This is a genomic window from Kluyvera sp. (assembly GCF_965301105.1).
The window spans coordinates 1-96982 of record NZ_CBDKZX010000010.1 but is presented as its reverse complement, the minus strand read 5'-3'; the positions used below and the strand labels follow the sequence as shown (position 1 = coordinate 96982).

Genomic DNA, 96982 nt, shown 5'->3' with positions numbered 1-96982 from the left:
TGCCGCTGCTGCTGACCCAGGGGATCGTCCTGTTCCAGGATACCTCGCTGGTGTACGTTCTGAGCCTCGCAGACTTCTTCCGTACCGCCTCAACCATTGGTGAGCGTGATGGTACCCAGGTCGAAATGATTCTGTTCGCAGGTTTTGTCTATTTTGTGATTAGCCTTAGCGCTTCGCTGCTGGTCAGCTACTTGAAGAAAAGGACCGTATAATGATTACCCTGAAAAATGTCTCTAAATGGTATGGTCACTTTCAGGTGCTGACCGACTGCTCCACGGAAGTGAAAAAAGGCGAAGTGGTGGTGGTATGCGGGCCGTCCGGCTCGGGCAAATCCACCCTGATTAAAACCGTTAACGGCCTGGAACCGGTGCAACAGGGTGAAATCCTGGTCAACGGTACGAAGGTGAACGACAAGAAAACGGATTTGGCACAGCTGCGTTCGCACGTCGGCATGGTGTTCCAGCATTTCGAACTGTTCCCGCACCTGTCGATTATCGAGAACCTGACGCTGGCGCAGGTCAAAGTGCTCAAGCGCGACAAAGCCGCAGCCCGCGATAAAGGTCTCAAGCTGCTGGAGCGCGTTGGCCTGTCTGCGCATGCCAACAAGTTCCCGGCGCAGCTCTCCGGCGGCCAGCAGCAGCGCGTGGCGATCGCTCGTGCGCTGTGCATGGATCCGGTGGCGATGCTGTTTGACGAACCAACGTCGGCGCTCGATCCGGAAATGATTAACGAGGTACTGGACGTGATGGTCGAGCTGGCGAACGAAGGGATGACCATGATGGTGGTGACCCACGAAATGGGCTTTGCCCGTAAAGTGGCGAACCGGGTTATCTTTATGGACGAAGGCAAAATCGTCGAAGATGCTGAAAAAGAAGCGTTCTTCGCCAATCCTAAGTCGGAGCGTGCCAAAGACTTCCTCGCCAAAATCCTGCACTAATCTTCCCGGCGCGCACTCGGCAGAGTGCGCGCTCCATCACGCTTTAACGCATCCCCTCTCGTTCATTCCACTAGCAAGCCTTACCCTTGTCACAAAATAACGCGAACAAGGAACTGCTATGGCACTGCCGATTATTCTTGATTGCGATCCGGGTCATGATGACGCGATTGCAATCGTCCTCGCTCTGGCTTCCCCTGAGCTTGAAGTCAAAGCTATCACCTCTTCCGCGGGTAACCAGACGCCGGACAAGACTCTGCGCAACGTCCTGCGTATGCTGACGCTGCTGAAGCGCCCGGATATCCCGGTGGCTGGCGGCGCGGTGAAACCGCTCATGCGCGAACTGATTATCGCCGATAACGTTCACGGCGAAAGCGGTCTTGACGGCCCAGCGCTGCCCGAGCCGTCATTCGCCCCGCAAAGCGGCACTGCCGTTGAGCTGATGGCAAAAACCCTGCGCGAGAGCGCACAGCCGGTCACCATCGTCTCCACTGGCCCACAGACCAACGTGGCGCTGCTGCTGAATAGCCACCCGGAACTGCATACAAAAATCGCCCGCATCGTGATCATGGGCGGCGCCATGACGCTCGGCAACTGGACGCCCGCTGCCGAGTTCAACATTTTCGTCGACCCGGAAGCGGCGGAAATCGTCTTCCAGTCAGGCATTCCGGTGGTGATGGCCGGGCTGGACGTCACCCATAAGGCACAGATTCACGCCACCGATATCGAACGCTTTCGCGCCATTGGCAACCCCATTTCCACCATCGTCGCCGAGCTGCTGGACTTCTTTATGGAGTACCACAAAGACGAAAAATGGGGATTTGTCGGCGCGCCGCTGCACGATCCGTGCACCATCGCCTGGCTGCTGAAGCCCGAGATTTTCACCAGCGTTGAGCGTTGGGTTGGCGTAGAAACACAGGGGAAATACACCCAGGGGATGACGGTAGTGGATTATTATTTCCTGACGGGGAATAAGCCGAATGCGACGGTGATGGTGGATGTAGACCGTGGGGCGTTTGTTGATCTGCTGGCGGAGCGTTTGGCGTTCTACGCCTGACGCAACAAAAACGCCGGATGGCGCTCACGCTTATCCGGCTGACGATGACCTATTCTTGTCGGCCGGATAAGACGCATAGCGTCGCCATCCGGCATGCTTGATTACGGCTCGAACGGCCTGCGCTGGAACTGATCGTGGCCGCACTTCGGGCAGCGCGGCAGCACATCCGGCGTGTAAACGGCGAGGTGATAATGGCACTTCTCGCAAACCAGATTCCCAAGCCCTACCACTTCGCCGCTGTGATACACGCCGTGGTGATTCAAATCCTGGAATACCTCGCGCCATTCCAGCTGTGTCTTATCGGTAATATCCGCCAGTTCCTGCCAGATACTCTCTTTAATCACCCGCAGGAAGACGCTATCGGAGTCGTCTTCCTGGCTTTCGCCGTAGCTCATCGCAAACTCTTCGAGATCGCGACGCACGGCGCGCAGCAGCTCGTCAATTTCGCTGCGCGTTAACTCGCTGGTTTGCGCGACTTTCGCCCGTGCCTGAGCCACCAGCGCGTCGATATCGCGTTCGCCGTTACGCAAACGTTCGGTCAGCGTGGCGACCAGTTCACGGTAAATTTGAGCAACCTTGTTCATCATTTCCTCTCCCAGCCAGTTAACCTCTTATAATAATAGCCGTTATTTGTGGATCGCTTTGCCAGCTTCGCCACAGAGTTCAGAAATTACCCGCGCGGCTTTTCACCGCCTTAACGTGCGAAAGGCTGTTTTGACGTGCACGTTTGGGCTATGCTATGCGGATCTGAAATACCACATCTATTGGCTACATTTGTAGCTGTATTAAAAACAGGATCACTGGCTGCCATGCAAGAGCAATACCGCCCGGAAGAGATAGAATCGAAAGTCCAGCTTCACTGGGATGAGAAGCGCACATTTGAAGTTACCGAAGACGAGAGCAAAGAGAAGTATTACTGCCTGTCGATGCTTCCCTATCCTTCTGGTCGACTACACATGGGCCACGTCCGTAACTACACCATCGGCGACGTTATTGCTCGCTACCAGCGCATGCTGGGCAAAAACGTACTGCAGCCAATCGGCTGGGATGCGTTCGGCCTGCCTGCTGAAGGTGCGGCGGTAAAAAACAATACCGCGCCTGCTCCGTGGACTTACGACAACATCGCGTACATGAAGAACCAGCTCAAAATGCTGGGCTTCGGCTACGACTGGAGCCGCGAGCTGGCGACCTGTACGCCGGAATACTACCGCTGGGAACAGAAGTTCTTCACCGAGCTGTATAAAAAAGGCCTGGTGTACAAGAAAACTTCTGCGGTCAACTGGTGCCCGAACGACCAGACCGTACTGGCGAACGAACAGGTTATCGACGGCTGCTGCTGGCGCTGCGATACCAAAGTTGAGCGTAAAGAGATCCCGCAGTGGTTTATCAAAATCACCGCCTACGCTGACGAACTGCTGAACGATCTGGACAACCTGGATCACTGGCCTGACACCGTGAAAACGATGCAGCGTAACTGGATTGGCCGCTCTGAAGGCGTAGAAATTACCTTCGACGTGACCGGTTATGACAATACGCTGACCGTTTACACCACCCGTCCAGACACCTTTATGGGTGCGACTTACCTGGCGGTAGCTGCAGGTCACCCGCTGGCGCAGAAAGCGGCCGAGAATAACCCAGAGCTGGCTGCTTTCATCGACGAATGCCGTAATACCAAAGTGGCCGAAGCCGATATGGCGACCATGGAGAAAAAAGGCGTCGACACCGGCTTTAAAGCGGTTCACCCGCTGACTGGCGAAGAAATCCCGGTATGGGCGGCTAACTTCGTGCTGATGGAGTACGGCACCGGCGCGGTTATGGCCGTTCCGGGTCACGACCAGCGCGATTACGAATTCGCCACCAAATACGGCCTGACCATCAAGCCGGTTATCCTGGCCGCTGATGGCTCGGAACCGGATCTCTCCGAGCAGGCGCTGACCGAGAAAGGTGTGTTGTTTAACTCCGGCGAATTCGACGGTCTGGACTTTGAAGCGGGCTTCAACGCCATTGCCGATAAGTTGGCCGAGAAAGGCGTTGGCGAACGTAAAGTGAACTACCGTCTGCGTGATTGGGGCGTTTCCCGTCAGCGTTACTGGGGCGCACCGATCCCGATGGTGACGCTGGAAGACGGCACTGTGATGCCGACGCCGGAAGATCAACTGCCGGTAATCCTGCCGGAAGACGTGGTCATGGACGGTATCACCAGCCCAATCAAGGCCGACCCTGAGTGGGCGAAAACCACCGTCAACGGTATGCCTGCGCTGCGCGAAACCGACACCTTCGATACCTTTATGGAATCTTCCTGGTACTACGCGCGCTACACCTGCCCGCAGTACAACGAAGGCATGCTGGATCCAGAAGCCGCAAACTACTGGCTGCCGGTGGATATTTACATTGGCGGTATCGAACACGCCATCATGCACCTGCTCTACTTCCGCTTCTTCCACAAGCTGATGCGCGATGCGGGCATGGTCAACTCTGACGAACCGGCTAAACAGCTGCTGTGTCAGGGCATGGTGCTGGCCGATGCGTTCTACTACGTTGGTGCCAATGGCGAACGTAACTGGGTATCTCCGGTTGATGCTATCGTTGAGCGCGACGAAAAAGGTCGTATCGTGAAAGCGAAGGACGCGGCAGGCCATGAGCTGGTGTATACCGGCATGAGCAAAATGTCGAAGTCCAAAAATAACGGTATCGATCCGCAGGTGATGGTTGAGCGCTATGGTGCCGATACCGTACGTCTGTTCATGATGTTTGCTTCTCCAGCGGATATGACCCTGGAATGGCAGGAATCCGGCGTTGAAGGGGCAAACCGCTTCCTGAAACGTGTGTGGAAACTGGTTTACGAGCATACCGCTCGCGGCCCGGTAGCGGCACTGAACGTTGATGCGCTGAGCGAAGATCAGCAGGCGCTGCGTCGTGACGTCCACAAAACCATTGCTAAAGTGACCGATGATATCGGCCGCCGTCAGACCTTCAACACCGCGATTGCGGCGATCATGGAGCTGATGAACAAACTGGCGAAAGCGCCGCAGGAAGACGAACAGGACCGCGCACTGCTTCAGGAAGCGCTGCTGGCCGTCGTGCGTATGCTTAACCCGTTCACCCCACACGTGTGCTTCACCCTGTGGCAGGAACTGGGTGGCGAAGGCGATATCGACAATGCGCCGTGGCCGGTGGCCGACGAGAAAGCGATGGTGGAAAACACCACGCTGGTCGTTGTGCAGGTTAACGGTAAAGTGCGCGGGAAAATCACCGTTGCGGTCGATGCGACCGAAGAACAGGTGCGTGAACGCGCAGGCCAGGAACACCTGGTCGCGAAATACCTTGAGGGTGTAACCGTACGTAAAGTCATCTACGTACCGGGCAAACTGCTGAACCTGGTCGTAGGCTAAGCGCGGGAGGAAGCGTGCGATATCTGACAACGTTGTTGTTATCTTTGGCGGTGCTGGTCACCGCCGGATGCGGCTGGCACCTGCGTAGTACCACGCAGGTGCCGGACGAAATGAAAACATTGATCCTTCAGTCCGGCGATCCTAACGGTCCGCTGAGTCGTGCTGTGCGCGATCAACTAAGAAGCAATGGTATTACGCTGCTTGATCAGAGCACGCTTCGTCAGGACGTACCGTCGCTGCGTCTGGGCGCGGTTAGCCTCTCCCAGGACACGGCGTCTGTGTTCCAGAACGGTCAAACGGCAGAATACCAGATGGTCATGACGGTCAACGCTACGGTACTGCTTCCTGGTCAGGATATCTTCCCGATTTCCACCAAGGTCTATCGTTCGTTCTTTGACAACCCACAGCAGGCGCTGGCAAAAGACAACGAACAGAGCATGATCGTTCAGGAAATGTACCAGAAAGCCGCCGAACAGCTGATTCGTAAGCTGCCAAGCGTGCACATCGCTGATGTAAAAGAGAGCAAAGAGGCTGCGGCTTCCGCATCCGATAACGGCTCTCGCGTCTCTACCACTCTGGGTAACTGATGATTCGGTTGTACCCAGAACAACTCCGCGCGCAGCTCTCTGAAGGGCTGCGCGCGGCGTATCTCCTGCTCGGTAATGACCCTCTTTTCCTTCAGGAAAGCCAGGATGCGATCCGGCATGCCGCCGTGAGCGAGGGTTTTATTGAGCACCATACCGTGACGCTGGATGCCAGCACCGACTGGAACGAGATCTTCTCTCTATGCCAGGCGATGAGTCTGTTTGCCAGTCGTCAAACCCTGCTCCTGCTGCTACCGGAAAATGGCCCGAACGCCGCCATCAATGAACAGCTAGCCACGCTGGTGAGTTTGCTTCATGACGATCTATTGCTGATCGTTCGTGGCAACAAGCTGACCAAATCGCAGGAGAATGCCGCCTGGATCCAGGCGCTGGCAAACCGCGCGGTGCAGATTAGCTGCCAGACGCCGGAACCCGCCCAACTGCCCCGCTGGTTGGCCAACCGTGCCAAACAGAACAACCTCCAGTTGGATGAACCCGCCAGTCAACTGCTGTGCTACTGCTATGAAGGCAACCTGCTGGCGCTTTCGCAAGCGCTCGAGCGCCTGTCGCTGCTGTGGCCGGACGGGAAACTCACGCTGCCGCGCGTAGAGCAGGCGGTCAATGATGCCGCACAATTTACGCCGTTCCACTGGGTTGATGCGCTGCTGGCCGGCAAGAGTAAACGCGCGCTGCATATCCTGCAGCAACTGCGTCTTGAAGGCAGCGAGCCGGTGATCCTACTACGCACGGTACAGCGCGAACTGCTGCTGCTGGTGACGTTAAAGCGTCAGAGCGCACACACGTCGCTGCGTTCGTTATTTGATAAACACCGGGTCTGGCAAAACCGTCGGGCGATGGTCGGTGAGGCGGTTAACCGTCTGAGCGGTTCACAGCTGCGTCAGGCCGTCACCCTGCTCAGCCGCGCCGAGCTCACTTTAAAACAGGATTATGGTCAGTCCATCTGGGCTGAACTGGAAAGTTTGTCGCTATTGCTTTGTCATAAAGCGCTAGCCGACGTATTTATCGATGGATGATATGGCAAAACTACAGGCGCTTTTCGGCGGGACATTCGATCCCATCCATTACGGTCACCTGAAGCCGGTCGAGATCCTGGCCAACCAGATTGGTCTGTCCAGGGTCATCATTATGCCCAATAACGTCCCCCCGCATCGTCCGCAGCCTGAAGCCACCAGCGAACAGCGCAAACTGATGGTTGAGCTGGCTATCGCCGATAAGCCGCTTTTTGTGCTCGACGAACGCGAGCTGCGCCGCGATACGCCTTCCTTTACGGCGGATACGCTCCAGGAGTGGCGAGCGGAACAGGGACCGGATCAGCCCCTGGCCTTCATTATCGGCCAGGATTCGCTGCTCACTTTCCCAAGCTGGCATCGCTACGAAACAATCCTCGACAACGCCCATCTGCTGGTAACCCGTCGCCCAGGTTACCCGCTGACCATGCAGCACGAAGAGCATCAGTACTGGCTGGACAAGCACCTCACCAGTAATATTGAAGAGCTGCACAACCAGCCGGCGGGGAAAATCTACCTGGCGGAAACGCCCTGGTTCGACGTCTCCGCCACGCTGATTCGCGAACGGCTGGAAAATAATGAACCCTGCGATGAAATGATGCCCGAAGCGGTGCTCAACTACATCATGCAACAGGGGTTGTATCACCACGGCGCATAGAGGAAGCGGCATGAAGCTCTGGTTAGTTCGCCACGGCGAAACTGAAGCCAATGTGGCTGGCCTGTACAGCGGCCACGCGCCAACGCCACTCACGGCCAAAGGCCAACAGCAGGCGCAGCGCCTTGGTGAGATGCTGCGTCAGGTTCCCTTCGATCATGCGCTGTGTAGCGGGCTTGAACGCGCACAGCATACTGCGCGGCTGCTACTGGGCGAACGTAACATTCCGCTTACCGCAAACCCGCAGCTCAACGAAATGTTTTTCGGTGACTGGGAAATGCGTCACCACCGTGACCTGCAGGTTGAAGACAAAGAGAATTACGCAGCCTGGTGCGCTGATTGGCAGCACGCCGCACCGACCAACGGCGAAGGTTTTCCCGACTTTTCCCGGCGTGTGGCCGACTTCGCGAACGAACTGGCGCACTATCCGTATCAAAATTTACTGATCGTCAGCCATCAGGGCGTCCTGAGTCTGTTAACGGCGCGTCTATTGGGAATGCCGACCGCCAGTATGTGGCATTTCCGCATTGACCACGGCGCGTGGAGCGTCATTGATTTTACGCCAGAATTTACCACGCTCAGGGTGCTCAACAGCCGAGCGATTTGGCGACCCGATGAGTAATAAAACCGATTTCTGCCTCCGGGCAGGGCCAACCCATTGACACTAATTATTAGACTGTTATTCTCCGCAGCCTGAATCATCCCCCTCCAGCATTTGTGGACAGAGATTGTTTTACAAAAATGGCGATGCAATCGGCATAAAGGAATGGGATGATACCCCGCCTGAAAGGCCGTTTGGTGATTTATTGTCCCGACAATATTTTCAGTTCGGGTATACTGTCAGGCTGTTTTATATCGTTTATCTTCACACCCCAGGGGGAAAACTTGCAGGGTAAAGCACTCCAGGATTTTGTAATCGACAAAATTGATGATTTAAAAGGTCAGGATATCGTCACCATCGATGTTCAGGGTAAGTCCAGCATCACCGATTGCATGGTTATCTGCACCGGTACTTCCAGCCGTCACGTTATGTCTATCGCCGATCATGTGGTTCAGGAGTCCCGCGCTGCCGGCCTGCTGCCGCTGGGCGTTGAAGGCGAAAGCGTTGCCGACTGGATTGTCGTTGATTTAGGCGATGTCATTGTCCACGTCATGCAGGAAGAAAGCCGTCGCCTGTATGAACTGGAAAAGCTCTGGGGTTAAGTTGTGAAGCTGCAGTTGGTCGCCGTCGGCACCAAAATGCCGGATTGGGTACAAACCGGTTTTACCGAATACCTTCGTCGTTTTCCGAAAGATATGCCGTTCGAACTGGTGGAAATACCCGCCGGCAAGCGCGGTAAAAATGCGGACATCAAGCGTATTCTGGATAAAGAAGGCGAGATGATGCTCGCCGCCGCAGGAAAAAACCGCATCGTCACGCTGGATATCCCCGGCAAACCCTGGGATACGCCGCAGCTTGCGCGTGAACTGGAACGCTGGAAGGGTGACGGTCGTGATGTCAGCCTGTTAATCGGCGGCCCGGAAGGGCTTTCTCCGGCATGCAAGGCCGCAGCAGAACAAAGTTGGTCGCTCTCCACATTAACGCTCCCTCACCCGCTTGTGCGCGTGCTGGTGGCCGAAAGCCTCTATCGAGCGTGGAGCATTACCACCAACCACCCTTACCACCGCGAATAATGAGACCCAGGTAGATTAAGCAGCGAATGAAACTACAGAATTCTTTTCGCGACTATACGGCAGAGTCCGCGCTCTTTGTGCGCCGGGCGGTGGTCGCTTTTTTGGGAATTTTGCTGCTTACCGGCGTGCTGATTGCCAACCTCTATAATTTACAGATCGTTCGCTTCACCGACTATCAGACGCGTTCTAACGAAAACCGCATTAAGCTGGTGCCCATCGCGCCAAGCCGCGGCATTATTTACGATCGCAACGGCACCCCGCTGGCGCTGAACCGCACCATCTACCAGCTGGAAATCATGCCGGAAAAAGTCGATAGCGTTCAGCAGACTATCGATGGTCTGCGCGACGTCGTCGACCTGAGCGATGACGATATCGCCGCCTTTAAAAAAGAGCGCGCCCGTTCGCATCGCTTTACCTCCATCCCACTCAAAACCAACCTCACGGAAGTGCAGGTGGCGCGCTTTGCCGTCAACCAGTACCGTTTCCCGGGCGTTGAGGTAAAGGGCTATAAGCGCCGCTTTTATCCGTATGGTTCCGCCTTGACGCACGTCATCGGCTACGTCTCAAAAATTAACGATAAAGATGTCGACCGCCTGGATAAAGACGGCAAGCTGGCCAACTACGCCGCGACCCACGATATCGGTAAACTGGGTATTGAGCGTTATTACGAAGATATTCTCCACGGGCAAACCGGCTATGAAGAGGTGGAAGTCAACAACCGTGGCCGCGTTATTCGTCAGTTGAAAGAAGTGCCGCCGCAGGCCGGGCACGACATCTACCTGACGCTCGACCTCAAGCTGCAGCAGTATATCGAAACCCTGCTCGCTGGCAGCCGCGCCGCCGTGGTGGTGACTGACCCGCGCAACGGCAGCATTCTGGCGCTGGTCTCAATGCCAAGCTACGATCCTAACCTGTTCGTTGACGGAATCTCCAGCAAAGACTACAGCGGCCTGTTAAACGATCCGAACACGCCGCTGGTTAACCGCGCCACTCAGGGGGTTTACCCTCCGGCTTCCACGGTGAAACCGTATGTCGCGGTCTCCGCCATGAGTGCGGGCGTGATTAACCGCAACACCAGCCTGTTTGACCCAGGGTGGTGGCAGTTACCTGGCTCAGAAAAACGCTATCGTGACTGGAAGAAATGGGGCCACGGTCACCTGAACGTCACCAAGGCGCTGGAAGAGTCCGCGGATACCTTCTTCTACCAGGTCGCCTATGATATGGGTATTGACCGTCTGTCGGAGTGGATGAGCAAGTTTGGCTACGGGGATTATACCGGTATCGACCTTGCGGAAGAGCGCTCCGGCAACATGCCAACCCGCGAATGGAAGCTCAAACGTTTTAAAAAGCCCTGGTATCAGGGTGATACCATTCCGGTAGGGATCGGCCAGGGTTACTGGACAGCGACACCTATCCAGATGAGCAAAGCGCTGATGATTCTGATTAACGATGGCATCATCAAAACGCCTCATCTGCTGGCCAGCACCGTCGAAGAAGGCAAGAAAGTACCGTGGACACAGCCTCAGGAACCCCCGATTGGCGACATCCACTCCGGCTACTGGGAAATTGCCAAAGACGGGATGTTCGGCGTTGCCAACCGCGGCAACGGCACCGCGCATAAATATTTTGCCAGCGCGCCGTATAAGATTGCTGCCAAGTCAGGTACCGCGCAGGTCTTTGGCTTGAAGGCGAACGAAACGTACAACGCCCACCGTATTGCGGAGCGTCTGCGTGACCACAAATTAATGACCGCTTTTGCGCCGTATAACGATCCACAGGTCGCCGTGGCGATTATTCTGGAGAACGGCGGCGCAGGCCCGGCTGTCGGTACCATCATGCGTCAGATTCTTGACCACATCATGTTGGGCGACAACAACACCGAATTACCGACCGAAAACCCTGCTGCGGCCGCGTCGGAGGACCAATAATCATGACGGATAATCCGAACAAAAAATCGTTCTGGGATAAAATCCATATCGACCCCGCCATGCTGCTGATTTTGCTGGCGTTGCTGACCTACAGCGCGCTGGTTATCTGGAGCGCCAGCGGCCAGGATATGGGGATGACGGAGCGTAAAATCGGCCAGATCGCCATGGGCCTGGTCATCATGGTGGTGATGGCACAGATCCCGCCGCGCGTCTACGAAGGCTGGGCCCCCTGGCTGTATATTATCTGTATTATTCTGCTGGTGGCGGTTGACGCCTTCGGTGCCATCTCTAAAGGTGCGCAGCGCTGGCTGGATCTCGGTGTTGTGCGTTTCCAGCCGTCCGAAATTGCCAAAATCGCCGTGCCGTTGATGGTCGCGCGCTTTATTAACCGCGACGTCTGCCCGCCAACGCTGAAAAACACCGGTATCGCGCTGGTGCTGATTTTCATGCCGACGCTGCTGGTTGCCGCGCAGCCGGACCTTGGCACCTCAATTCTGGTCGCCCTCTCCGGCCTGTTCGTCCTGTTCCTCGCCGGCTTGAGCTGGCGTTTGATTCTGGTCGCCGTAGTGCTGGTCGCTTGCTTTATCCCGATACTCTGGTTCTTCCTGATGCATGACTATCAGCGACAGCGTGTGATGATGCTGATGGATCCGGAATCAGACCCACTGGGCGCGGGCTACCATATTATTCAGTCCAAAATCGCCATCGGCTCCGGCGGTCTGCGCGGTAAAGGCTGGCTCCACGGGACACAGTCGCAGTTGGAATTCCTACCAGAACGCCATACCGACTTTATCTTCGCGGTACTGGCCGAAGAACTTGGGCTTATCGGTATTCTGATTTTGCTGGCACTGTACGTGCTGCTGATAATGCGCGGCCTGTGGATTGCCGCCCAGGCGCAAACGACCTTTGGCCGGGTGATGGCCGGTGGTTTGATGCTGATTTTATTCGTTTATGTCTTCGTAAATATTGGTATGGTAAGTGGCATCTTGCCGGTGGTTGGCGTACCGCTACCGCTGGTCAGCTACGGGGGTTCGGCCCTGATCGTACTGATGGCCGGGTTTGGTATCGTAATGTCGATACACACCCACAGGAAAATGTTGTCAAAAAGCGTCTAAGGGGTGCTCAATGCGTAAGCAATGGCTTGGGATCTGCATAGCGGCAGGGCTGCTGGCGGCTTGTTCGAGTGATGATGTTCAGCAACAAACCGTCTCCGCGCCACAACCTGCGGTATGTAATGGTCCTACGGTGGAAATCAGCGGGGCCGATCCACGCTTTGAACCTCTGAACGCGACGGCGAATCAGGATTACGAACGCGACGGCAAGAAATACAAAATCGTCCAGGATCCGGCTAACTTTAGCCAGTCTGGTCTGGCCGCCATCTATGATGCTGAGCCGGGTAGCAATCTGACAGCCATCGGCGAAACCTTTGATCCGACCCAGCTTACCGCCGCGCACCCCACGCTGCCGGTGCCGAGCTACGCGCGTATTACTAACCTGGCTAACGGTCGGATGATCGTCGTGCGCATTAACGATCGCGGCCCGTATGGCAACGATCGCGTCATTTCGCTCTCCCGCGCGGCGGCCGATCGCCTGAACACCTCCAACAATACCAAAGTCCGCATCGATCCGATTATCGTCGCCCAGGATGGTTCACTTTCCGGCCCAGGTATGGCCTGTACCACCGTGGCAAAACAGACCTACGCGCTGCCGAGCCGCCCTGACCTGAGTGGCGGGATGGGCAGCGTCTCTTCTGCGCCACAAGCCGCGGCGCCGCAAGGCGACGTACGCGCCATTAGCAACGATACGCTGACCTCCGCCGACAGCGGCGAAGGCGCACCGGTAAAAAGCAGCGGCTTCCTCGGCGCGCCTACCCCGTTGAATAACGGCGTACTCGAAGAATCTGCGCCAGCGGCAACGGCCGCTCCGGTGACGGCACCGGTCACCGCGCCTGCCAGCACAGCGCCTGCCGCGACTGCGGCGGTTGCTGCACCCGCTGCGGCCGCGGCTGGTGATTATGTGGTTCAGGTTGGCGCCGTCAGCGACCAGGCTCGCGCGCAGCAGTATCAGCAGCGCCTCAGCCAGCAGTTCTCCGTTCCTGGCCGCGTAACGCAAAACGGCGCGGTCTGGCGTATTCAGCTCGGTCCATTCGCCAGCAAAAGCGAAGCCAGCACCTTACAAGGGCGTTTGCAGAATGAAGCACAGCTGCAATCGTTTATTACACACGCCAACTAGAGCACTCAGCGGTGTCCGAATCTTCGTATATGTAAAAGTCATTAACAAAGTCATATACGATGTCGGATGCCTGCCCGCAGGGCATTTGCTATAGTAAGGCACTTTTTTAACTCCATCACGGATGTCGTTGTTCTGACCATGAAGACCTCTTTTTTCGCTCGCTTACTCCTTCCGGCGCTTTCCGTCGCAGCACTGACCTCCGCTGCCCACGCCGATGACCTGAACATCAAAACTATGATTCCAGGCGTTCCGCAGATTGACGCCGAATCCTACATTCTTATTGATTACAACTCTGGCAAGGTTCTGGCAGAGCAGAACGCTGACTCCCGACGCGATCCGGCGAGCCTGACCAAAATGATGACCAGCTACGTCATCGGCCAGGCCATGAAAGCAGGCAAATTTAAAGAGTCCGATCTGGTCACTATCGGCAACGATGCCTGGGCTACCGGTAATCCGGTCTTCAAGGGCTCTTCCCTGATGTTCCTTAAGCCAGGCATGCAGGTCCCGGTTTCACAGCTGATCCGCGGGATTAACCTGCAGTCGGGTAACGATGCCTGCGTGGCGATGGCCGACTACGTCGCCGGCAGCCAGGATGCTTTCGTTGGCCTGATGAACAGCTACGTCAACGCGCTTGGCCTGAAAAACACCCACTTCCAGACCGTACATGGCCTGGATGCTGATGGTCAGTACAGTTCCGCACGCGATATGGCGATGATTGGCCAGGCGCTGATCCGCGACGTGCCGAACGAATACACCATCTATAAAGAAAAAGAGTTCACCTTTAACGGCATCCGTCAGTTGAACCGTAATGGTCTGCTGTGGGACAACAGCCTGAATGTTGACGGTATCAAAACCGGCCACACCGATAAAGCGGGCTACAACCTGGTGGCTTCCGCAACCGAAGGCCAGATGCGCCTTGTCTCCGCCGTCATGGGCGGCCGTACCTTCAAAGGTCGTGAAACCGAGAGCAAGAAGCTGCTGACCTGGGGCTTCCGCTTCTTCGAAACGGTGAACCCGATTAAAGCCGGTAAAGAGTTCGCCTCTGAACCTGCCTGGTTTGGTGATACTGACCGCGCCTCGTTAGGCGTAGACAAAGACGTCTACCTGACCATCCCGCGTGGCCGTATGAAAGACCTCAAGGCAAGCTATGTGCTGACCACCAGCGAGCTGCACGCGCCGCTGCAGAAAAACCAGGTTGTTGGAACCATCAATTTCCAGCTCGACGGCAAAATCATCGACCAGCGTCCGCTGGTAGTGCTGCAGGAAATTCCTGAAGGCAACTTCTTTGGCAAAATCATTGATTACATTAAATTAATGTTCCATCACTGGTTTGGTTAAAAATCACCCACTTGAAAGTGTGATTTCCATCCCCATATACTATGCATAGCTAAAATAACTCCCGCTAACCATGCGGGAGTTATTCTTTTTTAACACTGGAGCTGACATGAAAACCAAACTGAACGAACTGCTTGAATTCCCTACACCGTTTACTTACAAAGTAATGGGTCTGGCGAAACCAGAGCTGGTTGACCTGGTGGTTGAAGTGGTACAGCGCCATGCGCCAGGTGACTACTCTCCGCAGATAAAACCGAGCAGCAAAGGCAATTACCACTCGGTGTCCATTACCATCAATGCTACCCACATTGAGCAGGTTGAGACGCTGTACGAAGAGCTGGGCAATATTGAAATTGTCCGTATGGTGCTGTAATCGCATCTCCGTTACCCGGCACTGCCGGGTAACGCTTCTCCCCTCCTCCCTGTGATATACTCTGCGTCCATCATTTCCCCTCTGCGGAGACGCTGTTTTGGATTTTAATACTCTCCTCATCCGTCAACTGGGCCTACAGCCTTACGAACCCATTTCTCAGGCGATGCACGACTTCACCGACAACCGCGATGAATCCACGCTGGACGAGATTTGGCTGGTTGAGCATCAGCCGGTTTTCACGCAGGGTCAGGCGGGTAAAGCTGAACATGTGCTGGTGCCCGGCGACATTCCGGTCATCCAAAGCGATCGCGGCGGCCAGGTAACCTACCACGGGCCGGGCCAGCAGGTGATGTACGTTCTGCTGAACCTGAAGCGCCGCAAGCTGGGCGTACGCGAACTGGTAACGCTGCTGGAGCAAACCGTCGTCAACACGTTAGCTGAGCTGGGCATTGAGGCACATCCGCGCGCCGATGCGCCGGGCGTCTATGTGGGCGAGAAAAAGATCTGCTCGCTGGGGCTGCGAATCCGTAAAGGCTGCTCTTTCCATGGACTGGCGCTGAATATCGCTATGGACTTATCCCCTTTCCTGCGCATTAACCCTTGTGGCTATGCCGGTATGGAGATGACCCAGGTTTCACAATGGGTGAGTGAAGCGAAGCCGGAAAATATATCCCCAACGCTTGTCAGACATTTTTTAGCGTTGCTAAACAATCCTCCGCACGAATATATCTCTGCTTAATATATTATACATCGCGACCCAATATTGCATTGGGTCGTTAACTCTCTCCATCGCACGCCTTTTATAACGCCGTCAAGTTTCTCTCTTCTTTCAGCGATTCATGTTCTGAAAATGAAGACTGGTTCTCATTTTTTTGCAAAATCACGACAACGATATACACTTAATAAAGCATTAGAATCATTAATGCATTGACCCATAAAGAAAATTTCCATTTCCATCTTGCAGTAAGATGAACTCACCAATCATAATAATAATGAAATCATCAACTATCATTCATGGAGTGAATGAATATGGAGTGAGCAGTGTGGATTATAACAATAAGCCTGAAAATAAAATAAATATGAATGCCGATAATGATACGCCACAAATCTTTCGCACCCTGCGTAATATAGACCTTAACTTATTGACCATATTTGAAGCAGTCTATGTGCATAAAGGCATCGTCAATGCGGCGAAAATCCTGAATCTCACGCCATCGGCCATTAGCCAATCCATCCAGAAACTTCGTCTCCTGTTTCCCGACCCGTTGTTCATTCGCAAAGGACAGGGCGTCACGCCAACGGCCTACGCAACACACCTGCATGAATACATCAGCCAGGGTCTGGAGTCGATACTGGGCGCGCTGGATCTCGACGGCAGCTATGACAAGCAGCGAGTTATCACTATCGGTACGGCGGCATCCGTTGGCGCTATCGTGATGCCGGTTATCTATCAGGTGGTAAAACAAACCTACCCACAGGTGCTGCTGCGCAACGTCGCCGTGACCGATGCCAACACGCAGCTCAGCCAGTTCCAGACGGATTTGGTCATTGACAACCACGAGCATAACAACCCGCGCACGCTGGGCCGTCATGCGCTATTTAGCGATAAACTGGTGCTGGTCTGTCGCCATAACCACCCAGCGCTTAACGAAGAGACATCGGTTGATACCCTGATGCAGTATGAACATACGCTGCTGACGATGGATGGAGCAGGGCAAAACGATCAGTATAAGCGCATTCGCGACATGCTCCCCGACCGCCAGGTCAGCGTAAGCAGTTACAACCTGTTCACTATCGCGTCACTGATTGCCTCAAGCGACCTGATTGGCATTATGCCGCTACGCTTCTACCACATCTTTAAGCAGTGCTGGCCGCTGTGCACGTTGGACTTTGCCCCGCTACAGCAGGAACACGTCGACTTTTCATTGCATTACAACAAACTCAGTCTGCGGGACCCGGTCATGCAAAACATTATCAACGTTATCCAGCAAGCGTTCTGATTCACTTGCCCCTACTTCGCCTTGCCGGCAAAAAAGCATTATTCAACAACTATTTTACAATTTGCCGGCCAGGCAGGCTGCTTTAAACCCCGTTTCAATGGTATACTGCGTGTCATTAATTCAAAAATAGTTGATAAATACAACATTCCCTTGAATTGAAACGCTTTCCCTCGATACTCGGAACTGGAACACGTACGCTATGAGTAAACCCATTGTGATGGAACGCGGTGTTAAGTACCGCGACGCCGATAAAATGGCCCTTATCCCGGTTAAAAACGTGGCAACAGAGCGCGAAGCGCTGCTGCGAAAACCGGAATGGATGAAAATTAAACTTCCGGCAGACTCTTCCCGTATCCAGGGTATCAAAGCGGCCATGCGCAAGAATGGTCTGCACTCCGTGTGTGAAGAAGCCTCCTGCCCGAACCTGGCGGAATGCTTCAACCACGGTACCGCCACCTTTATGATCCTCGGAGCTATTTGTACCCGTCGCTGCCCATTCTGCGACGTCGCCCACGGTCGCCCGGTTGCGCCTGATGCCAATGAACCGCAGAAGCTGGCGCAGACCATTGCCGATATGGCGTTGCGATATGTCGTGATCACCTCCGTGGATCGTGACGATCTGCGCGACGGCGGTGCTCAGCACTTCGCCGACTGCATCTCCGCCATTCGTGAGAAAAGCCCAAGCATTAAGATTGAAACGCTGGTGCCCGACTTCCGTGGCCGTATGGACCGCGCCTTAGAGATCCTGACCGAGACGCCACCCGACGTGTTTAACCACAACCTGGAAAACGTGCCGCGTATTTACCGTCAGGTTCGTCCAGGCGCAGATTACAACTGGTCGCTGAAGTTACTGGAACGTTTTAAAGAAGCGCACCCGGATATCCCAACCAAATCCGGTCTGATGGTCGGCCTCGGTGAAACCAACGCTGAAATCATCGAAGTCATGCGCGATCTGCGCCGCCACGGCGTCACGATGCTGACACTGGGCCAGTACCTGCAGCCAAGCCGTCACCACCTGCCGGTGCAGCGCTACGTTAGCCCGGACGAGTTTGAAGAAATGAAAGCTGAAGCGCTGGCGATGGGCTTTACCCACGCGGCATGCGGCCCGTTCGTGCGTTCATCCTACCATGCGGATCTTCAGGCTAAGGGCCTTGAAGTGAAGTAAGGTCATCGCCTGACGCAAAAAAGCCGCTCTCTTTCGACAGCGGCTTTTTTATTACCCATTATTGAAATAAATTATTTCAATTGAATACATTCAGAAACCTGATTCCATAAAAAAGGGCCACAGCATCGTCATGCTGAAGCCCCTTCCACAGACCATCGGGTCCGGGCATGGCACGCGCTGATCGGCACGCCATGTTAAACGCTGCCCTGCTTACTCTTTATGAGAGAGTTTTTCTGCCGGAGTCTCGTCTGCGCTTTTCTGCGCGGTGGTTTCATCATCATTCATGGCTTTCTTAAAACCTTTGATTGCTGAACCCAGATCTCCACCCAGAGTCCGTAATTTCTTGGTACCAAACACCAGAATAATCAGTGCTGCCACTACCAGTAGTTTGGTAATACTAATCTCACCCATAGATACCTTCTTCTCAAAAACAGGCTGCAGAATGCGCCATATCACCGTAGTTTATTAACGGTCATCTGACGCGTGCACACAATAGCAATCTGTAACAAGGTGAATCAAGCGTTGTTTAAAAAAACGTCACGTTAATTGCGGTAGCGCAAAACGTCGGTTTTGCAGCACCGGAAGCTGCTGGCGAATACGAGACAGATCGTCGCGTCGCAGGTCAGATACAATCAGCAGTGGCTCAACCGATGCGCCGGCCAGCGTCACGCCCAGCGGATCAACTATCCGACTCTGACCGATATTACGCGTTCCGCACTCGCCGCTGGCCACGATGTAACAGGTGGTATCCAGCGCCCGCGCCGCCAGCAGCGTGGCCCAGTGGTGCTCTTTGAGCGGTCCTCGTACCCAGGCGGCAGGCAAGGCCAGAATCTCGGCCCCTTTGAGTGCAAGTGCCAATGCCATATCCGGGAAACGCAGGTCATAGCAGGTCATAAGTCCCACCTGAAACCCCGCCACCTCAAGCAACGGCGGTAGCGTGTTCCCGGCATCCACTCGCTTCGACTCCTGGATTGCGAAAGCGTCATAGAGGTGCAGCTTGTGATAATGGGTAATCACCTCACCGCCGCGCAGCGCCACCAGGGTATTGCAGGCTCTTCCCGCCGTCGAGGGCGTATGAATGGTCAATATCGTTGTCAGCGTGTCACGGCGGCTTTGTGTTTTCAGATGCTGCATAAAACCGCCGTCCAGCGATTGCGCCGACTTCACCGACATATCCGGGTCGCTATCGCTGCGCGCCAGCAGAGCCTCTGGCAACACCAGTAGGTCAGCACGCTGTTCCGCTGCCGCCTGCATCAGCGACACGCTGGTTTGCGCATTCTGCCGCCACTCCGACGTGACGATAAACTGCCCTGCGGCAACTCGCATAGCGTCTCCTTACGTTTTTCCAATATATCAAGATGATGAATACTGATGAGTATATAGCCAGATTCACCTGGCAGGGTTAAACTCTGCTGACGATTCGACAATGGCAGGAAATTCGCATGACGCAACTTTTGTTGGCCGTGTTTATCGGCGGCGGCACCGGCAGCGTTGCCCGCTGGCTACTCAGCTTTCGCTTTAATCCTTTGCACCATGCGCTGCCGCTGGGAACGCTGGCGGCGAATCTGCTGGGCGCATTTATTATCGGCGCGGGTCTTGCCTGGTTTAATCGGCTGCCGCATATCGATCCGGTATGGAAAGTGTTGATTACCACCGGCTTCTGCGGTGGATTGACAACCTTCTCTACCTTTTCAGCGGAAGTGGTATTTCTTTTACAGGCGGGAAAGGTCAGCTGGGCGCTGCTTAACGTGGCCGTCAACCTGTTTGGTTCTTTCGCCATGACGGCCCTGGCGTTCTGGCTGTTCAGTGCCAGCAGTCAGGGGTAAAAGAAAGATAAAAAAAAACCCGCACTTAAGCGGGTTTTGAATTCTGACTGCTAATTTTCGCTTACAGAGCGATGACGTTAGCAGCAGAAGGGCCTTTGGCACCGTTAGTGATTTCGAACTCTACACGCTGACCTTCAGCCAGAGTTTTAAAACCATTGGTCTGGATTGCAGAGAAGTGTACGAACACGTCTTTGCTGCCATCTTCCGGAGTAATGAAACCGAATCCTTTGGACTCATTAAACCACTTAACGTTACCTTTAATCTTAGACATCAAAATTACCTTTATATGAAAAAACGACACTAATCTGTGTCAGTTAACAGTACAACAATTGTCGTGCGTTTTGTCCAGCCCAAGTTCGTTAAAAAGTGATAAATGTCGCTAACTTTTATTTGCAGGTTGACATTATCCCACTCCTGGTTCCAGGACCCGTTATCAGAACTGGAAACGTAGCCAGGCAAAGTAGACATTGCCGTTGTTATACGTGCCCGGGATGTAGGTCATCTGGAACGTCGCCGGCCCATAGCCGATGGAGGCCAGGGGCAGCACAACCGGCAGCGGAATGTAGTTCCAGTTATCGCGGGCGGTCACCCCAATGGTGTAACCCAACCCAAGGTGGAAGTTATCATCCGCCAGCGGGCGCCAGGTCTTCTCCCAGCCGTAGCCGCCAATAGGCTCCCATTTATTAAAGGAATCCTTAAAAGCCATCAGGTAAATGCCGTGCCAGTTGCCCTTATCATCCCAGCGCGACACGCCGCCCCCCGCTCCCCAGGGGCGCTCATTGTACTTGTCTGTCTTTTCTTTATCGTAGGCAAAACGCGCATGCCAGGTGATGGCTGGCACGTACAGATCGTAGTGCTGCGGTTCATCCCACGTCTTTACAACATTATTGCTCAGCGTGTTATAGCCATCTTTAATGGTTTCCGTAAAAGAAGCCTCAGCAGGATACGCTGCACCAGACAGCCCCGCGAAAATCAGCGATAGCGAGAAAATTTTATTTAGTTTTAACACGATAGACTTGCCAATAAATTATCCATTAAGAATAGTCTAACAAGGATAAACTCAATAGCAGTGCAACGGTACCAATCGATAGCCGTTTTTTCACCGCTTAACAACAAATTAGAATATTCTTAGATAATCGTCAAACCAGAGTGAGACTTGAATGCGAATAATATTCTTTTATAAGAAAAAATTGTAACCGTATTTAGATCTCGTAAGGAAGAATGGCCTATGCCTTTAATATTAGCCGAATTAAAACTCGTATTATTCTCTTAATATTCCTGATATTTTCCTGGCAGATTATTTAAAATCCAGTTCGTCGCAGTTAAGCGTTTTAAATACTTCACGCCAGGAGATAAAAAACGCGCTCACCTCCTCACGAGCTCGACCCCGCCATGCCACCTTCACGCCGCTACCTTGTTGAAAAAACAACATTTCATTTACCTTTTTTGTTTAATATTCGACCAGGCAACTATACTTACTGACAGGTCAATGTTCCGCTTTGTGAGTACATCGTGTAAATTGCATCGTCATGGTCTTTAATTAGTCTCTTTTTTGATTTTCATCAGCTAAATTTGCCGCTTTTTTCGGCACATTTCACCACTTACTTTTTGATGCTGTTCTGTATCAATTTTTATAACTGGGCGATAGGTGTTAATAATGTTAACGTTCTTTGAACTCCTGATTGGTGTTGTGGTTATCGTGGGCGTAGCCCGCTACATCATCAAAGGATATTCCGCAACGGGTGTCCTTTTTGTTGGTGGTCTGCTGCTACTGATTGCCAGCGCGTTGATGGGGCATAAGATTTTACCAAACAGCGCAACCAGCACCGGCTACTCTGCAACCGACATCGTTGAATATATTAAAATTCTGCTGATGAGCCGTGGCGGCGATCTCGGCATGATGATTATGATGCTCTGCGGCTTTGCCGCCTATATGACCCATATCGGCGCTAACGATATGGTCGTCAAACTGGCATCAAAACCGCTGCAATATATTAACTCGCCATATTTACTGATGATTGCCGCTTATTTTGTGGCGTGCCTGATGTCGCTGGCGGTCTCTTCGGCAACCGGACTTGGCGTACTGCTGATGGCGACGCTGTTCCCGGTAATGGTTAACGTCGGTATTAGCCGTGGCGCCGCAGCCGCTATTTGTGCCTCTCCGGCCGCCATAATTCTCTCCCCTACCTCCGGCGACGTCGTATTGGCCGCGAAGGCCGCAGAGATGCCGTTAATCGATTTCGCTTTCAAAACCACGCTGCCTATCTCCATCGCCGCGATTATCGCAATGGCTATCGCCCATTTCTTCTGGCAGCGCTATCTGGACAAGAAAGAACATATCTCGCACGAGATGCTGGATGTCAGCGAAATTACCACCACAGCCCCGAGCTTCTACGCCATTCTGCCGTTCACGCCAATTATTGGCGTGCTGATTTTCGACGGCAAATGGGGCCCGGAACTGCATATTATCGCCATTCTGGTGATTTGCATGCTGCTGGCCGCCGTGCTGGAATTCTGTCGTGGCTTTAACACTCAGAACGTATTTGCCGGCCTCGAAGTCGCGTATCGCGGAATGGCCGACGCCTTTGCCGGCGTGGTCATGCTGTTGGTTGCAGCAGGCGTTTTCGCTCAAGGCTTGAGCACTATCGGTTTTATCAATAGCCTGATCTCCATCGCGACCTCGTTTGGGTCCGCCAGCATTATCCTGATGCTGGTACTGGTGGTGCTGACCATGTTGGCCGCGATGACCACCGGTTCCGGTAACGCGCCGTTCTACGCCTTCGTCGAGATGATTCCAAAACTGGCGCACTCATCCGGCATTAACCCGGCCTATCTCTCCATTCCGATGCTGCAGGCCTCCAACCTGGGTCGTACCATCTCCCCGGTCTCCGGCGTGGTGGTCGCGGTCGCCGGGATGGCAAAAATCTCGCCGTTCGAAGTGGTCAAACGTACCTCAGTACCGGTTCTTGTTGGCCTGTTGGTGGTCATTATCGCCACGGAAATTCTGGTTCCCGGCGCTGCCACGTAATCATTGATTGATGAAATAAATAAGGCGCCTGAGGGCGCCTTATTTTATTATGTAATAACGTCACTAAATGATTTAAAACGTGGAGTCAGGAAAATGCTAAGGAAGAATATTGTGTCAGGATGCGCGCTGTTGCTCTGCGCCGGTAGCCTACAGGCTGCCCCTCTCGCACCGACACAATATGGTGACTTCGATCGTTATGTGCTGGCGCTCTCCTGGCAAACCGGTTTTTGCCAGAGTCAGCATGACAGAAATCGCAAAGAACCACTGGAATGTCAGCAGCCAAAAGAAGCGGCCAACAAAGCCGACTACTTGACGGTTCACGGCCTATGGCCCGGCCTGCCCGCGTCGATCGCCGCACGCGGAGTCGATAATAATCGCTGGATGCGCTTTGGTTGCGCCACGCGCCCCATTCCCAATATGCCGGAAGCGAAAGCCAGCCGTAAATGCGCCGCCGAAGAGACCGGTCTGTCGCTGGAAGTGGCTAATAAGCTCAACCAGGTTATGCCCGGCAGCGGTGGAAAAAGCTGTCTTGAGCGCTATGAATACGCCAAACACGGCGTCTGTTTTGGTTTCGATCCCGACGCCTACTTCAGTACGATGGTACGTCTGAATAGCGAAGTGAAACAGAGCGCAATCGGCAAATTCCTCGCCGCCAATTACGGTAAAACCGTGACTCGCGCCAGCTTCGACAACGCAGTAGCCTCGGCCTTTGGCAAAGAGAACGTCAAAGCCGTTAAGCTCACCTGTAACGGTAATCCGGCCTATCTGACGGAAATGCAAATTGCCATTAAATCCGCCAGCATCAACGACCCGCTCACCGCCGCGTCTCTGCTGCCGCAGCCACATCCAGGCAACTGCAGCAAACAGTTCGTGGTGGATCAAAACGGTTATTGATCCCCAGCCCCCGGAGCCGGGGGCTGCATACCGTTATTTCTGAATGAATGCCAGCAGATCGTCGTTGATCTGATGTTTGTGAGTCGTACAGATCCCGTGCGATCCGCCTTTATAAACCTTCAGCTCCGCGTTCGGTAGAATTTCCGCCGCGACCTTGCCACAGGTTTCAAACGGCACAATCTGGTCGTCATCGCCGTGAATCACCAGCGTCGGTACCGTTATCTTACGCAGGTCTTCACGTAAATCAGTCTCCGAGAACGCTTTGATACAGTCGTAAAGCGCTTTTATAGAACCTTGCAACCCTTGCTCGACAAACCCTTCACGCACCGCCTTCGACTCCTTTGCGCCCGCGCGATTATAGCCATAGAATGCCGCCGACAGCTCATAGAAGAAAGCACCACGGTCCTCTATCACGCCGTTGCGAATACCGTCAAACACCTCAAGCGGTACGCCGTTAGGGTTGAAGTCCGTTTTCACCATAATTGGCGTCACCGCGCCAATCAGCACCGCTTTTGCCACCCGACTGGTCCCATGACGACCAATGTAGTGAGCCACTTCACCGCCGCCGGTAGAGTGTCCGACGTGCACCGCATCTTTCAGATTAAGATGCGAGGTCAACTCCGCCAGATCGTCGGCGTACTGATCCATATTATGTCCGTCCCAGGGTTGTGCCGAACGTCCGTGGCCTCGTCTATCGTGGGCGATGACACGATACCCTTTCGAACCCAGATACAGCATCTGATCCTCAAAGGCATCAGACGTTAACGGCCAGCCATGGCTAAAGACAATGGGCTGTCCGCTCCCCCAATCTTTAAACCAGAGGTAACTACCATCTTTCAGGGTCAGTTTATCGAAACCGCTCATACGATCTCCTGTGTTGGAAGGACGCTGCCAGGTGCAGCCTAAAAAGAATAATCCAGATTTATAAGTTGCGAGGTATTTCGCATAAAATTCACACAACAAAGAGTATTGCCATCTGCGAATGTGCGTTCCATCACTTCAAACCTGATGCCAGGATCAGTATGATGGAATCAGATGAACCCTTGCCGCTGGCGGTGAGGGTTTTCTTTTGGATAATCGATAGACATGGAGTAAATAATGACCAGACCTGCCATCATTATTAATGAGTTCGATGCCGAGCGTATCGACCGCCTGCTTGAGCAACCTGCTTACGCAAATTCCCCGGTGGCGAGCGCGCTAAACGACGAACTGGATCGTGCCCAGATGTGTGCCCCAGAAGACATGCCGCACGATGTAGTCAGTATGAATAGCCAGGTCAGATTCCGCGATCTCACCACCGGCGAAGAACGCGTCCGCACGCTGGTCTTCCCGGCCCAGATGACCGACAGCAGCAGCCAGCTCTCGGTGATGGCCCCGGTTGGCGCGGCCCTGCTCGGCCTGCGCGCAGGCAATACTATTCACTGGGAGCTACCGGGCGGTGCCTCAACGCACCTGGAAGTACTTGAACTGCTGTATCAGCCGGAAGCCGCCGGCGAATTTCATCGTTAATTCCGCGCAATAGTAGCCTAAGAGGGTGCCCGGCATCCTCTTTCTGCCCCGCCTGACCAAACTTTACAACTCCCTTCTCTTCGATAAACTATTTTGCGAACTGAATGACATATTCAAAACGCATTATGTGTTTTGATTGTTCTACAAAGACAAGGAGGAGCCTATGTACAAAACAATCATTATGCCAGTTGATGTTTTTGAGATGGAGTTGAGTGACAAAGCGATTCGTCACGCAGAGTTTTTGGCCCAGCAGGATGGCATTATCCATCTGCTGCATGTGTTGCCCGCATCGGCCAGCTACACCATGAGCCGTTTTGCCGCCGATCTACGCCGCTTTGAGGAGCATCTTCAGCAGGAAGCGGAAAGCCGCCTGACCACCATGGTCAGCCACTTCACGCTCGATCCTTCCCGTATCAAGCTACACGTTCGTCTGGGTAGCGTCCGCGACGCGGTCAACGAACTGGCGGAAGAACTGGGGGCAGATATGGTGGTGATTGGGTCACGTAACCCTTCAATCAGCACGCACCTTCTGGGTTCCAACGCCTCCAGCGTGATTCGCCACGCACACATTCCGGTACTTGTTGTTCGCTGAGCCCGGCATAATCCGCAAAACAAAAAAAGGCCACCTTTCGGTGGCCTTTGACATTGCAGGCATTGTCTTCTTTTTTATGCTGTTTTGGTGCGAATCAGATAATCGAACGCGCTCAGTGACGCTTTCGCACCTTCGCCGGCGGCGATAATAATCTGTTTGTAAGGCACGGTAGTACAGTCACCCGCGGCGAATACGCCTTTAACGTTCGTTTCGCATTTCGCATCGATGATGATTTCGCCCATGCGGTTACGCTCAACTGCGCCTTCCAGCCAGGTGGTATTCGGCAGCAGACCAATCTGTACGAAGATCCCCGCCAGCGCCACGTGGTGCTCATCGCCGCTCACACGGTCACGATACTGCAAACCGGTGACTTTGGTGCCGTCGCCTTTCACTTCGGTGGTTTGCGCATTCAGAATGATGTCAACGTTCTTCAGGCTGCGCACTTTATCCTGCAGCACCTGATCGGCTTTCATTTCCGGGGCAAACTCCAACAGCGTAACGTGTTCCACCACGCCCGCCAGGTCGATTGCGGCTTCCACACCGGAGTTGCCGCCACCGATCACCGCCACGCGTTTGCCTTTAAACAGCGGGCCGTCGCAGTGCGGGCAATAGGTTACGCCCTTAGTACGATACTGATCTTCACCCGGTACGTTCATGTTACGCCACTTAGCGCCGGTCGCGATAATGATGCTGCGCGCTTTCAGCACCGCGCCGGAGGCGGTTTCAATCTGATGCAGGCCGCCTTCAACAGCGGCAGGCACCAGCTTAGCCGCGCTCTGGGAATCAATCACGTCCACATCATATTCGCTCACGTGCGCCTTCAGCGCGCCCGCCAGCTTCTGACCTTCGGTTTTCGGCACGGAGATATAGTTTTCAATATCAACGGTATCCAGCACCTGGCCGCCAAAGCGTTCGCCCATCAGACCGGTACGAATGCCTTTACGTGCCGAGTAGACTGCCGCCGCCGCGCCAGACGGGCCGGAACCGACAATCAATACCTCATACGCATCACGCTTATTCAGCTCTTCCGCCGCGCGTTTTTCCGCACCGGTGTCCACTTTCGCGACGATTTCCGCCAGCGTCATACGGCCCTGACCGAACTCCTGACCGTTAACATAAACGGCTGGAACGCCCATCACGTTACGTTCGGTGATTTCGTTCTGGAAGGTGCCGCCGTCAATCGCCGTATGCTTGATACGTGGGTTCAGCACCGACATCAGGTTCAACGCCTGCACCACATCCGGACAGTTATGGCACGACAGCGAGTAATAGGTTTCAAACTCAAAATCGCCGTCGATATCGCGAATTTGCTCCAGCAGAGACTGCGTTTCTTTCGACGGGTGACCACCAGTCCACAGCAGCGCCAGCACCAGCGAGGTAAACTCGTGGCCCAGCGGGGAACCGGCAAAACGTGGCCCCTGATGAGAACCTGGGTTGGTGATCAGGAATGACGGCTTGCGTACAGCAAGGGTATTGTCTTCTTTAAAGGTGACTTTGTCTGACAGTTCAGCAATTTCAGCCAACAGTTCCTTGATCTCTGCCGATTTAGCGCTGTCATCCAGCGTGGCAATCAGCTCAACAGGTTTGGTCAGCTTCTCAAGATAGGCCTTGAGCTGGGTTTTCATGTTGGTGTCGAGCATTGTTATCTCCTGGGCTTAAAACATCATCATGCAAGCGGCCTCACGCGGCAGCCTGAATGCGCTTGCATCATGGACGCTAATAAGAAATTCGGGTGCTGGCGCACCCGTTTTTAAAGGGGGCTATTTCCTGAGTGTTTCGCGTCACAGCATGGCGCTGTGGCGCGAAAGACGACGGAAATTTAGATTTTACCGACCAGGTCCAGAGATGGAGCCAGAGTCGCTTCGCCTTCTTTCCATTTCGCCGGGCATACTTCGCCTGGGTGAGAAGCAACGTACTGAGCCGCTTTGATTTTACGCAGCAGGTCAGACGCATCACGGCCGATACCTTCAGCGGTAACTTCGATTGCCTGGATGATACCCTGCGGGTCAACAACGAAGGTTGCACGGTCAGCCAGACCTTCATCTTCACGCATGTTGTCGAAGTTACGGGTCAGGGCGCCAGTCGGGTCGCCGATCATCGCATATTTGATTTTTGCGATGGTGTCAGAGCTGCTGTGCCATGCTTTGTGGGTGAAGTGAGTGTCAGTAGACACAGAGTACACGTCCACGCCCAGTTTCTGCAGCTCTTCGTAATGGTCTGCAACGTCGCCCAGTTCGGTCGGGCATACGAAGGTGAAGTCAGCCGGATAGAAGAAGAAGACGCTCCAGCGGCCTTCGGTATCTTTCTCAGTGACTTCGATGAACTCACCGTTTTTGAACGCCTGGTTTTTGAAAGGTTTGATTTTAGTATTAATTAAAGACATCGAGTACTTCCTCCGTGTTTTCGTTGAGGTCTAAGTTAACGAATAATTCCTGATTCGACCAATGCGTTTACATTATCAAATCAATAAGCGTTATCTAACAACCGGAACAAGACAACTTTGTGAACCTGTGTCCGGGGATACGCACGAAACGCTCATCCCCAAACGTAAAAAGGCCGCAACAAGGCGGCCCGATTACCTGAATCCCCCGCAGGTGAGTTCAGCGCCAGCCAGGCTGGCGTAGTGTTGCGCTCTACATACCCTAACAAAGGTTGTAACAGCTTTTCGATTACATCACTCTGGCCTGTAAAGGGCAATTCACTCACAGTAGGTCCTGTCTATGATTGTGATAGGTTACACCGTCAATCATTCACAACAAGCTGATTTTACGCATATTTTCCATCAAAAAGGCTTCTTTACCCTTATTGTCTCCTCCACGCAGGCCTGAATATTCTGACGCCAACAAAAAGCGATAACGCTGTTACAGACATCATTTCATTCATTTGCTAAACAAATAAAAACCTACCACGATAATAATAACAGGCGGTGTTAACCTTAAGAAAAATATGTATCCTATCTATTATAAAAACAAACAAAATTGACATGCAAAATATGTCATACAATATCTTTTATGAGTGACAAACCATACAGTCATGATTTATATTTAGCGGAGTTTCATATATATTTCAGTTTTTCGAACACATGGATTGTGACAATTGGGGAAATGAATACCCCCAAATAATTTATAAAGGATACGTAATGGCAAATCTCTATGACCTGAAAAGATTCGATCTTAACCTGCTGGTTATTTTTGAGTGCATATATCAACATCTTAGCATCAGTAAAGCGGCTGAAATGCTATTTATCACCCCCTCTGCAGTGAGCCAATCGCTGCAGCGGCTACGTACGCAATTAAACGATCCGTTATTCGTCCGCGCCGGAAAAGGGATTACTCCTACCACCATTGCCGTTAATTTACATCAGCATCTGTCAAAAAATCTTAATCAGATAGAACAGACAATTAACATGATGGCAAATGCGGATCTGGATAAAAAGTTCATCATTTACGGTCCACAGCTCTTTTCAACGCCCGAAATTGCCAACTTTATTAATACGCTGCTGGCCGAGCCGGATCTCCAGCTTGAGTATCACGATTACGCCATTCCCAACGATTCGGTAGAAAATCTCCTGCACTACCGCAAGGCGGATATTGTTATTACAACCTCGCAAGTCCAAAACCGCGCGCTGGCATGTGAGAAATTTTACGACACGGAAACCGTGTTAGTCTGCCGGGAAGACCACCCGCGACTGGGAACTCACGCGACAATCGAGGAAATTCTCAAGGAAAGATTCACCTACTACGATGTTGATGATTCGTGGGTAAAACAGTATCAGTACGATAACGAGATATTTCTGGCCGAACGCAATTGCGCGTTTCGCTCATCATCTTTTGTATCCACCATCAATGCGATTTACCAGACCGATTTAATTGGTATCGTGCCCCGCTCTTATTACACTATGTTAAAAGCGTCGCTGCGGCTGAAAGAGATTATTCTTCCTGTTCCACTTCCCAGAATGTCTGTGTATATGTGCTATAACCGTGCATCACTCAACTCAGAATTATTCACCAGGGCAATTAAAAACATCAATATATAATCACAAGATATTAAAATAACACACACACTGTCGAATAAGGAACAAATCCAGAAAAGGAACGGTTTGTGTTCGTGATTATTACTTATATTATTGTATGATGTGAAATTCGCTTAGTAGAACACGTTATCAAGGATGGCGATGTATGCCCATGGTCAAACTCCCGCTGCCACAATCGGTTCTGGAAGCAACCCGGGATCGTATTCTCTGGACATTAGATAACTTTTCTCGCGTTTGCGTTTCGTTTTCCGGCGGTAAAGACTCCACGGTAATGTTGCATTTAACCGCGCAGCTTGCCCGCGAGCGAGGGCTCAAAATTAGCGTCCTGTTCATTGATTGGGAAGCACAATTTTCTTATACCATTAACCATTGTGAGAAATTGCGCGAACAATACCGGGATGTGATTGAGAGCTTTTATTGGGTCGCGCTACCGCTGACCACGCAAAACTCACTGACCCAATTTAATCCGGAATGGCAGTGCTGGGAGCCGGGCGCTAAATGGGTCAGACAACCGCCAGCCGACGCGATTACCGATCCTGCTTTTTTCGCCTTTTATGAACCAGGCATGACGTTTGAACTGTTCGTGCAAAAATTTGCCGAATGGTTCTCCCAGCAGCGTCCGGCGGCGGTGATGGTCGGGATCCGTGCCGACGAATCTTATAACCGCTTTTTGACGATTGCCTCCCAGCGGAAACGTCGCTTTGCCGATGATAAACCCTGGACAACCGTCGCGCCGGGTAACCATGCCTGGTACGTCTACCCTATCTACGACTGGAAAACCGCCGATATCTGGACGTGGTTCGCCAAAACCCAGCAGCCGTATAACCCCCTCTACAATCTGATGTATCAGGCCGGAGTCCCATTGCGCTACATGCGTATCTGTGAACCCTTTGGCCCAGAGCAGCGCCAGGGGCTCTGGCTCTATCACGTACTGGAACCGGATCGTTGGGCCGATATGTGTCAGCGGGTCAGCGGCGTACACAGCGGTGGCGTGTATGCCGGGCAGGACAACCAGTTTTACGGCCACCGTAAGCTCGAGAAGCCAGCCAACCACAGCTGGCGCAGCTACGCGCATTTTCTGCTTTACAGCATGCCGGAAACCACCGCCGACCATTATCGCAACAAAATTGCCGTCTACCTTCACTGGTATCAAAAGCAGGGTTGGGAAGACATTCCTGACGAACAGGAAAAAGATCTGGGCTCGAAGGACATCCCATCATGGCGAAGAATATGCAAAGTACTGTTAAACAATGACTATTGGTGCCGGATGCTCTCCTTCAGCCCCACCAAAGCGAATCACTACCAGCGCTATCGCGCGCGTATGGAACAAAAGCGTCAGCAATGGGGAATCTTATGCGACAAACACTAATTAATCAGCTGCATGACTACCTGCAAAGCCTCGCACCGGATGACAAAATCGATGCCATTAACCAGTTCCGTCAGGCCTTACACGCTGAAAGCCCGTTTAAAGATCAGCCTATCGACTGCGTGCTGTGGGTGAAAGAAGAGCAAATTACCCCAAACGACTACAACCCGAATAATATGGCGCCGCAGGAAAAACGTTTGCTGACCAAATCACTGGAGGCCGACGGTTTCACCCAACCTATCGTAGTCGTTGAGAAAAAAGATCGTCATTACGAAATCGTCGACGGCTTCCATCGCCACCAGCTGTCACAGTCCAAAGCCACGCTGAAAAAGCGTTTTCACGGCTACCTGCCCATCACCCAGCTGGAAAAGTGCGACGATTCGCTCCCCTCACGCATGGCCGCCACCGTGCGCCATAACCGCGCACGCGGGCGACACCAGATTAGCGCCATGTCCGATATCGTGCGTGAACTGAGCCAGCTTGGCTGGAGCGATGAAAAGATGGGCCAGGAACTGGGCATGGATGCCGACGAAATTCTGCGCCTGAAGCAGATTAACGGCCTGTGCGAAATGTTTGGCAATCGCCAGTTCTCACAGGCCTGGACGGTGAAATAGCTACAATCGGCAAAGACGCTCGGCGGCGGCCAGCAGCGTCGTCTCCTGCTTGGCAAAGCACAGACGTATCAGCTTATGCGGGAACGGCGCGGCGCAAAAGACCGACAGCGGAATCGCCGCCACGCCCACCTCCGTGGTTAACCACCGGCAGAAGCTCACATCATCCTGATCGGAGATCGCGCTGTAGTCCGCCAGCAGGAAGTAGGTGCCTTCACACGGCAGCAGCTTCAGGCGGCTCTGGCTAAGAGCATCAATAAACAGGTCACGTCGCGCCTGATAAAATTCCGGCAGTTGGCGGTAGTGCTCCGGTTCCGCGCGCAGCATATCCGCCAGCGCCAGCTGTGCTGGCGTGTTCACCGCGAAGGTCAGATATTGATGCACTTTCCGCAGTTCCGCACTGACAGGCGCTGGCGCTACGCAGTAACCCACCTTCCAACCGGTCATATGATAGGTTTTACCAAACGACGACACCGCAACCGCCCGTTCGCGAAGCGCCGGATGCGCCAGCACGCTGGCGTGTCCATCTTTTGCAAAGCAGATATGCTCATACACTTCATCGCTGAGCACATAAATTTCACGTTCGGCGATAGCCTGCCACAGAGCCTCAAAATCCGCCGCCTGCCAGACGGTGGCTGACGGATTATGCGGCGTATTGAGGATCACCAGACGCGTTTTCTCGCTCAGTTGCGCGGCAAAATCCTGCCAGTTCACGCGAAAATACGGCGGCTGTAGTGCGATACGTTTCACCACGCCGCCGGACAGTTCCACCGCCGGCGCATAGCTATCGTAGCTCGGGTCAAAACAAATCACCTCGTCACCGTCGCGCACCAGCGCGGTAATGGCGGCATACAGCGCTTCCGTGGCCCCTGCTGTCACCGTAATGTCGCTGTTAACATCCGGCGTGTAACCATACAGCGCGGTGGTTTTCTCGGCGATCGCTTCTCGCAACGCCAGCGCGCCGGTCATCGGTGCGTACTGATTCGCGCCGCTCGCCACGTGATGCGCGAGCCGCTGTTGCAGATACGCTGGGCCGTCAAAATCGGGAAAACCCTGAGACAAGTTGATAGCCTGATGCTGCTGCGCCAGGGCGCTCATCTGGGTGAAAATAGTGGTGCCGAGGTTGGGGAGTTTGCTCTGGGGGATGAGTTGCGTTGTTGTCATTCGTCGTCTGCCGCTCGTAAACCGATGTCAAATGACTATAACACGGCCAACGAGCTTGGCAATCAAGACGTTTAGATGTCTAAAGCTTTTTAACAGCACTTTGCTCCGCCCTTCCCGCCGTAGCGCGCATCCTGGCGGTCGCGGAAAAACGCTTCGTAGGTCATTGGCGTCTGGTCCGGGTGGTTAACGCGCATATGCTCAACGTAGTTGTCGTAATCCGGCACGCCAATCATCATTTTAGCCGCCTGACCGAGATATTTTCCGGCTTTTGAGAGCGTATCAAACATCGTTTTTGTCCTTATCAGATTAACCCGGCGTCGCCATGCTCGGCCGGGTTACAGATGACATTAATGCGCGCGTTTCGCCTGAGCAACCAGGTTTTCCGCATCCGCAGGCATCGGCTCATACGGCGTTTCTTTTGCCGTCGGTTTGTCCTCTTTCAGCGCCGCCAGCGCGGTTTTCAGCGAGAACAGCGCCAACACGACGACCACCACCATAAAGAAGATGGTCAGACCGGCATCAAGACGGTTGTTAAACACCAACTGCGCCAGCTGCGACTCGGTGTACTGCGGCGGAATGTTACCGCTGTCGATCATCGCCTGGAACTTATTGGCAATTGCCAGGAAGCCCACGCGCGTATCCTCGCTGAACGATTTCTGCCAGCCCGCCACCAGCGTACACACCAGCAGCCACGACGTCGGCACCAGCGCAACCCACGCGTAGCGTTGGCGTTTCATCTTGAACAGTACCACCGCGCACAGCATCAGCGCCATACCCGCCAGCATCTGGTTGGCGATACCAAACAGCGGCCACAGAGTGTTGATACCGCCCAGCGGATCCACCACGCCCTGATGAAGGAAGTAACCCCAGGCCAGCACGCACAGCGCCGTCGCCAGCAGGTTAGCCGGCAGCGAATCGGTGCGTTTCAGCCCCGGATTGATCACCCCCAGCAGGTCTTGCAGCATAAAGCGCGCCGCACGGGTACCGGCATCCACCGCCGTCAGGATAAACAGCGCTTCAAACAGAATCGCAAAGTGATACCAGAACGACACATCCATCAGCCCGCCCAGCGCACCGTGGAGAATATAGGCCATCCCCACCGCCAGAGTCGGCGCGCCGCCCGCGCGGGAGATAATGGATTGTTCCCCCACCTCGTTGGCAATCTGATGTAGCAGATCAGGCGTTACCGCGAAGCCCCAGGAGCTCACGACCTGCGCTGCCGAAGCCACCACGTCTGCGGTTCCTGCCGGTGCCAGCATCGCCATCGGGCTGTTCATCGCAAAATAGACGCCCGGGTCGATAATACAGGCGGAAACCAGCGCCATAATCGCCACGAAGGATTCCATCAACATCCCGCCGTAGCCAATAAAGCAGGCCTGGTTTTCGTTGGCCAGCATCTTCGGCGTGGTGCCGGAAGCGATCAGCGCGTGGAAGCCAGACACCGCGCCACAGGCGATGGTGATAAACAGGAACGGGAACAAATCGCCGGTCCAGACCGGGCCGGTGCCGTCGACAAACTTGGTCAGGGCAGGCATGGTAAGGGTAGGACGCATAATCAGAATACCGATCGCCAGGCCGACGATGGTACCGATTTTCAGGAAGGTCGAGAGGTAGTCACGCGGTGCCAGCAGCAACCATACCGGCAGCACCGAGGCCACAAAACCGTAACCCACCAGCATCCAGGTTAACTGCACGCCGGTATAGTCAAACCACGGAGCCCAGGTTTCGCTCTCGGCCACCCAGCCGCCGGAAATAATGGCAAAGACCAGCAGCACCAGGCCAATCACCGACACCTCGCCAATGCGCCCCGGGCGCAGATAGCGAATGTAAATCCCCATAAACAGCGCCAGTGGAATGGTAAAGGCCACGGTGTAAGTCCCCCACGGGCTGTGGGTCAGCGCTTTCACCACGATCATCGCCAGCACCGCCAGAATGATCACCATGATCATAAAGGTGGCAATCAGCGCAATGACCCCTGCCGTCGGCCCCATCTCCTCTTTTACCAGTTCCCCCAGCGAACGTCCGTCGCGACGGGTGGAGACGAACAGCACCATAAAGTCCTGAACCGCACCAGCCAACACCACCCCGGCCAGCAGCCAGATCATGCCCGGCAGATAGCCCATCTGCGCCGCCAGTACCGGGCCGACCAACGGACCGGCCCCGGCAATCGCCGCAAAGTGGTGACCAAACAGCACTTTCTTATCCGTTGGCACATAATCAAGACCGTCGTTATGCCGCACCGATGGCGTCATACGGGTTGGGTCAACCTGCAGCACATTTTTGGCGATATACAGGCCGTAGAAACGGTAGGCGATAAGATAAACACAGACCGCCGCGACGACTATCCACAGCGCGTTTATCTGTTCCCCCCTATTGAGGGCGATATAGCCAAGGGCAAAGGCTCCGACAATGGAGAGCAATGCCCATATAAGGTATTTCCCTGAATTGTTCATAGTTATTGTCCGTATCAGTAGCAGAGGATGTTACATTTTGTGTCCGTAGCAACACGTATGATTTAACAACCTTGAAACCAATCTGAACAGGAACAGAACCCGACATTTACATCACATTGTTAACGGGATCACTTAAGTCAGAAAAACGGATGAGTGCTAGAGGGGGAAATTGAGATGAATACGGCTACGACAAGACGGAATGTAGGCCGGATAAGCGAAGCGCCATCCGGCAATGTACGGCATCGTGCCGGATGGCGCTTCGCTTATCCGGCCCATTATCCGCAAAATATTAAGCTACCCCAGCACCGCCGTCCCCAGCCGGCAGGTACAGCAACGCCGCCCCTGCTCGTCAAAAACGACAATTTCCCAGCTCTGGCTCTGCCGTCCCAGGTGCAAAGGCTGACACACTGCTCGCACCTGTCCTTGCGATACCGGGCGATGGTGGGAAGCATTCAGCTCGGTGCCCACCACGCACTGACCCTCGCGAGTCATCAGAAAACCGGCCATCGAGCCTAGCGTCTCCGCCAGTGCCGCCGACGCGCCGCCGTGCAGCAGTCCAAAAGGCTGATGGGTACGGCTATCCACCGGCATCACCGCTTCCAGGCTATCGTCACCGATATGGGTATAGATAATCCCTAAATGCGCCACCAGGGTGTTATCACTGGTCGCGTTCAGCTCATCAAGCGTTAAATGGCGTTTCCAGATCATCCTATGCCCCCAGCGTCGAACCGCCGTCCACCACGATATCCTGCAACGTAATATGGCTGGCGCTGCGGGAGGCGAGGAACAGAATGGTACTGGCAATTTCCTGCGGACGGGCAATTTTGCCCAGCGGAATGCCCAGCTTAAACTGCTCGGCAAACCCGCGGATACGTTGCTGCTCCGCATCGTCACTGACCCACAGCGTACGTTGCATGTCGGTATCAGTCGAACCCGGTGAGACGATATTACAGCGCACCCCCGCGCTCGCCAGCTCTAACCCCACGGTCAGCGCCAGGCTTTTCAGCGCCGCCTTGGAGGCACCGTAGGCGCTCATGCCGATGCGCGGCGTGTGTGCGGCGTCCGACGCCACGGTGACAATCGCCCCGCCCTGCTGACGGCGAAACTGCGCCATCGTATTCTGGAATAAATTAAACGCACCGCCGACGTTGACCGCAAAGGTCTGCTGCCAGTCAGCCAGACTAAGCGCATCCGTCGCCCCCATGCGCAAAATCCCCGCCGCGTTCACCAGCACATCCAGACGCTCAGTGCCAGCCAACAGGCGTTCACACACCTGCTCCACCTGCTGCGCATCGGCCACATCCAGCACCTCGGTCGCAAACGGGTAATCTGCGCCGTCGAAGGCTAAATCGAAGCCCGTCACCTGCGCGCCGGCTTCCACGAAGGCCAGCGCGGTGCTATAGCCAATGCCTTTCCCTGCCCCGGTCACCCACACGGTCTGGCCGCGAAAATCGAAGCCAGCCATTATTTCACCTCACGGGAAAGCAGCGCCCACCAGGCGTCAATGCTCGGATTTTTCGCCAGCATCACGAAGTCGATGTCACCGTGTACTTTACGCCAGCGTGCCGCCAGCGCCATCATGCGTACGGAGTCGAGCCCGTAATCAATCAGGTTATCGTCGTCGAACGGCTCGTCAGACTCATCCAGCAGCGGCAGCACCAACGCGCGTAGCGCCTCTTTGCTGGCAGGAACCGAGGGCAGCAATTCGTCGGTCATCACCACGCGACCGCTGCGCCCGGCGACATATTTCAGCGACATCAGATGCTCATCGCGGCTGAAGTCCGCCAGCGCGTCGGCGACGAAGAAAGGCTTAATATCGCGCATAAAGGCGTCGGTGGCGGTGGTCATACAGCCGATGTGCGCGTACACGCCGGTGATGATCAACTGGTTACGGCCAGTCTCTTTGAGCATCTGCTCCAGCGGCGAGCGATGGAAAGCGCTGTAGCGCCACTTCACCAGCACGGTGTCCTGGTCGTCCGGCGCCAGCGCGGCAATCACTCGCTGCTGCTCCGGCGAGCGGGTCAGGCCCGGCCCCCACATGTCGTTAAGCAGTGCGCGGTCCTCGTCGCTCTGCTCTTTTGGCTGCGCGGTGTAATAGACCGGAATTCCATTTTTCTTGCAGAAATCGCGCAGTGCGGCAATGTTGGCCACCACCGTGTCCATCATTTCGCTGTCTTCACCCCAGAAGTTGAGGAAATACTCCTGCATATCGTGAATCAGCAGCGCCGCACGCGCGGGTTCAAACGCCCAGCTCACCTTGTTTTCAGGGATGTCCATCGCGGTTGGCAGCGCGTAGCCCTGCAGTTTTGGAATTGCCATGTTGTTCTCTCCTTCAGGCCTGTGAGCGGCTGGCCAGCCACTGACGCAATTGTTTTTTATCCACTTTGCCGACGTGGGTCAGCGGCAGTTCATCCACGCACTCCACGCGATCCGGCAGCTTAAATTCAGCCACGCCCTGTTCACGCAGGAAGCGACGGACCTGCACCGCGCGCAGCGGTTCTTTCACCACCAGATACGCGCAGCTTTTCTCGCCCAGCAGGGTGTCTTCCATGCTGACCAGCGCCGCATGGACCACCGCCTCATGACGCAGCAGCAGGTTTTCAATCTCTTCCGCGGCAATCTTCTCGCCGCCGCGGTTAATCTGATCTTTTTCACGCCCCTGCACGGTGATGTAACCCTCCTCATCAATCGAGATCAGGTCGCCGGAACAGTAGAAACCGTCAGCATCAAACGCGCTGGCGTTATGCTGAGGACTTTTGTAGTAGCCGCGGAAGGTGTAAGGGCCGCGCGTCATCAGGCGCCCCACTTCACCGCGAGGCAGCGGGTTACCCTCTTCGTCCGCCACCCACACTTCATCGTCAGGGCACATCGGGTACCCCTGAGTGTTGAGGATTTTTTCTGGCGTATCATCAAGACGGGTGTAGTTCACCAGCCCTTCCGCCATGCCGAAAACCTGCTGGAGCTGGCAGCCAATCTCTGCCGGAATCCGCGCAGCCAGCGTGGCGGACAGGCGTGCGCCGCCCACCTGCAGCAACGTCAGCGAACGTAGCTGAGCGTTACCGGCCCCCTCGGCAATCGCCTGTAGCCACAGGCTGACCGCCGGGGGTACCAGCGCCGCGACGTTCACCTGGTGTTTTTCTATCAGCGGGAAGCACAGCGTCGCGCTCGGGTCCGCCGCCAGCACCACCGTTCCTCCCGCCAGGAACACGCCCAGCGCGCCTGGTGAACTCATGGCGTAGTTGTGCGCCGACGGAATAGCACACAGATAGCGCGTCGCCGCATCAAAGCGACACACTTCATTACTGCGGCGAATACTGTAGTAATAGTCGTTATGGGTGCGAGGGATAAGCTTCGGCGTGCCGGTACTGCCGCCGGAAAGCTGAAAAAAGGCCACCTCATCCGCGGCGGTCGGCGTCGGCGTGAAGCCCATCGCCGGGCGAGCTATCGCCGCTTCCAGCGCGTGTTCCCCTTCACCATTGCGTAGCAGTACGACGCGTAAAGCACGGTGCTGCGCGCAGAAATGATTGAGGAAGGTCTCATCAGCAAACAGCGCGTGACCGCGATCGGCAATCAGGGCTGCGGGGGATATCTGCTCGGCGTAGGCATTCAGCTCACTACGCTGATGGCTGAACAGCGCGTTAACTGGCGCAACGCCAATCTTCAACAATGCAAATAAGGTGATATAAAACTCGACGATATTGCCCAGCTGCACCAGCGCCGTTTCACCGCGCTTCAGCCCCTGGCTTTGCAGCGTCGCGGCCAGATTGTCGATGGCCTGATTCAGCGCGCGATAGCTTATCTGACGTTCGCCGTCGATAACCGCAATCGCATCACTTTCGGCATGACGCGTCACCATGTCGGTGAGCAGCAGATCCTGCCAGTAGCCTTTTTCACGATAGCGCGCCGCAAGCGCATCCGGCCAGCGGGTAAATTCTACGGTCATTCTGATTCCTTAATGCAGGCCGAACACGTTCAGCATGGTCGAGAGTTTGACGCCGGTTTCGCGCCATTCGGACTCCGGCGATGAAGCGGGCACGATGCCCGCGCCGGCGAACAGGCGCACGCGATTGGCCTTCACGCGCGCGCAGCGAATCGTCACCACCCACTCGCCGTTCCCTTCGGCATCACACCAGCCCACAATGCCGCCAAACAGCTCGCGGTCAAACGGTTCCAGTTCAGCAATCACCTGTTTCGCCGCCTGATGCGGGAAACCGCTCAACGCTGGCGTCGGGTGCAGCAGGCAAGCCAGCGTCAGGGCGTTTTCCGCCGCTTTCGCCTGCCCTTCAATCGGCGTCGCCAGATGCCACAGCGTTGGCGTGGTAATCAGCTGCGGCGTCTGCGGCAACGTCAGTTGCAGGCTGCGCGGCGCCAGCGTACGTTGCATCGACTGGGTCACCAGCTCGTGTTCATGGCGGTCTTTTTCCGATGCCAGCAGACGGTTACCCGCTTCACGATCCAGCAGGTCATCCGGCTGACGACGCGCCGATCCAGCCAGCGGCAGCGAACTGAAACGATCGCCCTCTTTACGCAGTAGCAGTTCCGGGCTCGCCCCCAGCAGCACCCCACCGTCCGGCAGCGGGACATGGAAGTTAAAGCTTGCCGGGTTTTGCGCGACCAGTCGTTCCAGCAGCACGCCGCTGTCCAGCGACTGCCCGGCGGTAATATCAATCAGCCGGGAGAGCACCACCTTATCGACCTGCGGGGTCGCCGTCAGCGCCGCCGCGCGGGCAACCATATCGAGGAAAACGGGGTGTTGCGGAATTTCCTGACGCTCGGTCACCCGCATCGGTTCGCGAGACGCGTGGTAGCGCGAGGTGTGCTGTTTTACGGTGCGTGAGAAGGACTCACAGCGCTCAGGAATGAACAACGCAGACGGCTGGCGGGTATCAAACGGAATCGCCCCCACCATCACCGGATTGGCGATCCCGGCGGCTTTGGCTGCGGCGAACGCCGAGGCTAAACCTTGCTGAAAGGCGCTATCGGGCGCATCGCCCCCTTCTGCGGGGCAGGTAAAGCGCTGGAAGCAACCCGAGGTCGTAAAACTGCGGAACGGCGACATAAAGAAAAAGCGGTCGGCCGAAAGCGTGGCCCGATGCTGCTGTTCTTGTTCATCCGCAGTCAGTGACGTTTCCATATCATCCTCCAAAAAACGATAAAGATATTACGAATAATTATCATTTATATTTTGGTTTGGTAACCTAAAAGTAAACGCTTCATATGTCAACAGCGCAACGCAGCATCTTGTGCTTAATCGCGATGTCGCCGCCCCAATATGGCGCTTGCAACAGTTCAGCGCCGGGCTTGCATCCGGGGCGGACAATAGTTGAAAATGAGAAGCATTAACTAACTGCAACCGGGATGCATTTCTGTGAAACTCTCCGCTTTATGGCGCACCGCCGCGCTGATCGCTGGCTTCAGCGTTTTAGGACTCTCCTCAGCGCAGGCCGCCGACTGGCCGCGCCAGGTCACCGACAGCCATGGCGTACACACGCTGGAACAAAAACCCACGCGTATTGTATCCACCAGCGTCACCCTCACCGGCTCGCTGCTGGCCATTGACGCGCCGGTGATCGCCAGCGGCGCCACCACCCCCAATAACCGGGTAGCCGATGCTCAGGGTTTCCTGCGCCAATGGGGCGACGTCGCCAAAGCCCGTAAAGTGACCCGCCTGTATATCGGTGAACCCAGCGCTGAAGCGGTGGCTGCGCAGATGCCAGATTTGATTCTGATTAGCGCCACCGGCGGCGACTCGGCGCTGGCGCTGTACGATCAGCTCTCCACCATCGCTCCCACGCTTATCATCAACTACGACGATAAAAGCTGGCAGGCGCTGCTGACCCAACTGGGCGGGATTACCGGCAACGAGCAGCAGGCGGCGGCGCGTATTGCCGAATTTGATAAACAGCTGGCGACGGTGAAGCAGCAAATTAAACTGCCGCCGCAGCCGGTCAGCGCGCTGGTGTACACCGCAGCAGCCCATAGCGCTAACCTGTGGACCAGCGAATCCGCACAGGGGCAGTTCCTGCAGCAGCTTGGCTTTACCCTCGCGACATTGCCGCCTGGTCTGCATGCCAGCCAGAGTCAGGGTAAACGCCACGACATCATCCAGCTTGGCGGTGAGAGCCTGGCTTCCGGCCTGAACGGCGAAAGCCTGTTCCTGTTTGCCGGTGACGAGAAAGACGCCGACGCGATTTACGCCAACCCGCTGCTGGCGCATCTTCCGGCCGTCAAAAATAAACACGTTTATGCGCTGGGCAGCGAGACGTTCCGCCTTGATTACTACAGTGCAACGCGGGTGTTAGCACGCCTGGCGGCGCTGTTTGGCTAAACGCCACTCCGGCATCATCCGATGCCGGATTTTACCTCATCAACATCACGCCAAACCTCATCGCTCCTGATGTTGTGTTGTGATTAGCCATTGTCATTACGCTACCGGATTATTTGCTCACGCCACTTACGGCGACGCCTTTACACCGAGAGGAGATGAACATGGCGAAGAGTAAATTGATCCAAAACGATACACTGACCGAAACCAGTAATGCGGCCGATGGTTTTAACCCCGCAACCGAAGACAGCATGCTGAGCTACACCTCCGCGCGTGTGGCCAAACCGGTCTACAACGAATACAGCGCCAACGCGGCCAAACCGAAAGTCTTCGGCTACTTCACCGACTGGTCTCAGTATGATTCTCGTCTGCAGTCAATTGATACGCCCCTGGAGCGCGGCCGTGGCTATGATGTCACCAACGTCTCCCCGCTGGCCTATGACAAAATCATCGCGGGTTTTGTCGGTATCGTCGGTTTTCATAAAATGGACGGTCAGGAGCGTGATGTCGTGGCGGAAGCCGCGGAACTGTGCGGCAAAGTGAAATACGAACCGACCTTCCTCGACCCATGGGGCGATTTCCAGAGCTACATCAACGTGGGCTATGATGTGAGCGGTTGGGATGTTGACCCGAAAACCGTGACCCAGGCTAATACCAAAGGCTTCCTCGGCGCGCTGCGCGATCTGCAGGCCAAAGCAAAATCGCTGGGCCATAACCTTGAGCTCTCCATGAGCATCGGCGGCTGGACCATGAGCAACGGCTTCCATGAAACCGCCGCCAGCGATGCCTCGCGTAAAATCTTCGCCAAAGGTCTGGTGAAGCTGTTCAAGCAGTTCCCGATGTTCAGCGGCGTCGATCTCGACTGGGAATACCCGAACGTTGAAGCGGCTGGCAACCCGTACGGCGAAGAAGACGGCGCGAACTTTGCGCTGCTGATTGCCGAAGTTCGCAAGCAGCTGGATGCCGCTAACCGCAAAGACGTCAAAATTTCGATTGCGGCTTCCGCCGTCATTGAAAAACTGCAGTTTATCGACCTCAACACGATGATGAATGCCGGTATGGATTACATTAACGTCATGAGCTACGACTTCTTCGGCACCCCGTGGGCGGAAACGCTGGCGCACCACACTAACCTGAAGGCCACCACGCCGGGCGGCTGGTCAGTGGAAACCATCGTTGACTATCTGCTGGAGCAAGGCTTCCCGGCTGAACGTATCAACATTGGCTACGCAGGCTACACCCGAAACAGCCGGAATACCGAAATCACCAGTTTCTCACCGCTGGAAGGCTCCTACATGCCTGGCGGCGGCACCACGACCGGCACCTTTGAGTCCGGCACCAGCGAATGGTACGACGTGATGTACAACTACCTGGATCTGGAAAACCAGAAAGGTCGCAACGGCTTCAACGTCTATACCGACCAGGTTTCCAACGCGGATTATCTGTATAACCCGCAGTCCAAACTGTTTATGTCTTTGGATACCCCGCGCACCATTAAAGCCAAGGGCGAATATGCGGCAAATTTGGGACTAGGCGGCGTCTTTACCTGGACGGTGGACCATGATAACGGCGTGCTGGTTAACGCTGTACGCGAAGGTCTGGGTTATGAAATCAGCAAGCAAGTCATCGACATGGAACCGTTCTATTTCGAAGGCATCAACATCACTCAAGCGGATGAAGAAGCGCAGGACACACCGGTAAAACCGGAAATCAACCATGCGCCAAACGCGCTGATTGAACTGATGATCGTCGGCGGCTCGCGCATTCGTCTCTCCGGCGCAAAATCCTCTGATGAAGATAGCGACATGCTGAGCTACAGCTGGGGTGTACCGTCGGATATTGTTGTCGATGATAAAACTACGGCTGACATTGAGTTTGATGTCCCCAACGTGGAAACGGAGACAACATACACCTTCACGCTGTTTGTGCGTGATATCTGGGGCGAACCATCCAGCCAGCAGCGCTTTGTCCTCTCGGTCGTTCCCGCGCCGTCAAAAGCACAGCCTGACGAAGAAGAAGAGGACGATGCCGGGTACGATTCTGACGATGATAACGCGGAGACGGACGAGACGCCGGAAGAGAAGATCGATGCCGATGAAAATGCGCCGTACCCGTGGTGGGACGCCAGTACCATTTATGGCGCAACCTGGGGCGCTTTCGAAACCGTGAGCTGGAAAGGACATAACTATCAGGTCAAGTGGTGGTGCTGCGGTCAGCAGCCGGATCTTAACTGTTCGCAGGGCGACGTCTGGATCGACCTTGGCGCTTATTAACGCTAACCAGCATGATAGCGGGCTCCGGAGCAATCCGGAGCCTTTACGCTTATGTTTTTTCTGCCGGGAGTGGTCGCTGGAAACAACGCAGTTCCCTCAACAATCCCAGTAGCATCACCCCAACAATCGCCAGCCCCCAGCCGCTTACGCTTGCCGACGCCACCGGCGTCAACACTGCCCCCAACCCACCGAGCAGCGCCGCGCCAATCGCGTCGCCAGTGACGTTCTGCGCAGTCCACAGCCCGTTAATCCGCCCCAGCATCGCCTCCGGCGTCTGGGTCTGAATCAAGGTATATTGCAGCAGCGAGCTGATCGCGCTCAGCCAGCCGAACAACGCCAGGCACACGAAGCCCAGCGTCCAGTGCGGCATCATGGCGAACAGGCCAATGGCGACAAATGCGCCGACGGTAGCCAACAGCATGATCCAGCCGGGTCGCTCGTTCTGCGCCAGCCTGCCGCTGGTTAACGCGCCGAAGGCCGCCCCCAGCGGGATCGCCGCGTACAACAAGCCAATCTGCGCTGCCGACATCTGCCAGCCCAGCGCCAGCGCCGGATAAAGCACGCGTACCGCGCTCGCCATGGTGAGCAACCCGCCCAGCAGCGCGATGCCGCCAATCAGCGGGCTACCGAGCAAGAAGCGGAACCCGGCCGCCAGCGATGACAATGGATGTTCGCGCGGTTGCGGTGGCGGTGGCAACTGCGGTAAACGCAGCAGCGTCAGCGTGGTGATAAAGGTGCCGAGCGCCGCCAGCAGGTAGTTCCACGACACGCCGCCGGAAGCCAGCAGCAGGCCGCCGACCATCGGTGAAATCACCGAGCCCAAGCGCACCGTCAGCATGGTAATCGCCCCGGCCTGCATCAGGTTTTCGCGCCCCACCAGCGCCGGCGTCGCCGCCAGCAGCGCCGTAACGCCAAGCGAGGCAAAGAAACCATCCCACAGCCCCAGCAGGTAGATAGCCAATAGCGACGGCTCCGGCAGCAGCGCGTTTAGCCACAGGCCGATAAAACCGACGCCGCAGGTGCCGCGCGCCAGCAAAATCAGTTTGCGGCGCTCATAGCGGTCAGCCAGCACGCCCCCCACCATCAGCCCAACGAACATCGCCCCGCCGGTGAGCGTCACCGACAGCCCCACCTGCCAGGTGGAGTGGGTCATCATCTGGATTTGCACCGGAACGGCGACCCCAAGCAGGCCAAGCGACAAAATGGAGATAAAGCGGGCAATAAAGACGGCGCGGAAGGCCGGATGTGTTTTTAGCAGGCTCAGATTCAGCAGCCAGGATTGTCGGTTCATTACAAGACCTTGAGCTTTTTTTTCGTACCCTTTTCGAGGTCGCTCATGCTAACATAAACGAATAAGATAGATAACGATAATCACTATCATTATCAAATCAGGGATGTTGCTATGTCGTTTTCCACCGCCGCGTTGCGCGCCGTTGCGCTGCCCGGTCTGCTATTGCTGCTGGTTCTCGCTGCGACGCTAAGCTTGTTGATCGGCGCGACGCCACTGCCGGTTTCCGTTGTCGTCGATGCGCTGAGCGGCACCTGCCACAGCGCCGATTGCACTATCGTTCTCGATGCCCGTCTGCCGCGCACCCTCGCTGGCCTGCTGGCCGGTGGCGCGCTGGGCCTTGCCGGCGCGCTCATGCAAACCCTCACCCGCAACCCGCTGGCCGACCCCGGCATTCTTGGCGTTAACGCCGGCGCCAGCTTTGCCATCGTGCTGGGCGCGGCGCTGTTGGGTATTACCTCGCCACAGGAACAGCTGGCGATGGCCTTTTGCGGCGCGCTGGTGGCGTCACTGATCGTGGCGTTCACCGGTAGCCAGGGCGGCGGCCAGCTCAGCCCGGTACGCTTAACGCTGGCGGGCGTTGCGCTGGCTGCGGTGCTGGAAGGGTTCTCCAGCGGTATCGCCCTGCTCAACCAGGACGTCTACGATCAACTTCGCTTCTGGCAGGCCGGTTCACTGGATATCCGTACGCTGCAAACGCTCAAAACGGTGCTGATTCCGGTGCTGGTTGCCGGCGCGGTGGCGCTGATGATGAGCCGCTCGCTGAACAGTTTGAGCCTGGGCACCGATACCGCCACCGCGCTCGGCAGTAAAGTGGCGCGCACGCAAATTCTGGGGCTGCTGGTGATTACCATCCTCTGCGCCAGCGCGACCTCGGTGGTCGGCCCTATCGCCTTTATCGGTCTGATGATGCCGCATATCGCCCGCTGGCTGGTGGGCTCGGATCACCGCTGGTCGCTGCCGGTCACCCTGCTGGCAACCCCGTCGCTGCTGCTGTTCGCCGATATTGCGGGCCGCCTGCTGGTTCCCGGCGAACTGCGCGTGTCGGTGGTCAGCGCTTTTATCGGCGCGCCGGTGCTGATTTTCCTCGTCCGCCGTAAATCTTCCGGAGGTGGCCGATGAACGCCCCTTCCCGTCGTCTGCTCGCCAGCTGCCTGCTGCTGGTCATTGGCTGTTTACTGCTAACGCTCCTGAGTCTACGCAGCGGCGCAGTGACGCTGGAATTTTCCCAGGTCTTCAGCGCGTTATTCGGCGACGCGCCGCGCGCCGTCGCCATGGTGGTGACCGAATGGCGTCTGCCACGGGTGCTGATGGCGCTGTTGATCGGCGCCGCGCTGGGCGTCAGCGGCGCGATTTTTCAGTCGTTGATGCGTAACCCGCTGGGTAGCCCGGACGTGATGGGCTTTAACACCGGGGCATGGAGCGGCGTACTGGTAGCGCTGGTCTTCTTCGGCCAGAACCTGACCACCATTACTCTCGCCGCGATGGCAGGCGGCATTGCCACCTCGCTGCTGGTGTGGGCGCTGGCGTGGCGCAATGGTATCGAAACCTTCCGCCTGATTATTATCGGCATCGGCATCCGCGCGATGCTGATGGCCTTCAACACCTGGCTGCTGCTGCGCGCCTCGCTGGAAACCGCCGTCTCTGCGGGGCTGTGGTTTGCCGGGTCGCTCAACGGCCTGACCTGGGCCAAAATCTGGCCCGCCGCACCGCTGATGATTGTCGCGCTGGCCTGTGCGGCACTGCTGGTGCGCCGCCTGCGTCTGCTGGAGATGGGCGATGACAGCGCCTGCGCGTTGGGGGTGCGTGTCGAATATTCTCGCCTGCTGCTGATGCTGGTCGCCGTGGTGCTCACCGCCGCCGCCACCGCGCTGGCCGGGCCGATTTCCTTTATTGCGCTGGTCGCTCCGCATATCGCCCGCCGCCTGAGCGGCACCGTGCGCTGGGGATTGACCCAAGCCGCGCTCTGTGGGGCGCTGCTGCTCACCGCCGCCGATTTCTGCGCACAACAACTGTTCTTGCCTTACCAGCTTCAGGTGGGCGTGGTGACCGTCAGTCTTGGCGGTATCTATCTCATCGTGCTGCTTATTCAGGAGTCTCGTAAAAAATGACCGATACCGTCGCCCGTTTGCGCGGCGAGGCGTTAACCCTCGCCTACGGTAAAAAAACCATCGCCGAGTCGCTGAATGTCACCATTCCGGACGGTCATTTCACCGCCATTATCGGCCCTAACGGCTGCGGTAAATCGACGCTGCTGCGCACGCTCAGCCGCCTGATGACGCCGACTCACGGTCACGTCTATCTCGACGGCGAAGAGATTCAGCGCTATGCCAGTAAAGAGGTGGCGCGACGTATCGGTCTGCTGGCGCAAAACGCCACCACGCCCAGCGATATTTCAGTACAGGAACTGGTAGCGCGAGGGCGCTATCCGCACCAGCCGCTATTTACCCGCTGGCGGCAGGAAGATGAGGATGCCGTCCAGCGCGCGATGCAGGCGACCGGGATCGTTGAACTGGCGAATCAGAGCGTGGACACCCTCTCCGGCGGCCAGCGTCAGCGTGCATGGATTGCGATGGTGCTGGCGCAGGATACCGCGATTATGCTGCTCGACGAGCCGACCACCTGGCTGGATATCAGCCATCAGATTGATTTGCTGGAACTGTTAAGCGAGCTAAACCGCGAACGCGGTTTTACGCTCGCTGCCGTGCTGCATGATTTAAACCAGGCATGCCGCTACGCTACGCACCTGATTGCGCTGCGCGAAGGGAAAATCGTCGCCGAAGGCGCGCCGCAAGAAATTGTGACGGCGGAATTGATTGAAGCGGTGTACGGGCTACGCTGCATGATCATTGACGATCCTGTGGCCCATACGCCGCTGGTGGTGCCGCTGGGGCGGCGGTAGCGCTTACTCCCTCTCCCTTTCAGGGAGAGGGCCGGGGTGAGGGTACATCGCGCACATTTCCCCTCACCCTAACCCTCTCCCCAAAGGGGCGAGGGGATCAAACCGAACGCGCTTTCCGGACAGAGAAAAACCGAATCCCTACCCCAATATCTCCCGGATCACCGGCCCTATCGTCTCAAACGCCGCGGGCGTGATGATATCCACGTGCGCGCAGTCCTGGCTGTAAACCTCCAGTTCCCCCACCCATGGCCCCCATGCCGTCTGCGGGTCCGCCTGCCGGGTTTTCTCCGCCACAAACAGCGTCGCTTTCCCGTCGAACGTGGCGCTGTGCGCGGTGGTCAGCAGCCGTACCGCATCGGCATAGTTGCCTTCAATCGCGCTGAACAGCGCGCTGGACCCTTGCCCCTGCTGCGCGGCGAGAAATGCTTCGCGTTCGCGGTTTATCTCCGCCAATACAGCCGGGTCGAGGCCGTTAGCCTCTTTTTCCGCCCAGTTTTGTGTCTCCGGCGGCCAGGTATCCAGCAGGCCGAGGAACGCCACCGTTTCACCGCGCTGGCGTAACCGGGCGGCGATGCCCTGCGCCAGCGTCCCACCGAGGGAATAGCCCAGCAGATAGTACGGCCCGTGTGGCTGCTGCGCCAAAAGCGTCGCCAGATGCTGCTCGCAGACTTCGTCCAGCGTCTGCGCCGTTTGCATTGGCCCTTCCGGGCGCGGCGACTGAATGCCGGTGATTGACCAGCGCGGCGACAGATAGCGCGACAGCACGCTGAACTGCCAGGCGAAGCCCGATGCAGGATGGAAGCAGTACAACGTCGGACCGTCGCCAGTGCGCAGCGGCAGCAGCGGCTCATAGCCCAGACGCATTACCTGCTCCTCATCGTCGCTCTCCAGCAACGCACTCAGTTTAGCCACCGTCGAGGAGACCATCACCTGCCCCGGCGTCACCTGACGCCCGCTACGCTGGCTGAGTATTGCCGCCAGGCGCATCGCCAGCAGCGAGTGTCCGCCGAGGACGAAGAAATCGGCGTCGATATCCAGAATTTCGCAGCCTAACAGCTGGCTGAACGCCTCGGCCACCTGCGTCTCTGTCGCCGACTGCGGCGCACGCCCGGCGGTTTTCTGCGTCAGCGACGGCAACGGCAGCGCCTTGCGATCCAACTTACCGTTGGCGCTGAGCGGCAGCGCGCTAAGCTGCAGCAACACCACCGGCACCATATGCGGCGGCAGACGATCGCGCAATTGCGCCAGCAGCGCATCGGTATCCAGCGGCAGACCCGAAGTCGAGACCACATAGCCCACCAGTTGACGCGCATCGCCGCCGGTGGCAGCGGCCTGGTTAATAACGCAGGCGTGAGTGACCGCGTGCTCCACGTCTTCCAGCGTCTGCATCACCCGATCGATTTCACCCAGCTCAATGCGCTGGCCGCGAATTTTCAGCTGATCGTCGCTGCGGCCTAAATACTCCACCGCACCGCTATCCAGCCAACGCGCCACATCGCCGGTGCGATACATACGCTCGCCGGGAGCAAACGGGTCGGCGATAAAGCGGCTGGCGGTCAGGTCCGGACGCCCCAGATAGCCCTGCGCCAGTTGAATGCCGGTGAGATAGAGATCGCCTGCGACGCCAAACGGCACCGGGCGCATCATCGCATCGAGGATGCGCAGCCCGGTATTCCACACCGGGAAACCAATCGGCACGCTGTTGCCCGTTACCGCCGCCAGCGCTTCGCCATAGGCCGGGTACCAGCTCACATCAACGGCGGCTTCCGTCGGCCCATAAAGGTTGTGCAGCGGCACGTGAGTGAGCACTTCCCATTCCCGGCACAGCGCGGTCGGCAGCGCTTCACCGCTGCAAAAGACCCGTTGCAGCGAACAGCAGCTGGCCGCGGTTTCCTGCGTCAGTGAGGCGACAAACGCCGCCAGCATCGACGGCACGAAGTGGGTCGTGGTGACGCCATATTGCGCAAAGAAGCGCTGCATCGCCAGCGGGTCACGATGCGCCTCCGGCTCGGCCATCACCAGGCTCGCTCCGGCGATAAACGGCCACCAGAACTCCCACACCGAGACATCAAAACTGCACGGCGTTTTCTGCGCCACCACGTCGGCGGCGGTCAGCGGATAGTGGTTCTGCATCCACAGCAGGCGGTTAACAATCGCCTCATGACCCACCATGACCCCTTTCGGGCGACCGGTCGAGCCGGAGGTAAAGATGATATAAGCGGTCTGTTCCGGCGTCGCCAGCGCTAACGGCTGGTCATCGCTCGTCGCCAGCGGCGCGTTCAGGCACAGGCTGGAGATATTTGGGAAACGGTGTAACTGATCGTCGGCGGTGATCAGCAGCGATGGCCGCGCGTCTTCCAGCATCATCTGCAGGCGGTCGTCGGGATAACCGGTGTCCAGCGGCAGCCAGGCGGCACCGGCCTCGACGATGGCGTGCAGCGCCAGCGTCAGGAAGACGGAACGCGGCAACGCCACGGCCACACTGTCGCCGGGCTTCACGCCGCGCTGACGCAACACGTTTGCCAGTGCCACTACCTGTTGGCGCATTTCGCGGTAGGTAAAGCGGTAATGGGCGTCAACCAGCGCCACGGCATCCGGCGTTTTTGCCGCCTGAGCGGCAACCAGCGAACTCAGCGTTTCACGCGGTAGCGTTTTACCCGTAGCGTTAATCTGCGCCAGACGATGATATTCATTACCGGAAAGCAGCTCGGCGTCGGCACAGCTTAAGGCTGGATTATCAGCAAACTGCTGCAATAATGCGGTTAAACGCGCGATATGTTGCTGCAAAGTCGCTTTATCATAACGTTGCTGATTCGCCAGCACTTCCAGCGTCAGGCCGCCCTCTTCATCCGGGAACAACGCCAGCTCAAGATCGTTCACCGGACCGGTCGCCAGCGTATGGGTGATGGCCGTCACGTCGTCGAAAGCCAGACGATAATCGAACATTTTGACGTTAAATACCGGGCCGAACAGCGCTTCATCACCGGCGGCTTTACCCGCATCACGGACAATCTGCTCGGCGTCGTAGCGCTGATGGCGACGCATTTTTTTCAGCTGTGCTGAGAGACGTATCGCCAGCTCGGCCAGCGTCTCCTGCCCATTGAGGGTGACCGCCAGCGGCAGCACGTTCAGCACCGGGCCCGTGGCAGTTAACGCCGCGGAACCCAGGCGGCGCATAAAAATAAATCCTGCGGCGTATTCACTGCGCCCGCACAGACGTCCCAGCCACAGCGCCGTTAGCGCCAGCGCCAGATCGGCTGGCTGGCAGTTCGGCTCAGCCGCGCTCAGGCGGCTAAACGCTCGGCGATCGGCGGTCAGCTTTAATCGCCAGATGGCACTGCTTTGCGCCCGCCCCGGCAGCGGCGCGGGTGAGAGTGAAGCGGGAGACGGCAGCGCTTTTCGCTGCTCGGCCCAGAAGGTTTTATCACGTAAGTACGCGTCGCTCTCGCGATAGCGCTGATATTCCTCCACCACTTCCGCAAACGGCGTGAACGCCGGTTCGGGCATCGCGTCACCGCGCTGCCAGGCCTGGTAAATGAGGCTTATCTGGCGGGTAATGGCCGGGAAGCTGAAACCGTCGACCAGCAGGTGGTGATAACGCTGATACCAGAACCAGCGCTTGTCGCCCACCCGGTAAAGGCGGTGGCAAAACAGCGGATTGCCGCTGTCGACGCGGCTGTTTTGCGCCAGGTCGGCCTGCATCCGCGTCAGCGCTTCCTGCGGCGGGTCGTCAAACGTACGTAAATCGTCGATCGGCGGTTCGGCGATAACCAGGCTGTCGTCAACCCACTGCCACACTTCACCGTTATCTTCGCCAAAGCGCAAACGCAGCGTATCGGCCTGCATCATGCCAGCGGCAATTGCCCGCGCCAGCAGCTCGCCGTCTATTTCACCTTGTAATTCAACGTAATGCGCCACGCCCCAGGCGTTTGGCAGCGTCGAGAGCGCCTCCGCCATCCAGATACCCGGCTGGGCGGCAATCAGCGGTAAACGCGGGCTCATGGGCGGCCTCCGGTGGTGGCAAAATGGTCGGGGGTTAGCGTGGTCCAGTGCGCGCTTAACCAGGCGTTGCACGCCTCAAGCGGCTGCGGTTGGCAGACCACCGTCCAGCCCGCGGGTAGCGTGCACTGCTGAGGCCAAAGGCTAAACTGTCGCTGCGGGTTTTGCAGAAGGTAAAACAGCCCTTGCGCCACATCGAAGGGGTTACTGACTTGCATACCAAACTCCTGTCGTTAATCGCGCTCGCGGCCCCATAGGGTCATCAGCCCGGCGGTCAGCCCGCCGCGCCAGCAAAGCGCATCATGTCCGCCGTCAACCTGACGCCAGAAAATCGGCAGCTGCGTGTGCTGTAATTGGGCAAAAAGCGCCTGATTGGCGCGAAAAATGAGCGGCTCACGAACACCGGCTTCGAGCACGATGCGTAACCCCTGAGGCTGAACTTCGCCGCGCTGAAGCTGTTGCAGAATCAGGCCGCTCTGGTGTCCTCCGCGGTGCGGCCACCAGTAAGAACCGGACTGGCTTAGCACGCAGCCAAATCGCGCCGGCCAGTGTAAGGCGGCGTACAGCGCCGACAGGCCGCCAAAACTCTGGCCAGCCACCACGGTGCGATCGGCACGTTCGCTGAAGGGCGCAATCGCCTGCACCTGCGGTAGCAGCTCTTGCTGTACCGCCAGCCAGAAGTCAGGGTTACACGGCAGCTCGATGCTGCGATGGGCGTTGTCGATGACATCAATCAACAGGTACACCGCCGGAGGCAGTTTGCCTTCGTCGGTTAACGCGGTCAGCGCGGGCCATACCGGCATACTTTCAGCCCAGAACTGGCCGTCGAGCAGCACCGCCAGCGGACGCTCTTCGTTACCCGCATCGCCGGTGGAAAAAATCCATGCCCGGCGCCGGTTACCCAGCCGTTCGCTGTGCCAGGTGATGCACTGCGGCGGGTTCCAGCGCGCGGCGGGCGCTGACCAGCCAGGCTGCTCCGGCGCCTGCGGCATCTCCAGCGCCGACACCGCGTGGCCGCGCCCGCCCTTCCAGCTCTGCGGATTAAGCGGGTCGGCGATCGCCTGCGGCAGCACCTTGCGCCAGCCTTCACGCAGCAGCATGCGGTCCGGTTCGGGTGTCGTGAAAATATCCGGGGAAAAATCATCTTCGCGCGCTGACGGCGCGAAGCAGTAGCTGCCGCGCCAGGTCGACGGCAGCGAGGTAGTCCAGCACCACGCATCGGTGTGGTCAATGCGTCGCAGGGTTTGCGGCACCGAGTTGTGGTGGTGATCGGTGACGCCGGTAATGTAAATCCACACCCGCCGAATCGGCGAAGTGGCCTCGCTTCCCGCCGGATCGCGCCACCAGAACGTCACCTGACATTCACCGTCAACACATTGATACTGTGGCCCTTTTATCGTCGCCCACCAGGCTTCACTTCCTGTCGCTAACTTCCCCACCACGTTAACCCCATGTTTATTGTGGAATTTATTGTTACAGCCTAAAATTTATTGATAATATTATTGATAACTATTTGCATTTGCAATAGCGTATTGGCGCGCAACTTTCACATGCTTTACGCATATAACCATGCCGGGGCTTGCCCTTTGGGACGGAGCTGTACGAGCCCCCGGCGACGAAAAGCAGGATACAAAATGAATAATAAAATCAAATCCCTGACCTTCCTGGTCAATTTGGGTATCTATGGCATGGCCGCTCCGGCCTTCGCCGCAGAAACAGACAGCAGCAAAACCGACGTCAACGGCGAAACCATGGTGGTAACCGCCGCCGAGCAGAACCTGCAGGCGCCGGGCGTTTCCACCATCACCGCCGATGAAATCCGCAAACGCCCGCCGGCGCGCGATGTTTCTGAGATCATCCGCACCATGCCTGGCGTGAACCTGACCGGCAACTCCACCAGCGGCCAGCGCGGTAACAACCGTCAGATCGACATTCGCGGGATGGGCCCGGAAAACACCCTGATTCTGGTCGACGGTAAGCCGGTGACCAGCCGTAACTCCATCCGTCTGGGCTGGCGCGGCGAGCGTGATACCCGTGGTGATACCAGTTGGGTACCACCGGAAATGATTGAGCGCATTGATGTTATTCGCGGCCCTGCGGCGGCACGCTATGGCAACGGCGCGGCGGGCGGCGTGGTGAATATCATCACCAAAAAGACCGAAAATGAATGGCACGGCTCCTGGAACGCCTACATGAATGCGCCGGAGCATAAAGACGAAGGTTCAACCAAGCGTACCGACTTCAGTCTGACCGGCCCGCTGGGCGATGCCTTCAGCTTCCGTCTGTACGGCAATCTCGACAAAACGCAGGCCGACGCCTGGGATATCAACCAGGGCCACCAGTCCGAGCGTACCGGTATCTATCAGGATACCCTGCCTGCGGGTCGCGAAGGCGTTGAAAATAAAAATATTAACGGTCTGGTGCGCTGGGACTTTGCGCCCATGCAGTCGCTGGAATTTGAAGCAGGCTACAGCCGTCAGGGGAACCTCTACGCGGGCGATACCCAGAACACCAACACTAACGATCTGGTAAAAGAGAACTACGGTAAAGAGACTAACCGTCTCTACCGCAATACCTACTCCGTCACCTGGAACGGCGGCTGGGATAACGGCATTACGACCAGCAACTGGGCGCAGTACGAACACACCCGAAACTCCCGTAAAGGCGAAGGTCTGGCCGGGGGTACCGAAGGGATCTTCAGCAGCAACCAGTTCTCTGACATTGATTTGTCGGATGTGATGCTGCACAGCGAAATCAACCTGCCGTTCGATTACCTGGTCAACCAGAACCTGACCCTCGGGACCGAGTGGAACCAACAGCGTATGAAGGATAACGCTTCTAACACCCAAACCTTTATGGGTGGCGATATTCCGGGTTACAGCAGCACCGATCGCAGCCCGTATTCAGAGGCCAAAATCTTCTCGTTGTTTGCCGAAAACAACATGGAACTGACCGACACGACCATGCTGACCCCGGCGCTGCGCTTCGATCATCACAGCATCGTGGGCGACAACTGGAGCCCGTCGTTGAACCTGTCGCAGGGACTGTTGGACGACTTTACCCTGAAAATGGGTATTGCCCGTGCCTATAAAGCGCCGAGCCTGTATCAGACAAACCCGAACTACATTCTGTACAGCAAAGGCCAGGGCTGCTACGCCAGCAAGGCAGGCTGCTATCTGCAGGGTAATGACGACCTGAAAGCCGAGACCAGCATCAACAAAGAAATTGGTCTCGAATTCAAACGTGATGGTTGGCTGGCTGGTGCCACCTGGTTCCGCAACGACTATCGCAACAAGATTGAAGCCGGCTATTCTCCGGTTTACACCAACGGCACAGGCACCGATGTCTACAAATGGGAAAACGTCCCGAAAGCCGTAGTGGAAGGTCTGGAAGGTACGTTAAACGTGCCGGTTAGCGAGACGGTGAACTGGACCAACAACATCACCTATATGCTGCAAAGCAAAAATAAAACCACCGGCGATCGTCTGTCTATTATCCCGGAATACACGCTGAACTCGACGCTGAGCTGGCAGATTCAGCAGGACGTGTCCGTTCAGTCGACCTTTACCTGGTACGGCAAGCAGCAGCCGAAGAAGTATAACTACAAAGGTCAGCCGGTCACCGGCAGCGAAACCAACGAAGTCAGCCCATACAGCATCGTTGGCCTGAGCGCGACCTGGGATGTGAATAAATACGTCAGCCTGACCGGCGGCGTGGACAACATCTTCGACAAACGTCACTGGCGTGCGGGTAACGCCCAGACCACCGGCGGCGCGACGGGTTATATGTACGGCGCCGGCGCGGAGACCTACAACGAATCCGGCCGCACCTGGTACATGGGAATTAACACCCACTTCTGATTGTTTGCACTCCCCTCTCCCACGCGGGAGAGGGTTTTTCAGGAGCCGCATGAAGACACATCACAGTACCCTTCATACCTTACAGCGTATCGATTTTGACCCCGACAGCTTCACCCCTGGTGATTTACTGTGGCTGCCCCATCACGCGAAGCTTGCTCGCTCGGGAAAAAAACGCCAGACCGAGCACCTCGCCGGACGGATTGCCGCCGTGCACGCGCTGCGTGCATTCGGTGAAAAATCGGTGCCGGGAATCGGCAAGCACCGTCAGCCGATTTGGCCTGAGGGTCTGTACGGCAGCATCAGCCACTGCGGTAACACGGCCATCGCCATCGTCGCTCGTAGCCCGGTTGGTATTGATATTGAAGCGGTCTTTTCGCTTCAGCTTGCCGATGAGCTGGCGAGCCATATTGCCAGCGAAGAGGAACTTGCCGTCCTTCGCCACAGCACGCTGCCCTTCCCGCTGGCGTTGACGCTGGCGTTCTCGGCCAAGGAGAGTCTGTACAAAGCGTTCTCCTCACAGTGCCCCGAACTTCAGGGTTTTCATGATGCCGTTACCATCAGTCTTAACGCGGAAACACTCGCCGTTGAGCTTCCCGCCCTTTCCCTCACTGCGTCACTACGCTGGCACGCCGTTGATGCGCAACGAGTCATCACCCTCTTCTCTCAGCGATAAATATGACCGGAAATCGAAAATAACGAATCAATAACCAGATAAAAACTGATAAACAAAACAAAAAATCAATAAACAGGTCACATATCAGTTTTAATACCTGAAAACATATAGTTTCCTCGCGCAATTACCCCTATGATTCCCCCGAAACATTCACACAAACAATGAAACAATTGTGCGAAATTAAGGAATCCAATGAATACGCAAACACGGACACGGAAAGAAGTGAGCGAAAGCCGACTGATGAGTGGCTTTCTCAATGCCATTGAAAAAGCAGGCAACCGTCTGCCAGAACCGGCGCTGATCTTTTTCTACTTTTTACTGGCGGTCATGGGCCTCTCGGCGGTGCTGTCGATGATGACCTTTGACGTTATCAACCCGATGACCCAGGAAGCCGTCAAGGTCAACAACCTGCTCTCCGCCGAAGCGCTGACCAACACGCTGGCCAATATGGTCACCACCTTCACCGGCTTTGCGCCGCTGGGGATTGTGCTGGTCGCCATGCTCGGCGTAGGTGTGGCGGAAAGCTCCGGCTTTATCAACGTAGCGCTGAAAAAGATGCTGCGCGTGACGCCGAAAAAACTGCTGACGCCAATGCTGATTTTCGTCGCCATGTTCAGCCACGTGGCGGCGGATGCGGGCTATGTGCTGGTGATCCCGCTGGGGGCAATTATCTTTATGTCCGCCGGACGCCACCCGCTGGTGGGGATTGCCGCCGCATTCTCCGGCGTTTCCGGCGGTTTCGCCGCCAACATGGTGCCAACCGGTAACGACGCGCTGCTGCAAGGCTTTACTCAGGCCGCGGCCCAACTGCTCGACAGCACCTACACCGTCAATACCCTGTGTAACCTGATCTTTGGCATCGCCTCGTCTATCGTCATTACGCTGGTCGGCTGGTGGGTCACCGAGCGCATCGTCGAACCGCGCGTCAGCAAAATGACCATTGACGGCGACTTTAAGCACGATGAAGACATGTCCAACGTCACGCCACAGGAAAGCCGCGCCTTTAACCGCGCGTCGCTGGTGATGCTGCTGGGCCTTGCCGCCCTGGCTGCCGCCGCATGGCCGGAAGGATCAATGCTGCGCGGGAGCGACGGCTCGCTGACCTCGTATAGCGCGCCGATCATGAAATCTATCGTGCCGCTGATTTTCCTGATCTTTATCCTGCCGGGTATCGTGTACGGCTTTGCCTCCAGCACCTTTAAAACCGGCAAAGACGTCATTGGCGCGATGAACGACTCGATGAGCAAAATGGGCTCATACATGGTGATGGCCTTCTTCTGCGCCATGTTTATCAAAGCATTCAGCGACTCGAACATCGGCACGCTGGTGGCGTTGGTAGGCGCGGACGGCCTGAAAGCGCTGGCGCTGCCGGGGCAGGCAACCATCATCGGGATGATTGTTCTGACGGCGGTGGTTAACCTGCTGATTGGTTCAGCGTCGGCAAAATGGGCGCTGCTGTCGCCGATTATGGTGCCGATGCTGATGGCGGTAGGGATTTCGCCGGAGCTGACGCAGGCGGCGTTCCGTATCGGTGACTCCTGCACCAACATCATTACCCCGCTGATGGTCTTCTTCCCGCTGATTGTGATCTACTGCCAGCGCTACGTGAAAGGTGCGGGCGTAGGCACGCTGGTCTCGATGATGATGCCGTACTCCATCGCCTTCTTCGTGGCGTGGAGCGCGCTGCTACTGCTGTGGTGGGGACTGGGTCTGCCGTTAGGGATCGCGGCGCCATATACCTGGAGCCCGAGTTAAGCATCAGGTTCAACGCTGCCCCCTCACCCTAACCCTCTCCCCAATGGGGAGAGGGTACCGCTTGTAGCCCGAACGAGGCTACACGGCTAAATGGGCAAAACGGCCCAGCACATCCTGCAATATCCCCAGCCCTTTTTTCACCTGTTCAGCGCTGATGGTACACGGCGGCACCACGTGAATGCGGTTTTCCACCACGAAACTCAGCAGCCCCGCTTCGGTTAACGCACCTTTAATCTCCGCCATATTCCCCGCCGCCAGCGGCGTTTTCTTCACCCGATCGCTGACCAGTTCCAGCGCCTGGAAGACGCCACGACCGCGAACGTCGCCCACCAGCGGCGAGCGCTCCGCCAGCGCTTCCAGCCCCTGGCGCAGCACACCGTTGCCGATCAGCGCCGCGTTTTCCACAATCCCTTCGTCTTTCATCGCGTCCAGCGTCGCCACGATCGCCGCCATCGCCAGCGGGTGGCCGGAGTAGGTCAAGCCACCAGCAAAGAAGCGATCGTCAAAATAGTGGGCGATCCGATCGCTGATGATCACCCCGCCTGCTGGTACGTATCCGGCGTTCACCCCTTTGGCAAAGGTGATCAGATCCGGCACGATGCCGTCCTGCTCGAAGGCAAACCAGCTGCCGGTGCGGCCAAATCCCGCCATCACTTCGTCAAGAATCAGGATGATGTTGAACTCGTCCGCCAGCGCACGAACGCCTTTCATATAGCCTTCCGGCGGCACCAGAATGCCCGCCGTCCCCGGAATCGACTCCAGCAAAATGGCCGCGATAGAGGATGGGCCTTCGCACTCGATCATCCGCCGCAGATGGGCCAGCGCGCGGCGGCACTCTTCCTGCTCGCTGGTGGCGTTAAATTCGCTGCGGTACAGATACGGGTTAAAGAAGTGGACGTGGCCGCGCGAATATTCGTTCGGCACCCGACGCCAGTCGCCGGTGGCGGCAATCGCGCTGCCGGTGTTTCCGTGATAGGAGCGGTAGGCCGACAGCACTTTGTCACGCCCGGTATACATGCGCGCCATGCGGATGGCGTTCTCGTTAGCGTCGGCCCCGGCGTTGGTAAAGAACACTTTGCTAAACCCTTCCGGCGCGAGGCCAATAATACGCTTCGCCGCTTCGCCGCGCGCCAGGTTGGCGGTTGCGGGCGCAATCGTCACCAGCGTCTCCAGTTGCGCCTTCATCGCCGCCAGCACGCGGGGGTGCTGATAGCCCAAGTTAACGTTTACCAGTTGGCTGCTGAAATCCAGATAAGTTTTGCCGTCGTAATCCCACAACTCACAGCCTTTCGCCCCGGCAATCACCAGCGGGTTGAGGTTGCCCTGCATTGACCAGGAATGAAAAACATACTCTCTGTCCAGTTGGCGGACGGCCTGATTGTTTAACTCTGTCATCGTCGTTCCTCGCATAGCGTTGGCGTTGATTCATCATGTCGTCGACAGAAAAAAAAGTGATAGAGCCAGTGTAGACCGACGGCTGTGACAACGTGTCACATCGCCGTGCCGCGACTGTCTCTCGGCAGGTCGCGCCGGGGTTTTTATAGTGTTCGGAACAACCTGCACAGGAGAGCACAATGCAACAACGTAACGTGGTGTTTATTACCGGGGCGACCTCCGGCTTTGGGCAAGCGGCAGCGCACGTGTTTGCGCGGGCGGGCTGGGCGCTGGTATTAAGCGGCCGCCGACTGGCGCGGTTACAGGCGCTACAAAACGAACTGGCATCGCGGGTGCCAGTGCATGTTATCGAACTGGACGTGCGGGATAGCGCGGCGGTGGCATCAGCCGTCGCCGCCCTGCCGCTCGAATTTGCCGACGTCACCACGCTCATCAACAATGCCGGTCTGGCGCTGTCGCCGCAGCCCGCGCAGAAGGTGGATCTCGCGGACTGGCACACCATGATTGATACCAATGTCACCGGTCTGGTCAACGTCACGCACGCGCTGCTGCCCACGCTGGTTCGCCACGGCGCAGGGGCAAGCATTATCAACATTGGTTCGATTGCCGGGCAGTGGCCGTATCCGGGTAGCCATGTGTATGGCGCCAGCAAGGCGTTTGTGAAGCAGTTCAGCTATAACCTGCGCTGTGACCTGTTAGGCACCGGCGTGCGCGTCACCGATCTGGCGCCGGGTATTGCGGAGACGGAGTTTACGCTGGTGCGCACTAAGGGCGACCAGGCGGCATCCGACGCGCTGTATCGCGGCACCACGCCGCTGTCGGCGCTGGATATCGCCGAGCAGATGTTGTATATCGCGACGCTGCCGGATCATATGAATATTAACCGCGTGGAGGTGATGCCGGTGCGTCAGGCCTGGCAGCCGTTTGCCATTGACCGGGATTAGCGCGGTGCACGTTCCCCCTCACCCTAACCCTCTCCCCAATGGGGAGAGGGGACTGTTCGGTGCGGTTTATGGGTTAGTTGCGGGTTTGCAAGGGCCTGGTTTTCTCCCTCTCCCTTCCAGGGAGAGGGGACTGTGCGGTGCGGTTTATGGGCTAGTTGCAGGTTTGCAAGGGCCTGGTTTTCTCCCTCTCCCTTCCAGGGAGAGGGCCGGGGTGAGGGTTTAGCGGCTGCTTTGCAAAAATTGCCGCACACGCTCCGATTTTGGCTGGCTAAAGAAAACTTCCGGCGGCGCCTTCTCAATCAATATCCCCTTCTCCAGAAACACCACTTCATTCGATACCTGACGCGCAAACTCCATTTCATGCGTCACCACCACCATGGTGTAACCTTCCGCCGCCAGCGACTTCATGACGCTGAGCACTTCGTTAACGCGCTCCGGATCCAGCGCTGAAGTGGGTTCATCAAACAGCAGCACCTCCGGCGACATCGCCAGCGAGCGGGCGATGGCCACGCGCTGTTTCTGCCCACCGGAGAGCGTGATGGGGTAGGCATCCGCCTTATGATCCATACCCACCTTTTTAAGCTGCTGGTCGGCAATCGCGCGCGCTTCCTCGCGCCTCATCCCCTTCACGTGCAGCAGCGCCTCCATCACGTTTTGCTGCACGGTGAGATGCGGCCACAGGTTAAAGCTCTGGAAAACCATCCCCACCCGCTCGCGAATCTTCGACAGATCGCGGTGCGACATCGCTTTCCCGGTCTGTTCATTCACGCCGATGCGCTGGCCGCCGATACGAATTTCACCGCGGTCCGGCTGTTCCAGCCAGTTCATACAGCGCAGCAGCGTGGATTTCCCCGAACCGGACGAGCCGAGAATACTGACCACCGTCCCCTTCTCCACCGTCAGATTGATATCGCGCAGCACCTCGACGTTATCAAACTGTTTGGAGACATTTTTGACGCTGACCGCCGTGGTATCAGACATGGCTCATTCCTCTTTTTGCGCTATAAACAGTCAACCGTTTCACCAGCAGCTCCAGCACGATACTGATGGCCCAATACAGGGCAATGGCCACAATAAAGGCATTAAACGGAATAAAATAGGTCGCCTGCACGCTATTGGCGGCAGCGGTAATCTCCTGAACGGTAATAATGCTGAGAAACGCGGTATCTTTCAGGCAAATAATGAGCTGATTACCCAGCAGCGGCAGTGCGGAGGAGAAAATATTGGGCATCACGATGCGACGAAAAATGGTGTAGCGAGAGAACCCTTGCACCACGGCGGCTTCAATATAACCATGGGAAAATACCCGTCTCTGGCTACGCAGAATCTCAAAGAAATAAGCACCGTGATAGATAATTAATGCCACTAACCCTGCCGTCCAGGCGTCAAGACTCAACCCCAGTTCTGGTAATCCGTAGTACAGCAAATAGGCCAGAATCAGGAATGGAATCGCCCGCATCAGGTTTACAAACCCCATAATAACGTTGTTCAAAACCCGCTTCTGGTATTCCGTGACGTAGCACAGGACGGTACCAATCAATAATCCGCAGACGGCGGCGATAATAAACAGTTCCAGTGTCGCCAGTAGCCCGGTAATAAACTTGTCGTGCTCGGCCCAAATAATTGCCCATTGATTCATCAGTCCTCCCGGGCTTAGCGCGCCAGTCGTTTTGCTTTACGTTCTGCCAGGCTCTGGAGTTTCAGCAGCAGGCCAATAATCACCACATACAGCAGCCCGGCGGCCAGAATGGGAGAAAGCGGTTCATAGGTGACCGAGGCGATACGGTTAGTGACGCGGGTGAGATCGACCACGCCAATCACCGCAATCGCCGGGCTGCCTTTGATTAAAAAAGACATTTCGTTGACCAGCGCAGGCAGGCTCTCCAGCCACATCTGCGGCAGCATGATGTAGCGAAAATAGGCCCAGCGGCGCATGCCCACCGACTCCGCCGCTTCCCGCTGTTCACGCGGGAAGGTGCGAAAAGCGTTGCGCCAGATTTCCGCGTTAAACGCCGAGGTGTTCAGCGTCAGCGCGACAATGGCGGCGAGCGTTTTATCGAGGTTAATCCCTACCGTCGGTAACGATAAAAACAGAAACAACACCAGCGTCACCAGCGGCGTCGCCCGCGCCAGGCTGATATAGATGACCAGGATCTGGTCTATGACCGGAATTTTCATCATGCGCACAAAGGCGATAACCAGCCCAATCGCCACCCCAAAGGCGATGGCGATGGCGGAAATCCAGAGGGTCGTCCATGCGCCTTCGATCAGTAACTGCCATGCTATTACGTCCATGGTGCCCTCCTGAAGTGAATCGGGTGTCGCTCCCGGCGTCGCGCGGCTTAGCCGGGTAGCGATTTACTGTCCGGCAAGTTTGTGGAACTGAGCGGCGCTGGTAATCGGTTCGGTCGGCAAATCATCGTAGGTTTCGCCAAACCATTTTTTCTGCAGTTCGGCCAGCTTGCCGGTCTCACGCATATGATTGATAAATTTGGTCATATAAGCCAAAAGCTCCGGCGAGTTTTTCGGGATGGGCCACGCCATATAACCCGGGCCGGAGACCGCCAGTCCCTTAGCAAACACTTTCGGTTTGGCTTTCACCAGGTCATTGACGGAAATCACCACGTTAATCACGTAATCGAGACGCTTATTGGCTAAATCGGCGTACGCTTCCGGGTAAGACGGATATTCCACCACCGGCCCGAGCTTACCGCCGCTTTTCTCAATCATCGCCTTCAATTCCGGTAAACGCGCTAATAACGCGCTGCCTGCCTGGAGACCCACTTTTTTACCGCTCAGATCGGCAATGGTATTTAATGAATTATCACCCACACGCTTAACAAAATAGTGTTGCGCGGAGGCCCACGGCGGCGTGAAATTAAATACGTTGAGGCGTTCATCGGTGACCACCGCGCCGGTTAACGCCATATCGTATTGCCCGGTAGAAACCGCCGCTAATAACCCGGTCCACGGTAAAATACTTTGCGTAACGTTAAATTTGGCGTATTCGCGCAGTGCCGCCAGCATATCTTTATTAAACCCATCGGCATTGCCGTTATTCATAAAGTTAAACGGTGCGTAGTCATCCTCGGTCGCCACTTTTAACGTACCGGATTTTTCAATTTCCGGTAAGTCAGCGGCGGCCACCTGCAAAGAAAAGGTCATCGCCATCATGGCGGCCAGATAATACGAACCCATCGTTTTTTTCATCGTTTGACCCCTACTCAAATATGCCAGAGACGTTTATTCCGGCGTTGCAAGATGTGTGCCGACAGCGGCATTTTCAGACGCTGGCTGAAGACGTTTTTACTGTAAGGAGACTTTTTGCATTCTGAATAGAGCCAGTTTTCGCGTGCGCTTGTGGCAGACGATTTCAGGCTGGTACAGAAATTGCTGCGCTGGAGGAAAGCGAACAATCGGGAGGGGAGCGCATGATTCGGCACTTATTGCATGTGGATTTTGAGGCGCAACGCGGGTTGCAGGAACAGGTTCGCGAATCACTGATCAACGCGATTCTCGGCGGCATTTTTGCCGCCGACACGCCCCTGCCCTCGTGTCGGCAACTGGCCCAGCAGCTACAGGTTTCCCGTAACACCACCGCGCTGGTGTTCGAAAGCCTGGTCAACGAGGGCTATCTGATAAGCCGCCCGCGCAGCGGTTATTACCTGCACCCGGACTACCATGCGCCGCGCCTTTCCGCACCGACGCCTGCACCCAGCGCCGCCGACAATGCACCATCATGGGGCAAACGGCTGAATATCACCCCCAGTCAGCAGGAGTCAATCCTTAAACCCGCCGGCTGGATGCACTACCGCTATCCGTTTATCTACGGCCAGCCGGACACCCGCCAGTTTCCGCTCGCCAGCTGGCGTTCAGCGGCCAACTGGCTGCACGGTGGCATGCGCGACCCGGCGTGGGTGGTGGACCATATCGACCAGGACGTACCGATGCTGATTGAGCAAATTCGCACCCGCGTGCTGCCCAAGCGCGGCATCGTTGCCGCGCCGGATGAAATACTGATCACCCTCGGCTCACAGAACGCGCTTTACCTGCTCACCCGGTTGCTGATGTCTCGCCAGACCCGCGTCGGCGTCGAGAATCCCGGCTTTCGCGAAGCGATTAACACCTTTTTACTCGGCGAAAGCCAGATTGTCCCGCACGCTGTCGATGCCGAAGGTATCGTGCTGAACGATACGCCATGCGACTACTACTACGTCACGCCGGGACATCAGGTGCCCACCGGCGTCACCATGAGCAAGGCACGGCGCAGTCAACTACTGGCGCACGCAACGCAGCACGATGCGGTGATTATTGAAGATGATTATGATTCAGAGAGTAACTTCCAGGCCAACCCGCTGCCGGCGCTGAAGGCCAGCGATCGCAGCGGGCGAGTCATTTACGTCAGCAGCCTGTCGAAGGCGCTGTCGCCGGGGCTGCGGCTAGGCTTTATGGTCGCCGACCCGGATTTGATCGATGAGGCCCGCGCGCTGCGCCGCCTGGTGTATCGTCATCCGCCTACCAACATTCAGTATCAGATGGCGCATTTTCTTGCCCAGGGCCATTACGAAACGCATCTGCGCCGCTATCGCGATGACTCCGCGCGGCGTTGGGACATGCTCAACACGGCGTTATCAACCCTGCTACCGGAGTGCCAGCCGCTGCCCGGTAGTGAACATGCCAACGCTTTTTGGCTGCGCACGCCCGGCAATATCAGCACCCAGCAGTTGACCTGGCGTGCTGCGCATACTGGTGTATTGATTGAACCCGGCGCACGTCATTTTCTCGACGCCGCGCCGCCGGATAACTTCTTCCGCATGGGGTTTCACGCCATCAACCCCGACGCCATTGCGCCGGGGGTGGATGTGCTGCGCAGCCAACTGGCGCAGATGGGCTAGTCCGCCCGGCGATGCGCCCACTCGCGCAGGCGCTGGAACAGCACGTACAGCGACGGGATAAACAGAATGCCGATCACCGTTGCGACCAGCATACCGCTGAACACCGTGGTGCCGATGATCCGGCGGCTCTGCGCCCCTGCGCCAGTGGCGAACATCATCGGCATGATGCCGATAATAAACGACACCGCCGTCATCATCACCGCGCGGAAGCGGCGGGTTGCCCCCTCGCGGGCCGCCGCGACGATCGATAAACCGGACTGCCGCCGCTCGCGGGCAAATTCGACGATCAGTATCGCGTTCTTCGCCGCGAGGGCGATTAAGAGTACCAGCCCAATCTGCACGTACACATCGTTGGCGTAACCGGCGACCCAGAGCCACAGCAGCGCGCCGCCGATGGCAAACAGCACCGACAGCATCACACTCGCCGGCAGCGTCCAGCTTTCGTACTGCGCCACCAGGAACAGCCACGCCATCGCCACCGCCGCCAGCACAATCCAGATGGCCTGATTGCCAGTCTGCTGCTCCTGCCAGGACAGTCCGCTCCAGGCATAGTCATATCCCTCCGGCAGGTGCATCGCCAGCAGCCTTTCCATTTCATTCATCGCCGTGCGGCTGCTGACCCCTTCAGCCGCCGAGCCGCTCACCGACACCGACGGGAACTGGTTAAACTGCTGGATAAACGGCGCGCCCACGGTTGGTGTGATGGTCACGAGGTTACTCAGGCGCACCCGCTCGCCGTGGTTGCTGCGCACGAACAGTTCGCTAATCTGCCCGGCGCGCTCGCGCCACTGCATCTCGTTTTGCAGCACCACGTGATAAACGCGATTGTTGATGCTGAAATCACCGGCTCGCGTGCCGCCGAACGCGGTTTGCAGACTGCTAAAAATACGCGATACCGGCACGTCGAGACGCGCGGCCTGGTCACGATCAACGGTTAACGTCAATTGCGGGACGTTGCTGCTCCAGGTGGTGAATACGCGGTTCAGCTGCGGATGCTGGTTGGCTTTCATCAGGATCTGACGCGTGACCTGCTCCAGCTCGGCGGGCGTTTGCCCGGCCTGGGCCAGAATGCGTAGGTCGAAGCCCGCGGCGCTGCCAAGGCCCGGCAGCGTGGGCGGCGCAAACAGCATAATATTGGCTTCCGGTAGCGCATGCAGCTGGCGCTGAAGTTCGCCCATCACCGTGTCCAGCGGCGCGCGCTGCGACCAGTCTTTGAGCATCAGCGAGATAAACCCGCCGTTAGAGGCGCTGGTGCCGCTGAGAATGCTGAAGCCGGAGACCTGAATCACATCCTCCACCGCCGGATGCGCCCCCAACAACGCGCGAGCCTGCGCCATCACCGCTTCGGTCCGCTCCAGCGAGGCCGACTCCGGCAGCTGCACGTTGGCGAAGACATAACCCTGATCTTCCTGCGGCAGAAAGCCCTTCGGCATGGTGGAGAAGCTCAACGCCACCAGCAGCGCGGCGGTTAGTGTGGCCCCCACCGCTACCAGCGGGCGACGGTTCATCCATGCCACCAGGCGACCGTAGCCATCGCGGGTGGTGTTCAGACCCAGGTTAAACCACTGGAATAAGCGGACGGGCTGCTTCAGACGCGGACGCAGCAGCAGCGCGCACAGCGCGGGCGTCAAGGTAAGCGCAACAATGCTCGACAGCGTGACCGCCGTGGAGAGCGTAACCGCAAACTGACGATACAATTCGCCGACAATTCCCGGCAGCATCGCCACCGGCACAAATACCGCCAGCAGCACCAGCGTGGTGGCGATGACCGGCCCGGCAATCTGTCGCAGCGCCAGCGCGGTCGCCTCTTTACGCCCAAGCCCTTCGGCCATATGCCCTTCCACGCTTTCCACCACCACAATGGCATCGTCAACCACCATGGTCAGCGCCAGAATAATGGCAAACAGGCTGAGGGTGTTGGCGCTGTAGCCCAGCAGGTAAAGCACCGCAAAGGTGCCAATCAGCGACACGGGGATCGCCAGCGCGACAATGAGCGTCGCGCGCAGGCTTTGCAGGAACAGCGAAACCACCGCGACGACCGCCAGCAGCGTCAGCGCCAGCGACGTACCAATCTCTTTGATGGTCGCGGCGACAAACCGGGTGGTATCAAACTTCACTTCCCATTTCAGGTCCGCCGGGAAGCGGTTTTGCAGGCGCGCCAATTCGCTACGCACCACGTTTGCGACCTGTAAGGCATTGGCGGTTGGCGTCGGGTAAATCCCCATATAGGCCGAGTCCACGCCGTTAAGCTGTGCGCTGGAGCTGTAGCTACGTGCGCCAAGCTCAATGTTGGCCACGTCCGCAAGGCGCACCAGTTGCCCCTGCTCGCCGCTGCGCACCACGATGTTGCGGAACTCATCGGCGTCGCTCAGTCGACCCAGACCGTTAATGGTCAGCGTTTGCTGCTGGCCGTTAAACACCGGCGGCGTACCAATTTGCCCAGCGGCCCCCTGCACGTGCTGCTCGTTCAGCGCCTGGGCGATATCTTCGCTGGTGATGTTCAGCGCGTTCATGCGGTCTGGCCGCAGCCAGATGCGCATGCTGTAATCGCGCGCACCGAACATCTGCACCTGGCCGACGCCGGGCAGACGCGCCAGCGCTTCGCGTACCTGGGTACTGGCGTAGTTACTGATCTGAAGCGGCGACAGGCTGCCGTTCGGAGAATAGAGGCTCACCCCCATCAGCAGGTTGCTGGCGCGCTTGCGCACCTGTACACCGTTCTGCTGCGCTTCCGTCGGCAGCTGCGCCACCGCCTGCGCCACGCGGTTTTGCACATCGATGGCCGCCATATCCGGATCGGTGCCCGCGGCAAAAGTCAGGTTCAGGCTATAGCCGCCGTCATCAGCGCTGGTCGACTCCATATAGAGCATGTGATCAACGCCGTTGAGCTGTGTCTCCAGCGGCGCGGCGATGGCCTCCGCCACATCCTGCGCGCTGGCGCCCGGCCAGCTGGCGCTGACGTTCACCACGGGCGGCGTGATTTGCGGGTACTGCTCCACCGGAATGAGCTTCAGCGCGACCGCACCGCCAAAGACCATCAGCAGAGCAATCACCATCGCGAAACGCGGACGACGGATAAAAAACGTCAGCATCCTGTACTCCTTAATTCAACAGCTGCACGGCCGCGCCGTCCGTCAGACGCTGCGCGCCATCGGTGACCACGCGCTCGCCTGGGTTAAGCCCCTTCGCCACGGCGAAGGACTGCCCCTGCTGGCCGCCTAACTCCAGACGGCGCTGCCCGGCTGTATTCTCTGCCGTCAGTACCCAACTGAAATAACCGTTGGCATCCTGCTGTACCGCCGCAGCGGGAATCATCACACTCTCGTTGAGCGTCTGCGGTCGCAGGGTTACGGTGACGTTGCCGCCGGGCAGCAACCGATGTTGCGGGTTGGCGAATTCGGCGCGAACCGCCACGCTGGCGGTGCGGGCGTCGATACGGTTATCCACCGAAGTCAGTACGCCATTTTCGCGTTTGCCGTCGAGGGTAATCTGCGCTAACCACGCGGCCTTCAACGCGCGGATATCCGCATGCTGCCCGGCTTTGCTGTAAAACGCGGCTTCATCGAGCGCAAAACTCACGCGGACAGGATCGAGCTGCACAATATCCACCAGCACGCCGCTGGCGGCGTTCACCAACGTGCCTACATGAAAAGCGCTGTGGCCGACGCGGCCGCTGATTGGCGAGGTAATGCGGGTGTAATCGAGCGTAATTTGTTGCGCCGTCACTCGCGCCTTCGACTGTTCCACGGCGGCGGCGGCGACGTCACGCTGCATCTGCGCGGTGTCGACATCATTACGGCTGATCGAGTGGTTGGTTTTAAGACTCTGGTAGCGCGTCAGCAATTGCTGCGCCTGACGCAACGAGGCCTGCGCGCTTTTCAGCTCCGCCTGCGCCAGCGCTAACGCCGCGCGCGGCTGGGCGTCATCCAGCGTGAACAGCAGGTCGCCTTGCTTGACGTCCTGCCCGTCCTGGAAGTGGCGCTGCACGATGGTGCCCTCGGTACGTGCGCGAATTTCAACGGCGTGAATAGCCTCAACGCGCCCCGGCAGCTGGCGCTCAACCGCGTGCGGCGCGCGCTCGACGGTGGCGACGCGCACCGGTACCGAGGCGAACGCCAGCGTGCAGCTGGCCAGCCCGCAGGCCAAAAAGGCGAGGCGGAAAGTGTTTTTCATGTCGGGGATCCTTGCGTGGCAAGCGCCCCTCTCCGACCGGAGAGGGGCAAGTCATCACGACTACGTGGTCTTGTGGAAACGGCGAGTCAGACGCTTTTCAACTTCCACCACCAGGAACATCGCGGCGCCAATCGCCAAAGTGATGCCCCAGTAGCGCAGCGGCAGCGCTTCGGTGCCGAACAGCGTCTGCATCAGCGGCAGGTAGATAATCGCCAGCTGTAGCAGAAGCAGCACGCCGGTCACCAGCCAGATGCCTTTGTTCTTCAGCAGCCCACGGTTCAGGGAGAAGCCATTGCTGCGGCAGTTAATCATGTAGACCCACTGCGCGGTCACCAGCATCTGCAACAGCACGGTGCGGGTAAACTCGGCGCTGTGGCCACGCGGCGCCAGCCATGCCTCAAGAATGAAGGCGGCGATGGCAATCATCGAGCCGACGAAGGCGACGCGCCACACGGCAAACGCATCCATCACATGCTGACCGGTTTTACGCGGCGGGCGGTTCATCACGTTACGCTCGGCGGCTTCAAACGCGAGGCCGAAGGAGAGCGTGGCGGACGTCGCCATATTCATCCACAAAATCAGCACCGGCGTCAGCGGAATAATATTCCCCGCCAGCAGCGCGATAATAATCAGCAGCCCCTGCGCCAGGTTGGTGGGCATGATGAACAGAATGGTTTTCTTCAGGTTGTCGTAAACGCGACGCCCCTCTTTGACCGAACTGGCGATGGTGGCAAAGTTGTCATCGGTCAGCACCATGTCGGCGGCCTCTTTGGTCACCTCGGTGCCTTTGATACCCATGGCGATACCGACATCCGCCTGGCGCAGCGCCGGAGCGTCGTTGACGCCGTCGCCGGTCATGCCGACAATTTCACCGCTTTCCTGCAACGCTTTCACCAGGCGCAGCTTATGCTCCGGGCTGGTACGGGCGAAGATGTCATACTCCACCGCCGCTTTCGCCAGTTCTGCGTCATCCATGTGCTCCAGCTGGTAGCCGGTCATTGCTTCGCTGCTGTTGCGGATCCCCAGCATCTGGCCAATACTCATCGCCGTTTGCGGGTGATCGCCGGTGATCATCTTCACGCGGATCCCCGCGTTCTGGCAGGTGTGAATCGCATCGACCGCTTCCGGGCGCGGCGGGTCCATCATCCCGGCAATACCGAGGAACACCAGGCCGTCCTGCAGGTCGCTGTGGTCGAGGGTTTTCTGCCCGACATTGGCGGGCTTGGTCGCCGCCGCCACCATACGCAGACCCTGGCTGGCGAAACGCGCCATTTCTGCTTCCCAGTAGCTACGCACGAACGGCTCCACGCCGCGCGCGGTCTGCTGCTGCTGACACAGGGCGAAGAGGACGTCCGGCGCACCGGTTACCATCACAATCTCTTCGTCCGCCAGCTGGAAGTGGGTGGCCATGTACTTATACTGCGAGTCAAACGGGATCTTGGCGATCAGCTGCGTGTGTACCGGCTCCAGGCTGACTTTCGCCGCCAGCACCTTCAGCGCCCCCTCGGTTGGGCCACCGGTAATGCCCCAATGCCCCTGCGCGTCTTTTACCAGCTGGCTGTCGTTACACAGATCGATAGTCCGCAGGTATTTTTCCAGCACGGTGCGCGGCTGCACTTTCACCGGCTCGTTGCTGCCTTCAAGGTAGATATTACCGTGCGGCTCATAGCTGTCGCCGTCTACGCGGTAGCAGCTGTCGGCGGTAATCACCGCCTTCACGGTCATTTCATTCATGGTCAGGGTGCCGGTTTTATCCGAGCAGACCACAGTCATTGCCCCCAGCGTTTCCACGGTCGGCAGCTTGCGGATAATCGCCCGCTTGCGCGCCATCGCCTGAACGCCCAGTGACAGAATAATCGAGATAATCGCCGGCAAACCTTCCGGTACGGCGGCAACCGCGAGGCTAATCAGCGACAGCAGCAGCTCGCCCAGCGGAATATCGCGCAGCAGCATGCTGAACACGAACAGCGCGACCATCATCGCCAGGATGATGGCGAAAATGGCTTTACCCAGCTTGTCCATCTGCACCAGCAGCGGCGTGCGGTGTTTTTCAATCCCCGCCATCATCTGGTTGATGTGGCCGAGTTCGGTCTCCTGGCCGGTGCCCACCACCACGCCAGTGCCGCCACCTGCGCTCACGGTAGTGCCGGAGAACACCATATTGGTACGGTCGCCCAGCGGCAGTTCGCCGTGCAGCACGTCAGTGTGCTTATCCACCACGGTAGATTCGCCGGTGAGAATCGCCTCTTCAACCCGCAGGTTATGCGCTTCAATCAGACGCATATCCGCTGGAATACGGTCGCCCGCACGCAGCACCACGATATCGCCCGGCACCAGTTCGGTGGTCGCGACCGTTTTATGGCTGCCTTCACGAATGACCTGCGCGTCGCTGGAGAGCATATTGCGAATGCTTTTCAGCGACTTTTCTGCGTTGCTTTCCTGAATGTGACCAATCAGGGCATTGATCACCGTGACGCCGAGAATAACAAAAGTATCAACCCAGTGGCCCATCACGGCGGTCAGCGCCGCCGCGGCCAGCAGGACGTAGATCAGGACATCATTAAAATGGGCGAGGAAGCGCAGCCACGCAGGCTTGCCTTTTTTCTCCGGCAGCGCATTCGGCCCCCAGGTGTTCAGGCGCTCCGCGGCATCTGCCCCGCTCAGCCCTTCTGGCTGGCTGTTGAGCTGGGATAACACGCGCTCGGTAGACTGCTGGTAGGCGTGCTCTTGCGGGTCGTAACCCGCGTGCGGCACATTTTTAGTATTCATCATTTTCGACACGATAAATTTTCCTTTTAAATTCCTGCAAACGGAAAGCCTGAAATCATTTCTGGCCAAGGCGACATCGTTGGATATTTTCTTAAGGCGAAGGAATATTATTTAACTCACAATATTTTCGCTTTTTAAATTTCAAAACGACATTCAGTTGATTTACTGATATTAATATTACAGAATATTCCTAAACCCCATCTAAACGAGGTCATTATGTTCGGAATCTACAGAGGACGCCGTCTGGCGCTATACATTGCACTGGCTATCGTGATTGCGACGCTGGTGGGATACAGTACCTATACTTTTGTAAAAATATTATCGTGAGCATGACGTTAATTTACGATTACATTATTTAATTTAAACCAAATCGTTATTTAACGACCTTTTCTGCGAATATATTCGTAGGCTTCATTATTTGTTTTAAATATTCAAAAAGAGTTTGTTAACATAGAAACATTGCGTTCCTGTAAAAATTACCGGACAATAATATTTTTAACTAAAGATTAACACCGCATGAAGCATCCTCTTGAATCCCTGATGACCGCCGCAGGTATTTTGCTTATGGCGTTCCTTTCCTGTCTGTTACTTCCAGCGCCTTCGCTGGGGTTAACGCTGGCGCAAAAGCTGGTGGATACCTTCCACTTTATGGACCTGAACCAGTTTTACACCGTGCTGTTCTGCGTGTGGTTTTTGGTATTAGGGACGATTGAATTTCTGGTGATTCGCTTCGTGTGGCGGCGCTGGTTTTCGCTGGCGGATTAACTGATACGCGAACGCCCTCCCCCAAGGGAGGGCGCTGGTGTCAATGTGCCCGTGGACGGTGATGGACTTTACGGTAGGCACCCGGCGACTGGTTAAACGTGCGGGTGAAAATGCGTGTAAAGGTCTGCTGGGAATCAAACCCGTACTTCAGGCAGATGTCATAGACCTTTTGATCGGTCGTGCACAATTCATCCGCCGCCAGATTCAGCTTACGCTGGCGGATGTAGCGCCCAAGGCTCTCCCCTTTATGCTGTAAAAACAGACGCTGCAGGTGCCATTTTGAATACCCCGCCCGGCGGGCGATCTCATCAATACGCAATGGCTGATGCAGATTTTCGTCAATCCATTCGACCAGTGTGTCAATCACCTGAGTGGCTAATTCAGTCATACACCCCTCCCCTCGTTTTATGACAGCCGGTGTTTATTCCCACCAGGCACGAAATGTTTGTGTTGGATTCGCCAGCCAAACCGGCTCGCCCTGCATCGGCGTTAACAACCGATACGCTTTATCTTTGCTGGCCTGCGCCAGCCGCTTGTACGGATCATCCCAGGTATGCTTCGCCAGCACGAAACGTCCGGCGTGCCCCGGCAGCACCCGCTGTGCATTCAGGTCCACCGCCGCCTGAGCGGTCTGCTCCGGCATCATGTGGATATAGCGCCAGTCCTGGTCGTACTGGCCATCTTCCAGAATGGCGACGTCCACCTTGCCAAACTGTTCGCCAATCGCCTTGAAGTGCGGGCCGTAGCCGCTGTCGCCGCTGTAATAAATCTTTTGCTCCGGCGTCACGAACATAAAGCTGGCCCACAGCGTCTGGTTTCGCTTAAGGCCACGGCCAGAGAAGTGGCGCGCGGGCAGTACGTGGACGGTCAGCGCATCGCTGATAGCAACGTTCTGCTGCCAATCGGCTTCGGTAATCACTTCACTCGCCATGCCCCAGTAGCGCAAGTGAGACCCCACGCCTAACGGCACCACGGCACGCTTAACCTTTGGCATCAGCGCCTTAATCGTGGCGTAGTCCAGATGGTCATAGTGGTCGTGAGAGATAATCAGCAGATCGATCTCCGGCATCGTCTCGGCACGCCACGGATAGTGGCCGTCAAACGCTTTATTCAGAAACGAAAACGGCGCGGCGTAGCTGCTGAATACCGGATCAATCAGAATACGTTTGCCCGCCAGCTGCAGATACCAGGATGAATGCCCCAGCCAGATCATCGTCTCCTGCTCGCTCGGCAGGCTGGCGAGATCGGTCGGCACCAACGGCAGTGGCTGCTGCGGGCGCGCATTCTCCCGCTTCGCGGTTAAAAACTCCCACCACGCCATCAGCATGTTCTTGTCGCCGGTAAACCCCGGCGTCGGCAAGGTGTTGTGAAACGCCCCGTCGCGGTAGTTTGGCGAGCGCTCAATCAGACTCTTTTCCGCCCCTTGCGGCGGCTGGCCGAAACCGGCATTCAAAACAAAAGGCAAGCTTGCTGCACTGGCGATAAGCATGATGGCAACCACACTGATGATGAACGGTTTCATTTCCTGACCCGTGACCGGCCTCATCCAGGAAGCCACACAAAAAAAGTTGATTATGAGTGAGTAGGCACTCATTATAGAAAGGCGGGGAAAAAATCGTCAAGCAATTTTCAAATTTTGACAATCGGCGTTGAAGTCCCTGGGTTCGACATGTTTCAATCACCTTTTTAACCGTCAGAGAGGTAAAGTGTAGTGGCTCGTCCGAAGAGTGAAGATAAAAAACAAGCGTTACTGGAAGCGGCCACCTGCGCCATTGCCCAATCTGGCATCGGCGCGTCAACGGCGTTGATTGCGCGCAGCGCAGGTGTAGCGGAAGGTACCCTGTTTCGTTATTTCGCCACCAAAGACGATCTGCTTAATGCGCTTTATCTGCACCTGAAAACGGACTTATGCCAGACCATGCTGGCATGCCTGACCGACACAGAATCACCAAAAGCCTTCACCCACAGCATCTGGAACAGCTACATCGACTGGGGCATTCTCCACCCTGTTGGGCATCAAGCCATTCGGCGCATGGCCGTCAGTGGGAAAATCACCAACGAAACGATACTGCAGGCCAGAGCGCTATTTCCGGAGCTCAATAAACTCTGCCAGCGTTCAATGCGCCCGGTATTTATGTCTGACGACTTCCGTGCTTTTGGCGATGCGCTGTTCCTGTCGCTTGCAGAGACCACCATTGAGTTCGCCAGCCGCGAACCCGAACGTGCAGATAAACTTAAGGCGCTCGGCTTTGAAGCCATGTGGCGAGCGCTGTCAGAGGATGAATAATGGACGGTAAAACGCTGCATGAAAAAGCGCAGGAATTTGCGCTAACCCTCCCCTTTTCTGAACCGGCCTGGCCTTTTGGCCCCGAGTACGATGTGTTCACGGTTGAGGGAAAAATCTTTATGATCAAGATGTCGCTGCGCGGCGAGCACATCGTCAATCTGAAGGTTGACCCGGAGCAATCGTTGCTGCATCAGGCCATCTACCCGCACATTAAGCCGGGCTACCACATGAACAAAAAACACTGGATTTCAGTCTATCCTGGCGATGAAATCACGGTTGAACTGCTCAACAGCCTGATTGAAGACTCGTGGAATCTGGTGGTGAACAAGCTGCCAAAACGCGTTCAACAGCGCGTGCGTCCCGTTTGATTTTGCGTTAAATGCGATAAGTGTTATCGCATTTTCCACCCTTCTCATTTGTTAAATCGCACGGTACCCTGCTGTGATACAACGCACCGATTTGCGGTGCCTTTTATCATTCAGGAGTATTTATGGACATCGTTTCCGTTGCTAAAGCGCGCTATTCCACTAAAGCCTTTGATGCCAGCAAAAAGCTGACCGCCGAGCAGGCCGCCAATCTGAAAACCCTGCTGCGCTATAGCCCATCCAGCACCAACTCCCAGCCGTGGCACTTTATCGTCGCCAGCACCGACGAAGGAAAAGCGCGCGTCGCGAAATCCGCCGCTGGCGGCTACGTGTTCAACGAACGCAAAATGCTGGATGCTTCCCACGTCGTGGTGTTCTGCGCCAAAACGGCAATCGATGATGCCTGGCTGGAAAAAGTGGTCGATCAAGAAGACGCCGATGGCCGTTTCGCCACGCCGGAAGCCAAAGCCGCTAACCACAAAGGCCGCACCTTCTTCGCCGACCTGCACCGTAAAGAGCGTCACGATGACGCGCAGTGGGCTGCCAACCAAACCTACCTGAACGTCGGCAACTTCCTGCTGGCTATGGGCGCCATGGGTCTGGACGCGGTGCCGATTGAAGGCTTCGACGCCGAGATTCTGGACGCCGAATTCGGCCTGAAAGAAAAAGGCTACACCAGCCTGGTCGTGGTGCCGGTTGGCCACCACAGCGTAGAAGACTTCAACAAAGCGCTGCCAAAATCTCGTCTGCCGGAAGAGACGGTGATTACCGAGATCTAATTTAATCGGCCACTCCCCGGCCTGGCGCTGCCTGGCCGGGAAATTTCAATACAGTAAAATTTGCGGATGTTTTACGCCACAAGCCAGTGCGTAGCGCGTCAGCGTATCGAGGCTCGCCCGCGTCAGCCCTTCATAACCACGCCACTGCGCGAGCATGTCACGCAACTTCTCCTGCCGTTCCTGCGTATCAAACGCCGCCATCACATCTGACCGTTCCAGCATTTCCTCTCTGACATCGGCATGAACAAGAATTCTGAACACGATTATCGTCCCTGAGTATTAGCATATAAGGCAAATTGCATTAAAGGCTAATTCACCCTACTCCGGCGAATATCAAAATTCAGACTCCTGCTTCAAACATGGCTAACGGGATTTCACCACCGTCGTTTTTTGAAAGACAAAAAAATATTGATATGTTCTCATCTTTCTTTTGTCATATAGGATATATAAAAATGAACATTTTGAGACTTTTCTGTTCTGCACCAGTTGCAAAGCTTCCTTCTTATACCAGTTCGGAAATAAGTCATTCTGCGAAAAAGTTTATTAATGAACTGCAAAGCATTAGGAATACGGCGGAGACTAAAGGGAGTAAAGTTTCATCCATGTACCATAAAACAGAACATTATGCTGGAAAGTTAGCCAGTAGCGCCGAAAAAGGAAATATTAAAGATACTCTGAAATATGTAGGCAAATTACAAAAACATTCAGATGATTTATTTTCCGCAACGGGTAGTCCATTTACGCGAAGTGCCATTACGGCCGCAAAAGTGGAACGTTCAAATATTGCATCTGAATTGTTGCGGAACAAACTCAGTTTACGGTAACTGGAGCACTATTCTGCAAAGCTAACGAGGCTAATTTTAGTGAACCTCAATGTCTGATATTAACCTTGCCTCATGGAGGCAAGGTTATTCCGCCAAATTGCATTGTTTGAGACGAATGTAAACGTTTCATCTTTCAAAATCCTGTATACCATGGAATGTACAATGTAGAGCTGTCTGCCTTCATTGGTACGTTCCAGTATCCTGCGCCATTCGGCCTGTGCCGCCGCTGACAGAACGGTGACTACCACTTTACCCATTTCACCATCGGTGCCGATCCCGTCATCAATAAACCGGACAGCCCCTCAGGGGATAAAACGCTTTCGGCCTGGAGTCCCTGACAAGGTCAAATGTTCCTGCCCTGACCCGGCAACGGCTGAACGGGACAAAAACAAACTACCTGCGGGGTGAAACGATCACCAGTGCGAATGCCAGGCTGGTTGATTTTCAGGCCACGCAGCCACTGGCACAGTTCTGGGGTATGTCTGAGCGGCCCTCTACTACAGCTTCGCCAGCACCGCCTCCCCCACTTCATCCACGGGTAAATAAACCAGCAGACGAGAGCCGTTGCGCGGCGCGGAGTACCAGTACATCTGCTGCAGCTGGAAATGGCCAAACTCAGGATGCTGGAAGTTTTTAATCTGGTTTTCGACGCCGCGAACTTCGTAACGCTGGTGCCATAGCGCCTCAAATTCGCTGGAAGCGGCAAAAAAGCGAGCCAGCTTGTTTTCCCATGCCGGATTGCCACGGTGCTCCGCCATCGCGGCACGGAAATAGGAGACAAAAGTGGCGAGCGCGTCGCGATTGGCCAGACGGCTACGCCAGCCGGGATGAGTCAGATACAGGTAGATACAATTTCGATCATCTTCCGGAATGGTCGAAAAATCGACGCCCATCAGCCGACAAAACGCGTCATTCCACGCCACGATATCGAAATCAGGCTTCTGAATACTGGCCGGTTGCGGCAGCAAACTGTCCAGCATACGGCGCGTGCCGGGGCTTATCCCTTCGCACGGGGGAACGTTAGCCGACTCCAGCGGTGTCAGCCCCGCCAGCACAAACAGATGACGGGTCTCAAGCGCGCTGCACTGGAGCGCTTCGGCGACCGCTTGCATTACCGCCGCCGACGGATTAACCTCGCGCCCCTGCTCAAGCCAGGTATACCAGGTCACGCCAACGTCCGCCAGCATCGCCACTTCTTCGCGACGCAGGCCCGGCGTGCGCCGCCGCCCGCTGCGCGGTAATCCCAACCGCTGCGGATCGAGACTTTCCCGTCGCGCCCGAAGAAATGCACCCAGCTGCTTACGGCTATCGTCCTGCCGTGACGGCAATACGTCCATTTCACTGTGGCTGATGAGGCTCATGGTATCTCCAGCATGGTAGTGCCAGTACCAGTATAACCAGGAACTGGTACCCGTTTATTGAATCAGCGATGCTACGTCCAATCGCTGAATGACGCAATGGAGTCACCATGAAAACGTCTGCTGTTTCACCCGGTCGCGCGGGGCTTTTCCTGCTGTTGACCGGCCTGATGTTGCCCCAGATCGATACCTCGATCACCAATGTCGCCCTCGACTCAATCACCGCATCGCTGCACGCCAGCCCGACCCAGCTGGAGCTTATCGTCGCGCTGTACGGCGTGGCGTTCGCCGTCTGTCTGGCCATGGGCAGCAAGCTTGGCGACAACTACGGTCGCCGCCGCCTGTTTATGTGGGGCGTGGCGATTTTCAGCCTCGCTTCGCTGCTGTGTGGTCTGGCCAACTCGATCACCGCCCTGCTGGCCGCGCGCACCCTACAGGGCGCAGGCGCGGCGCTGATCGTCCCACAAATTCTCGCGACCCTACACGTTACGCTAAAAGGAACGGCCCACGCCCGGGCTATCAGCCTGTATGGCGGCATTGGCGGCATCTCGTTTATCGTTGGGCAGATGTTCGGCGGCTGGCTGGTATCAGCGGACATCGCCGGCCTGGGCTGGCGTAACGCCTTTTTCATCAACGTGCCCATTGGTCTGCTGGTTCTGGCCTTCAGTCACCGCTACGTGCCAGAAACCCGTCGCGATGAGCACGCACGCATTGACTGGCAGGGTACCTTTAGCCTGGGCCTGATTCTCTGCTGCCTGCTGTTCCCGATGGCGCTGGGGCCGGAACTGCACTGGCCGTGGTCGATGCGTCTGATGTTGCTGGCGATTATCCCATTGTTGCTGTGGATGCGGGCCAGCGCGCTGGGTAAAGAGCAGCGCGGTGAACACCCGCTGCTGCCGCCTCGACTGCTGAAATTTGCCAGTATTCGCTTCGGCATGGTCATTGCGCTGCTGTTTTTCAGCGCCTGGTCCGGCTTTATGTTCTGCATGGCGCTCACTCTCCAGTCCGGCCTCGGCATGGCGCCGTGGCAGTCGGGCAACAGCTTTGTGGCGCTGGGCGTCGCCTATTTTCTTTCAGCGATGTATGCGCCGAAGCTGATCGCCCGCCACAGCATGGGGCGAATTTTAGTGGCTGGCCTGATAGTACAAATTAGTGGCCTGCTGCTGTTAATGGAGACTTTCCACCACTTCGGCCAGGCGACGTCTACCCTCACGCTGGTGCCCTCGACCGCGCTGATTGGCTATGGCCAGGCGCTGATCGTCAACTGCTTTTATCGGGTTGGGATGCGCGATATTACCGCCAACGATGCGGGTGCGGGCAGCGCGCTGCTCAGCACGCTACAGCAGGCCACGCTGGGCCTTGGCCCGGCGGTGTTTGGTTCGCTGCTGCTGGTGCTGACGCGCGGGCATCATGGGAGCTATACCGATGCGATGACCGGCTTCCTCGGCGTAGAAGCGGTGATGATGCTGCTGCTGGCAATCATTGCCGTTAGCCTCCGCCATCACTTAAACCGTAGTCCGGCGATCGCAACGTCATAACCTTAAGTTCCTGTATAGCTGTTTGCATAATATAGCCAGCGCAGCCATTATAATTAGCTGGCTATACAGGAGACGTTATGCAGGAACTGATTTCACAGATCGAAGAGATGGGCATTGAAATAAACCATACCAATTCGCTGATCATCATATTTGGTATTATTTTTCTCACTGCCATCATTGTTCATCTGATTCTACATCGGGTGGTGCTGCGCGCGTTCGAAAAACGGGCACAGGCCAGCAGTCATTTATGGCTGCAAATTATCACGCAAAATAAACTTTTCCACCGGTTGGCGTTTACCCTACAGGGGATTATTGTCAACGTGCAGGCCGTGCTGTGGTTGCAAAAAGGCAGTGATGCCGCGCAGATATTAACCACGGGCGCACAGCTATGGGTCATGCTCTACGCTCTGCTGTCATTCTTCTCGCTGCTGGACGTTATTTTCAACCTGTCACAAAAGCTATCTTTCTCTTCGCAGCTGCCGCTCAAAGGGATATTCCAGGGAGTTAAGCTGGTCAGCGCCATTCTGATTGGCATTCTGATGATCTCCCTGCTGCTGGGGCAATCACCGGCAATACTGATAAGTGGTCTGGGTGCGATGGCCGCGGTACTGATGCTGGTATTTAAGGACCCGATTCTCGGCCTGGTGGCAGGGATTCAGCTCTCGGCAAACGACATGCTAAAACTCGGCGACTGGTTGGAAATGCCCAAATACGGCGCCGACGGTGCGGTGACCGATATTGGCTTAACCACCGTCAAAGTGCGTAACTGGGATAATACCATCACCACCATTCCGACCTGGTCGCTGGTGTCGGATTCGTTTAAAAACTGGAGCGGAATGTCTGCTTCAGGTGGCCGAAGAATTAAGCGCAGCATCAACGTGGATACCACCAGCGTGCATTTTCTCGATGAGCAAGAGCAGCAGCGGTTAATTCAGGCGAAGCTGCTGAAACCGTATATGGACTCTCGCCATGAGGAAATTAACCTGTGGAACCAGGAGCACGGCAGCGCCGATTCGGTGTTGAATCTGCGCAAGATGACCAATATTGGTACCTTCCGCGCTTACCTCAACGAATATTTGCGTAACCATCCGAAAATTCGCAAAGATATGACGCTGATGGTACGTCAGTTGGCACCCGATAATAACGGTCTGCCGATTGAAATATACGCCTTTACCAATACGGTGGTGTGGGCCGAATATGAAGGCATTCAGGCCGATATTTTCGACCATATTTTTGCCGTGGTTGAGGAATTTGGCTTACGTATTCATCAATCACCGACCGGCAATGATATTCGCGCCCTGGCGGGCGCGATCGGGCAAGAATAATCACGCGCTGGCGCGTGAAATAAAGCGCCAGTCCAGCATCACCCGCTCCGGCGGCACGTCCGGGTTATCGATTTTATTGAGCAGCAGTTCGACCGCTCTGGCGCCGATCTCCCGCGACGGCTGCTGGACGGTTGTCAGCTGCGGAGACACCATTTCGGCAAGTTCAGTGCCGTCAAACCCCACCACCGCAATCTCTTCCGGTACCTTTAGCCCTGCCTGTTCAATGGCGCGAATAGCCCCGGCGGCCAGCGAGTCAGAAACCGCAAACACCGCGTCCGGGCGCGGGTTCATCGCCAGCAACGTTTGCATCGCCAGTTTCCCCGCCGCCGCGCTCAGATCGCTGGCATACTCGACAGCATGAAACGCCAGCCCTTGAGATTGCAGTACATTTTTGTACCCCTGCTCGCGCAGGCGGGCGTACTTGTAGCTCAAGTCGTGGTTAATCAACGCAATCCGCTCACGCCCCTGCGCTGCAAGATAGCTTACCGCATGCTCTGCGGCATCTACATCGTGGATCCCCACGCAGGAGACCGCGCCCGCATCAGCATATTCCGCACATTGCACCCATGGCGCATCGCCAATCACCGTGGTTAACTCCGGCAGCTTGCTGAAGGCGTCCATGGTGATAATACCGTCGACCATTTTTCCGGTTAGCAGTCGCAGGCCTGATTTAGAACGTTCAATATCCGAGCCGGAGTTGCACAGTAAAATCCGATAGCCGTTCTTTTCCGCGGCCTCTTCAATTCCTTTTACCACTTCGGCGCAAAAAGGGTTGGCGATATTCGACACCATCACCAGAATCATGGAGCTTCGCGCCGTACGCAGCTGGCGCGCCAGCAGATTAGGCTGATAGTTACTCTCTTTAATGGCCTGAAGCACCCGTTCGCGGTTTTTGGCTTTTACGGTATCGCTGTTGTTAAGCACCCGCGACACGGTCGCCACCGATACCCCCGCCAACTGGGCGATTTTCTGAATTGACATACAACGCCGTTCCCTGCAGTTAACGCTTTGCGTGCAGGCTACCATAAAAAGCGTGCCCGGCGTACCGGGCACAGCGTTATTGTTCGACGCTGACCCAGCGCCGTTGCTGATGGCTTTTTATAATCGCATCAATGATATACATGACATTTGCTCCATCAATGAATGAGGCAAAATGCGGCTCGCCAGCGGCGGGCATTTTCCCGCTCTGCACGGCGCGGTAGAAATTGCCCATCATGTTTTTAAACGCGTCTGGCCATCCCTCACTATGGCCGCCGGGGAAGTTCGCCTGTCCGGCGACATCGCGGTTAAGCAGGCTCGGGTCGTCACTCAGCAACTGATTGGGCTGACTGCGGTGACCAATCCACAGTTGCTGCGGCGTTTCCTGATCCCAGGCCAGCGAACAGGCGCTGGCATTGATATCAAAATGCAGCCGATTTTTACGCCCGGCGCTGACCTGCGAAACGCTAAAGCAGCCTTTACTGCCGTCGTCAAAGCGGAACAGAACCGAACCGGCATCTTCGGTTGTCACCACGACGTCGCGATACTGCGTCGCGTCATCGTGTTCACTGAACGTCGCCTGCGCCTCAACGCTGGCCTTACGCGTTGGCCAGACGATAGCGAGGTCGGCCATCACCTCCACAATCCGCCGGCCGGTCACAAACTGCACCGTGTCGCACCAGTGCGAACCGATATCGGCCACCGCGCGCGACGCACCACCCTGCGCCGCGTCCACCCGCCAGTTAAAGTCGTTCTCCAGCAGCATCCAGTCCTGATGGTAGCCGCCATAGGCTGAGAACAAACGTCCGGTATGGCCTGCGCGCATCATGCTGGCCGCCTGCTGCACCATCGCAAACTGACGATAAACGAAGCTCACGCCGTGGACCACGCCCGCATCCCGCGCCATCTGTTCCAGTTCGCGAGCCTCCTCCGACGTCATACACAGCGGTTTCTCGGAAAAGACATGTTTTCCCGCGCGTAAAATCTGCCGGTTGACCGACGCGTGCAGAAAATTAGGCGTGCAGTTATGCACCACCTGTAGCCCAGGATGCGCCAGCAGCGCGTCAACATCAGCGTAAGCATGCGGAATATTGAGCTGCCGCGCTTTGGTCTGCGCCAGCTCCAGTGAGGCGTCGCACAGCGCGACCACCTCGACAAAACCCAGTCGACGCAGCGCCTCAATATGTGCCGGGCCAATAAAACCTGAGCCGATAATACCCACCTGAATCATCCGCGCACCTCGCTACCCGCGGCAAAGTCATCAAAGGCCCGCGCGGAGACGGGAATGATATGCCGTTTAATAAACTCGCTGCCTTCGCACGCGCCGATCTGCGCGTCCTTCAGGCAGCACTCCCATTCCATTACCGCCCAGCCGTCAAAATCGTACTGAGTCAGCTTGCTGAAAATCTTTTTGAAATCGATATCGCCGTCGCCCAACGAGCGGAAACGCCCGGCACGATCCGCCCAGTTCTGATAGCCGCCGTAAACGCCGCTACGTCCGTTGCGTTGGAACTCGGCGTCCTTAACGTGAAACGCGCGAATACGGGAGTGGTAGATATCGATATAGCTAAGATAATCAATATTCTGTAAATGCAGATGGCTCGGGTCATACAGCATATGGCAGCGCGGATGATTCTCAACCAGGTGTAGAAAACGCTCGAACGTGACGCCATCATGCAAATCCTCACCGGGGTGAATTTCGTAGCACAGGTCAACGCCGTGCTCGTCAAAACAGTCCAGGATGGGCCGCCAGCGGCTGGCGAGTTCACTAAACGCTTCATCCAGCAGCGCCGCATTGTGCGGTGGCCACGGATAGAAATAAGGCCAGGCCAGCGCGCCGGAAAAGGTCGCATGCGCCTTCAACCCCAGGCGCGCCGAAGCCTGCGCGGCCTTTTTCACGCTCTCGACGGCCCACTGCTGGCGGGCCGTCGGATTACTGCGCAGCGCCGCCGGCGCAAAAGCATCGAAAGCGCTGTCATAGGCCGGATTAACGGCGACAAGCTGCCCTTCGAGATGCGTTGACAGTTCACTAATCACCAGACCGTGCTCCGCCAGTCGCCCGGCAATATCATCGCAATAGGTCTGGCTCGCCGCGGCCTGCGCCAGGTCGAATATCGCCGGGTGATTGCAGGGCAGCTGTAGCGCCTTAAAGCCCAGCCCGGCCGCCCATTGCGCTATCCCATCGAGCGTATTAAACGGCGGCTCGCCGCCGATAAACTGCGCCAGAAAAATGCCCGGCCCCTTGATGGTTTTCATACCCCTCCTTAAAAATTTACGCCTGCTTTTGCTCGTCGTATTTAAACGAGACAAGGAAAATCACCGCGATCACCACGGCAGCCACCGCCGGAATCCACCAGAAGTTCACCCACGCCGCCGGAACGGTTTGGCCAGCGACCAGGTGGTTATACAGGGCACCGGAAATCTGCGATCCCAGCAGCATGCCGATGCCGTAGGTAAACATCACCACCATGCTCTGCGCCTGCCCTTTCACCTTTTCGCCCGCCACACGGTCGGTATAGATAAAGCCCACCACGAAGAAAAAGTCGTAGCACACGCCGTGCAGCAGAATGCCGAGATACAGCAGGAAGCGGGTCTCTTCATTGATACCCAGCGCAAAGAACATATAGCGTACGAACCACGCCAGCATGCCGATCAGCAGCATGTACTTCACGCCCAGACGGCGAAACAGCAGCGGGATAATCAGCATAAAGAAGATTTCTGACATCTGACCGAAGGACATCGCGGTGCTCACATCCGCGACGCCCGCGTCCGCCAGATACGACGCGGTATAGGCGTAGTAAGTGCCCAACGGGACGGAAATCAGCGTGGCGCAGACGGCAAAGACCAGAAAGTGGCGGATTCTGAGCAATGCGAAAGCGTCGGCGCAGAACAGATCGCGCAGCTTCAGCGGTTGACCTTTCGCCGGGGCCGGCGTGTGCGGCAGCGTCAGGCTATATACCGCCAGCACCACCGAGCACAGCGCCGCCAGCGTAAAGATGCCGGTGGTATCCGAAATACCGGTTACGCCGATAAAGATGCCCGCGACAATCCAACCGATGGTGCCGAACACACGCACCACCGGGAACGTTTTGTCGATGTTGTTCAGGCTATGGAAGGCAATATTATTGGTCAGCGCCAGCGTCGGCATATAACAGAGCGTGTAGCCAAACAGCAGCGCAATTAACAACGCACCGTTTTCCGCGACCAGCGCCTGCGGTACGAACCACAGAATCACCGCGCCAAGCAGGTGCATCACCGCCATCACCTTCTGCGAGGCAAAAAAACGGTCAACCAACATTCCCAAAACAAAAGGGGAAAGAATTGAAGCGATCGGCCCCGCCGAGAACGCATCGCCAATCAGCAGCGACATGTTGTACTGCGTCATCACCAGTCCAAGCGTGACCGACCAGCTTCCCCAGATAAAAAACTGCATAAACATCATTAACGACAGGCGCGGGACTAACAGCCGGTGCTGTACGCCACTTTGTTCACGACTTTCCGTTGTAGACACCATGTTCTCACCCTCAAAAGTAATCGATTACAAAACACCACAAATGAAAAGTAATCGATTACAAAAACAAGATCGCGCGGATCGAAACGGATTTGGGAGAGCGATCACGATAAAAACGAGGAGGGAAATGCGTCGCAGCAACGAGCGGGAAACAGCGGAGGAGGCAAACCTGCCCCCTCCGGGCGATATTATCAGGCTTTACGACGCAGCGTTTTGAAGGCCGCAAACAGGAACAACACCCACACCGGCAGCAGAATCGCCGACAGGCGCATGCCGTCCATGGTGCACATCAGCCCAAGGATCATCAGCAAAAATGCGATACAGATGTAGTTGCTGGCAGGCGCAAACAGCGCTTTGAATTTCGACTCACGCCCCTTGCGGCGCATGGCGGCGCGGAACTTAAGGTGGGCCATGCAGATCATGATCCAGTTCAGCAACAGCGTTGCCACCACCAACGCCATCAGCAGGCCAAACGCTTTCTGCGGCAGCAGATAGTTAACCAGCACCACCAGCGAGGTGATCGCGCCAGAGAGCAGCAGCGAATTCACCGGCACGCCGCGACGGCTCACTTTGGTCAGGAAGCGCGGCGCGTTACCCTGCACGGAGAGGCCAAACAGCATGCGGCTGTTTGAATAGACGCCGCTGTTATAAACCGACAGCGAAGCCACCAGAATCACAAAGTTCAGCGCGGATGCCACCACGTTACTGTCCAGATTGTGGAAGATCATCACGAACGGACTGCTGTCTGACTTAATGCCCTGCCACGGATAGAGCGCCAGCAGCACAATCAGCGAGCCGATATAGAACAACAGGATACGGTAAACCACCTGGTTGACCGCTTTCGGAATAGTGGTTTCCGGGCTGCGTGCTTCCGCCGCTGTAATGCCAATAAGCTCCAGCCCGCCGAAGGAGAACATAATCACCGCCAGCGACAAAATCAGCCCCTTCCAGCCCGTGGCAAGGAAGCCGCCATCACGCCAGAGATTGTCGACGCTCGCATGCTCACCGCCACGCCCCGTCGCCAGCATCCAGATGCCAAAGCCGATCATACCGATAATCGCCAGCACCTTAATCAGTGCAAACCAGAACTCGGTTTCGCCATACAGGCGAACATTCACCAGGTTGACGGCGTTAATCAAAATGAAGAAACCCGCAGCCCAAATCCAGGTCGGTACGTGTGGCAGCCAATACTGCATATAAATTCCGGCGGCGGTCAGCTCGGCCATTCCCACCAGCACGAACATGACCCAATAGTTCCAGCCGGAAAGAAAACCGGCGAACGGCCCCCAGTATTTATAAGCAAAATGGGCAAATGAACCGGATACTGGCTCTTCCACCACCATCTCGCCAAGCTGGCGCATGATCAGAAACGCGATAATCCCGGCAATCGCATAGCCCAGCACCACTGCCGGGCCAGCCATTTGAATCGCCGGGCCGATGCCAAGAAACAGGCCGGTGCCAATGGCGCCCCCAAGGGCGATGAGTTGAATATGACGGTTTTGTAACCCGCGGTGAAGCGTCGGCCCCTGCTCCGACGAAGCATCCGGTTGATTCTGGCTGGATGCTGAGGACGCGTTTTTCACGTCTAACCCCTGTAGCTTTTTTTGGAAGGGGCACCTTTTAACACTTAGCGCGGCTTGCCGCAAGGCAATCAGTCGCAGGAACCCCGTGCCCAAAAGTGCCGGAAGATACGCGTTGCTGGGGTGATAACCTTATTCCTACAAGGGGTTAGCCGCGCTAGCCAGCCCTAACGTTCAATGTATGCGGCACACCCGCTGTGAAGCAAATACCATTGGATACGTTGCCGTATCGGCGGAGCACAAAACGATGACCCGGCATGCCGCGGCTTGCGGCATAATTCGCTGACCGCGTTTCGAGGAATCTTCCGTGCTGCTCAAAATCCTGCTGACTATGGCTGCGTTCGCCGCCAACTCGCTGCTCTGTCGGCTGGCGCTGAAGGGGATGCATATGGATGCCGTCTCTTTTAGTAGCATTCGCTTGCTAAGCGGTGCGGTGGCGCTGCTGATACTCCTGAGGCTACCCGCCATCAAAAAGAGGCCGGAATTCAATGTGCTGAACGCGGCACTACTGGCCATTTACGTCTTTGCCTTTTCCCTTGCCTACCTGTCCTTAACCACCGCCGCTGGCGCGTTGTTGCTGTTCGGAACGGTCCAGTGCGTGATGACCGGCTGGGGGCTGATTCGCGGCGAGCGCCTGACGTGGCTAAAAAGCGTCGGTATGCTGACTGCGGTGACCGGGCTGGCGTTGCTGCTATTACCGGGCGCGGGACATCCTTCCGGCGGCGCCGCGCTGCTGATGATGGTTTCCGGCGCGGCCTGGGCCGCCTACTGTATTACCGGCAAAAAAGTGCAGAACGCGGCAGCGGCCACGGCGGGCAACTTTACGCTGGCGGTGCCGATAGCGCTGGTGATATTTGTGCTTAGCGGTATGCACATCCGCGCCGATGCCTTTGGGCTAGTGCTGGCAGTCACCTCCGGGGCGCTGATGTCCGGCGGCGCGTATCTGCTCTGGTACTCCCTGCTGCCACGGCTTAGCCCAACCACCGCCAGCACGCTTCAACTGAGCGTGCCCTGTCTTGCGGCACTGGGCGGGCTAATTTTTATGGGCGAACCGTTGGGCCTGAGAATGATGTTAGCTATCGTACTCACCCTCTCCGGTATTGGGCTGGTGATTATCGCCGATCGGCGACGAGAGCATTGACCGCCGGGCCGGCGTGTCGCCAGTCAGCACCACGCGCCCGGCGTTTTTCATTACCCCTTCGGTTCAAGGGCAACAAACATTTCAATATCCCAGTAGCCGTCTTCCGCACCGTTGTTATGGTAGATTTCAAAGCATGGCTTCGCAGCCAGGCGGTGGGTTTCATCTTTCAGGACGCTATCAAAGAACTGATACCATGGCGTGGAGAAATCGTGATCGATAACCCGCGCGCGGGCTGCCGCGTACAGGCCTCCCGCCACTTCCGCCATCATGACCCCTTCGCTGTTCGGCGGAATAACAAAGTCGTCATCGACAGAGACCACGGTGTCGCAACGCAGCTTTTCCGCCGGGACTTCATCCGGATTGTCGTAGTAAACGGCCAGCCACTCGCGAGCGGGAATCTGCTGGCCATCGACCCACATCATCAACTGCTCAAAACCCTGCTTAACCGTCTGCTCCCACGGCCCAACCATATGAAAACCGGCAATTTTACGCGCTGCAATCTGCTTAACTTCGTATTCCATACCGCCTCCGTTAATACACTGTAATTACATACAGTATAATGGGCGTTTTTTGTTTGCGCCAAACGGGTAGCGATCGATATGTGAGCAGATTCGCACTCTTGATAAGAGAGTTGGGGGAAGAGGAAACAGTAAAATGGTACGCCCTACAGGATTCGAACCTGTGACCCACGACTTAGAAGGTCGTTGCTCTATCCAACTGAGCTAAGGGCGCACTGGGGAAGTCAAAACTTCATGGTGGGGTGAAACGCGTGGAATTATACGGTCACTGACAGGTGAGTCAATCCATTTCCTTACGAAACCTGCGCGGTATGCAATGATGGATAAAGTGCGACCAACTATCGCTCAACTCTTCGGCAAAACCACTTTCCGATGAAAACTCGCAAACGAGACCTGACAGCAAGCCTCGCATCTGACAAAATATGTCCATCCCCCCTTCGTGAATGACAGATGGAATATTTTCCCTGATGGCAGCAAAGATTATTGACGGTAAAACGATTGCGCAGCAGGTGCGCTCTGAGGTTGCGGAAAAAGTGAAGGCGCGCGTTGCCGCAGGAAAACGCGCCCCTGGGCTTGCCGTTGTGCTGGTTGGCAGCAACCCGGCCTCACAAATTTATGTCGGCAGCAAGCGCAAAGCCTGCGAAGAGGTGGGCTTCGTCTCCCGCTCCTACGATCTGCCGGAAACCACGTCCGAAGCCGAACTGCTGACGCTGATTGACACCCTGAACGCCGACACCACCATCGACGGCATTCTGGTGCAGCTTCCGCTGCCGGCGGGTATTGATAACGTTAAGGTCCTTGAGCGCATCGCGCCGGACAAAGACGTCGACGGCTTCCATCCATACAACGTGGGTCGTCTGTGCCAGCGCGCGCCGCGCCTGCGTCCGTGTACCCCGCGCGGTATCGTTACCCTGCTGGAGCGCTACCATATCGACACCTATGGCCTGAACGCCGTGGTGATTGGCGCGTCCAACATCGTGGGCCGCCCGATGAGCATGGAGCTGCTGCTGGCTGGCTGTACCACCACTGTCACTCACCGCTTTACCAAAAACCTGCGCCACCATGTGGAGCACGCGGATCTGCTGATCGTCGCGGTCGGTAAACCGGGCTTTATTCCTGGCGAGTGGATTAAAGAAGGCGCAATTGTCATTGATGTCGGGATTAATCGCCTCGAAAACGGTAAAGTCGTCGGCGATGTGGTGTTTGAAGAGGCTGCCGCGCGCGCCTCTTACATCACCCCAGTACCGGGCGGCGTCGGTCCCATGACCGTAGCCACCCTGATTGAAAACACCTTACAGGCGTGTGAAGAGTATCACGACGTGGAGAAGGCATAAGATGGCAACATTTTCTTTGGGTAAGCATCCGCATGTGGAACTCTGTGACTTACTGAAGCTGGAAGGCTGGAGCGAAAGCGGCGCGCAGGCGAAAATCGCTATCGCCGACGGTCTGGTCAAAGTGGACGGCGCGGTGGAAACCCGCAAACGCTGCAAAATTGTCGCCGGTCAAACCGTGAGTTTTGAAGGCCAGAGCGTTACCGTTACCGCATAAATCCTGCCAGTCACCCGGCTTCGCCAGTCGACGCCGGGTTTTATTCCCCAAATAGCGTCCCACCGTATCTTCCCACTTCAGCGGTAATACGCTGTATGTCCATACCCGATGCTAACTATCGTGACACGTCCATCGCCCGGCAGCGCAGCGTCAAAGTGAGGCGCATCACAAATCATCACGTCGAAGCCGTCTTCCCCGACGCGTTCAAACTTTCAGCCTACATTTAATACTTTGAATTTAAAGATTTTAAAATCACCACCGCCGCAATCAATTCAATAAAAATATCAATACGCGCATTAATTGAATTGGATTGCAAATCGACTGCTCCGCAGAATACCGCGAAACATCCCTGTTTCTGGAGTCTGTATGTCAACGTCAATTCTCAATAATGCCCCTTACGAAGCCGTCGAAATCCTGCGCGCAGCAAAGCCCGGGTTTACCCCACGTATCGCCTTAATCCTCGGTTCCGGTCTCGGCGCGCTGGCCGACCGTATGGATAACAAAACCACCCTTTCCTACGAAGCGCTACCGGGTTTTCCGGTCAGCACCGTCATCGGCCACGCCGGGGAAATTGTAATGGGAACGCTGCACGGCTTGCCGCTGATTTGCATGAAAGGCCGCGGTCATTTCTATGAAGGCCTCGGCATGGGCATCATGACCCAGGCGGTACGCACCTTTAAGCTGCTCGGCTGTGAATTCATGTTCTGCACCAACGCCGCTGGCTCGCTGAACGCGGATATCCCCGCAGGCAGCCTGGTGGCGCTAAACGACCATATCAATACCATGCCGTCCACGCCGATGGTCGGCCCGAATGACGATCGCTTTGGCCCGCGCTTCTTCAGCCTGGCAAACGCCTACGACAAAGATCTGCGCGCCCAACTGCACCAGACCGCCAAAGGGCTGGATATCCCGCTGCACGAAGGCGTTTTTGTCTCCTATCCGGGGCCAAACTTCGAAACCGCCGCGGAAATCCGCATGATGCAGCGTATGGGCGGCGATGTGGTAGGAATGTCGGTGGTGCCAGAAGTGATCGCGGCGCGCCACTGTGGGCTAAAAGTGCTGGCCGTATCGGCCATCACCAATATGGCTGAAGGGTTGAGCGACGTGGAGCTGTCGCACGAACAAACGCTCAAATGCGCAGCTATGGTAACGGAAGACTTTATCCGTCTGATTGGTCAGTTCATTAAACAATACGCCTAATTTCTGATGCATCGGCGGGTAGACTGCTGCCCGCCTGGAGATACGTCTATGTCTGACATGTCCTGGTCCCGCCCGAATTTAAACGCCGTCTCGTATCTAAGCTATTACTTCGTCGGCGCGTTAGTTTCCACCCTTGGCATCGTGCTCGGCCCGCTGTGCGCTGCCTTCCACAAAGACCCGAGTTTTATCGGCCAGGTCTTCACGCTGATGAACATCGGCATGTTTATTCCCATCATGCTGGGCGGTATTCTGATGCGCAAATGGGGGCTGCAAAAGCCGCTGGTTATCGCAGCGGCGCTGACCGTTCTCATCAGCGCGATTCTGTTTGTGTCGCCTACTCTGACGATGTTCAGCTTTGCCGTCGCCGGCATTGGCGCCTGTGGCGGTATTTTCATGACCATCGGCAGCTATCTGGTGGTGCGAATCAATCCGGACGAAAAAAGCCGTTCCTCGAGCCTGATTTTTACCGATTTCTTCTTTAGCCTCGCCGGGGCGACGCTCTCCTTCTTGCTGGCCTGGCTGTTCCGCATGGGCGCGAGCTGGGTGGCGATGTACGGTATCATGGGTGGTTTAGGTGCGCTGATGCTGGCGTTAACGATTCGCTGCCGTTTCCCGCCCACCGAAGCGCCAGCACCCGCGCAGCAAAGCACAAACACCGCTCGTGAGCCCTGGGGTCCATCGGTCTATCTGATTTGTTTCGCGCTGTTCGCCTTCCTGTTGGCTGAGCCTATCTTCACCATGTGGACGCCGGGCTATTTACAGTTCCGCTTCCATATTGAGCCGCAGGAGGCAGCGCTGTACACCACCGTCTACTGGGTGGCGAAAGCTATCGGCCTGTTCCTCAACCAGTTCACCGTGAAGTGGATGAAGCTGCGCACCTTCCTGCTGGGTTGTACCGCGATCGGTCTTATCGCCATCATGCTGATTGCCAACAGCGGCAACACCACGCTGATTCTTGTCGCCTGCGCCGTTTTTGGCTTCTTCAACTCCGGTCTGTTCTCCGGGCTGATGAGCTACGGTTCGCTGCAGGTGAGCCAAAGCTCGCCAACGCTGATTTCCGCGTTACTGACCTGCGGTACGGTAGGCACACTGCTGTTCGCCAGCGCCTCCTCGCTCGTTAATGGCCGCTACGGCTTGCATGGCGCGCTGAATACCGCCACGGTGTCCTATATCGTGCTGCTGGTTGTGCTGGTCACGGCTATCTTCTGTAGTCGGGCTGAACGCCTGCATACCTCCCCGTCGGCGGCGGTTTGACAAGGCAAAAGGAGGGGGGCATGATGGCCCTCCCTCACCTTTATCCCGAACGAACCATGACTGACGCTCTGGCCAACAACCGCATTAACATTCGCGCGCTGCGTTACTTTCAGGCTCTTGCTGAAGAACTGCATTTCGGGCGAGCAGCAGCGCGGCTGAATATCTCCCAGCCACCGCTGAGCATGCAGATTAAAGAGCTGGAAGAGACGCTGGAAACCAAATTGTTTGAACGAACCAGTCGGAAAGTGGCACTGACCCGCGCCGGGCTGGTCCTAAAAACCGAGGTTGACCGCATCCTGAGCGCCACCGAGCAGTCGTTGAACTACGTGCGGCAAATCGGTCGCAGCGAGAACCTGCATATCACCATCGGTATCGTCGGCAGCGCACTGTGGGGCACCCTACTGACGCGGCTGAAAACGTTTAAGGCGAAGAATCCGGGGGTCGACTGGAGTCTGCGCGAGCTGTCGCAGCATCAGCAAATTGACGCGCTGCGCGCCCGCACTATCGACATCGCCATTAACCGCAACGTCCTGCCTTATGCTGAAACCAACATCCGTAACCAGCTGATTGCCCATGAATCTATCGCTCTCGCAGTGCCGGAGAACGATCCGCTGTGCCAGCTAAGCTCGGTTCCCTTAACCGCGCTGGCCACCAGACCGCTGATTTCACTCTCCTTTGAACAGAGCGACTTCGCTCGTCAGCTGCACGACCGCTGCGTGGAGGCGGGGTTTTATCCGTTGATTACCCATCAGGTAAACGAGCCGCAAACGGCGTTAGCGCTGGTGAGCGCGGGAATGGGGCTATCGTTGTTGCCGGAAACCTGCGGGTTGATTCACTGGCCGGGCGTACGTTTTCTGCCGCTTGCACAAGCGGTTCCCGCCGATCTTTATGCATTGTGGTACGACGAACCGCTGTCAGAGCTGATGACGGCGTTTGTGGAGGGGCTACAAGAGCGGGAAACCCCTCTCTCTGGCAGAGAGAGGGGTTAAAGCTTACTTACGGCGCCAGGTTGTGCCCTGCGGGCCATCTTCCAGCACGATGCCCATCTCGTTGAGACGGTCACGTGCGGCGTCGGCCGCCGCCCAATCTTTCTCTTTACGCGCGTCCAGGCGCTGCTGGATTAACGCTTCAATTTCAGCCACTTCGCCGTCGTCTGCCTGCGCGCCGCTTTGCAGGAAGGCTTCCGGCTCCTGCTCCAGCAGGCCCAGCACGGCAGAAAGCTTACGCATATGCGACGCCAGCGCGTTCGCGGCCTGCATATCTTCAGCCTTCAGGCGGTTCACTTCACGCGCCATATCGAACAGCACGGAGTAAGCTTCCGGGGTATTGAAATCGTCGTCCATCGCTTCAATAAAGCGCGCTTCGAACGCTTCGCCACCCGCCGCCGGGACGGATTTGTCGGTACCGCGCAGCGCGGTGTACAGACGCTCCAGCGCGGAACGCGCCTGCTTGAGGTTCTCTTCGCTGTAGTTCAGCTGGCTGCGATAGTGGCCGGACATCAGGAAGTAGCGCACGGTTTCCGCGTCGTAATACTTCAGCACGTCGCGCACGGTAAAGAAGTTGCCCAGCGATTTCGACATCTTCTCGCGGTCAACCATCACCATGCCGGAGTGCATCCAGTAGTTCACGTACTCGCCATCGTGCGCGCAGGTAGACTGGGCGATTTCGTTTTCATGGTGCGGGAACATCAGATCCGAACCGCCGCCGTGAATATCGAAATGGTTGCCCAACTGCTTGCAGTTCATCGCGGAACATTCAATATGCCAGCCCGGACGGCCTTCGCCCCACGGGGAAGGCCAGCTCGGCTCGCCTTCTTTGGACATCTTCCACAGCACGAAGTCCATTGGGTTACGCTTCACGTCAACCACGTCAACGCGCGCGCCGGCCTGCAACTGGTCCAGATCCTGACGCGACAGCTTGCCGTAGTTTGGATCGGTCGGCACCGAGAACATCACGTCGCCGTTGTCCGCCACGTAGGCGTGACCTTTAGCGATCAGTTGCTCGGTGATTTCGATGATTTCGTGGATATGGTGCGTGGCGCGCGGCTCCTGATCCGGACGCAGAATATTCAGCGCGTCGAAATCGTTGTGCATCTCGGCGATCATACGATCCACCAGCGCGACAAAGCTTTCACCGTTCTCGTTGGCGCGTTTGATAATTTTGTCGTCAATATCGGTGATGTTACGCACGTATTTCAGCTTATAGCCGAGGAAACGCAGATAACGCGCCACCACGTCAAAGGAGACGAAGGTACGGCCATGGCCAATATGACAGAGATCGTAAACGGTGATACCACACACGTACATGCCCACTTCTCCGGCATGAATGGGCTTAAATTCCTCTTTTTGGCGGGTCATTGTGTTGAAGATTTTTAGCATCGAGAATTCCATGTTTACGTGTGTGAACCGGGCTTTCGCCTGAAACGGTATATTCTACCCGTAATTCAACCCGGAAGCAGCACACAATGCAAGGTGATCGATGTTCCGGGTTATGCTATAACAGACGCCTATATGCCGCCCACAGGCGGGCTAAAGCACCACTTTAAACGGAACAGGATGCAGAAATGGTTACTTTCCACACTAATCACGGCGACATCGTCATCAAAACTTTCGACGACAAAGCGCCGGAAACAGTCAAAAACTTCCTGGACTACTGCCGCGAAGGTTTCTACAACAACACGATTTTCCACCGTGTTATCAACGGTTTCATGATTCAGGGCGGCGGCTTCGAGCCGGGCATGAAGCAGAAAACCACCAAAGAAGCGATCAAAAACGAAGCCAACAACGGTCTGAAAAACACCCGTGGCACGCTGGCCATGGCGCGTACCCAGGCTCCGCACTCCGCGACCGCTCAGTTCTTCATTAACGTAGCAGACAACGACTTCCTGAACTTCTCCGGCGAAAGCCTGCAGGGTTGGGGCTACTGCG

The 96982-nt window shown here is 56.4% G+C and carries 88 protein-coding genes, 1 tRNA gene and 3 pseudogenes; 51 read left to right on the top strand and 41 right to left on the bottom strand.

Going from position 1 to position 96982, the window contains the following annotated elements; genetic code table 11:
- The 3 genes and pseudogenes from ACW14G_RS06800 to rihA all read left to right on the top strand — a co-directional run.
- Positions 1-212, top strand: a pseudogene (locus ACW14G_RS06800) (amino acid ABC transporter permease); the annotation flags it as partial.
- Complete coding sequence (locus ACW14G_RS06795; protein ID WP_163446140.1) at positions 212-937, top strand: amino acid ABC transporter ATP-binding protein; 726 nt, start codon at positions 212-214, stop codon at positions 935-937. The pseudogene ACW14G_RS06800 and the gene ACW14G_RS06795, both read left to right, overlap by 1 nt.
- 118 nt (positions 938-1055) lie before the next feature.
- A complete protein-coding gene (gene rihA, locus ACW14G_RS06790; RefSeq protein ID WP_249022159.1) occupies positions 1056-1991 on the top strand; it encodes a pyrimidine-specific ribonucleoside hydrolase RihA in 936 nt (311 codons plus the stop codon).
- A gap of 101 nt (positions 1992-2092) precedes the next feature.
- Here the strand turns inward: rihA and ACW14G_RS06785 are convergent, their stop codons facing one another.
- A complete protein-coding gene (locus tag ACW14G_RS06785) occupies positions 2093-2575 on the bottom strand; it encodes a zinc ribbon-containing protein (protein ID WP_163446142.1) in 483 nt (160 codons plus the stop codon).
- Positions 2576-2800: 225 nt separating this feature from the next.
- Between ACW14G_RS06785 and leuS the strand changes: the two genes are divergently transcribed.
- The 15 genes from leuS (at position 2801) to lipA (ending at position 18357) form a co-directional block, all read left to right on the top strand.
- Positions 2801-5383, top strand: coding sequence for a leucine--tRNA ligase (leuS, locus tag ACW14G_RS06780; RefSeq protein ID WP_223802171.1), 2583 nt, complete (start codon positions 2801-2803; stop codon positions 5381-5383).
- A 14-nt stretch (positions 5384-5397) separates the two neighbouring features.
- Positions 5398-5970: an LPS assembly lipoprotein LptE gene (gene lptE, locus ACW14G_RS06775; RefSeq protein ID WP_163446144.1), complete on the top strand. Its 573-nt coding sequence runs from the start codon at positions 5398-5400 to the stop codon at positions 5968-5970.
- A complete protein-coding gene (gene holA, locus ACW14G_RS06770; RefSeq protein WP_249022160.1) occupies positions 5970-7001 on the top strand; it encodes a DNA polymerase III subunit delta in 1032 nt (343 codons plus the stop codon). The genes lptE and holA overlap by 1 nt, the downstream gene beginning before the upstream one ends.
- Complete coding sequence (gene nadD / locus ACW14G_RS06765; protein WP_191091008.1) at positions 6994-7653, top strand: nicotinate-nucleotide adenylyltransferase; 660 nt, start codon at positions 6994-6996, stop codon at positions 7651-7653. Before holA ends, nadD begins: the two co-directional genes overlap by 8 nt.
- 10 nt (positions 7654-7663) lie before the next feature.
- A complete protein-coding gene (locus ACW14G_RS06760) occupies positions 7664-8272 on the top strand; it encodes an adenosylcobalamin/alpha-ribazole phosphatase (protein WP_223802169.1) in 609 nt (202 codons plus the stop codon).
- A 263-nt stretch (positions 8273-8535) separates the two neighbouring features.
- Positions 8536-8853 carry a ribosome silencing factor gene (gene rsfS, locus ACW14G_RS06755; RefSeq protein ID WP_064548405.1) on the top strand — a complete coding sequence of 106 codons (318 nt, stop codon included), beginning with the start codon at positions 8536-8538 and terminating at the stop codon, positions 8851-8853.
- A gap of 3 nt (positions 8854-8856) precedes the next feature.
- Positions 8857-9324, top strand: coding sequence for a 23S rRNA (pseudouridine(1915)-N(3))-methyltransferase RlmH (rlmH, locus tag ACW14G_RS06750; RefSeq protein WP_064548242.1), 468 nt, complete (start codon positions 8857-8859; stop codon positions 9322-9324).
- A 26-nt stretch (positions 9325-9350) separates the two neighbouring features.
- The gene (gene mrdA, locus ACW14G_RS06745; RefSeq protein ID WP_163446148.1) at positions 9351-11252 is read left to right on the top strand and encodes a peptidoglycan DD-transpeptidase MrdA; all 1902 of its coding nucleotides are present in this window, start codon (positions 9351-9353) and stop codon (positions 11250-11252) included.
- Between the two features lie 2 nt (positions 11253-11254).
- On the top strand, positions 11255-12367 hold the full coding sequence (mrdB, locus tag ACW14G_RS06740) for a peptidoglycan glycosyltransferase MrdB (protein ID WP_163446149.1): 1113 nt from the start codon (positions 11255-11257) through the stop codon (positions 12365-12367).
- 10 nt (positions 12368-12377) lie between these two features.
- On the top strand, positions 12378-13484 hold the full coding sequence (gene rlpA / locus ACW14G_RS06735; RefSeq protein WP_163446150.1) for an endolytic peptidoglycan transglycosylase RlpA: 1107 nt from the start codon (positions 12378-12380) through the stop codon (positions 13482-13484).
- Between the two features lie 138 nt (positions 13485-13622).
- Positions 13623-14822 carry a D-alanyl-D-alanine carboxypeptidase DacA gene (dacA, locus tag ACW14G_RS06730; RefSeq protein ID WP_163446151.1) on the top strand — a complete coding sequence of 400 codons (1200 nt, stop codon included), beginning with the start codon at positions 13623-13625 and terminating at the stop codon, positions 14820-14822.
- 106 nt (positions 14823-14928) lie between these two features.
- Positions 14929-15192, top strand: coding sequence for a DUF493 family protein YbeD (ybeD, locus tag ACW14G_RS06725; protein WP_035894333.1), 264 nt, complete (start codon positions 14929-14931; stop codon positions 15190-15192).
- Positions 15193-15289: 97 nt separating this feature from the next.
- Positions 15290-15931 (top strand): lipoyl(octanoyl) transferase LipB, encoded by a 642-nt coding sequence (gene lipB / locus ACW14G_RS06720; RefSeq protein ID WP_065355505.1) that lies wholly within the window; start codon positions 15290-15292, stop codon positions 15929-15931.
- Positions 15932-16235: 304 nt separating this feature from the next.
- Entirely contained in the window at positions 16236-17192 is a 957-nt protein-coding gene (locus ACW14G_RS06715) for a YbeF family transcriptional regulator (protein ID WP_223802166.1), read from the top strand.
- Between the two features lie 199 nt (positions 17193-17391).
- Positions 17392-18357, top strand: a complete 966-nt coding sequence (gene lipA, locus ACW14G_RS06710; RefSeq protein WP_064548228.1) for a lipoyl synthase — start codon at positions 17392-17394, stop codon at positions 18355-18357.
- 210 nt (positions 18358-18567) lie between these two features.
- Here lipA and tatE read toward each other — a convergent pair whose 3' ends face one another.
- Together tatE and ACW14G_RS06700 are read right to left on the bottom strand one after the other, a co-directional pair.
- Positions 18568-18768, bottom strand: a complete 201-nt coding sequence (gene tatE / locus ACW14G_RS06705; protein WP_052284794.1) for a twin-arginine translocase subunit TatE — start codon at positions 18766-18768, stop codon at positions 18568-18570.
- A 126-nt stretch (positions 18769-18894) separates the two neighbouring features.
- The gene (locus ACW14G_RS06700) at positions 18895-19683 is read right to left on the bottom strand and encodes a deaminated glutathione amidase (protein ID WP_249022162.1); all 789 of its coding nucleotides are present in this window, start codon (positions 19681-19683) and stop codon (positions 18895-18897) included.
- A 116-nt stretch (positions 19684-19799) separates the two neighbouring features.
- Here ACW14G_RS06700 and crcB point away from each other — a divergent pair, with 116 nt between their 5' ends.
- Positions 19800-20183: a fluoride efflux transporter CrcB gene (gene crcB / locus ACW14G_RS06695; protein ID WP_163446154.1), complete on the top strand. Its 384-nt coding sequence runs from the start codon at positions 19800-19802 to the stop codon at positions 20181-20183.
- A 61-nt stretch (positions 20184-20244) separates the two neighbouring features.
- Here the strand turns inward: crcB and cspE are convergent, their stop codons facing one another.
- Together cspE and pagP are read right to left on the bottom strand one after the other, a co-directional pair.
- Positions 20245-20454, bottom strand: a complete 210-nt coding sequence (cspE, locus tag ACW14G_RS06690; RefSeq protein ID WP_000034825.1) for a transcription antiterminator/RNA stability regulator CspE — start codon at positions 20452-20454, stop codon at positions 20245-20247.
- Between the two features lie 162 nt (positions 20455-20616).
- Positions 20617-21174, bottom strand: a complete 558-nt coding sequence (pagP, locus tag ACW14G_RS06685) for a lipid IV(A) palmitoyltransferase PagP (protein WP_347291255.1) — start codon at positions 21172-21174, stop codon at positions 20617-20619.
- Between the two features lie 666 nt (positions 21175-21840).
- Between pagP and dcuC the strand changes: the two genes are divergently transcribed.
- Together dcuC and rna are read left to right on the top strand one after the other, a co-directional pair.
- Positions 21841-23211 (top strand): anaerobic C4-dicarboxylate transporter DcuC, encoded by a 1371-nt coding sequence (gene dcuC / locus ACW14G_RS06680; protein WP_249022163.1) that lies wholly within the window; start codon positions 21841-21843, stop codon positions 23209-23211.
- A 93-nt stretch (positions 23212-23304) separates the two neighbouring features.
- Positions 23305-24105 carry a ribonuclease I gene (rna, locus tag ACW14G_RS06675; protein WP_167576411.1) on the top strand — a complete coding sequence of 267 codons (801 nt, stop codon included), beginning with the start codon at positions 23305-23307 and terminating at the stop codon, positions 24103-24105.
- A gap of 33 nt (positions 24106-24138) precedes the next feature.
- Here the strand turns inward: rna and ACW14G_RS06670 are convergent, their stop codons facing one another.
- Positions 24139-24969 carry an alpha/beta fold hydrolase gene (locus ACW14G_RS06670; protein ID WP_163449642.1) on the bottom strand — a complete coding sequence of 277 codons (831 nt, stop codon included), beginning with the start codon at positions 24967-24969 and terminating at the stop codon, positions 24139-24141.
- Positions 24970-25203: 234 nt separating this feature from the next.
- On the opposite strand from ACW14G_RS06670, the gene rnk reads away from it, so the two are divergent.
- Both rnk and uspG read left to right on the top strand, forming a co-directional pair.
- On the top strand, positions 25204-25614 hold the full coding sequence (gene rnk / locus ACW14G_RS06665) for a nucleoside diphosphate kinase regulator (protein WP_249022164.1): 411 nt from the start codon (positions 25204-25206) through the stop codon (positions 25612-25614).
- A 163-nt stretch (positions 25615-25777) separates the two neighbouring features.
- Positions 25778-26206: a universal stress protein UspG gene (uspG, locus tag ACW14G_RS06660; RefSeq protein WP_064548214.1), complete on the top strand. Its 429-nt coding sequence runs from the start codon at positions 25778-25780 to the stop codon at positions 26204-26206.
- Between the two features lie 74 nt (positions 26207-26280).
- Here the strand turns inward: uspG and ahpF are convergent, their stop codons facing one another.
- Both ahpF and ahpC read right to left on the bottom strand, forming a co-directional pair.
- Positions 26281-27846: an alkyl hydroperoxide reductase subunit F gene (ahpF, locus tag ACW14G_RS06655; RefSeq protein ID WP_167576412.1), complete on the bottom strand. Its 1566-nt coding sequence runs from the start codon at positions 27844-27846 to the stop codon at positions 26281-26283.
- Positions 27847-28025: 179 nt separating this feature from the next.
- Positions 28026-28589: an alkyl hydroperoxide reductase subunit C gene (ahpC, locus tag ACW14G_RS06650; RefSeq protein WP_004859485.1), complete on the bottom strand. Its 564-nt coding sequence runs from the start codon at positions 28587-28589 to the stop codon at positions 28026-28028.
- A gap of 756 nt (positions 28590-29345) precedes the next feature.
- On the opposite strand from ahpC, the gene citR reads away from it, so the two are divergent.
- From citR to ACW14G_RS06635, 3 genes are all read left to right on the top strand, one after another.
- Positions 29346-30242, top strand: coding sequence for a DNA-binding transcriptional repressor CitR (gene citR, locus ACW14G_RS06645; RefSeq protein ID WP_419057476.1), 897 nt, complete (start codon positions 29346-29348; stop codon positions 30240-30242).
- Between the two features lie 142 nt (positions 30243-30384).
- Positions 30385-31608, top strand: a complete 1224-nt coding sequence (locus tag ACW14G_RS06640; protein WP_163447677.1) for a phosphoadenosine phosphosulfate reductase — start codon at positions 30385-30387, stop codon at positions 31606-31608.
- On the top strand, positions 31593-32219 hold the full coding sequence (locus tag ACW14G_RS06635) for an IbrB-like domain-containing protein (protein ID WP_167576414.1): 627 nt from the start codon (positions 31593-31595) through the stop codon (positions 32217-32219). The genes ACW14G_RS06640 and ACW14G_RS06635 overlap by 16 nt, the downstream gene beginning before the upstream one ends.
- On the opposite strand, the gene ACW14G_RS06630 is transcribed toward ACW14G_RS06635, so the two are convergent.
- From ACW14G_RS06630 to entC, 8 genes are all read right to left on the bottom strand, one after another.
- Entirely contained in the window at positions 32220-33380 is a 1161-nt protein-coding gene (locus ACW14G_RS06630) for a pyridoxal phosphate-dependent aminotransferase (RefSeq protein ID WP_249022166.1), read from the bottom strand.
- An 89-nt stretch (positions 33381-33469) separates the two neighbouring features.
- The gene (locus tag ACW14G_RS06625) at positions 33470-33667 is read right to left on the bottom strand and encodes a YbdD/YjiX family protein (RefSeq protein ID WP_014169079.1); all 198 of its coding nucleotides are present in this window, start codon (positions 33665-33667) and stop codon (positions 33470-33472) included.
- A 60-nt stretch (positions 33668-33727) separates the two neighbouring features.
- Positions 33728-35833: a pyruvate/proton symporter CstA gene (cstA, locus tag ACW14G_RS06620; protein WP_163447680.1), complete on the bottom strand. Its 2106-nt coding sequence runs from the start codon at positions 35831-35833 to the stop codon at positions 33728-33730.
- Between the two features lie 294 nt (positions 35834-36127).
- Complete coding sequence (entH, locus tag ACW14G_RS06615; protein WP_064548199.1) at positions 36128-36541, bottom strand: proofreading thioesterase EntH; 414 nt, start codon at positions 36539-36541, stop codon at positions 36128-36130.
- Position 36542: 1 nt separating this feature from the next.
- Positions 36543-37298, bottom strand: a complete 756-nt coding sequence (entA, locus tag ACW14G_RS06610) for a 2,3-dihydro-2,3-dihydroxybenzoate dehydrogenase EntA (protein ID WP_249022167.1) — start codon at positions 37296-37298, stop codon at positions 36543-36545.
- A complete protein-coding gene (locus ACW14G_RS06605) occupies positions 37298-38152 on the bottom strand; it encodes an isochorismatase (protein ID WP_163447684.1) in 855 nt (284 codons plus the stop codon). The genes entA and ACW14G_RS06605 overlap by 1 nt, the downstream gene beginning before the upstream one ends.
- 13 nt (positions 38153-38165) lie before the next feature.
- Complete coding sequence (gene entE, locus ACW14G_RS06600; RefSeq protein WP_249022168.1) at positions 38166-39776, bottom strand: (2,3-dihydroxybenzoyl)adenylate synthase EntE; 1611 nt, start codon at positions 39774-39776, stop codon at positions 38166-38168.
- Positions 39777-39785: 9 nt separating this feature from the next.
- Entirely contained in the window at positions 39786-40967 is a 1182-nt protein-coding gene (entC, locus tag ACW14G_RS06595) for an isochorismate synthase EntC (RefSeq protein ID WP_249022169.1), read from the bottom strand.
- Between the two features lie 234 nt (positions 40968-41201).
- On the opposite strand from entC, the gene fepB reads away from it, so the two are divergent.
- Both fepB and ACW14G_RS06585 read left to right on the top strand, forming a co-directional pair.
- A complete protein-coding gene (gene fepB / locus ACW14G_RS06590; protein WP_223804095.1) occupies positions 41202-42161 on the top strand; it encodes a Fe2+-enterobactin ABC transporter substrate-binding protein in 960 nt (319 codons plus the stop codon).
- A gap of 161 nt (positions 42162-42322) precedes the next feature.
- Positions 42323-44431, top strand: a complete 2109-nt coding sequence (locus tag ACW14G_RS06585; RefSeq protein ID WP_249022170.1) for a glycosyl hydrolase family 18 protein — start codon at positions 42323-42325, stop codon at positions 44429-44431.
- Between the two features lie 49 nt (positions 44432-44480).
- On the opposite strand, the gene entS is transcribed toward ACW14G_RS06585, so the two are convergent.
- Positions 44481-45722 carry an enterobactin transporter EntS gene (gene entS, locus ACW14G_RS06580; RefSeq protein WP_163447689.1) on the bottom strand — a complete coding sequence of 414 codons (1242 nt, stop codon included), beginning with the start codon at positions 45720-45722 and terminating at the stop codon, positions 44481-44483.
- A 111-nt stretch (positions 45723-45833) separates the two neighbouring features.
- Between entS and fepD the strand changes: the two genes are divergently transcribed.
- From fepD to fepC, 3 genes are read left to right on the top strand one after another with little or no spacing between them, the layout of a single operon-like run.
- Positions 45834-46841: a Fe(3+)-siderophore ABC transporter permease gene (fepD, locus tag ACW14G_RS06575; RefSeq protein WP_249022171.1), complete on the top strand. Its 1008-nt coding sequence runs from the start codon at positions 45834-45836 to the stop codon at positions 46839-46841.
- Positions 46838-47830 (top strand): iron-enterobactin ABC transporter permease, encoded by a 993-nt coding sequence (gene fepG / locus ACW14G_RS06570; protein ID WP_223804091.1) that lies wholly within the window; start codon positions 46838-46840, stop codon positions 47828-47830. The genes fepD and fepG overlap by 4 nt, the downstream gene beginning before the upstream one ends.
- Entirely contained in the window at positions 47827-48621 is a 795-nt protein-coding gene (fepC, locus tag ACW14G_RS06565) for an iron-enterobactin ABC transporter ATP-binding protein (RefSeq protein ID WP_065355488.1), read from the top strand. The genes fepG and fepC overlap by 4 nt, the downstream gene beginning before the upstream one ends.
- Positions 48622-48759: 138 nt before the next feature.
- Here the strand turns inward: fepC and entF are convergent, their stop codons facing one another.
- The 3 genes from entF to fes are packed head-to-tail and all read right to left on the bottom strand — an operon-like array spanning position 48760 to position 54059.
- A complete protein-coding gene (gene entF, locus ACW14G_RS06560; protein WP_249022172.1) occupies positions 48760-52623 on the bottom strand; it encodes an enterobactin non-ribosomal peptide synthetase EntF in 3864 nt (1287 codons plus the stop codon).
- Entirely contained in the window at positions 52620-52838 is a 219-nt protein-coding gene (locus tag ACW14G_RS06555; protein ID WP_163447694.1) for an MbtH family protein, read from the bottom strand. The genes entF and ACW14G_RS06555 overlap by 4 nt, the downstream gene beginning before the upstream one ends.
- A 15-nt stretch (positions 52839-52853) precedes the next feature.
- The gene (fes, locus tag ACW14G_RS06550; RefSeq protein ID WP_249023349.1) at positions 52854-54059 is read right to left on the bottom strand and encodes an enterochelin esterase; all 1206 of its coding nucleotides are present in this window, start codon (positions 54057-54059) and stop codon (positions 52854-52856) included.
- Between the two features lie 195 nt (positions 54060-54254).
- Here fes and fepA point away from each other — a divergent pair, with 195 nt between their 5' ends.
- The 3 genes from fepA to ACW14G_RS06535 all read left to right on the top strand — a co-directional run bounded on the left by fepA (position 54255) and on the right by ACW14G_RS06535 (position 58908).
- Positions 54255-56480 carry a siderophore enterobactin receptor FepA gene (gene fepA / locus ACW14G_RS06545; protein WP_419057475.1) on the top strand — a complete coding sequence of 742 codons (2226 nt, stop codon included), beginning with the start codon at positions 54255-54257 and terminating at the stop codon, positions 56478-56480.
- Between the two features lie 49 nt (positions 56481-56529).
- Positions 56530-57153, top strand: a complete 624-nt coding sequence (gene entD / locus ACW14G_RS06540) for an enterobactin synthase subunit EntD (protein ID WP_249022175.1) — start codon at positions 56530-56532, stop codon at positions 57151-57153.
- Between the two features lie 192 nt (positions 57154-57345).
- Positions 57346-58908: an AbgT family transporter gene (locus tag ACW14G_RS06535; protein ID WP_223804087.1), complete on the top strand. Its 1563-nt coding sequence runs from the start codon at positions 57346-57348 to the stop codon at positions 58906-58908.
- Between the two features lie 78 nt (positions 58909-58986).
- Here the strand turns inward: ACW14G_RS06535 and ACW14G_RS06530 are convergent, their stop codons facing one another.
- A complete protein-coding gene (locus ACW14G_RS06530) occupies positions 58987-60303 on the bottom strand; it encodes an aspartate aminotransferase family protein (RefSeq protein ID WP_432760013.1) in 1317 nt (438 codons plus the stop codon).
- Positions 60304-60482: 179 nt separating this feature from the next.
- On the opposite strand from ACW14G_RS06530, the gene ACW14G_RS06525 reads away from it, so the two are divergent.
- Entirely contained in the window at positions 60483-61247 is a 765-nt protein-coding gene (locus tag ACW14G_RS06525; RefSeq protein ID WP_167576430.1) for an SDR family NAD(P)-dependent oxidoreductase, read from the top strand.
- Between the two features lie 219 nt (positions 61248-61466).
- Here the strand turns inward: ACW14G_RS06525 and ACW14G_RS06520 are convergent, their stop codons facing one another.
- The 4 genes from ACW14G_RS06520 to ACW14G_RS06505 form a co-directional block, all read right to left on the bottom strand.
- Positions 61467-62228: an amino acid ABC transporter ATP-binding protein gene (locus ACW14G_RS06520; RefSeq protein WP_249022177.1), complete on the bottom strand. Its 762-nt coding sequence runs from the start codon at positions 62226-62228 to the stop codon at positions 61467-61469.
- On the bottom strand, positions 62221-62886 hold the full coding sequence (locus ACW14G_RS06515; RefSeq protein WP_249022178.1) for an amino acid ABC transporter permease: 666 nt from the start codon (positions 62884-62886) through the stop codon (positions 62221-62223). The genes ACW14G_RS06520 and ACW14G_RS06515 overlap by 8 nt, the downstream gene beginning before the upstream one ends.
- A 14-nt stretch (positions 62887-62900) precedes the next feature.
- Positions 62901-63542, bottom strand: coding sequence for an amino acid ABC transporter permease (locus ACW14G_RS06510; RefSeq protein ID WP_163447702.1), 642 nt, complete (start codon positions 63540-63542; stop codon positions 62901-62903).
- 63 nt (positions 63543-63605) lie between these two features.
- Positions 63606-64457, bottom strand: a complete 852-nt coding sequence (locus ACW14G_RS06505; protein WP_249022179.1) for a transporter substrate-binding domain-containing protein — start codon at positions 64455-64457, stop codon at positions 63606-63608.
- A gap of 221 nt (positions 64458-64678) precedes the next feature.
- On the opposite strand from ACW14G_RS06505, the gene pdxR reads away from it, so the two are divergent.
- On the top strand, positions 64679-66142 hold the full coding sequence (gene pdxR / locus ACW14G_RS06500) for a MocR-like pyridoxine biosynthesis transcription factor PdxR (protein ID WP_249022180.1): 1464 nt from the start codon (positions 64679-64681) through the stop codon (positions 66140-66142).
- Here the strand turns inward: pdxR and ACW14G_RS06495 are convergent.
- From ACW14G_RS06495 to ACW14G_RS06485, 3 genes are read right to left on the bottom strand one after another with little or no spacing between them, the layout of a single operon-like run.
- The gene (locus ACW14G_RS06495; protein WP_249022181.1) at positions 66139-69234 is read right to left on the bottom strand and encodes an efflux RND transporter permease subunit; all 3096 of its coding nucleotides are present in this window, start codon (positions 69232-69234) and stop codon (positions 66139-66141) included. The two genes, pdxR and ACW14G_RS06495, sit on opposite strands and share 4 nt — an antisense overlap.
- Positions 69235-69244: 10 nt before the next feature.
- Entirely contained in the window at positions 69245-70315 is a 1071-nt protein-coding gene (locus ACW14G_RS06490) for an efflux RND transporter periplasmic adaptor subunit (RefSeq protein ID WP_249022182.1), read from the bottom strand.
- 60 nt (positions 70316-70375) lie between these two features.
- Entirely contained in the window at positions 70376-73096 is a 2721-nt protein-coding gene (locus ACW14G_RS06485; protein WP_419057473.1) for a cation-transporting P-type ATPase, read from the bottom strand.
- A gap of 504 nt (positions 73097-73600) precedes the next feature.
- Here ACW14G_RS06485 and ACW14G_RS06480 point away from each other — a divergent pair.
- Positions 73601-73849, top strand: a complete 249-nt coding sequence (locus ACW14G_RS06480; RefSeq protein WP_249022184.1) for a DUF1158 domain-containing protein — start codon at positions 73601-73603, stop codon at positions 73847-73849.
- A gap of 40 nt (positions 73850-73889) precedes the next feature.
- On the opposite strand, the gene ACW14G_RS06475 is transcribed toward ACW14G_RS06480, so the two are convergent.
- A complete protein-coding gene (locus ACW14G_RS06475) occupies positions 73890-74237 on the bottom strand; it encodes a RamA family antibiotic efflux transcriptional regulator (RefSeq protein WP_167576436.1) in 348 nt (115 codons plus the stop codon).
- Between the two features lie 33 nt (positions 74238-74270).
- Positions 74271-75371 (bottom strand): MBL fold metallo-hydrolase, encoded by a 1101-nt coding sequence (locus tag ACW14G_RS06470; protein WP_411908102.1) that lies wholly within the window; start codon positions 75369-75371, stop codon positions 74271-74273.
- A gap of 189 nt (positions 75372-75560) precedes the next feature.
- Between ACW14G_RS06470 and ACW14G_RS06465 the strand changes: the two genes are divergently transcribed.
- The 3 genes from ACW14G_RS06465 to nfsB all read left to right on the top strand — a co-directional run bounded on the left by ACW14G_RS06465 (position 75561) and on the right by nfsB (position 77280).
- Positions 75561-76136 (top strand): TetR/AcrR family transcriptional regulator, encoded by a 576-nt coding sequence (locus ACW14G_RS06465; protein ID WP_163447710.1) that lies wholly within the window; start codon positions 75561-75563, stop codon positions 76134-76136.
- A complete protein-coding gene (locus ACW14G_RS06460; protein ID WP_167576438.1) occupies positions 76136-76504 on the top strand; it encodes an MmcQ/YjbR family DNA-binding protein in 369 nt (122 codons plus the stop codon). The genes ACW14G_RS06465 and ACW14G_RS06460 overlap by 1 nt, the downstream gene beginning before the upstream one ends.
- A gap of 122 nt (positions 76505-76626) precedes the next feature.
- A complete protein-coding gene (nfsB, locus tag ACW14G_RS06455) occupies positions 76627-77280 on the top strand; it encodes an oxygen-insensitive NAD(P)H nitroreductase (RefSeq protein ID WP_163447712.1) in 654 nt (217 codons plus the stop codon).
- Between the two features lie 45 nt (positions 77281-77325).
- Here the strand turns inward: nfsB and ACW14G_RS06450 are convergent, their stop codons facing one another.
- Positions 77326-77541 carry an XRE family transcriptional regulator gene (locus ACW14G_RS06450; RefSeq protein ID WP_419057325.1) on the bottom strand — a complete coding sequence of 72 codons (216 nt, stop codon included), beginning with the start codon at positions 77539-77541 and terminating at the stop codon, positions 77326-77328.
- A 98-nt stretch (positions 77542-77639) separates the two neighbouring features.
- Between ACW14G_RS06450 and ACW14G_RS06445 the strand changes: the two genes are divergently transcribed.
- Positions 77640-78104 (top strand): hypothetical protein, encoded by a 465-nt coding sequence (locus ACW14G_RS06445; protein WP_167576440.1) that lies wholly within the window; start codon positions 77640-77642, stop codon positions 78102-78104.
- Positions 78105-78163: 59 nt separating this feature from the next.
- Here ACW14G_RS06445 and ACW14G_RS06440 read toward each other — a convergent pair.
- Positions 78164-78403, bottom strand: a pseudogene (locus tag ACW14G_RS06440) (recombinase family protein); the annotation flags it as partial.
- A 23-nt stretch (positions 78404-78426) separates the two neighbouring features.
- Here ACW14G_RS06440 and ACW14G_RS06435 point away from each other — a divergent pair.
- Positions 78427-78591: pseudogene (locus tag ACW14G_RS06435) on the top strand (Tn3 family transposase); the annotation flags it as partial.
- Between the two features lie 10 nt (positions 78592-78601).
- Here the strand turns inward: ACW14G_RS06435 and ACW14G_RS06430 are convergent.
- Complete coding sequence (locus ACW14G_RS06430) at positions 78602-79441, bottom strand: helix-turn-helix transcriptional regulator (RefSeq protein ID WP_249023352.1); 840 nt, start codon at positions 79439-79441, stop codon at positions 78602-78604.
- Between the two features lie 131 nt (positions 79442-79572).
- Here ACW14G_RS06430 and ACW14G_RS06425 point away from each other — a divergent pair, with 131 nt between their 5' ends.
- Positions 79573-81000 (top strand): MFS transporter, encoded by a 1428-nt coding sequence (locus ACW14G_RS06425; protein ID WP_249022185.1) that lies wholly within the window; start codon positions 79573-79575, stop codon positions 80998-81000.
- A gap of 77 nt (positions 81001-81077) precedes the next feature.
- Positions 81078-82325: a mechanosensitive ion channel family protein gene (locus ACW14G_RS06420; RefSeq protein ID WP_163447715.1), complete on the top strand. Its 1248-nt coding sequence runs from the start codon at positions 81078-81080 to the stop codon at positions 82323-82325.
- Here ACW14G_RS06420 and ACW14G_RS06415 read toward each other — a convergent pair whose 3' ends face one another.
- The 5 genes from ACW14G_RS06415 to pheP all read right to left on the bottom strand — a co-directional run bounded on the left by ACW14G_RS06415 (position 82326) and on the right by pheP (position 88397).
- Positions 82326-83306 carry a LacI family DNA-binding transcriptional regulator gene (locus ACW14G_RS06415; RefSeq protein WP_163447716.1) on the bottom strand — a complete coding sequence of 327 codons (981 nt, stop codon included), beginning with the start codon at positions 83304-83306 and terminating at the stop codon, positions 82326-82328. It lies immediately after the preceding gene.
- Positions 83307-83382: 76 nt separating this feature from the next.
- Complete coding sequence (locus ACW14G_RS06410) at positions 83383-84534, bottom strand: Gfo/Idh/MocA family protein (RefSeq protein ID WP_163447717.1); 1152 nt, start codon at positions 84532-84534, stop codon at positions 83383-83385.
- On the bottom strand, positions 84531-85559 hold the full coding sequence (locus ACW14G_RS06405) for a sugar phosphate isomerase/epimerase family protein (protein ID WP_249022186.1): 1029 nt from the start codon (positions 85557-85559) through the stop codon (positions 84531-84533). Before ACW14G_RS06405 ends, ACW14G_RS06410 begins: the two co-directional genes overlap by 4 nt.
- A 16-nt stretch (positions 85560-85575) precedes the next feature.
- Complete coding sequence (locus tag ACW14G_RS06400) at positions 85576-86817, bottom strand: MFS transporter (RefSeq protein WP_249022187.1); 1242 nt, start codon at positions 86815-86817, stop codon at positions 85576-85578.
- Between the two features lie 188 nt (positions 86818-87005).
- The gene (gene pheP, locus ACW14G_RS06395; RefSeq protein WP_249022188.1) at positions 87006-88397 is read right to left on the bottom strand and encodes a phenylalanine transporter; all 1392 of its coding nucleotides are present in this window, start codon (positions 88395-88397) and stop codon (positions 87006-87008) included.
- A 304-nt stretch (positions 88398-88701) separates the two neighbouring features.
- On the opposite strand from pheP, the gene ACW14G_RS06390 reads away from it, so the two are divergent.
- On the top strand, positions 88702-89535 hold the full coding sequence (locus ACW14G_RS06390) for a DMT family transporter (RefSeq protein ID WP_249022189.1): 834 nt from the start codon (positions 88702-88704) through the stop codon (positions 89533-89535).
- 50 nt (positions 89536-89585) lie between these two features.
- On the opposite strand, the gene sbmC is transcribed toward ACW14G_RS06390, so the two are convergent.
- Both sbmC and ACW14G_RS06380 read right to left on the bottom strand, forming a co-directional pair.
- Positions 89586-90056, bottom strand: a complete 471-nt coding sequence (sbmC, locus tag ACW14G_RS06385) for a DNA gyrase inhibitor SbmC (protein ID WP_249022190.1) — start codon at positions 90054-90056, stop codon at positions 89586-89588.
- A 134-nt stretch (positions 90057-90190) separates the two neighbouring features.
- Positions 90191-90267 (bottom strand) — tRNA-Arg (locus ACW14G_RS06380).
- A gap of 253 nt (positions 90268-90520) precedes the next feature.
- Here ACW14G_RS06380 and folD point away from each other — a divergent pair.
- The 5 genes from folD (at position 90521) to ACW14G_RS06355 (ending at position 95044) form a co-directional block, all read left to right on the top strand.
- Positions 90521-91387: a bifunctional methylenetetrahydrofolate dehydrogenase/methenyltetrahydrofolate cyclohydrolase FolD gene (gene folD / locus ACW14G_RS06375; protein WP_163445986.1), complete on the top strand. Its 867-nt coding sequence runs from the start codon at positions 90521-90523 to the stop codon at positions 91385-91387.
- Position 91388: 1 nt separating this feature from the next.
- Positions 91389-91601, top strand: a complete 213-nt coding sequence (gene ybcJ / locus ACW14G_RS06370) for a ribosome-associated protein YbcJ (RefSeq protein WP_004143016.1) — start codon at positions 91389-91391, stop codon at positions 91599-91601.
- Between the two features lie 366 nt (positions 91602-91967).
- On the top strand, positions 91968-92801 hold the full coding sequence (xapA, locus tag ACW14G_RS06365) for a xanthosine phosphorylase (protein ID WP_249022191.1): 834 nt from the start codon (positions 91968-91970) through the stop codon (positions 92799-92801).
- Between the two features lie 48 nt (positions 92802-92849).
- Positions 92850-94055 (top strand): MFS transporter TsgA, encoded by a 1206-nt coding sequence (gene tsgA / locus ACW14G_RS06360; protein WP_249022192.1) that lies wholly within the window; start codon positions 92850-92852, stop codon positions 94053-94055.
- Positions 94056-94078: 23 nt separating this feature from the next.
- Positions 94079-95044: a LysR family transcriptional regulator gene (locus ACW14G_RS06355; protein ID WP_249023353.1), complete on the top strand. Its 966-nt coding sequence runs from the start codon at positions 94079-94081 to the stop codon at positions 95042-95044.
- A 3-nt stretch (positions 95045-95047) separates the two neighbouring features.
- Here ACW14G_RS06355 and cysS read toward each other — a convergent pair whose 3' ends face one another.
- The gene (gene cysS / locus ACW14G_RS06350; RefSeq protein WP_455648547.1) at positions 95048-96433 is read right to left on the bottom strand and encodes a cysteine--tRNA ligase; all 1386 of its coding nucleotides are present in this window, start codon (positions 96431-96433) and stop codon (positions 95048-95050) included.
- A 185-nt stretch (positions 96434-96618) separates the two neighbouring features.
- On the opposite strand from cysS, the gene ACW14G_RS06345 reads away from it, so the two are divergent.
- Positions 96619-96982, top strand: a 364-nt coding sequence (locus ACW14G_RS06345; RefSeq protein WP_455648546.1) for a peptidylprolyl isomerase, incomplete at its 3' end; no start/stop codon positions are given.

Coding starts and splice junctions, on each gene's coding strand:
- ACW14G_RS06795 (WP_163446140.1), top strand. CDS start 212: ATGATTACCCTGAAAAATGTCTCTAAATGGTATGGTCACTTTCAGGTG.
- rihA (WP_249022159.1), top strand. CDS start 1,056: ATGGCACTGCCGATTATTCTTGATTGCGATCCGGGTCATGATGACGCG.
- ACW14G_RS06785 (WP_163446142.1), bottom strand. CDS start 2,575: ATGAACAAGGTTGCTCAAATTTACCGTGAACTGGTCGCCACGCTGACC.
- leuS (WP_223802171.1), top strand. CDS start 2,801: ATGCAAGAGCAATACCGCCCGGAAGAGATAGAATCGAAAGTCCAGCTT.
- holA (WP_249022160.1), top strand. CDS start 5,970: ATGATTCGGTTGTACCCAGAACAACTCCGCGCGCAGCTCTCTGAAGGG.
- nadD (WP_191091008.1), top strand. CDS start 6,994: ATGGATGATATGGCAAAACTACAGGCGCTTTTCGGCGGGACATTCGAT.
- ACW14G_RS06760 (WP_223802169.1), top strand. CDS start 7,664: ATGAAGCTCTGGTTAGTTCGCCACGGCGAAACTGAAGCCAATGTGGCT.
- mrdA (WP_163446148.1), top strand. CDS start 9,351: ATGAAACTACAGAATTCTTTTCGCGACTATACGGCAGAGTCCGCGCTC.
- mrdB (WP_163446149.1), top strand. CDS start 11,255: ATGACGGATAATCCGAACAAAAAATCGTTCTGGGATAAAATCCATATC.
- rlpA (WP_163446150.1), top strand. CDS start 12,378: ATGCGTAAGCAATGGCTTGGGATCTGCATAGCGGCAGGGCTGCTGGCG.
- dacA (WP_163446151.1), top strand. CDS start 13,623: ATGAAGACCTCTTTTTTCGCTCGCTTACTCCTTCCGGCGCTTTCCGTC.
- ybeD (WP_035894333.1), top strand. CDS start 14,929: ATGAAAACCAAACTGAACGAACTGCTTGAATTCCCTACACCGTTTACT.
- lipA (WP_064548228.1), top strand. CDS start 17,392: ATGAGTAAACCCATTGTGATGGAACGCGGTGTTAAGTACCGCGACGCC.
- tatE (WP_052284794.1), bottom strand. CDS start 18,768: ATGGGTGAGATTAGTATTACCAAACTACTGGTAGTGGCAGCACTGATT.
- ACW14G_RS06700 (WP_249022162.1), bottom strand. CDS start 19,683: ATGCGAGTTGCCGCAGGGCAGTTTATCGTCACGTCGGAGTGGCGGCAG.
- crcB (WP_163446154.1), top strand. CDS start 19,800: ATGACGCAACTTTTGTTGGCCGTGTTTATCGGCGGCGGCACCGGCAGC.
- cspE (WP_000034825.1), bottom strand. CDS start 20,454: ATGTCTAAGATTAAAGGTAACGTTAAGTGGTTTAATGAGTCCAAAGGA.
- dcuC (WP_249022163.1), top strand. CDS start 21,841: ATGTTAACGTTCTTTGAACTCCTGATTGGTGTTGTGGTTATCGTGGGC.
- rna (WP_167576411.1), top strand. CDS start 23,305: ATGCTAAGGAAGAATATTGTGTCAGGATGCGCGCTGTTGCTCTGCGCC.
- ACW14G_RS06670 (WP_163449642.1), bottom strand. CDS start 24,969: ATGAGCGGTTTCGATAAACTGACCCTGAAAGATGGTAGTTACCTCTGG.
- rnk (WP_249022164.1), top strand. CDS start 25,204: ATGACCAGACCTGCCATCATTATTAATGAGTTCGATGCCGAGCGTATC.
- uspG (WP_064548214.1), top strand. CDS start 25,778: ATGTACAAAACAATCATTATGCCAGTTGATGTTTTTGAGATGGAGTTG.
- ahpF (WP_167576412.1), bottom strand. CDS start 27,846: ATGCTCGACACCAACATGAAAACCCAGCTCAAGGCCTATCTTGAGAAG.
- ahpC (WP_004859485.1), bottom strand. CDS start 28,589: ATGTCTTTAATTAATACTAAAATCAAACCTTTCAAAAACCAGGCGTTC.
- citR (WP_419057476.1), top strand. CDS start 29,346: ATGGCAAATCTCTATGACCTGAAAAGATTCGATCTTAACCTGCTGGTT.
- ACW14G_RS06640 (WP_163447677.1), top strand. CDS start 30,385: ATGCCCATGGTCAAACTCCCGCTGCCACAATCGGTTCTGGAAGCAACC.
- ACW14G_RS06635 (WP_167576414.1), top strand. CDS start 31,593: ATGCGACAAACACTAATTAATCAGCTGCATGACTACCTGCAAAGCCTC.
- ACW14G_RS06630 (WP_249022166.1), bottom strand. CDS start 33,380: ATGACAACAACGCAACTCATCCCCCAGAGCAAACTCCCCAACCTCGGC.
- ACW14G_RS06625 (WP_014169079.1), bottom strand. CDS start 33,667: ATGTTTGATACGCTCTCAAAAGCCGGAAAATATCTCGGTCAGGCGGCT.
- cstA (WP_163447680.1), bottom strand. CDS start 35,833: ATGAACAATTCAGGGAAATACCTTATATGGGCATTGCTCTCCATTGTC.
- entH (WP_064548199.1), bottom strand. CDS start 36,541: ATGATCTGGAAACGCCATTTAACGCTTGATGAGCTGAACGCGACCAGT.
- entA (WP_249022167.1), bottom strand. CDS start 37,298: ATGGCTGGCTTCGATTTTCGCGGCCAGACCGTGTGGGTGACCGGGGCA.
- ACW14G_RS06605 (WP_163447684.1), bottom strand. CDS start 38,152: ATGGCAATTCCAAAACTGCAGGGCTACGCGCTGCCAACCGCGATGGAC.
- entE (WP_249022168.1), bottom strand. CDS start 39,776: ATGACCGTAGAATTTACCCGCTGGCCGGATGCGCTTGCGGCGCGCTAT.
- entC (WP_249022169.1), bottom strand. CDS start 40,967: ATGGAAACGTCACTGACTGCGGATGAACAAGAACAGCAGCATCGGGCC.
- ACW14G_RS06585 (WP_249022170.1), top strand. CDS start 42,323: ATGGCGAAGAGTAAATTGATCCAAAACGATACACTGACCGAAACCAGT.
- entS (WP_163447689.1), bottom strand. CDS start 45,722: ATGAACCGACAATCCTGGCTGCTGAATCTGAGCCTGCTAAAAACACAT.
- fepD (WP_249022171.1), top strand. CDS start 45,834: ATGTCGTTTTCCACCGCCGCGTTGCGCGCCGTTGCGCTGCCCGGTCTG.
- fepG (WP_223804091.1), top strand. CDS start 46,838: ATGAACGCCCCTTCCCGTCGTCTGCTCGCCAGCTGCCTGCTGCTGGTC.
- fepC (WP_065355488.1), top strand. CDS start 47,827: ATGACCGATACCGTCGCCCGTTTGCGCGGCGAGGCGTTAACCCTCGCC.
- entF (WP_249022172.1), bottom strand. CDS start 52,623: ATGAGCCCGCGTTTACCGCTGATTGCCGCCCAGCCGGGTATCTGGATG.
- ACW14G_RS06555 (WP_163447694.1), bottom strand. CDS start 52,838: ATGCAAGTCAGTAACCCCTTCGATGTGGCGCAAGGGCTGTTTTACCTT.
- fepA (WP_419057475.1), top strand. CDS start 54,255: ATGAATAATAAAATCAAATCCCTGACCTTCCTGGTCAATTTGGGTATC.
- entD (WP_249022175.1), top strand. CDS start 56,530: ATGAAGACACATCACAGTACCCTTCATACCTTACAGCGTATCGATTTT.
- ACW14G_RS06535 (WP_223804087.1), top strand. CDS start 57,346: ATGAATACGCAAACACGGACACGGAAAGAAGTGAGCGAAAGCCGACTG.
- ACW14G_RS06530 (WP_432760013.1), bottom strand. CDS start 60,303: ATGACAGAGTTAAACAATCAGGCCGTCCGCCAACTGGACAGAGAGTAT.
- ACW14G_RS06525 (WP_167576430.1), top strand. CDS start 60,483: ATGCAACAACGTAACGTGGTGTTTATTACCGGGGCGACCTCCGGCTTT.
- ACW14G_RS06520 (WP_249022177.1), bottom strand. CDS start 62,228: ATGTCTGATACCACGGCGGTCAGCGTCAAAAATGTCTCCAAACAGTTT.
- ACW14G_RS06515 (WP_249022178.1), bottom strand. CDS start 62,886: ATGAATCAATGGGCAATTATTTGGGCCGAGCACGACAAGTTTATTACC.
- ACW14G_RS06510 (WP_163447702.1), bottom strand. CDS start 63,542: ATGGACGTAATAGCATGGCAGTTACTGATCGAAGGCGCATGGACGACC.
- ACW14G_RS06505 (WP_249022179.1), bottom strand. CDS start 64,457: ATGAAAAAAACGATGGGTTCGTATTATCTGGCCGCCATGATGGCGATG.
- pdxR (WP_249022180.1), top strand. CDS start 64,679: ATGATTCGGCACTTATTGCATGTGGATTTTGAGGCGCAACGCGGGTTG.
- ACW14G_RS06495 (WP_249022181.1), bottom strand. CDS start 69,234: ATGCTGACGTTTTTTATCCGTCGTCCGCGTTTCGCGATGGTGATTGCT.
- ACW14G_RS06490 (WP_249022182.1), bottom strand. CDS start 70,315: ATGAAAAACACTTTCCGCCTCGCCTTTTTGGCCTGCGGGCTGGCCAGC.
- ACW14G_RS06480 (WP_249022184.1), top strand. CDS start 73,601: ATGAAGCATCCTCTTGAATCCCTGATGACCGCCGCAGGTATTTTGCTT.
- ACW14G_RS06475 (WP_167576436.1), bottom strand. CDS start 74,237: ATGACTGAATTAGCCACTCAGGTGATTGACACACTGGTCGAATGGATT.
- ACW14G_RS06470 (WP_411908102.1), bottom strand. CDS start 75,371: ATGAAACCGTTCATCATCAGTGTGGTTGCCATCATGCTTATCGCCAGT.
- ACW14G_RS06460 (WP_167576438.1), top strand. CDS start 76,136: ATGGACGGTAAAACGCTGCATGAAAAAGCGCAGGAATTTGCGCTAACC.
- nfsB (WP_163447712.1), top strand. CDS start 76,627: ATGGACATCGTTTCCGTTGCTAAAGCGCGCTATTCCACTAAAGCCTTT.
- ACW14G_RS06445 (WP_167576440.1), top strand. CDS start 77,640: ATGGCTAACGGGATTTCACCACCGTCGTTTTTTGAAAGACAAAAAAAT.
- ACW14G_RS06430 (WP_249023352.1), bottom strand. CDS start 79,441: ATGGACGTATTGCCGTCACGGCAGGACGATAGCCGTAAGCAGCTGGGT.
- ACW14G_RS06425 (WP_249022185.1), top strand. CDS start 79,573: ATGAAAACGTCTGCTGTTTCACCCGGTCGCGCGGGGCTTTTCCTGCTG.
- ACW14G_RS06420 (WP_163447715.1), top strand. CDS start 81,078: ATGCAGGAACTGATTTCACAGATCGAAGAGATGGGCATTGAAATAAAC.
- ACW14G_RS06415 (WP_163447716.1), bottom strand. CDS start 83,306: ATGTCAATTCAGAAAATCGCCCAGTTGGCGGGGGTATCGGTGGCGACC.
- ACW14G_RS06410 (WP_163447717.1), bottom strand. CDS start 84,534: ATGATTCAGGTGGGTATTATCGGCTCAGGTTTTATTGGCCCGGCACAT.
- ACW14G_RS06405 (WP_249022186.1), bottom strand. CDS start 85,559: ATGAAAACCATCAAGGGGCCGGGCATTTTTCTGGCGCAGTTTATCGGC.
- ACW14G_RS06400 (WP_249022187.1), bottom strand. CDS start 86,817: ATGGTGTCTACAACGGAAAGTCGTGAACAAAGTGGCGTACAGCACCGG.
- sbmC (WP_249022190.1), bottom strand. CDS start 90,056: ATGGAATACGAAGTTAAGCAGATTGCAGCGCGTAAAATTGCCGGTTTT.
- folD (WP_163445986.1), top strand. CDS start 90,521: ATGGCAGCAAAGATTATTGACGGTAAAACGATTGCGCAGCAGGTGCGC.
- ybcJ (WP_004143016.1), top strand. CDS start 91,389: ATGGCAACATTTTCTTTGGGTAAGCATCCGCATGTGGAACTCTGTGAC.
- xapA (WP_249022191.1), top strand. CDS start 91,968: ATGTCAACGTCAATTCTCAATAATGCCCCTTACGAAGCCGTCGAAATC.
- tsgA (WP_249022192.1), top strand. CDS start 92,850: ATGTCTGACATGTCCTGGTCCCGCCCGAATTTAAACGCCGTCTCGTAT.
- ACW14G_RS06355 (WP_249023353.1), top strand. CDS start 94,079: ATGGCCCTCCCTCACCTTTATCCCGAACGAACCATGACTGACGCTCTG.
- cysS (WP_455648547.1), bottom strand. CDS start 96,433: ATGCTAAAAATCTTCAACACAATGACCCGCCAAAAAGAGGAATTTAAG.